86 protein-coding genes and 3 pseudogenes (2 of these 89 cut by a window edge) are annotated in these 115,343 nt (G+C 67.9%); 45 read left to right on the top strand and 44 right to left on the bottom strand.

The genetic code is table 11. The features are described from left to right. A protein-coding gene (locus ACWCPQ_RS02585; protein ID WP_449893870.1) for an ATP-binding protein crosses the window boundary here: on the top strand, positions 1 to 600 show its final stretch. 4,869 nt of this gene lie to the left of the window's left edge; the window shows 600 of its 5,469 coding nt (coding positions 4,870–5,469); its start codon lies off the left edge, out of view; it ends in the stop codon at positions 598 to 600. A 114-nt stretch (positions 601 to 714) separates the two neighbouring features. On the opposite strand, the gene ACWCPQ_RS02590 is transcribed toward ACWCPQ_RS02585, so the two are convergent. Then, a complete protein-coding gene (locus ACWCPQ_RS02590; protein ID WP_449893872.1) occupies positions 715 to 3,042 on the bottom strand; it encodes an FdhF/YdeP family oxidoreductase in 2,328 nt (775 codons plus the stop codon). A 242-nt stretch (positions 3,043 to 3,284) separates the two neighbouring features. Here ACWCPQ_RS02590 and ACWCPQ_RS02595 point away from each other — a divergent pair, with 242 nt between their 5' ends. From ACWCPQ_RS02595 to ACWCPQ_RS02605, 3 genes are all read left to right on the top strand, one after another. Further along, on the top strand, positions 3,285 to 3,746 hold the full coding sequence (locus ACWCPQ_RS02595; protein WP_449893874.1) for a hypothetical protein: 462 nt from the start codon (positions 3,285 to 3,287) through the stop codon (positions 3,744 to 3,746). 82 nt (positions 3,747 to 3,828) lie between these two features. Further along, positions 3,829 to 4,341, top strand: coding sequence for an OsmC family protein (locus ACWCPQ_RS02600; protein WP_449893877.1), 513 nt, complete (start codon positions 3,829 to 3,831; stop codon positions 4,339 to 4,341). 159 nt (positions 4,342 to 4,500) lie between these two features. Next, positions 4,501 to 5,133 carry a glyoxalase gene (locus ACWCPQ_RS02605; protein ID WP_449893880.1) on the top strand — a complete coding sequence of 211 codons (633 nt, stop codon included), beginning with the start codon at positions 4,501 to 4,503 and terminating at the stop codon, positions 5,131 to 5,133. Positions 5,134 to 5,274: 141 nt separating this feature from the next. Here the strand turns inward: ACWCPQ_RS02605 and ACWCPQ_RS02610 are convergent, their stop codons facing one another. The 4 genes from ACWCPQ_RS02610 to ACWCPQ_RS02625 form a co-directional block, all read right to left on the bottom strand. Next, complete coding sequence (locus ACWCPQ_RS02610; protein ID WP_449893881.1) at positions 5,275 to 5,820, bottom strand: type VII secretion system-associated protein; 546 nt, start codon at positions 5,818 to 5,820, stop codon at positions 5,275 to 5,277. A 55-nt stretch (positions 5,821 to 5,875) separates the two neighbouring features. Further along, the gene (locus ACWCPQ_RS02615; protein WP_449893883.1) at positions 5,876 to 6,826 is read right to left on the bottom strand and encodes a hypothetical protein; all 951 of its coding nucleotides are present in this window, start codon (positions 6,824 to 6,826) and stop codon (positions 5,876 to 5,878) included. A gap of 231 nt (positions 6,827 to 7,057) precedes the next feature. Beyond that, entirely contained in the window at positions 7,058 to 8,638 is a 1,581-nt protein-coding gene (locus tag ACWCPQ_RS02620) for an MFS transporter (RefSeq protein ID WP_449893884.1), read from the bottom strand. 520 nt (positions 8,639 to 9,158) lie between these two features. Continuing rightward, positions 9,159 to 9,899 (bottom strand): SCO6745 family protein, encoded by a 741-nt coding sequence (locus tag ACWCPQ_RS02625; protein WP_449894399.1) that lies wholly within the window; start codon positions 9,897 to 9,899, stop codon positions 9,159 to 9,161. Positions 9,900 to 10,153: 254 nt separating this feature from the next. Here ACWCPQ_RS02625 and ACWCPQ_RS02630 point away from each other — a divergent pair. After that, positions 10,154 to 10,417 (top strand): annotated as a pseudogene (locus ACWCPQ_RS02630) (DUF302 domain-containing protein); the annotation flags it as partial. Between the two features lie 207 nt (positions 10,418 to 10,624). Here ACWCPQ_RS02630 and ACWCPQ_RS02635 read toward each other — a convergent pair. Together ACWCPQ_RS02635 and ACWCPQ_RS02640 are read right to left on the bottom strand one after the other, a co-directional pair. Then, positions 10,625 to 11,269, bottom strand: a complete 645-nt coding sequence (locus ACWCPQ_RS02635; protein ID WP_449893886.1) for an endonuclease — start codon at positions 11,267 to 11,269, stop codon at positions 10,625 to 10,627. Positions 11,270 to 11,363: 94 nt separating this feature from the next. Continuing rightward, the gene (locus ACWCPQ_RS02640) at positions 11,364 to 12,554 is read right to left on the bottom strand and encodes an L-talarate/galactarate dehydratase (protein ID WP_449893888.1); all 1,191 of its coding nucleotides are present in this window, start codon (positions 12,552 to 12,554) and stop codon (positions 11,364 to 11,366) included. A 340-nt stretch (positions 12,555 to 12,894) separates the two neighbouring features. Between ACWCPQ_RS02640 and ACWCPQ_RS02645 the strand changes: the two genes are divergently transcribed. Then, a complete protein-coding gene (locus ACWCPQ_RS02645; protein WP_449893890.1) occupies positions 12,895 to 14,295 on the top strand; it encodes an MFS transporter in 1,401 nt (466 codons plus the stop codon). Between the two features lie 119 nt (positions 14,296 to 14,414). On the opposite strand, the gene ACWCPQ_RS02650 is transcribed toward ACWCPQ_RS02645, so the two are convergent. Then, entirely contained in the window at positions 14,415 to 14,579 is a 165-nt protein-coding gene (locus ACWCPQ_RS02650) for a hypothetical protein (RefSeq protein WP_449893892.1), read from the bottom strand. Between the two features lie 26 nt (positions 14,580 to 14,605). Here ACWCPQ_RS02650 and ACWCPQ_RS02655 point away from each other — a divergent pair, with 26 nt between their 5' ends. Next, positions 14,606 to 15,115 carry a CGNR zinc finger domain-containing protein gene (locus tag ACWCPQ_RS02655; protein WP_449893893.1) on the top strand — a complete coding sequence of 170 codons (510 nt, stop codon included), beginning with the start codon at positions 14,606 to 14,608 and terminating at the stop codon, positions 15,113 to 15,115. Between the two features lie 25 nt (positions 15,116 to 15,140). Here ACWCPQ_RS02655 and ACWCPQ_RS02660 read toward each other — a convergent pair whose 3' ends face one another. The 6 genes from ACWCPQ_RS02660 to ACWCPQ_RS02685 all read right to left on the bottom strand — a co-directional run bounded on the left by ACWCPQ_RS02660 (position 15,141) and on the right by ACWCPQ_RS02685 (position 21,195). Beyond that, positions 15,141 to 16,229, bottom strand: a complete 1,089-nt coding sequence (locus ACWCPQ_RS02660; RefSeq protein WP_449893896.1) for a methyltransferase — start codon at positions 16,227 to 16,229, stop codon at positions 15,141 to 15,143. 99 nt (positions 16,230 to 16,328) lie between these two features. Then, complete coding sequence (locus ACWCPQ_RS02665; RefSeq protein ID WP_449893898.1) at positions 16,329 to 16,904, bottom strand: DUF2165 domain-containing protein; 576 nt, start codon at positions 16,902 to 16,904, stop codon at positions 16,329 to 16,331. A 96-nt stretch (positions 16,905 to 17,000) separates the two neighbouring features. After that, positions 17,001 to 18,332 (bottom strand): MFS transporter, encoded by a 1,332-nt coding sequence (locus tag ACWCPQ_RS02670; protein ID WP_449894401.1) that lies wholly within the window; start codon positions 18,330 to 18,332, stop codon positions 17,001 to 17,003. Positions 18,333 to 18,343: 11 nt separating this feature from the next. Further along, positions 18,344 to 19,492, bottom strand: coding sequence for a galactonate dehydratase (dgoD, locus tag ACWCPQ_RS02675; protein WP_449893901.1), 1,149 nt, complete (start codon positions 19,490 to 19,492; stop codon positions 18,344 to 18,346). A gap of 48 nt (positions 19,493 to 19,540) precedes the next feature. Beyond that, a complete protein-coding gene (locus tag ACWCPQ_RS02680) occupies positions 19,541 to 20,200 on the bottom strand; it encodes a 2-dehydro-3-deoxy-6-phosphogalactonate aldolase (RefSeq protein WP_449893903.1) in 660 nt (219 codons plus the stop codon). Beyond that, a complete protein-coding gene (locus tag ACWCPQ_RS02685; RefSeq protein ID WP_449893905.1) occupies positions 20,200 to 21,195 on the bottom strand; it encodes a 2-dehydro-3-deoxygalactonokinase in 996 nt (331 codons plus the stop codon). The genes ACWCPQ_RS02680 and ACWCPQ_RS02685 overlap by 1 nt, the downstream gene beginning before the upstream one ends. Positions 21,196 to 21,205: 10 nt before the next feature. On the opposite strand from ACWCPQ_RS02685, the gene ACWCPQ_RS02690 reads away from it, so the two are divergent. Next, positions 21,206 to 22,033 (top strand): IclR family transcriptional regulator, encoded by an 828-nt coding sequence (locus tag ACWCPQ_RS02690; protein WP_449893907.1) that lies wholly within the window; start codon positions 21,206 to 21,208, stop codon positions 22,031 to 22,033. A 27-nt stretch (positions 22,034 to 22,060) separates the two neighbouring features. On the opposite strand, the gene ACWCPQ_RS02695 is transcribed toward ACWCPQ_RS02690, so the two are convergent. Then, on the bottom strand, positions 22,061 to 22,633 hold the full coding sequence (locus ACWCPQ_RS02695) for a hypothetical protein (RefSeq protein ID WP_449893909.1): 573 nt from the start codon (positions 22,631 to 22,633) through the stop codon (positions 22,061 to 22,063). 1,442 nt (positions 22,634 to 24,075) lie between these two features. Here ACWCPQ_RS02695 and ACWCPQ_RS02700 point away from each other — a divergent pair. Together ACWCPQ_RS02700 and ACWCPQ_RS02705 are read left to right on the top strand one after the other, a co-directional pair. Next, positions 24,076 to 24,285, top strand: coding sequence for a hypothetical protein (locus ACWCPQ_RS02700; RefSeq protein WP_449893912.1), 210 nt, complete (start codon positions 24,076 to 24,078; stop codon positions 24,283 to 24,285). Positions 24,286 to 24,423: 138 nt separating this feature from the next. Then, positions 24,424 to 27,693, top strand: a complete 3,270-nt coding sequence (locus tag ACWCPQ_RS02705; RefSeq protein ID WP_449893914.1) for a protein kinase domain-containing protein — start codon at positions 24,424 to 24,426, stop codon at positions 27,691 to 27,693. Between the two features lie 370 nt (positions 27,694 to 28,063). Here the strand turns inward: ACWCPQ_RS02705 and ACWCPQ_RS02710 are convergent, their stop codons facing one another. From ACWCPQ_RS02710 to ACWCPQ_RS02755, 10 genes and pseudogenes are all read right to left on the bottom strand, one after another. Further along, complete coding sequence (locus ACWCPQ_RS02710; protein WP_449893915.1) at positions 28,064 to 28,939, bottom strand: SMP-30/gluconolactonase/LRE family protein; 876 nt, start codon at positions 28,937 to 28,939, stop codon at positions 28,064 to 28,066. A gap of 158 nt (positions 28,940 to 29,097) precedes the next feature. Continuing rightward, positions 29,098 to 31,338, bottom strand: a complete 2,241-nt coding sequence (katG, locus tag ACWCPQ_RS02715) for a catalase/peroxidase HPI (RefSeq protein WP_449893917.1) — start codon at positions 31,336 to 31,338, stop codon at positions 29,098 to 29,100. A 34-nt stretch (positions 31,339 to 31,372) separates the two neighbouring features. Continuing rightward, positions 31,373 to 31,777 carry a Fur family transcriptional regulator gene (locus ACWCPQ_RS02720; RefSeq protein ID WP_449894403.1) on the bottom strand — a complete coding sequence of 135 codons (405 nt, stop codon included), beginning with the start codon at positions 31,775 to 31,777 and terminating at the stop codon, positions 31,373 to 31,375. A gap of 96 nt (positions 31,778 to 31,873) precedes the next feature. Further along, positions 31,874 to 32,164, bottom strand: coding sequence for a cold shock domain-containing protein (locus ACWCPQ_RS02725; RefSeq protein WP_449893919.1), 291 nt, complete (start codon positions 32,162 to 32,164; stop codon positions 31,874 to 31,876). Positions 32,165 to 32,606: 442 nt separating this feature from the next. Continuing rightward, positions 32,607 to 34,058, bottom strand: coding sequence for an MFS transporter (locus ACWCPQ_RS02730; RefSeq protein WP_449893922.1), 1,452 nt, complete (start codon positions 34,056 to 34,058; stop codon positions 32,607 to 32,609). Between the two features lie 141 nt (positions 34,059 to 34,199). Next, positions 34,200 to 35,015, bottom strand: a complete 816-nt coding sequence (locus ACWCPQ_RS02735; RefSeq protein ID WP_449893925.1) for a DUF1206 domain-containing protein — start codon at positions 35,013 to 35,015, stop codon at positions 34,200 to 34,202. 138 nt (positions 35,016 to 35,153) lie between these two features. Then, positions 35,154 to 35,318 (bottom strand): hypothetical protein, encoded by a 165-nt coding sequence (locus ACWCPQ_RS02740; RefSeq protein ID WP_449894429.1) that lies wholly within the window; start codon positions 35,316 to 35,318, stop codon positions 35,154 to 35,156. Continuing rightward, positions 35,309 to 35,774, bottom strand: a pseudogene (locus ACWCPQ_RS02745) (thiolase family protein); the annotation flags it as partial. The gene ACWCPQ_RS02740 and the pseudogene ACWCPQ_RS02745, both read right to left, overlap by 10 nt. A 21-nt stretch (positions 35,775 to 35,795) precedes the next feature. Beyond that, a complete protein-coding gene (locus tag ACWCPQ_RS02750) occupies positions 35,796 to 36,614 on the bottom strand; it encodes an acyl-CoA dehydrogenase family protein (protein WP_449894405.1) in 819 nt (272 codons plus the stop codon). Between the two features lie 45 nt (positions 36,615 to 36,659). After that, positions 36,660 to 36,964, bottom strand: a pseudogene (locus ACWCPQ_RS02755) (acyl-CoA dehydrogenase family protein); the annotation flags it as partial. 186 nt (positions 36,965 to 37,150) lie between these two features. On the opposite strand from ACWCPQ_RS02755, the gene ACWCPQ_RS02760 reads away from it, so the two are divergent. Then, positions 37,151 to 38,359: a CoA transferase gene (locus ACWCPQ_RS02760; protein ID WP_449893927.1), complete on the top strand. Its 1,209-nt coding sequence runs from the start codon at positions 37,151 to 37,153 to the stop codon at positions 38,357 to 38,359. Then, positions 38,356 to 39,747, top strand: a complete 1,392-nt coding sequence (locus tag ACWCPQ_RS02765; protein ID WP_449893929.1) for an amidohydrolase family protein — start codon at positions 38,356 to 38,358, stop codon at positions 39,745 to 39,747. Before ACWCPQ_RS02760 ends, ACWCPQ_RS02765 begins: the two co-directional genes overlap by 4 nt. Before the next feature lie 157 nt (positions 39,748 to 39,904). On the opposite strand, the gene ACWCPQ_RS02770 is transcribed toward ACWCPQ_RS02765, so the two are convergent. The 3 genes from ACWCPQ_RS02770 to ACWCPQ_RS02780 all read right to left on the bottom strand — a co-directional run bounded on the left by ACWCPQ_RS02770 (position 39,905) and on the right by ACWCPQ_RS02780 (position 42,409). Next, a complete protein-coding gene (locus tag ACWCPQ_RS02770; RefSeq protein WP_449894407.1) occupies positions 39,905 to 40,096 on the bottom strand; it encodes a hypothetical protein in 192 nt (63 codons plus the stop codon). A gap of 178 nt (positions 40,097 to 40,274) precedes the next feature. Further along, positions 40,275 to 41,015 carry a FadR/GntR family transcriptional regulator gene (locus tag ACWCPQ_RS02775; RefSeq protein ID WP_449893931.1) on the bottom strand — a complete coding sequence of 247 codons (741 nt, stop codon included), beginning with the start codon at positions 41,013 to 41,015 and terminating at the stop codon, positions 40,275 to 40,277. 332 nt (positions 41,016 to 41,347) lie between these two features. Next, a complete protein-coding gene (locus ACWCPQ_RS02780) occupies positions 41,348 to 42,409 on the bottom strand; it encodes an enoyl-CoA hydratase/isomerase family protein (RefSeq protein ID WP_449893932.1) in 1,062 nt (353 codons plus the stop codon). A gap of 223 nt (positions 42,410 to 42,632) precedes the next feature. Between ACWCPQ_RS02780 and ACWCPQ_RS02785 the strand changes: the two genes are divergently transcribed. From ACWCPQ_RS02785 to ACWCPQ_RS02815, 7 genes are all read left to right on the top strand, one after another. Further along, entirely contained in the window at positions 42,633 to 44,348 is a 1,716-nt protein-coding gene (locus tag ACWCPQ_RS02785) for a hypothetical protein (protein ID WP_449893934.1), read from the top strand. An 18-nt stretch (positions 44,349 to 44,366) separates the two neighbouring features. Then, the gene (locus ACWCPQ_RS02790; protein WP_449893935.1) at positions 44,367 to 44,798 is read left to right on the top strand and encodes a YbaB/EbfC family nucleoid-associated protein; all 432 of its coding nucleotides are present in this window, start codon (positions 44,367 to 44,369) and stop codon (positions 44,796 to 44,798) included. Positions 44,799 to 44,907: 109 nt separating this feature from the next. Continuing rightward, entirely contained in the window at positions 44,908 to 69,252 is a 24,345-nt protein-coding gene (locus ACWCPQ_RS02795; protein WP_449893937.1) for a LuxR C-terminal-related transcriptional regulator, read from the top strand. A 155-nt stretch (positions 69,253 to 69,407) separates the two neighbouring features. Further along, positions 69,408 to 70,229, top strand: coding sequence for a DUF1684 domain-containing protein (locus ACWCPQ_RS02800; RefSeq protein WP_449893938.1), 822 nt, complete (start codon positions 69,408 to 69,410; stop codon positions 70,227 to 70,229). 4 nt (positions 70,230 to 70,233) lie between these two features. Then, a complete protein-coding gene (locus ACWCPQ_RS02805) occupies positions 70,234 to 71,301 on the top strand; it encodes an LLM class flavin-dependent oxidoreductase (protein WP_449893939.1) in 1,068 nt (355 codons plus the stop codon). A 156-nt stretch (positions 71,302 to 71,457) separates the two neighbouring features. Continuing rightward, complete coding sequence (locus ACWCPQ_RS02810) at positions 71,458 to 72,183, top strand: FadR/GntR family transcriptional regulator (protein WP_449893941.1); 726 nt, start codon at positions 71,458 to 71,460, stop codon at positions 72,181 to 72,183. After that, complete coding sequence (locus ACWCPQ_RS02815) at positions 72,180 to 72,926, top strand: sterol desaturase family protein (RefSeq protein WP_449893943.1); 747 nt, start codon at positions 72,180 to 72,182, stop codon at positions 72,924 to 72,926. Before ACWCPQ_RS02810 ends, ACWCPQ_RS02815 begins: the two co-directional genes overlap by 4 nt. Before the next feature lie 74 nt (positions 72,927 to 73,000). Here ACWCPQ_RS02815 and ACWCPQ_RS02820 read toward each other — a convergent pair whose 3' ends face one another. After that, positions 73,001 to 73,351 (bottom strand): hypothetical protein, encoded by a 351-nt coding sequence (locus ACWCPQ_RS02820; RefSeq protein WP_449893945.1) that lies wholly within the window; start codon positions 73,349 to 73,351, stop codon positions 73,001 to 73,003. Positions 73,352 to 74,271: 920 nt separating this feature from the next. Between ACWCPQ_RS02820 and ACWCPQ_RS02825 the strand changes: the two genes are divergently transcribed. Beyond that, on the top strand, positions 74,272 to 74,601 hold the full coding sequence (locus ACWCPQ_RS02825; protein ID WP_449893947.1) for a hypothetical protein: 330 nt from the start codon (positions 74,272 to 74,274) through the stop codon (positions 74,599 to 74,601). Between the two features lie 332 nt (positions 74,602 to 74,933). Continuing rightward, positions 74,934 to 75,821 (top strand): MerR family transcriptional regulator, encoded by an 888-nt coding sequence (locus ACWCPQ_RS02830; RefSeq protein ID WP_449893949.1) that lies wholly within the window; start codon positions 74,934 to 74,936, stop codon positions 75,819 to 75,821. Between the two features lie 188 nt (positions 75,822 to 76,009). Here the strand turns inward: ACWCPQ_RS02830 and ACWCPQ_RS02835 are convergent, their stop codons facing one another. Then, a complete protein-coding gene (locus ACWCPQ_RS02835) occupies positions 76,010 to 76,837 on the bottom strand; it encodes a LysR family transcriptional regulator (RefSeq protein WP_449893950.1) in 828 nt (275 codons plus the stop codon). A gap of 69 nt (positions 76,838 to 76,906) precedes the next feature. Between ACWCPQ_RS02835 and ACWCPQ_RS02840 the strand changes: the two genes are divergently transcribed. Continuing rightward, complete coding sequence (locus ACWCPQ_RS02840; RefSeq protein WP_449893952.1) at positions 76,907 to 77,800, top strand: NAD(P)H-binding protein; 894 nt, start codon at positions 76,907 to 76,909, stop codon at positions 77,798 to 77,800. A gap of 94 nt (positions 77,801 to 77,894) precedes the next feature. Here the strand turns inward: ACWCPQ_RS02840 and ACWCPQ_RS02845 are convergent, their stop codons facing one another. Continuing rightward, positions 77,895 to 78,545 (bottom strand): TetR/AcrR family transcriptional regulator, encoded by a 651-nt coding sequence (locus ACWCPQ_RS02845; RefSeq protein ID WP_449893954.1) that lies wholly within the window; start codon positions 78,543 to 78,545, stop codon positions 77,895 to 77,897. 176 nt (positions 78,546 to 78,721) lie between these two features. Here ACWCPQ_RS02845 and ACWCPQ_RS02850 point away from each other — a divergent pair, with 176 nt between their 5' ends. Both ACWCPQ_RS02850 and ACWCPQ_RS02855 read left to right on the top strand, forming a co-directional pair. Next, a complete protein-coding gene (locus ACWCPQ_RS02850) occupies positions 78,722 to 79,753 on the top strand; it encodes a Rieske 2Fe-2S domain-containing protein (RefSeq protein ID WP_449893956.1) in 1,032 nt (343 codons plus the stop codon). A 54-nt stretch (positions 79,754 to 79,807) separates the two neighbouring features. Beyond that, entirely contained in the window at positions 79,808 to 80,893 is a 1,086-nt protein-coding gene (locus ACWCPQ_RS02855) for an NAD(P)H-dependent amine dehydrogenase family protein (RefSeq protein ID WP_449893958.1), read from the top strand. 21 nt (positions 80,894 to 80,914) lie between these two features. Here ACWCPQ_RS02855 and ACWCPQ_RS02860 read toward each other — a convergent pair whose 3' ends face one another. Beyond that, complete coding sequence (locus ACWCPQ_RS02860) at positions 80,915 to 81,895, bottom strand: alpha/beta hydrolase family protein (RefSeq protein ID WP_449893960.1); 981 nt, start codon at positions 81,893 to 81,895, stop codon at positions 80,915 to 80,917. 59 nt (positions 81,896 to 81,954) lie between these two features. On the opposite strand from ACWCPQ_RS02860, the gene ACWCPQ_RS02865 reads away from it, so the two are divergent. Next, positions 81,955 to 82,500, top strand: a complete 546-nt coding sequence (locus tag ACWCPQ_RS02865; RefSeq protein WP_449893962.1) for a helix-turn-helix domain-containing protein — start codon at positions 81,955 to 81,957, stop codon at positions 82,498 to 82,500. 96 nt (positions 82,501 to 82,596) lie between these two features. Here ACWCPQ_RS02865 and crcB read toward each other — a convergent pair whose 3' ends face one another. The 3 genes from crcB to ACWCPQ_RS02880 form a co-directional block, all read right to left on the bottom strand. Beyond that, complete coding sequence (crcB, locus tag ACWCPQ_RS02870) at positions 82,597 to 82,959, bottom strand: fluoride efflux transporter CrcB (RefSeq protein ID WP_449893964.1); 363 nt, start codon at positions 82,957 to 82,959, stop codon at positions 82,597 to 82,599. Further along, positions 82,956 to 83,447 carry a fluoride efflux transporter FluC gene (locus ACWCPQ_RS02875; RefSeq protein ID WP_449893966.1) on the bottom strand — a complete coding sequence of 164 codons (492 nt, stop codon included), beginning with the start codon at positions 83,445 to 83,447 and terminating at the stop codon, positions 82,956 to 82,958. The genes crcB and ACWCPQ_RS02875 overlap by 4 nt, the downstream gene beginning before the upstream one ends. 206 nt (positions 83,448 to 83,653) lie before the next feature. Continuing rightward, positions 83,654 to 84,160, bottom strand: a complete 507-nt coding sequence (locus ACWCPQ_RS02880; RefSeq protein WP_449893968.1) for a nuclear transport factor 2 family protein — start codon at positions 84,158 to 84,160, stop codon at positions 83,654 to 83,656. 488 nt (positions 84,161 to 84,648) lie between these two features. Here ACWCPQ_RS02880 and ACWCPQ_RS02885 point away from each other — a divergent pair, with 488 nt between their 5' ends. Continuing rightward, complete coding sequence (locus tag ACWCPQ_RS02885; protein WP_449893970.1) at positions 84,649 to 85,398, top strand: class I SAM-dependent methyltransferase; 750 nt, start codon at positions 84,649 to 84,651, stop codon at positions 85,396 to 85,398. 33 nt (positions 85,399 to 85,431) lie between these two features. Here the strand turns inward: ACWCPQ_RS02885 and ACWCPQ_RS02890 are convergent, their stop codons facing one another. Then, positions 85,432 to 86,505 carry a nitrilase-related carbon-nitrogen hydrolase gene (locus ACWCPQ_RS02890; protein ID WP_449893972.1) on the bottom strand — a complete coding sequence of 358 codons (1,074 nt, stop codon included), beginning with the start codon at positions 86,503 to 86,505 and terminating at the stop codon, positions 85,432 to 85,434. A gap of 235 nt (positions 86,506 to 86,740) precedes the next feature. Here ACWCPQ_RS02890 and ACWCPQ_RS02895 point away from each other — a divergent pair, with 235 nt between their 5' ends. Beyond that, positions 86,741 to 87,187, top strand: a complete 447-nt coding sequence (locus ACWCPQ_RS02895; protein WP_449893974.1) for a MarR family winged helix-turn-helix transcriptional regulator — start codon at positions 86,741 to 86,743, stop codon at positions 87,185 to 87,187. 119 nt (positions 87,188 to 87,306) lie between these two features. Then, a complete protein-coding gene (locus ACWCPQ_RS02900) occupies positions 87,307 to 88,302 on the top strand; it encodes an NAD(P)H-dependent flavin oxidoreductase (RefSeq protein WP_449893976.1) in 996 nt (331 codons plus the stop codon). On the opposite strand, the gene ACWCPQ_RS02905 is transcribed toward ACWCPQ_RS02900, so the two are convergent. From ACWCPQ_RS02905 to ACWCPQ_RS02920, 4 genes are read right to left on the bottom strand one after another with little or no spacing between them, the layout of a single operon-like run. Beyond that, positions 88,274 to 88,894, bottom strand: a complete 621-nt coding sequence (locus tag ACWCPQ_RS02905) for a response regulator transcription factor (protein WP_449893978.1) — start codon at positions 88,892 to 88,894, stop codon at positions 88,274 to 88,276. The genes ACWCPQ_RS02900 and ACWCPQ_RS02905 overlap by 29 nt on opposite strands. Then, positions 88,891 to 90,033: a sensor histidine kinase gene (locus tag ACWCPQ_RS02910; protein WP_449893980.1), complete on the bottom strand. Its 1,143-nt coding sequence runs from the start codon at positions 90,031 to 90,033 to the stop codon at positions 88,891 to 88,893. The genes ACWCPQ_RS02905 and ACWCPQ_RS02910 overlap by 4 nt, the downstream gene beginning before the upstream one ends. Continuing rightward, a complete protein-coding gene (locus tag ACWCPQ_RS02915; protein ID WP_449893982.1) occupies positions 90,030 to 90,845 on the bottom strand; it encodes an ABC transporter permease in 816 nt (271 codons plus the stop codon). The genes ACWCPQ_RS02910 and ACWCPQ_RS02915 overlap by 4 nt, the downstream gene beginning before the upstream one ends. Continuing rightward, the gene (locus tag ACWCPQ_RS02920) at positions 90,842 to 91,813 is read right to left on the bottom strand and encodes an ABC transporter ATP-binding protein (RefSeq protein ID WP_449893983.1); all 972 of its coding nucleotides are present in this window, start codon (positions 91,811 to 91,813) and stop codon (positions 90,842 to 90,844) included. The genes ACWCPQ_RS02915 and ACWCPQ_RS02920 overlap by 4 nt, the downstream gene beginning before the upstream one ends. A gap of 578 nt (positions 91,814 to 92,391) precedes the next feature. Here ACWCPQ_RS02920 and ACWCPQ_RS02925 point away from each other — a divergent pair. Next, positions 92,392 to 93,282, top strand: a complete 891-nt coding sequence (locus tag ACWCPQ_RS02925) for a class I SAM-dependent methyltransferase (protein WP_449893985.1) — start codon at positions 92,392 to 92,394, stop codon at positions 93,280 to 93,282. A gap of 5 nt (positions 93,283 to 93,287) precedes the next feature. Here the strand turns inward: ACWCPQ_RS02925 and ACWCPQ_RS02930 are convergent, their stop codons facing one another. Further along, positions 93,288 to 94,199, bottom strand: a complete 912-nt coding sequence (locus ACWCPQ_RS02930; RefSeq protein ID WP_449893986.1) for a phytanoyl-CoA dioxygenase family protein — start codon at positions 94,197 to 94,199, stop codon at positions 93,288 to 93,290. A gap of 170 nt (positions 94,200 to 94,369) precedes the next feature. Between ACWCPQ_RS02930 and ACWCPQ_RS02935 the strand changes: the two genes are divergently transcribed. Continuing rightward, entirely contained in the window at positions 94,370 to 94,771 is a 402-nt protein-coding gene (locus ACWCPQ_RS02935; RefSeq protein WP_449893988.1) for a nitroreductase family deazaflavin-dependent oxidoreductase, read from the top strand. Between the two features lie 60 nt (positions 94,772 to 94,831). Here the strand turns inward: ACWCPQ_RS02935 and ACWCPQ_RS02940 are convergent, their stop codons facing one another. Both ACWCPQ_RS02940 and ACWCPQ_RS02945 read right to left on the bottom strand, forming a co-directional pair. Beyond that, on the bottom strand, positions 94,832 to 95,614 hold the full coding sequence (locus ACWCPQ_RS02940; protein ID WP_449894409.1) for an SAM-dependent methyltransferase: 783 nt from the start codon (positions 95,612 to 95,614) through the stop codon (positions 94,832 to 94,834). Between the two features lie 58 nt (positions 95,615 to 95,672). Next, positions 95,673 to 96,725 carry a hypothetical protein gene (locus ACWCPQ_RS02945; RefSeq protein ID WP_449893990.1) on the bottom strand — a complete coding sequence of 351 codons (1,053 nt, stop codon included), beginning with the start codon at positions 96,723 to 96,725 and terminating at the stop codon, positions 95,673 to 95,675. Between the two features lie 128 nt (positions 96,726 to 96,853). Between ACWCPQ_RS02945 and ACWCPQ_RS02950 the strand changes: the two genes are divergently transcribed. The 11 genes from ACWCPQ_RS02950 (at position 96,854) to ACWCPQ_RS03000 (ending at position 110,860) form a co-directional block, all read left to right on the top strand. Further along, complete coding sequence (locus ACWCPQ_RS02950) at positions 96,854 to 97,918, top strand: alpha/beta hydrolase (protein WP_449893992.1); 1,065 nt, start codon at positions 96,854 to 96,856, stop codon at positions 97,916 to 97,918. A 143-nt stretch (positions 97,919 to 98,061) separates the two neighbouring features. Further along, on the top strand, positions 98,062 to 99,375 hold the full coding sequence (locus tag ACWCPQ_RS02955) for a VWA domain-containing protein (protein WP_449893994.1): 1,314 nt from the start codon (positions 98,062 to 98,064) through the stop codon (positions 99,373 to 99,375). A gap of 851 nt (positions 99,376 to 100,226) precedes the next feature. Then, positions 100,227 to 101,756, top strand: coding sequence for a PucR family transcriptional regulator (locus tag ACWCPQ_RS02960; RefSeq protein WP_449893996.1), 1,530 nt, complete (start codon positions 100,227 to 100,229; stop codon positions 101,754 to 101,756). Between the two features lie 338 nt (positions 101,757 to 102,094). Continuing rightward, positions 102,095 to 102,571, top strand: a complete 477-nt coding sequence (locus tag ACWCPQ_RS02965) for a GreA/GreB family elongation factor (RefSeq protein ID WP_449893997.1) — start codon at positions 102,095 to 102,097, stop codon at positions 102,569 to 102,571. Positions 102,572 to 102,609: 38 nt separating this feature from the next. Continuing rightward, complete coding sequence (locus ACWCPQ_RS02970) at positions 102,610 to 103,077, top strand: hypothetical protein (RefSeq protein ID WP_449893998.1); 468 nt, start codon at positions 102,610 to 102,612, stop codon at positions 103,075 to 103,077. Between the two features lie 263 nt (positions 103,078 to 103,340). After that, positions 103,341 to 104,588 carry an MFS transporter gene (locus ACWCPQ_RS02975; RefSeq protein ID WP_449894410.1) on the top strand — a complete coding sequence of 416 codons (1,248 nt, stop codon included), beginning with the start codon at positions 103,341 to 103,343 and terminating at the stop codon, positions 104,586 to 104,588. After that, complete coding sequence (locus tag ACWCPQ_RS02980; protein ID WP_449894000.1) at positions 104,585 to 105,940, top strand: LLM class flavin-dependent oxidoreductase; 1,356 nt, start codon at positions 104,585 to 104,587, stop codon at positions 105,938 to 105,940. The genes ACWCPQ_RS02975 and ACWCPQ_RS02980 overlap by 4 nt, the downstream gene beginning before the upstream one ends. Before the next feature lie 62 nt (positions 105,941 to 106,002). Next, a complete protein-coding gene (locus ACWCPQ_RS02985) occupies positions 106,003 to 106,833 on the top strand; it encodes a Mut7-C RNAse domain-containing protein (protein WP_449894002.1) in 831 nt (276 codons plus the stop codon). A 151-nt stretch (positions 106,834 to 106,984) separates the two neighbouring features. Continuing rightward, positions 106,985 to 107,902 (top strand): alpha/beta hydrolase, encoded by a 918-nt coding sequence (locus ACWCPQ_RS02990; RefSeq protein ID WP_449894004.1) that lies wholly within the window; start codon positions 106,985 to 106,987, stop codon positions 107,900 to 107,902. Positions 107,903 to 108,020: 118 nt separating this feature from the next. Further along, complete coding sequence (locus ACWCPQ_RS02995) at positions 108,021 to 109,424, top strand: alpha/beta hydrolase-fold protein (RefSeq protein WP_449894006.1); 1,404 nt, start codon at positions 108,021 to 108,023, stop codon at positions 109,422 to 109,424. Between the two features lie 89 nt (positions 109,425 to 109,513). Continuing rightward, a complete protein-coding gene (locus ACWCPQ_RS03000; RefSeq protein ID WP_449894007.1) occupies positions 109,514 to 110,860 on the top strand; it encodes a DUF2252 domain-containing protein in 1,347 nt (448 codons plus the stop codon). Positions 110,861 to 110,978: 118 nt separating this feature from the next. Here the strand turns inward: ACWCPQ_RS03000 and ACWCPQ_RS03005 are convergent, their stop codons facing one another. Next, complete coding sequence (locus tag ACWCPQ_RS03005) at positions 110,979 to 111,752, bottom strand: IclR family transcriptional regulator (RefSeq protein WP_449894009.1); 774 nt, start codon at positions 111,750 to 111,752, stop codon at positions 110,979 to 110,981. Positions 111,753 to 111,815: 63 nt separating this feature from the next. Between ACWCPQ_RS03005 and ACWCPQ_RS03010 the strand changes: the two genes are divergently transcribed. The 4 genes in view from ACWCPQ_RS03010 to ACWCPQ_RS03025 are tightly spaced (at most 12 nt apart) and all read left to right on the top strand, a layout consistent with a single transcriptional unit that may run on beyond the window. Continuing rightward, entirely contained in the window at positions 111,816 to 112,973 is a 1,158-nt protein-coding gene (locus ACWCPQ_RS03010; RefSeq protein ID WP_449894011.1) for a cupin domain-containing protein, read from the top strand. Continuing rightward, the gene (locus ACWCPQ_RS03015; protein ID WP_449894013.1) at positions 112,970 to 113,800 is read left to right on the top strand and encodes a fumarylacetoacetate hydrolase family protein; all 831 of its coding nucleotides are present in this window, start codon (positions 112,970 to 112,972) and stop codon (positions 113,798 to 113,800) included. Before ACWCPQ_RS03010 ends, ACWCPQ_RS03015 begins: the two co-directional genes overlap by 4 nt. Next, positions 113,797 to 114,423 carry a maleylpyruvate isomerase family mycothiol-dependent enzyme gene (locus ACWCPQ_RS03020; RefSeq protein ID WP_449894015.1) on the top strand — a complete coding sequence of 209 codons (627 nt, stop codon included), beginning with the start codon at positions 113,797 to 113,799 and terminating at the stop codon, positions 114,421 to 114,423. The genes ACWCPQ_RS03015 and ACWCPQ_RS03020 overlap by 4 nt, the downstream gene beginning before the upstream one ends. 12 nt (positions 114,424 to 114,435) lie before the next feature. Continuing rightward, positions 114,436 to 115,343, top strand: partial view of an FAD-dependent oxidoreductase gene (locus ACWCPQ_RS03025; protein ID WP_449894017.1) — the 5' portion only. Its footprint extends 352 nt past the window's final position; 908 of the gene's 1,260 nt are visible here — the first part of the coding sequence; the start codon lies at positions 114,436 to 114,438; the stop codon falls past the right edge of the window.

The following is a 115,343-nucleotide window of genomic DNA, read 5'->3' on the forward strand; positions in this document are numbered from 1 at the left end:
TTCCCGCGGTCGTCGAAGAAGACCGCGCGGGCGATCAACGCGGCCAGCGGCAACCGGCCGCTGGTGGTACTGGCGAACCTGTCGGGCTTCGACGGCTCCCCGGAGTCGATGCGCAAACTGCAGCTGGAGTACGGCGCCGAGATCGGCCGCGCGATCGTCAACTTCCAGGGTCCGATCGTGTTCACGGTGATCTCCCGGTACCACGGTGGCGCGTTCGTGGTGTTCTCCAAGACGCTGAACCCGAATATGACCGTGCTCGCGCTCGAGGGCTCGTTCGCCTCGGTGCTCGGCGGCGCTCCCGCTGCCGCGGTGGTCTTCGCCGGTGAGGTCGACAAACGCACCGCGACCGATCCGCGGGTCCGGGATCTGGAGGCCCGCGCCGCGAACGCCTCCGGTACCGATCGCGCGACCCTCACCGCGGAGCTCGACGAGCTCCGGTCCTCGGTCCGCACCGAGAAACTGGGCGAGGTCGCCGCAGAGTTCGACCGCGTGCACGATATCCACCGGGCGGTCGAGGTCGGTTCGGTCGACGCGGTCATCCGCGCCGCTGAACTGCGGCCGCGCATCATCGAGGCCATCGAGGCACGACTGTCGGTCTGATCGCCGTCACCGACGGCATCGCAACGAGCACCGGGTGCCCCGCCTTCGCGCGGGGCACCCGGTGCTCTGTCGCGAGACGACCCGCGGCCGTCGCTTTTCCGGACGCGACCGTGGTCACGCGTCCGATCGGGTCGAACGCTCGACCGTGACGGATACGTTCTTCATGATCGGCTGATCGCTCTGCGTGCTGTGATCACCGATCGCGCACAACACATTCAGCTCCGGCATGTATCCGGCCGCGCAACCGCGCGGGATATCGTACGGAACGACCTGATAGTTCCGTACCGTCCGGGTACTGCCGTCGCGGGCGGTGCTGATGATATCGACCCGGTCGAACTGCCGGAGCCCACGCGCGCCCATGTCTTCGGTGTTCATGAAGATCAGGGTGCGCAGGTTCGATATCCCCCGATAGCGATCGTCGTCGGAATAGATCGTGGTGTTCCACTGATCGTGCGAACGTATCGTGGCCAGCGTCAATGTTCCCTCGGCCCGGGCGAGGTCGGGTAGCGGAGCCGCGGAGAACTCCGCGCGGCCCGACGGGGTCCGGAACACGAGTTCACGCGCGGGCTGGCGGATCCGGAACCCGAGCGGCAGCCGGACGCGCCGGTTGAAATCCTCGAAACCGTCCAGGACCTCGGCCATGGTGTCGCGGATGCGGTCGTAGTCCTCGATATAGGACTCCCACGGTGTCGCGCTACCGGGCAGGGCGGCCCGCGCCATCCCGGCGATGATCGCCGGTTCGGACAACAGATGGGGTGAAGCGGGTCGCTTCATCCCCACCGACAGGTGCACCATGCTCATGGAATCCTCCACCGAGGTCGCCTGTAGGCCACCGCGCTGCTGATCCTTTTCCGTACGCCCGAGACAGGGCAGGATCAGCGCTCGCGTTCCGTGCACGAGATGACTCCGGTTGAGCTTCGTACTGACCTGCACGGTGAGTTCGCAGGCACGCAGCGCGTCGAAGGTATAGGCGGTATCGGGCGCGGCCAGCGCGAAATTACCACCCATCCCGACAAAGACACGTACTTCTCCCGCGTGCATGGCCTCGATCGTGCCCACGGTGTCCAGGCCGTGTTCGCGCGGCGGATCGATTCCGCACACCGCGCCCAGCCGGTCCAGGAAGGCCGGGGCCGGACGATGATCGATACCGCAGGTCCGGTTGCCCTGTACATTGCTGTGACCGCGCACCGGCGACGGGCCCGCGCCTTCGCGACCGATATTCCCGCGCAACAGCAGCAGATCGATGATCTCGCGGACCGTGTCCACGCCGTGCTCGTGCTGGGTGATACCGAGACACCAGCTGAAGATGCTGCGGTCGGACTCGCTGTAGATTCGCGCGGCCTCGCGGATATCCGAGGCGGCGACACCCGATTGCTGTTCGATCTCGCTCCACGGGGTCGCTTCGCAGACTGCCCGATAGTTCTCGAAACCGTCGGTGTAGCGCTCGATGAATTCGTTGTCGAGGGCTTTCGGGTTCGAACGGGCCTCTTCCAGGACAGCCTTCGCCATACCGCGCAGCAGGGCCATATCGCCGCCGATGCGGGGTTGCAGGTTCAACGTGCTGGTCGGCGTGGCGCGAAAGGTCGCCATATGCAGAAAATCGTGCGGGATTATCGCCCGGCGGGCGCCGGCCTCGACGAGAGGATTGACATGCACGATCCGCGTGCCGCGCTGATAGGCCTCCACCAGCGCGGTGAGCATTCGCGGCGCGTTGGAGGCCGCGTTGACGCCGAGGATGAACAGGGCTTCGGTGGTCTCCCAGTCCGCGAGATCCGCCGTCCCCTTCCCGGTGCCCAGCGCCGCTTGCAACGCCCGCCCACTCGCCTCGTGACACATATTGGAGCAGTCCGGCAGATTGTTGGTCCCGAGTTCGCGAGCCAGCAGTTGGTAGAGGAAGGTCGCTTCGTTCCCGAGGCGCCCCGAGGTGTAGAAGGCGGCCCGGTTCGGGTCGTCGAGTTCCCGCAGCGCCCGGCCGACCAATTCGAACGCATCCGCCCAGCTGATGGGGACATAACGGTCGGTGGCGGGATCGTAGGTCATCGGTTCGGTGAGCCGGCCCTGATCCTCCAGCCGGTTCTCGGTCCACTCCGAGAGTTCGCTCACCGTATGCGCGGCGAAGAACTCCCGGCCCACCCGTTTATGGGTCATCTCCCAGGTGACGTGTTTGATTCCGTTCTCGCAGATGTCCAGATGCAGGCCCTTCATATCGTCGGGCCACGCGCAACCGGGACAATCGAACCCGCCGTCCTCATGGTTCATCTTCCGGATCGCACGCGGACCCGCGATACCCTCCTTCTCCCGGGCCAGGACGCCGGCCACGCTCTTCGCGGCACCCCAGCCGGCGGCCGGGTGATCGTAGGGGCGGAATTCGGGCTCCCGCACCTCGTCTCCGGGGCGACTGCCCCGGTCACGGTGGCGATCTGCACCTGCGCCGTCGGTCATGACAGATCCTCTCGGTGGTTCCGAAGTCCGGTCGTCACGCGTCGGGGGAACGTGGCCCGTGGGGTCGCCGATCCCGACGCCATTGTCGTCCGACGATCCCCGGAGTACAACGACGACGCCTGCCGGACCCCGGACCCCGGGCTCCCGGCCACCGCCCGACCGGTGCGCAAGGTAGTGAAACCCGCCGGTCAGGGCTCGCTCGAAGCGCTCACCGAGAGCCGGGGTTGTGGCAGAGTTCGACTATGAGACACCGGGGAGAGCCGGAACGGACCGAGCCTCGGCAGCTCACGCCCATCGGCCCGGTCGCCGGCGCGTTCGGCTACTGCGCGGCGGCCGGGATGATCCTGATGGGGCCTGCCTTCGCGCTGTGGGGCAAGTCCTGGTGGGACGGTCTCTGCCCCGGCCTCGTCACGCTGCCGTTGGGTGTGGCGCTCGCCTTCGCCGTCGCGGAGTGGCGGCGGTCGGCGAGGCGGTTCGCGGCGGCCGGGCTGCCCGCGACGGCCGAGATCATCGCTGTCGAGGGGATACGCGGCGGTGGCGAGGACACCGAGGTCGCCGAGCTCAGGATCCGGATCAGCGGTACCGGTTTCGAGACCTTCGACGCCGCCTGCGAACTCACGGCCGGGCGGCCACCCTGGGCGGTCGGCGATAGGCTCGATATCGTCGTCGACCCGGCCGACAACTCCTTCGTCGTCATGTGGTGACATCCCGCCCCACCACCCCGGTTGTCCTCAGCGCGAGCACAATTCTGGTCGGATACCACACCGCGGATCTAGCGTCGCGGCTATGACGACCGGGACCACAGCGCTCAACGACATCACCGACGCCACCGCCCAGGCGGTCCGGCAGAACCCCGCGAACGCCGCCGCGGTGTTCCGTGCCTCCGGTGCCCCGCAAGGCGCCGTCGGCAGCACGATCACCGCAAGAGCACACAATTTCCGGGTGGACGAGCCACCGGCCCTCGGCGGCGAGGATACCGCCGCCAACCCGGTGGAGATCTATCTGGGCGCATTGATCTCCTGCCAGATCGTCACCTATCGGTTCTGGGCGCAGCGGCTGGGCATAGTGGTCGACGAACTGTCCGTCGAAGCCGAAGGCGATCTGGACGTCCGCGGTTTCTTCGGCCTCGACGACGGTGTCCGTGCCGGTTTCCAGGCGGTACGGGTACGGGTGCGGATCTCCGGGCCGGAGACCGGCGACCGCTACGCCGAACTACAGGCCGCCGTCGACGCGCACTGCCCCGTCCTCGATCTGACGACCGGGGCGACACCGGTGCACACCACCCTGGAAACTGCCTGATCACAACGGGCCCGATGCGATCGGTGCGCCCTGCACCGCGTTTTCCGGGCGCGCCGGTCACATCCCGGCCGACCACAACCGACCGCCGAGAGACGATCCCCCGAGACCGATCAGGAATCGAGAAGCACCCGGCCCGGGGCGAGAATTAACGTTATCGGCATGACGACCACGACATCCACCACCACCACCCTGAACATCCACCTCGGAGTGGACGATCCCGACACCACCCGGGCGACCTATGCCGCTGCTTTCGGCCTGGGCGCGGAATTGGATTTCCGCGCGACCCAGGAACCCACGAGCGGCTTCCGCGGCTTCATCATCTCCCTCGTGGTATCCCAGCCGAGCACCGTCGACAGCCTCGTCGGCACCGCGCTCGCCGCCGGTTTCACCACGCTGAAACCGGCCACCAAGAGCTTCTGGGGATACGGCGGCGTCGTTACGGCACCGGACGGGGCGATCTGGAAGATCACCACCTCCAACAAGAAGGACACCGGTCCGGCCACTCGGGAAATCGACCAGGTCGTGCTGCTGCTCGGCGTGGACAACGTCAAGGCGACCAAACAGTTCTATGTCGACCGCGGTTTGACCGTGGCGAAGAGTTTCGGCAGTAAGTACGTCGAATTCGCGACCCCGGACTCACCGGTGGGCCTCGCGCTCTACGGCCGCCGCGCCGCCGCCAAGGATGCCGGCATCGCGGCGGAAGGCAGCGGTTCACACCGTCTTGTCATCGGCGGCAGCGCGGGCACGTTCGTCGATCCGGACGGGTTCCTCTGGGAATCCACAGCAGCCTGACAAGCACCGACGCACCGCGACCAGAGCGGGCCACGCGCCTGACGGTTTCTTTTCCGCTCCGGCGAGCGGGCCACCTCCCACGAATGCACGGTGGCCGAGGCCACACCTGACAGCGGTATGCTATCGGCTTCGGGCGACACGTTATTCAGTTCGTTCCCGATCGTGTGTCTCGGCCGAACGAAGTCTGTCGCTCCGGAGCCGGAACGGAGTCGCGCTGGTGGGATTGATGAGAATATCGGCGCCATCCGGGATGACATCGATGAGCTTGCTGCCGTGCACCGGAATCCACCGATCGACGTCGACATGCGCCTTCTGTGATTCCGCCGTGGTCACGACCGCGCAGGGCGTGTTGTCGGGTGCAACACCCAGCAGTGGTCGATTGCGTGTATCGCAGCCGATTTCCACAATCGAGTCACGGAGAGTGGCGACCAGTTCGGCGCCGAGCGACTGTCCTGTGACGATCAGTCGTAGTACAGCGTCGATCGGGTCGGTCGGCACGTTCAAGGCACTGGGACGGTAACGAGGATTCGGCCGAAACGGTCCGGTCGTACCGTCGGCGTGCAATTCCCATCCACCCACGATCGCGTCCGCGGGCGGCGAGGCAACCGAACTCGTTCGGTCCCAGCCGGGATCGACCAGCACGAACCAGTTGTCGCGCCGGATCGCTTCCGGTGGAGGATCTCCCACAACGCCTCACCTTGCCTCGGTTCCGTATCCCGCACCGTCCGATAACATATCCTCGTTACCGGACGGGTGGGCCATTCGGGGCTCGAATGATCGTGAAAGCATCGGATATCGGCGCGTTTTCCGGCACTTCCACGGCCAGTTCGGCCGTTCCACGAACGGGGTTGTATGTTATGCCGTTGAGCCCGACCGTGGAATACACATCGTGATTCATACCCGCGTGGTGAACAGCCGAGGCAGCCCGCTCAGCGTGTGGATACGCGGGGTCGCCGGCTCTGCATGCCAGCATCAACAGCGGCTTGTGCGGACCCGCTCGCGAAGCGATCCGGAAATAGTCGTTCGTCGCGAGCACATCTCCGAAGAATCCTCCGGGGAGGGATAGGACTCTCCAGTCGGGATCGCCGTCGATGCTCACATCCGCCTCGATTCGATACCCATTCGGGCCCGCGTGCGAGAACACGACGATCGTCCCGTCCTCGGCGTCATCAGCCCACGGAGCACGCTGAGGAGGCCCGGCATCGAAGGTCGTTTCCTCCGCGTCGCCGGTCGAGACGACGCGGGTCTCCGGAATGAACTCGGTGTCACTCAACCGGTTCGGCATCCTTGCCCAAGCCGAAAATAGTTCCTCGTCTCCCATATCGATTTCGGTGCTCTTCTTCGTCGGGAATACAACACCGACTATTTCCCCTTCGTGATCCACCAGCGGAACGCTGCGCACTCGATCGAGCCTGAAATGGCGAATCACGCCGTCGCGGTCGTGTCCAAATACGTGAGTCAATCCGTGACGGGTTTTCTTTACGACATCCGCACCGGTTTCATCGACTTTCTCTGCATTCCCTGCGGAATCGCGAATATCACCCGCGAACCTGTCGAACCGATTGCGGATGTCACGCGTTCCGTCATCAGCCAATCGCACGATCGTCTCGGTGGCATCTCGTACCAGCGAAGCCGGACCTCTGCCGGGAATGAGCTCGCTGTCCACGCTGTCCACGCTGTCCACGCTGTCCACGATATCCAGTATCGAAGACCGGCTGGGCATTTCGAGCACCCAACAGCTGGAACAGCAGCCGGAGTGGACGCGGGGAGCCGATTCGGGACGTCGGTCGCGGACAGTGTCCGCGGGAGCTGAGAAACGTCACGCTGCGCGGGATGGAGTCGAGCCACCGGGCCCGCCCGGTCGCCCCCGGTGTCCGGAGGGGGGAACCGTGGTACCGGGCGGCCGGGAACGTCGGCGCTGGTGTCAGTCGGCCGGCGCGGTGTGCGCCGGACGTTGCCGGACGAAGAACACGACCGGAATCGCGGTGATCAGCAGGACCGCACCGGCGACAGTGAGCGCGAGATGATCGGCCGAGGTGAACGCCTCGTGCACCGCGTGCACGACGCGGTCGGCGAGCGCGGGCGGGAGCGAGGAGGCCGAGATATTGCCCTCGCCGGTGGCGGCGACGATCTTGCCCACGGTTTCGTCGGGAAGCTGCTGCGCATGCAGATCATCGGTGAGATCGGCGGCGAACCGGGTGGTCAGAATAGTGCCGAGAATACTGGCACCCAGGACATTACCGACCTGACGGAACATATTGACCGCAGCGCTGGCCATACCAGCCTGGTGCAACGGGACACTGATGACGGCCGCTGCGGTGGACGGCGCGACGAGCATCCCGCTGCCGATGCCGACCAGCAGCAGTCCCGGCCAGACGCGTGCGAATCCGGGTTCGGGCGGTGCGGCCAGCAATGCGAAGACACCGGCCGCCATGACGACCAGCCCCAGGGTGAGCATGGTTTTGAAGCCGGTGCGGTGCACGAGCCGACCGGCGAGGGCGCTGACGAGGATGAAGGGCACGAACATCACCAGCAGGCGCAGTCCGGCACCGAACGGCGAGGTTTCCTGGACGTGCTGCAGGTAGAGCACGGTGACCAGCGCGGTCCCGGTGAAGCCGAACAGCGTGATCGCGGCGACCGCCATGACCGCGCTGAAGGAGGGCGAGCGGAACAGCGCCACATCCAGCATCGGGTCGGGGTGGCGGATCTCGTGCAGGACGAAAGCGATGAGAGCGATCACGAGCACGGCGTAGGCGACGAGGATATGTCCGGCGGTGTATCCGGATGCGCCGCCTTCGATCACCGCGTAGGTCAGGGCAGCCACCGTGAGGGTGCCCAGCACGATACCGATCGGGTCGAGTTTGCGTCCGGGCTGTTTGCTCTCCCGCACGAAAGCGACGGCACCGATCAGCGCGAGGGCACCGAGTACGACATTGATCATGTAGATCGAATGCCAGGAGAACGCGTTGAGCAGCGCGCCCGCGACCAGCGGGCCGACCGCCAGACCGAGACCCGAACTCCCGGCCCAGACACTGATCGCCTCGGTGCGTTCGCGTGCGTCGGCGAAGGTGTGACTGACAATCGCCAGACCCGCGGGCAGCACCATGGCTCCGCCCACTCCCATGACTACCTGGGCGGCGATCAGCGCCGGGGTGCTGTGCGATGCGAAGGCCGCGGCGCTTCCCAGACCGAAAAGGGTGGCACCCGCGGCGAAGACGAGCCGGCGGCCGACGAGATCGGCGAGGGTGCCGGCACCGAGTACGAGACTCGCCACCACGAGGCTGTAGGCGCTGCTGATCCAGACCGCCGCGGCGGAGCCGGAATGGAGATCGGATTGGATCATCGCCAGGCCACCGATCGTCGACGACACGTTGACGAAGGTCATCATGGTGCCGATGCAGACCACGGCCAGTACGAGCCAGCGGCCTGGCGGGGTGGCCTCGGCACCGGTCGCATCGGGGGTGGTAGCGGAATGTTCGCGGGTAGCCGATTCGGGCTGACTCATATCGTGCCGTGTCTTTCTCCGAGGTGACGCATCGGTCCGGTCGGCTCGCGTTCACGGGCCACCGGACTCGGCGGCGCCGGGGTGCAGCGCGCTGCACCCCGGCGTCGTCGTCACATGGTTTCCGTGCTGTTCAGAACCGGCCCGGAGCCATGCGCAGGGACAAAGTACCCCGTCGCGGCGAACGGTGCTGTCAACGGCGGGAAGCGATCCGCGGCGGCAGCGGCGCGCTCCACTGGCCGGGCATCCGAGTTCGCGACCGGATATCCGGCGGCCCCGCGGCCGAGTTGCCGAGGATGTGAAATTCCGGTGTCCGTAGACAGCTTGGGCGCCTTCGCCTTTCGCGGCCCGGCAGAATCAGCTGCGGGTGCGTCCGGCCGGTCGGGCTGCTTCCATCCAGGCCCGCAGGACCGGGGACGGGGCTCTGGAACGCCGCCGGGATCTCGTACGATGAACGCCTTCTCCGGATCCACCGGATGTCCGGTGACCGGGACCGCTCGATCATCGATCGGCCGAGGCGATCTCAGCGGGCGAAGGTCGCAGCATGCGCGGCGGCGACGAGCCGGACGAGGTCGGTGCCCTCCTCTTCCCCGAGGACGGCGAAGGCGGGCGCGATGAGGTCGTCGGTGATCGCTTCCGCACGCTGCCAGGCCCCGCGGATCTCGTCGGTGATCTGCTCGAACGGTTCGGGCCAGCCGTACCAGCGCGCCTGGCCGGGGCCGTCGTTGAGCGGGGAGCCGGAGATCAGAACCGCCTGCAGCGGGGTGATTCCCACCGCGCGCACCGCGATGAGATGCAGTCCGCCGCGGAGTTCGCGCAGCACATGGGCGAGCTGCATGACGCGGGCCGGCGCGTCGCCGGGCAGTGGAACGGCTCGCCAGCCCGCGAACAGTGGGAGCCCGGCGGGATCCGCCGCGGCTACCACGGCCTCCAGCAGTTCGGCGAGACGCGCGGCCGCCTCGAAGGTTCCCAGTTTCCGCCGACCGAAATCCTGACAGGCGCGTGCGTACCGGTGCGCTGCCTTCCCGGCGGGCATCGACACGGATTCCCACGCTGCGCGGATCGACTGGTGCGGGAAGAAACCGAACGCCGCGGTGACGACCTCGGCGTCCACATCGCCCAGTACGCCGCCGCGGCCGCGGGTGTACGGGCCGAAGAACTCGTCCACGCCCGTTTCGGCCGCGTATTCCCGCGCCTCCCGGGAGAACATGAACCCGCCACCGAGTTGCTGGATATGCGCGTTCACCGTGCCACCCACCGACATCTTCGTTCCTTTCGCCATCCTGAACTCCGACCCACACTAGCGAGTTCTTACGCCGTACGGGAACGATCGGCGAGACGTGCCGAACCTGGCCGGATCCGGACTCGCACCGGGTCGGGCCATTTCCGGTCGGCCGGAACGACGCACGCGTGTGCACAGCGCGGGCGGGGTACCCGAGCGGCGGCAGCTCACCGATCCGCCTTCCGGAAACCCATCCCGACGGCCACCCAGGGAGATACGGAAGAAGACGATCGATCTTGGACTCGGCACTGTCGGCCACCCTGCACACCGGCTTCGACGACGCCGTCGAACGCACCCGCACCACCCTCGCGGAACAGGGGTTCGGCATTCTCACCGAGATCGATATGCGTGCGACCCTGCACGCGAAGCTCGGCGCCGAGAGGGAGGACCACCTCATTCTCGGCGCGTGCAATCCGCCGCTCGCCCAGCGAGCCGAGACAGTGGATCGGCATATCGGGTTTCTGCTGCCGCGCAATGTGATCGTCCGCTCGATTCCCGCTCCGGCCCCGGCACATCGGTCGCGAGCGCACCGACCGCGCGCTGCGGAAGTGCTCCGCCCATGATCGCGACGACGGCGATACCGGGACCTATCCGCCGGTCGGCGTCCTCGAACTCGAGAAAACCGGGGTCCAGGGGCTGTAGCTCGGTCATCGCGACATTTCCTTCCGTGGAGCGGTGGCGCCGGGGGTGCGCGGCCCGCCCCGGGGTCAGCCGGCCGCGGAACGTACGGCGGCGGCCGCGTCATCGTCGAGGCCGATCCGGACCAGCGCGGCGGCGAGCTCGGCGGCGCGATCCGGGGGCGCCAGTCGGGCAAGTTCCCGGCGCTCCGTGGGCAGACCGAGTTCGGCCGCCCCGCGCAACGCGCGTTCGTCGAAATAGGGACGCACCCAGGTCCACACGTCCTGCACTTCGCGCAGGAAGATATCGCCGCCGGTGGGACCGATACCCTTGAACTGCTGGATCAGGCCGGCCGCCCGTCCGGTGTCGCGACCGGCTTCTTCGGCAAGTTTTCGCAGGTCACCGTTATATTTTTCGATCGCGGCGGTGGCGGCCTCACTCAGCTGCGAGGCAGCGCTCTCGTCGTAGCGACGGTAGTGCCCGCGGCCGAGCGCGTCGACCAGGTCCTGCCGGTCGGCGTCGGCGACCTTCCGCGCGGTGCGGTAGCCGCTGTCCACCAGTTCGGTTGTCGCGGCGATCGCGATATCGGCGGAGATCCGGGCGCTCAGCAGATCGGTGAGCATCAGCAACTGGAACAGCGGGGCCGGTTTGTCATCGAGGGCGATTCCGGCTTCGGCGGCGTAGGTGGTACCCGCCCGGTCGAGCAGTGCGTGCACAACGTCTCGGTTGCTCATCGGTCCTCCTCTCGTGCTCGCGCTACCCTGCGCCGCCCGATTCACACCTCCGGCCCGGCGGGTCTCGGCACGCCCCACTCATCGGACAGCTCGGTCAGCGACCGAACTCCGCGGTCGCCACGGTCCAGGCGCGGGCCTGGTCACTGAGTGTGAAGCCGAGCCCCGGGCGTTCGGAGAGATGCATCCGGCCGTCGCCGATCCGGAGGTGCTGGTCGAACAGTGGATCGAGCCAGTCGAAATGCTCCACCCACGCTTCCAGGGGATACGCGGCGGAGAGGTGGAGATGGATCTCCATCGCGAAATGCGGCGCGAGCTGCAGATGATTGTGCTCGGCGAGGGCCGCGAGCTTCATGAACTGGGTGAAACCGCCGATGCGCGGTGCGTCGGGCTGGATGATATCCACCGCGCCCGCTTCGATGAGCCGCACATGCTCACCGACACTGGCCAGCATCTCTCCGGTAGCGATGGAAGTGTCGAGGCTCCGGGCCAGCATCGCGTGCCCCTCCGCGTCGTAGGCGTCGAGCGGTTCCTCGATCCAGACCAGATCGAACTGCTCGAAGATCCGGCCCATCCGCTGCGCGGTCGGGCGGTCCCACTGCTGGTTGGCGTCCACCATCAACGGCACGTCGTCGCCCAGATGTTCCCGGACCGCGGTGACGCGGGCGATATCCAGTTTCCAGTCGGGCTGGCCGACCTTGAGTTTGATACCGCCGATACCGAGTTCCAGTGATCGGGTGGCGTTGTCGATGACCTCCTCGATGGGTGTGTGCAGGAAGCCACCGGAGGTGTTGTAGGTGCGGACCGAATCCCGGTGCGCGCCGAAGAGTTTGGCCATCGGAAGACCGGCACGTTTGGCCTTGAGATCCCACAGCGCGATATCGACGGCGGCGATGGCCTGGGTGGCGACACCGCTGCGGCCGACGGAGGCACCGGCCCACACCAGCTCGGTCCAGAGCTTCCCGATATCGCTGGGGTCCTTGCCGATGAGTACGGGCACGATCTCACGGGCGTGCGCGAACTGGGCCGGGCCGCCGGCCCGCTTGGAGTAACTGAAGCCGATGCCCTCGTGACCGCCCTCGGTGCGGATCTCGGCGAACAGGAAAACGACTTCGGTCATGGGCCGCTGCCGGCCGGTCAGCACTTTGGCGTCGCTGATCGGATTCCGCAACGGGAGCACGATCGAGGACAGTTTCACCGATTCGATCGGATCGCCTCCGCCGGCGACGGACGAGTTCGATGCGGATGCCGCCCGGTAGGGATCGGAAGTGGGGGTTGTGATGCTCATACTGCCTCCTTGCGGATGGGCGGCCTCGCCCGGCCGTGCGTTGTGGCACACGCTAACGACCACGAGCGATTCAAGTCCAACACCTGTTCTGGATCATCCGATACCGATCGGGAATCGAGTGACCCGGGCCGGCAGCGTCGGCCACCGACCGATCGGACCCGACCGAAGGACCGGGAACCCGACCGGCGAAGAGAGGCAGAAGAATACCGAGAAGGTATTGATCCATCCGAAAATGGGCTTGGACTTGAATGCATTGCACTGCGTACCGTCACCTGAACCAGCAAGTGTGACGCGGGACACCCGGCTTCCGGTGCCGCGCGAGTCCCCGAGGAGTTCTCCGTTGACCACCAGCCCCACGGTCGCGAAACCGGCCATCACCCCGAGCACGAAAACGGGTGCGGTACGGTTCACCGTACTCGCGATGATCTTCGCGGTCACCGTCATCAACTACGCCGATCGCGCCACCGTATCCATCGCCGGCGACGCGATCCAGAACGAATTCGGCATCTCCTCGATCACGCTCGGCTATATCTTCTCGGCCTTCGGCTGGTCGTATCTCATCGGCCAGATTCCGGGAGGCTGGCTGCTCGACCGGTTCGGCTCCAAGAGGGTCTACGGCTGCGCGGTACTCACCTGGTCGCTGTTCACCATGTTCCAGGGTTTCATCGGCAACTTCAGCATGGGCACCGCGGTGGGGCTGTTGTTCATGCTCCGGTTCCTGGTCGGCCTGGCCGAAGCGCCGGCCTTCCCCGGAAACGCCCGTGTCGTGGCGGCTTGGTTCCCCACCTCCGAGCGCGGTACGGCGTCCGCGGTCTTCAACTCGGCCCAGTACTTCTCCACCATTGTCTTCGCACCGCTGATGGGATGGCTGGTGACCGCGCTGGGGTGGGAGCACGTATTCACCGTCATCGGCGGAATCGGCGTTCTGTTCGCCCTGCTCTGGACCAAGGTGATCTACAGCCCACGACGCCACCCCCGGTTGTCCGCCGGTGAGCTCTCCTTCATCGAGGCCGGTGGCGCACAGGTGGACATGGATCAACCGAATACCGACCCCCGGACATCGGGCCGGGTCCAACTGCACTACATCGCGATGCTGCTGCGCAATCGGATGACCTTCGGAGTGTTCCTCGGACAGTTCGCCATCACCACCATCACCTGGTTCTTCCTCACCTGGTTCCCGGTGTATCTGGTCCAGGATCGCGGGATGTCGATCCTGGAAGCCGGCTTCATCGCGGTCCTGCCCGCCCTCTGCGCGTTCGTCGGCGGTATCGCGGGCGGCCTGTTCTCCGATCTGCTCATCCGCAACGGCTGGTCGCTCACCGCCGCCCGCAAAACGCCGATCGTGGCCGGACTGCTGCTGGCCGGCGCCATCGTGATCTGCAACTACGTGGAATCGTCCTGGCTGATCGTGGCATTGATGTCACTGGCGTTCTTCGGCAAGGGTTTCGGCGCGCTGGGCTGGGCCGTCATGTCGGATATGTCGCCGAAGGAGATCTCCGGACTCGGCGGCGGGGTCTTCAACACCTTCGGTGCGATCGCCGCGATCACCACGCCCATCGTCATCGGCTATCTGGTCGGCGACAGCGGGTCCTTCGACTGGGCCCTGATCTTCGTCGGCGCCTGCGCGTTGCTCGCGGTGGTCTCGTATGTGTTCATCGTCGGGCCCATCTCGCGCCTGAGCCTGGCGGAGATGGAGGCCGCCGACCGGGCCCGGAAGGGTCGTCGCGTCGCCCGGAGCTGACCGCGGAGCAGGTGCCCCGGTTTCCGTCCACGACGTCGAGGCGGCACCGGGGCTCTGCTGTTTCCACCCTTGCCGCCGATCGCCCCTCCCCCGGACCGACGGACCCGACGGCGGGGAGATCAGCCACGAGCCTCCGCGAGATCGCTGCCGCCCGGGGACGCGGTGACCGTATCGGCCTCGCTCACCAGCCACTGCCCACAGACACAGCGCCAGTAGCGGACCGCGCCGTGCTCGGAGATCAAACCGGGGTCGGGCCAAGAACATGCGGAACAGGTGACGGTCATGCCCTGAAGTCTGCTGTAATGGTTCTGTGCATTTCAACCCTTACGGCGGTCTGGCGGCCGAACTCGCGGCACGGCTGGTCAACGCGCCGCCGGACCAGGATCTGACCGCACTGCTGGAGGCCGCCGGGTACAAACCGATCGGCCCGATGAGCTCCCGCCAGGCGGCCGAGCTGCGCCACTGGACCGGCCGCCTGGATGCCGTGTTCCGCGCGCCCGGCGTCGAAGCGATCAACGCGCTCCTGGCCGAGACCACGAGCCGCCCCTATATCTCGACCCACGACGGTCGCGCACCACACCTGCACTACGCCGAGGAGAGCGCAGCGATCGACGAACGAGTCAAGGCCTATACGGCCGCCGGGCTCGCCGAACTCTACTGTGCGGCGCCCGGCCGGATCGGCCGGTGCGGGCGGGCGGACTGCCCGCGCGTATTCATCGACATCTCCCGTAACGGCCGCCGTCGCTTCTGCTCCGAACGGTGCGCCAACCGGGTCAATGTGGCCAGGCACCGAGCCCGCGCGGCCCGCGGCACCGGGTGATCACGGCACCGCGGGCAGACCGCGGTCACGGGGCGGGCATCGCCTCGAGTACGTTCTCCGGTGACATGGTCGGCGTACAGGAGAGCAGGGTGAATCCCGAATCGGCGAGCAGGGCCCGGTATTCGGATTCGGTACGTTCCCGGCCGCCGGTGTTCACCAGCATCTCGAGATCGATGAAATTGCCCGGATGTGGGCGATCCCGTTCGGGCAGCACGAGTTCGATCACCAGCAGCCGGGCCGTCGGCGGCATCGCCGCGCGGATCGCACGAAGGATCTGCCCCGCCTGTTCGGCGGACCAATCGTGCAGGATGTGTTTGAGCAGGTAGGCGTCCGCACCGGCGGGGACAGCCTCGAAGAACGATCCCCCGATCGCGGTGCACCGGCCGGTCACGCCTGCCTCCGATTGCCATGCCGGGGCATCGGCCACGACCTCGGGTAGATCGAACAGGATCCCGGTACAGTCCGGTACCCGGCGCAGTATCTCCGACAGCAGCGCGCCCCGGCCGCCGCCGATATCGACGATCGACCGGTAGCGGCCGAAATCGTGCGCCGCGAGCACCGCGTTCTGCCCGAGCCCGTCGATATCGGCCATGGCACGGTCGAACAACTCACCGAGTTCGCGGTCGGTGCGGATCAGTTCGAAGAACATCTGGGCGGGCACAGCCGGTGCACCGGTACGGACCGCGTCCACCAGATGGGTCCAATGGTCACGATGGATCGGGCAGCCGTAGAAAAGCACCGCGTCCCGCAGCGGGACAGGTGCGTCCCGCCGCAGTGCCCGGGCCGTCGGCGTCAGCGTATAACGACCGTCACGGCGGCGGGCGAAGATACCGTGCGCGATCAGCAGCCGCAGCAGCCGGTGCAGCGCGTCGGGATCCGCCCCGACCGCCCGGGCGAGGTCGGTGCCGTCCCGCGGCCCGTCGGCGAGGGCGCCCGCGATATCCAGGGCGGCGGCCGCGTGGATCGCCTGGGACAGCCAGCCCGCGGCAACCATCTCGAGCAGCGCGAAATGACCGGGTATCAACCGCCGATGTACCCCGGCCAGCCCGTCTCGGACCCGCTCCACCGCGCGAACAACGGCCCGCGGCGGTGTCTTCCTTCGATCGGAGAGCATCGCGACTCCTGTGGTGGACCGGTTATCCGCCTGAGACTACGACCTCACGCGGACTGGTCCGGGCAACGGCGGCGCCGTGTCGGCCCCGGGCCGGGCAGGCTAGGAGATATCGCCGTGCTCTCCGGACCGCGGCAGATGAACGAGTATCAACCCCACCGCGGCGATCAGGAAATTCTGAAGCGCGGCCGACGATGCGTTCACCTCGTCGTTGGCCCACATCCGGAACCATTCGCCGCCGACGGTGAGAAAACCGCCGGCGAACAGCAGGACCGCCATCGTCCAGCCCAGGCTCGACAATTTCGCGGCGGTACCCGCCACGGCCGCCCGGCCGAACAGGGCACGCGCCCAGACGATCGCCGCCGCGAGCAGGACGAAGGCGATCAGGAATTCCCAGCCGACGATGCAGATATAGGCGACGAGCGCCACGGTCCCGTTGCCGATCGCCCGCCAATCGGTACCCGAGTTGTGGATGGTCTGTTCCATCGACAACACTGCGGCGACACCCCGGCGATTGGTCTCGGTATCGGTGCAGTTGGTTATCGCGACGAGCAGATAGTAGAAGCCGGTGATGGCGGCGAGCACGGCGACCGCCGACTCCCGGCCACCCAGCAGATCGAGAAAACCGTTGCGAGGCCGGGCCTTCGGGTTCGGCGCCGGATCCGATGTGGTCGACATCCGGGGATCATGTCCTATCCCCCGATCCCCCACAACGGGACCTGTTCCCCGGGCCGGGGGCTGCGCCTCCCTCATCGAGGCGCAGCCCGGTAGCCGCTACCGCACCTCCGGGGCCGGCCGGGATTCCCGGACCCGTTCGACGCGTCCGACCAGCAGGACGTAGGAGGCGATTCCCAGCACCGTCACGACGGTCATATAGACGAAGGCGGGAGCGAAACTCGCATCGGTGACCAGGAACCCGATCACGATCGGGGTGGCGATACCGGAGAGGTTGCCGATGAAGTTGAACATTCCGCCGGTCATTCCGATGAGCCGCTCCGGGGCCAGCGCCGAGACGAGTGACCAGGTGATGGAGGCCAACCCGTTGCCGAAGAACGCCACGGAGAGGAACACGATCACCAGCGCGGTCGAATCGGTGAAGTTCGCGCCGATCAGGGTGGTACTCAGCAGCAGGCCCGCGACGATCGGACCTTTCCGGGCGATACCGAGCGAAACACCACGCCGCAGCAGGAAATCGGAGAAGACACCGGAGAAGAGCACACCGATCACCGCGGCGATGAACGGCAACGAGGCGAGGAACCCGGACTTGATGTAGTCCATACCGCGATACTTCACCAGATAGGTCGGAAACCAGGTGAGAAAGAACCACAGTGTGGAGGTGAGGCAGAACTGCCCGAGGTACACGCCCCACAGTTTCCGGCGCCCGAGCACCGTGGCGATATCGCTCTTGGTCACCCGGGTACGTTCGGGCCGCGAATCGGTCAGGTCGACCAGACCGCCACCTTCACGGATATGCGCGATCTCCGCCTCGTTGGCCCGCGATTCGCGCGGTTCGCGGTAGACGAGATACCAGACGAGCGCCCACAGCACACCGATACCACCGGTGAAGATGAACACCCAGTGCCAGCTCAGTACCGATTGCAGCCAGGACAGCACCGGAGTGAGCAGGGCGAGGCCGATGAACTGACCCGAGGTGTAGAACCCGATGACCGAGGCACGTTCGCGTTCGGGGAACCAGGCCGTTGCCACCCGGTTGTTGATCGGGTAGGCCGGGGCCTCGAAGACGCCGACCAGCAGCCGGAGTGCGATGAGCGCGACGAAACCGCCGATGATGCCCATGAATACGGTCGCCAGCGACCACAGCAGCAGGCAGGCGGGATACAGGACCCGGGGCGGCACGCGGTCGACGAACCAGCCGCCCGGAATCTGTAGTGCCGCATAGGTCCAGCCGAACGCGGACAGCAGCAGACCCTGCTGCGCCGAGGACAGATCCATCTCGTCGGCGATGGCGGGCACCGCGATGGAGAGGTTCGCGCGGTCCATGTAGTTGATGACCACGGTCAGGAACAGCATGACCGCGATGAGAATGCGGGCCTTACTCGCTTTGGCGGCCAATGCGCCGGATACGGCTGGGCGTTTGTCGAGCATTGTTTTCATGGTCACCACTCCGCGAAAGAACCGTCACTGTGACGCCATATCGGATTGCGCCATCGATGTCCGACAGCGGCCCGCTCCGCCACGTATTCCTCGTTGATCTCGATCCCGAGACCGGGCCCCGCCGGAATCCGCACCTGCCCCTCGGCGTAGGTGAACACCGCCGGATCCACCAGATAGTCGAGCAACTCGTTCGTGGTGTTGTAGTGGATACCGAGGCTCTGCTCCTGGATCGTCGCGTTGTAGCAACCCGCGTCGATCTGCAGGCAGGACGCCAGCGCGATCGGCCCCAGCGGACAGTGCAGCGCGAGGGCCACATCGTAGGCCTCGGCCATATGCGCGATCTTGCGCGCTTCGGTGATGCCACCGCAGTGCGACGGGTCGGGCTGGATGATATCGACAGCGCCCGAGGCGATAACCGATTTGAAATCCCAGCGGGAGAACAACCGCTCCCCCAGCGCGATCGGAATCGGCGACTGCCGCAGCACATCCACCACACTGTCCACATGTTCGGACAGCACCGGCTCCTCGACGAACATCAACCGGTACGGTTCCAATTCGCGCAGCAGCACTTTCATCATCGGTTTGTGTACCCGGCCGTGGAAGTCGACCCCGATTCCGATGTTCGGCCCGACCGCGTCCCGTACCGCGGCGATATTCGCCACGCAGCGGTCGATCTTGTCCCAGGTGTCGAGATACTGCAGTTCCTCGGTCCCGTTCATCTTCACCGCGGTGAAACCGCGGCCGACCGCGTCCCGGGCGGCCTTCGCCGTCTCGTCGGGCCGGTCACCGCCGATCCAGGAGTAGACCTTGATCCGATCCCGCACCCGGCCGCCGAGTAGTTCGTGCACCGGGACACCGAGCGACTTGCCCTTGATATCCCACAACGCCTGATCGATACCCGCCAGGGCACTCATATGGATACCGCCGCCGCGATAGAAACCGCCCCGGTAGAGCACCGTCCACAGATCCTCGATCCGGCCCGGGTCCTGCCCGATCAGATGATCCGAGAGTTCCTCGACTGTCGCGGCGACCGATGCGGCCCGCCCCTCCAGTACGGGTTCGCCCCAGCCGACGACACCGTCATCGGTTTCGATACGCACGAACAGCCAGCGCGGTGGCAACGTGAACGTCTCGATCGACGCGATCTTCATGAATTTCCTCCTGTGCAGCGGACATCGTCGTCCGGTGACGAGCGGGTTCTACGGGGTGGTCGACCAGACGGCGGACAGCCGGCGGCCCGCGGCCCGCACCTGGGCGGCGGTATCGCCCGGCCGATACACGCTGGTGCCGATACCGGCTCCACCGGCGCCGGCCGCCTGCCAATCCGCCAGATTGGATCCGTCCACACCACCGACCGGGATCAATTCCACATCGTCGGGCAGGACGGCACTCAATGCCCGCATACCGGAGATACCGAGAATGCCGGACGGGAAGAGTTTGAGGCTGCGAGCCCCGGCCCGGACGGCGCCGAACGCCTCGGTCGGAGTCGCGATGCCCGGGTACGAGCGCATACCGAGCGCCAGGGTCGCGGTGATGACGTCGACGTCGGTATTCGGCGAAACGATGATCTCGGCGCCCACCGACCGGGCCCGCTCGACTTCGGCCGGAGACAGGACGGTACCGGCGCCGACCGGACAGAGCGTGCCGAAGTTCGCGGCCAGCAGTTCGATGGACCGATAGGGATCCGGCGAGTTCAACGGCACTTCGATGGCATGGAAGCCTTCCTCGATCAGTACCGAACCCACAGCGACGACTTCGTCGGGGGTGATACCGCGCAGAATGGCGATCAGCCCGGACCGGGGCGCCTCCGCTACGCCGACCATGAATTTCTCCTCGTTCGTTTCCTGCTGTTCGGCCATCAGCCGGGCCCGTCCGCGACCAGTCCGGTCGCGACCGCGATCGACCACAACCCCGCCGCGGCCGCGTCCTCGTCGACGACCCGCGAATCCACCCCACATATCCGCAGCGCCGCGGCGTATCGACGGCACAGATCGCCGTTACCGCACAGAATGATCCGCTGCGCACCGTGCTGCGGAAGCAGATGACGCACCTCGTCGGCGATCACCACACCGGACAGATAGTCGGCCAGCGCGGCAGGTTCGAGCAGGCCGTCGAGAACCAGCGCCCGGGCACCGAACAGGGTGACCGCCAGACCGCGTTCCCGCGCCGAGAATCCCGCCGACAGACCGCGGGCGAACGCCGAGTCGTCGCGGCGCGGGGTGGCACCGGTATGACTCAGCAGACCGTGCTGGGTGACCAGTGCGTACAGCTCACCGGTCATGGCCGTGGTGAAGGACAGTACCTTGCGATCGGTGATCCGGATCCACTTGGTGTGGGTGCCCGGCAGTACCAGGACGTGTTCCCCGTCGGGCCGGTCCATGGATCTCAGCGCACCGATGACCTGAGTTTCCTCTCCGCGCAGCACGTCTCCGGCCAGACCGTTGCGCGGATCGGAGGGCACTCGCAGGCCCGGAACGAGGTGCATCGAACCGGTGCCGAGCGCGACCCTGGTCAGCGCGGGCCCGGTGATGTCCAGGCGGACCGGAACGTCGAGGTAACCGGCTTCGTACCAGCCCTGCGCGCTCCCCACCATGCCGCAGGCCAGCGCCGGGAGACCGGGGTGGGCACGCAGCCAAGCACCGCAGACGTCCAGGAAAGTCGCTTCGTAGGCGCGTGCCCGTGCCGCGGGATCGGCGGCGTCGATACCGGTGGCCATATCGAGCAACCCACCGGCGAGCCGCCGAGTGTCCAGGATCCGGCCGTCGTCACCGAGCAGCCAGCAGCGCATGGACGTCGTACCCCAGTCGAGTCCGATGAGGCGCGGCGTCGAGAGCCCTGGTCGGTCCGGTGTCATGACGGTCACTATGAACAGCGGGTCCCATTATTTCCAACATGGTCCCTATTTGTGGGACTCTGAACCGGTGACCGCTCCTCCCGACACCATCCCGCCCGGTACTCAGACGCTCGCCCGCGGTCTCGCGGTCATCCATGCGGTCGGCGACGGCGCGCACGGGTTGCGCGAGATCGTCGAGTACACCGGCCTGGGCCGCAGCAGCACCCATCGTCTCGCGCAACTGCTGGTGGCCCAGGGGTTCCTCCGCCACGACAACCGGGGCTACACGCTGGGGCCGGCGCTGATCGAACTCGGCTTCAAGGCGTTGCACGGCAATCCGTTGCCGCTGGTCGCACGCCCCGTGCTCGAAGAACTGTCGGCCACCGTGCTCGATACGATCCATTTGGCCGTGGAAGACGGCGGTTCGGTCCTCTACCTGGACAAACTCCCCGGCTCCCGGGGCGCGGAGATGCGCTCGCGAATCGGATACCGGATGCCGCTGACCCGCGCCGGCGTCGGCAAGGCGCTCTTGCTCGACGCCGCCGATCGATGGGCCGAGCAGTACGCCACCGACGAGGCCCGGGTCCAGGCCGGGGCGCGCGCCGGTGATCTGGAGGATTTCCTCACCCGCATGCGGTCCTACGCTCGGGCCGGGGCGGCGATGGACCTCGAGGACAACGAGCCCGGTATCCGCTGCGTCGCGGCGCCGATCCGCGATGCCTCCCGGTCCATCGTGGGCGCGGTCAGTGTTTCGGCGACCACCCCGTACATGCCGCACGAGCGAATGCGCGGCCTCGTCCCGGTGGTGCGCCGGGCCGCGGGGCGGATCTCGGCGTCGCTCGGCTACCAGGCGGTGTGACGCCTCGATATCCGAGTACGCAACTGGTCAGGACTGCGGCTTCGCCCGGCCGAGCGCAGCCGCCTCCTCCCAGAGCGGTCCGAAGACCAGCCACAGCCCGGTGATCGTCCAGGCCCGGCCCATCCACCAGTACAACCCGGACGCCTGCGCACTGTCGGCGAGGGTGAGCACGACGAGACCGAGCGCGGCCGAGGCGATCGATGCGGCGAGTACCACCCGGCCCCACTCCCGCCAAGCCGCCGCGATCCGCTCCCGGCTACCCCGCGCCGGTCGAACCGGCGCGGGACCGCCCGCGAAGCGATGGGCGAACCGGAGATCGGCCCAGCGCACCATCGCGGGACCGAAGGCGACGCTGACCCCGAGGTAGATCGCGGCCAGACCGTGGACGACTCCCGGCTCGGCACCCCGCCGCAGGTCGAGTGCGGCGGCGACGATCAGCGCCACATCCAGCAGCGGTATCCCCCACAGCAGTGCCGCCCCGACCGTCGGAGCCCGGAAGAGATAGCGGGCGCCGAGTCCCGCGCCGAGGAGTACCCAGAGGCCGATCTCGGAGGCCACGATCATCGATGCGACCGGGTTGTCCCGGATGATGGCGAACATTGCGCGTCCTCTGCTGGTCTCGGGAGCTTCCTGCCGCAAAGCTACGGTCGCGCGGCCCGCGATCGCGTCGTCCGATGGAACGACCGCGGACCCCACCGACGGAGGACGCCAACGGGGCCGCCGCCGGGTCCCGGAAAGAAAAGCGCCCCAGCAAAAGTCCGGAAAATCCGTGCGGAATGCACTTTTCACAACACGTCTGCGATGTACGAATAATTCGGACAATCCTCCGTAGACAATGATCTAGAAACCGAGCAGGACGACAAGAGTGTAATTCGAGACGTGCATTCCTGAATTATGTCGGATAGGTCACAGTTCAATTCAAATTCACCTGGGATACCGATAACGTTCGAATAACACCACTACCAAGGTGTGCGGCGGAGCGAACCGCATCGTCGAAGCAACGGATACGACAGGAGCATTACCATGGGTTCAGTGGACTTCAGCGCGCTCGGCGATTTCTTCGGCGCCTTCAGCGACATCTTCGGCGGCATCGGCACCCTGTCGAGCTTCTCCGCCGAATAACATGCGCATTGCATGATCAGGGGAAACCCGCGACCACAGCCCTCCGGACTGCGCCCGGTGGGCTGTCGGCGTTCTTACCGGGAATTCGTTTACCAACGGATTCGCACACCCCGCGGAAAGCAAGATCAGAAATCGGCACCGGCGCGAAGGGATCGAATCACACCGGCAACGAAACCGTGTCGAACTCGATCGGCGATCGTCGATATATTTTAGCTCCCGATATTGCCGGAAACGATCACCGAATTCGATCATGGACGAGCCGGCGTATCAGCGGTCCCCAACGATGGAACACCGGCGAGTAGCGTACTGGCCGACGGGAAATCCACCCGTTCGGCACCGAGTTCGGAGCCGATACCGAGCATCGGCTCCGAGCTCCTGATGGATGGCTTCAGGGGCGCGGCACCCCGGCTCGCAACATTCGGGCACAGGACAGGTCGGGGTTTCGGTGACCACGCATCCGGCAATCGGCCCGGCGTGATGATCCGGGCCGCTCGAACCATCGGATCTGCGCGCCGAAAACCGGCCGTCCGCGCATGCACCCCCGCACGGGTCGGTCATGGCCTCGGTCACTCCCACGGACCGGTCCGGGCACGCATCCACACCGCCCCTACCAGGCATTATTCGAAAACAGGTATACCCCGGGCCGTTCGACCGGGGCGCCCCGGCGCCCGGTACCCGACCCTGGAATCGAACCAGTCGTCACCAGCACATCGAGGGCAGTAATGCACGAGTGGAATCCCGAAGACATCCAGAACTGCGGCGATATGAATGCGGAATGCACTGAGGCAGCGCTGATGATCCGCCGGTGTGGGAGCTGTAGCACGCTCTTCGCGCCGCCGGTCACCCGATGCTCGGCGTGCCGGTGCGACGATTACGAGCATGTCCCCGCGACCGGCAGCGGGTCCATCGTGTGCTGGCGGATGGTGACCTGCGCACCGGACGCCGAACCGGCGCAATCGATGATCGCGATCGTGGAACTCGACGAAGGTCCGTGGGTGTACACGACCATCGACGGGGAACCGCCGCGGGCCGGGCGCCGGCCGGTGCGAGTGCGATTCCAGGCTCCACCGCGTGGCGACCGCTTCCCGGTTTTCGCGATCAATGCCCCACAGGCCGTCCCCGCGGAGTGAGCCACCTGGCGGGCGATCTTCCCGCTACCGATCACCGGTGTCGCCGCCGAGTTATCCCGGCGATACAGTTGAGGTGGCGAGAGGGACGCGTATGCCAGCCGGTTCCCACAATCGTATTCGACAGGTCGCATTCGCCCGATGAGCGGCGACGACCCGGTACGCACCCGACGCGAGTCGAGCATGACCGTCGCGACGGAGCTCGATGCCGTCGGTTTCGAGGAGGCGGCCGAGGTCGGCCGGGGCGGTTTCGGAGTCGTCTACCGCTGTGTCCAGGAACCCCTCGATCGCACGGTCGCGGTGAAGCTGCTGACCGCGGAGTCCGACGAGGACAACAGGGCCCGGTTCGCGCGGGAACAACGCGCCATGGGCCGATTGACCGGGCATCCGAATATCGTCACCGTCCTGGAGGAGGGCGTCACCGCCCGGGGCCGACCGTATCTGGTGACTCCGTTCTATCCGCTCGGTTCGCTCGACGCCTGGATCCGGGACCACGGCCCGCTCACCGCCGAGAACGTTCTGCAGATCGGTGTGAAGATCGCGGGAGCCCTGGAGAGCGCACACCGGCTCGGAGTCGTGCACCGTGATGTGAAACCGGGCAATATCCTGCTCACCGACTACGGCGAACCCGCACTGACCGATTTCGGGATCGCGCATATCGCGGGCGGCTTCCGGACCGCGGCGGGCACCGTGACCGGGTCGCCGGCGTTCACCGCGCCCGAGGTGCTCGAGGGAGAACCGCCCACACCCAGCGCCGATGTCTACGGTCTGGGGGCCACCATGTTCTGCGCGCTCACCGGCCACGCGGCCTTCGAACGTCGCAGCGGCGAGAAGATGGTGACCCAGTTCCTGCGGATCACCACTGCGCCCCTGCCGGACCTGCGCGACAGCGGGGTGGCCGCCGATATCAGCGATCTGGTGGAATCGGCGATGAACCGTGACAGCCGGGCGCGGCCGTCCGCGGCTGCGCTGGGGGAAGCCATCCGGGAGCTGCAGCTGCGGCATGGATACCCGATGGACGATATGGCGCTACAGGACCCGCCCGCCCGCGAGCAGCAGCCGGACCGGCCGGAGATACCGGCACAGCGCAAACCGATCGGACCGGGCCGGACCGGGAACCTCCCGCTCGAACTGACGAGTATGGTGAACCGCCGCACCGAGGTCGCCGAGGTGAAGAACCTGCTGGCGACCGCCCGGATGGTCACCCTTACCGGAACCGGAGGCGTCGGTAAGACGCGCTTGGCGCTGCGGGTCGCGTCGCAGATCAGCCGGGATTTCGCCGACGGGGTGTGGCTGGTCGATCTCACCGACGTTTCCGACCCCGCGATCCTGGTCGATGTGGTGGCCGCCGCGGTCGGGGTGCGCGACGAGGCGGGACGGCCGCTGCTCGATGTACTGGTGGAGCAGTTGTGCCCGCGTGAGACGTTGCTGGTGCTGGACAACTGCGAACAACTGGTCGATGCCGTCGCGGAGCTGGACGAGGTCCTGCTGCAGGGCTGCGCGGGCCTGCGCATCCTGGCCACCAGCCGCGAACCGCTGAATATCGCCGGCGAGGCGGTACTCCGGGTGGCACCGCTGACGGTTCCCGATCCGGGCCGGGAACCCACGCTGCTCGGCCTGCCCCGGTTCGACGCGGTGACCCTGTTCGGCGAACGCGCGGCCGCGGCCGTACCGGGATTCGAGATCGACGAGGACAACAAGAGCGCGGTGGCGCGGATCTGCGCCCGGCTCGACGGCCTGCCCTTGGCCATCGAACTGGCCGCCGCCCGGCTACGGACCATGACACCGCAGCAGATCCTGGAGCGCATCGATATCCACAACCCGGTGCTGACCAGGTCCAGCCGCACTTCCCCACCACGCCAGCAGACACTGCGCCTGTGCATGGACTGGAGTTACGACCTCTGCAGTCCGTCCGAGCAACAGCTGTGGACTCAGCTCTCGGTATTCGCCGGAACCTGCGAGCTCGACGCGGTCGAGGACATCTGCGATATCGATCCCGGGCCGCACAGTGTGCTCGATGTGTTGTCCTCGCTGGTGGACAAGTCCATCCTGATCCGCGAGGAATCCGGAACCGCGGTGCGTTTCCGGATGCTGGAGACATTACGCGATTACGGGCGGCAGAAGTTGCAGGAGTCCGGCCGCGACCGGGAGCTGAGCCGGCGGCATTACGAGTGGTATGAACGGCTTTGCACGAACGCGGCGGCCGGCTGGATCAGCGCGGAACAACCGAACTGGATCGGCCGGCTGACCCGCGAACAACCCAATCTGCGCGAGGCGCTCGAATACTCCCTGGCCGACGATGCCGAAGGCGCGGCCGATTCCGGATTGCGTACCGCGGCCGCGCTCTACGAATTCTGGAACTTCCGCGGCCTCTACAACGAGGGTCGATCGTGGCTGCGGCAGGTACTGGCCCGGTCCGGCTGGAATTCGGTACCCGGCCGGATCGATGCGCTCTGCGCCGCGGGTGGCCTGGCCGCGCAGCACGGCGAATTCGGCACGGCGGCCGATGATCTGGCGGCGGCACACAACCTCGCCGGACCGACGGCGGCGCCGATGACCCGGGCGCGGATCGCGTTCGCCGACGGCCTCTTCGCCCTGTCGCGCGGCGCCGCCACCGCCGGCCCGGAACACTTCGAGCGCGCGGTGGCGCTCACCGATTCGGATCCGGCCAGCAGATTGCGCATGAGCGCCCTCACCCTGCTCGGGTGGGCACACGAACTGAGCGGGGATACCGACCGGGCACGTGACTACTACCGTCAGGTCCTCGCGGTCACCGAACCGTGTCACGAGGTTCTGCATCGCGCGGCGGCCCTGCGGGGTGTGGGGGTCGCGGTCTGGCGCGACGGCGACCGGGTCCGGGCCCGGCAACTGCTGGAAGAGGCGTTACGGGTCAACAGTGGACTGAACAGCAGCGTGATCAACACGTTCTGCCTGGAAGGGCTGGCGTGGATCGTCGATATGCGGGCGGAGGCCGAACGCGCCGCGATTCTCATGGGCGCCGCGCAAGGAATGTGGCCGGCGGGTGCGCGGGTGACGACCGTCTTCCACAATATGGCGGGATTCCACGGAGAGTGTGAACGTGACGCCCGCGCGGCCCTGGGTGACCGCCGATACGACGCGGCCCACCAGCGGGGGCGGACCATGACCATGGATGCCGCCGTCGCCTACGCGCTCGGCGAGTCGGTCGGTGCGGCGAGCGGCGCGGCCACCGACCGGGCACCGAAGCTCACCAGGCGGGAGCGTCAGGTCGCCGACCTGGTCGCCCGGGGGCTCAGCAACAAGCAGATCGCGACCAAACTGGTGATCTCGCAGCGCACTGCCCAGGGCCATGTGGAGAACATCCTCACCAAGCTCGGGTTCACCTCACGCGCCCAGATCGCGGCCTGGGTCGTGGAGAACGCGCAGCGCTGACAGCGCGCATGCCCCGGTGGCTCCGGCTTCGTGCCCGATCACCCGATCCGGCCGCCTACCGGCCGGCCGAGCCCAGAGCCTGCGCGACGACGCCGAGGAAATCGGTGACCGCGATATATGCCACCGCAAGTGCGACCAGGATGAATTCCATACCGAGAAGATCGCGGGCCAGGGCACCGCGTTACGGGTCGGGCGGCCGCACCCTGCATCCGTCCGATCGACTGCCGTGCTGTCCCTGCCCGCTGCGGCGGCGATATCGGTGGCCGGACGATAAGAAAGCCACCGGCACGGGCCGCACGCCGCCGACTCCGGTCCGCGTCACCGGTTCCGTCGAGTGGACACGGGGACCCGCGCGAACAGTGGCGTCCGGTTACCGCCGGTCCGATCCGGCTCCCCGGACCGGTGCTTCCGTCACATAGATCGTCGCCGACCGGCGCGCCTGCACCGCCGCCATCCGGTCCACCCCCTCGAACTCGTTGCAGAGCAGGAAAAGGTGCCGACCGCCGGGACCGCCCAGCGCGCAGGCGAAGCACGCGAGTTCGGTCTCGACGCGGTGGGTGATCTCGCCTCCCTCCAGCACGCGGACACACGCACCGGCGGGAGCCCGCGGATCATCCGTATACGCGGCGGTGTCGGCGGTCTGTGCCCAGATACCCGACCCCGAATCGATACAGATACCGTCCGGCCCCAGGCCGTCGGCCCACAACCGGCGCCCGGTGAGCGATCCGTCGTCGCCGATATCGAACGCAGTGAGCCGTCCGGCGAAGGATTCGGCCACGACCAACGTGGCCCCATCCGGCGTCACCACCATTCCGTTGGGGAATTCGAGTTCACCGGCGACCCGGCGCGAGGATCCGTCGGGCGCGACCAGATCGATCCAACCCGGCTCCGGAGTGCCACCACCGAGGAAATCGAAATCGAACCCGTCGACGTACATGTGCCCGTGCGGATCGATCACGATCTCGTTACCACCCCGCGCGCGGTGGACAACCGACTGACCGTGGGATTCGTGCCTGGTGACCGCGGGACCGGTGGTGATCAGACGACCGTCGGGCAACCAGTCGACAGCCCAGCCCATCGTGCGCGGCCCGTCCGCCATCTTCTCGACCCGGCCCTCCAGGTCGACGGCGAGTACCTCCCCCGCGCCCCAGTGGGCGAACCACAACCGGCCGTCGTGCCACCTGGCCGACTCGACCATGGTCAGGCCGGTCAGCAATATCTGTGGCGGGGGCAGATACTCGACCACGGGATCAGATCCTACTGATCCGGCGGGCACTCCGGTGTGACCTCGGCGCGGAAAGGCGTCGACCCACCTTCCCCGCACGGCGCGGTCGACCCACGTTTCCGCCTAGGACAGCCCGCCGCCCGATACTCCGGGCCGCCCGAGACGGCCCGGAGTATCGGCTATGCCGGCCGGGGCAGGTCGTACCGATCGTTTTCGGCGACCTTGACCCAGGCGGCGACGAAATCGTCGACGAACTTGGCGCCGGCATCGCGCTGTGCGTAGACCTCGGCCACGGCCCGCAACACCGAATGCGAACCGAATATCAGGTCGTTCGCGGTGGCCGTCCACTCGAGCGCACCGGTGCGCCGGTCACTGCCCTCGTACACGTTCTCCGCCGACTCCGCGGCCTTCCACTCGGTGTTCTGGTCGAGCAGGTTGACGAAGAAGTCGGTCGTCAGAACTCCCGGGCGGTCGGTGAAGACGCCGTGCCCGGTGCCGCCGTGGTTCGCACCGAGGACCCGCAGGCCGCCGACCAGCACGGTCAGTTCCGGAGCCGTCAGGTCGAGCAGATAGGCCCTCTCCAGCAGCAACCGTTCCAGTGGAGCCTTCTCGCCGGGTCGCACATAGTTGCGGAATCCGTCGGCCCGCGGTTCGAGCACCGCGAACGATTCCACATCGGTGTTCTCCTGGGTCGCGTCGGTACGGCCGGGCCGGAACGGCACGGTGACATCGTGGCCCGCGTCGCCGGCGGCCTTCTCGACGGCCGCCGAACCGGCGAGGACGATCAGATCGGCCAGCGAAACTTTCTTACCGCCGGAAGCCGAATCGTTGAACTCCCGCTGGATCTGTTCGAGGACGGGCAGCACCGTCGCCAGCTCGGACGGTTCGTTGACCTCCCAGCGCTTTTGGGGTTCGAGCCGGATCCGGGCGCCGTTGGCACCGCCGCGCTTGTCCGTGCTCCGGAAACTCGCCGCCGCCGCCCACGCGGTCTTGACCAGCTGCGGGACCGACAGACCCGAATCGAGAACCGTACGCTTGAGATCCGCGATGTCCTCGGCGTCGATCAGTTCGTGATCGACCGGCGGAACGGGGTCCTGCCACAGCTGGGGTTCGGGCACCCAGGGGCCGAGGTAACGGCTGATCGGGCCCATATCGCGGTGCAGCAGTTTGTACCACGCCTTGGCGAAGGCCTCGGCGAGCTCTTCGGGATGTTCCAACCAGCGGCTGGTGATCTCCCGATAGATCGGGTCTTCCCGCAGCGACAGATCCGTGGTCAGCATGGTGGGCGTACGCGCGGGCCCGTCGAACGGGTCCGGGATGGTGCCCGCGCCCGCTCCGTCCTTCGGCTTCCACTGGTAGGCGCCGGCGGGGCTCTTGGTGAGTTCCCATTCGTAGCCGTACAGATTCTGCAGGAAACCGTTGCTCCACCGGGTCGGCGTGGCGGTCCAGACGACCTCCAGCCCGCTGGTGATCGCATCCTTTCCTTTGCCGGTGCCGTAGCTGCTCTTCCAGCCCAGCCCCTGCTGTTCGATCGGGGCGGCTTCGGGTTCGGCGCCCACCAGGTCCGCATCCCCGGCGCCGTGTGTTTTGCCGAAGCTGTGCCCGCCCACGATCAGCGCGGCGGTCTCCTCGTCGTTCATGGCCATCCGGGCGAACGTTTCCCGGATATCGCGGGCGGCGGCCGCCGGGTCGGGCCGGCCGTTGGGCCCTTCGGGGTTCACGTAGATCAGGCCCATCTGGACATTGGCCAGCGGATTCGCCAGATCCCGTTCACCGCTGTAGCGCTCGTCGCCGAGCCAGGTGTCCTCCGGACCCCAGTAGACCTCTTCCGGCTCCCAGATATCGGGCCGGCCGAATCCGAACCCGAAGGTCTGGAACCCCATCGAGTCCAGCGCGACGTTACCGGCGAAAACCAGCAGGTCGGCCCAGGAGATACTGTTGCCGTACTTCTGTTTGACCGGCCAGAGCAGCCGGCGCGCCTTGTCGAGGCTGGCATTGTCGGGCCAGCTGTTGAGCGGTGCGAAACGCTGCGCGCCCTGACCGCCGCCGCCGCGGCCGTCGGCGATACGGTAGGTGCCCGCAGCGTGCCAGCTCATCCGGATGAACAGGCCGCCGTAGTTTCCGTAATCGGCGGGCCACCAGTCCTGTGAATCGGTCAGCACCGCCGCGACATCGGCCTTCAGCGCTTCGACGTCGAGTTTTGCGAACTCCGCGGCGTAGTCGAAATCCTCCCCCAGCGGATTGGCTTTCGACGAATGGGCGTGCAATACCGATACATCGATCTGTTCGGGCCACCAATCGGCATTGGTGCGTGGACGATGCTCGGTTTGTGGAGTGGGCGACGGGATCGCCGGGTTCTCGCTCTCGCTGGCGCTGCGAGTTCCGGTATCAGGAGCGGGTGGACGACTATCGGAGGTCACGACTTTCCTTCCTGAGTAAAGGTCGGAGCTGCGATCAGGTGTGCTGGGCTGCCGCGCACTCGGGGCACAGGCCCCAGTAGATGACCTCGGCTTCGTCGATCGAATAGCCGTGGTCGGCGGCGGCGGTCAGACACGGAGCCTCGCCGACGGTGCAGTCGACGTCGGCGATGGAAGCACAGTTCCGGCAGACGACGTGGTGGTGATTGTCACCGACGCGGGACTCGTAACGGGCGACCAGGCCGGAGGGCTGGATACAACGGAGCAGTCCGGCCGCGGTGAGCGTGTGCAACGAGTCGTACACCGCCTGGTGCGAGACGGCCGACAGGCGCGATCGCACGGCGCGGATGATCGAATCGGTATCGGCATGCGGGTGGTCGTATACCGCGCTCAGCACCGCCACGCGCGGTGCTGTCACGCGTAGCGAAACTCCCCGCAGCATCTGCTGGAAATCCACGGCCGCATGCACAGGCGAAAGTCTCGTCTCTTTTCTGGAATGAGTCAAGCATTCACCGGGTCCGCGGTCGAGCGTCGCCGATCACACTCGTCGAGAGCAAGGTCGCACTGCGACGGCCTCCGTACCGCCCGCGCGCCGCACCGTCGCGAACTCGACACTCTGGTCGGCGAAGAGCACCCGATAACCGTCGGCGTCGATGCTGCGATATTCCACGAAGATCGGCGCGATATCGTCCTCGGGTTCGATATAACCGAAACCCTTCTGGGCGTCGTACCAGATCACCCGGCCGCGCCGCCGCGACGGTACGACGGTGGCAATCGACCGGTCCGTACCGGGCCCGCCGTCGAGTGGCGGGGATACCGGCGCACTCACCGGGCACCGGCGTGGTGAGCACGGCGTGCCACGTGCCGCCCCGAGCCGGGACGCGGGCCCGCGGCCGGCGGTATCACGCGGGCGACGGATCCGGCCCGCCGCGATACCGCTGGTCCTGCTACTACCGGTACTTCGAAAATGCCCATGAGCGGCTACTTCTCCAAACTGTCGGACAGACGGACTGTGAATTCACGAGATGATCGGATACCCGGCGGCGAGTCCCGCGCCGCGGTCCGGCCGATGATCGGGGCGTACCTGTCACTGCCCCACGTACGATCGCCGCACGCCGCCACACCATCGCACGATCACCATGTGGCGCCGGACATCCGGGTCCAGCGGGAACGGTACGAGAGGGCGGAACGAAATCATAACGGCCGTCTACCCGGGATCGCCCGGGTCAATCCTCCATCGACCTGAATTCTCGATGGATATCGGACGACCGTCATCGCGGTACCCGCGCAGGAGCGACCGCGGGTCCACCGACCCCGCACTGCGGCAGGCAGTCCACCCGGTCCGGTTCGGGCGCCTGCCGCCGCGGTCGCAACAGCACCGCCGCCAGAAACGCGCCGGTCAACAGCAGGCCCGCGCAGATCCGCATGGCGACGGTGAAACCGGAGTCGAACACCGCCGGGTCGTCGAGGGCACCGGAGATTCCGGCGAGCCCGGGCAGGGCCGCCACCGCGAGTAGTTGCGCCGTCCGGGCGACCGCGTTGTTGACCCCGGAGGCGATACCCGCCTCACTCGTCGACACCGCGCCGAGCACCGCCCCGGTGAGCGGCGCGACCAGGACCGACAGACCGAGACCGAAGACCACCACTGCGGGCAGTACATCGACCGGATAGGACGCACCGGGCCCGATTCGCGGTAGCAGCATCAGGCCCGCTGCGGCGAGTACCGGCCCGAAGATCATGGGCAGCCGGGGCCCGTGCCGCTGTGCCCACCGGCCGGACGGGGCCGAAAGTGCCAGCATCAGCAGCGTGACGGGAAGGGTGGCCAGTCCGGCCGACAACGGCGAATACCCGGCGACCAGTTGCAGTTCCAGGACCAGCAGGAAGAACACCCCGCCGAGCGCCGCGTACACGGCGAGAGTGACCAGGTTGGCGACAGTGAACACCCGGGAGGCGAACAGCGACGGCGGGACCAGCGGATGATCGCTGCGCACCTCGATCGAGACGAACAGGGCCAGGAGCAGCACGCCCGCACCTGTCAGCAGCGGCATCGCGTCGATCAGACCGAGCGTCAGCGCGCCGAGCGCGGCCGCGATCACCAGCGCACCCGGCAGATCGATCCGGTCGGCGGCGTCGGGATCCCGGCTCTCCGGCACATGCCGCAGCGAAACCGCCACCACCACGATCACCAGCGGCACATTGATGAAGAAGATGGACCGCCAGCCCGCGACCTCGATCAACCAGCCGCCGAGGAACGGTCCGAGCGCCCCGGCCACCCCGCCGAAGCCCGACCAGAGCCCGATCGCCGCGCCCTGATCGCGGTGGTCGATGGACGCGGAGATCAGCGCGAGACTGCCGGGAGTCAGCATGGCACCCGCCACACCCTGGAGCACCCGCGCGGCCACCAGCATCTCGATGTTCACCGCCGCACCGCACAGCAGCGACGCGACGGCGAACCCCACCGCACCGGCGACGAACACCTTGCGTCTGCCGAACCGGTCTCCGAAGGACCCGCCGAGCAGGATGAACGAGGCGAGCGTCAGCGTGTAACCGTTGAGCGTCCACTGCAATCCGGCGACATCGGTGTCCATCGCAGTGCCGATGCGGGGTAGCGCGATATTGACGACGGTGGCGTCCAGGGACGCCACCGAGGAGCCGAGCACGGTGGCCAGGACGATCCAGCGACCGGTGGCCGATCCGAGGCGGGGCAGCTCGGTGGGATTCACCTCACCGAAGATACGGATCCGGACGGATCGGAACTCCGCGACACACGTGTGGTGGTCAGCACCGGATCCCACCCGTCGCGCCCGCCCGAGAGGCGGGTGCGCGACAGGTGGGAGCGACGCGGCCGGCCGGGCGCCGCCGGCTCACATCTTCGCGTAGCGTGCGCAGGCCAGATCGTAGAGCCCGTAGGCGGCTATCCCGAGCCCGGCCGCCACCAGCAGCACAGGTCCGAACGGCTGGCCACCCAAGGTTTTCAGCGCGGCGTCGAGGCCGCTGGCCTTACCCGGGTCGGATTGGTTCACCGCCACGATCACGAGTACACCGACACCTGCGATGGCCGAGCCCTTGCTGAGGTATCCGACCGTTCCCAGCTTGCGTACGAGGCCGGTGTGGGTGTGCAGTTTCTCGAGGAACTTCCGGGTCGCGCCCTTGTAGATGTGGTATCCGCCGACGGCGATGATCACCAGGCCCGCGACGACGAGAACGACCTTGCCCCCGGTGCTCTCCATCAGCCGCGCCGACAGTCCGGCGTTCTGGCCACCGCTGGATTTACCGTTGCCACGGACGAAACTGAACGCGGTGAGGGCGTATCCGAAGTAGACCAGGGCTACGGCGAGGGCCTTGCCGCGATGGAACAGATCCGATGACCGGTCCTCGGCGTCGCTGTCCCGCGATCCCAGCGCCGCCTCGGTGAGCCGCCACAACGCCATGAAGACGAAAGCCGCGATACCGAAGACAAGGGCGGGAACACCGCCGGGTTTGGCGGCCAGCTCGGCCATGGCGCCGGACTGGTCGGTGCTGCCGCCACCACCGAAAGCGATCCGCACCGCGAGATAGCCGATCAGCAGGTGCACAACCCCCGCCATCACGAAACCGGCCCGGGCGAAGCGCTCGAAAACACGGCTGCGGGTAACTCGGTTCACCGCGGATTTCGGTCCGGATGTAGAAACCTCGATCATCTGGCCTCTCTTCGTACCGGAGGCGCGCGACGGGGCAGCACGGAACCGCGCGATAAACTCCTCCGGTTCAACGACGAACCGAAACCAGTTCTCGCGCTACCGTATTCGCTACCGCGCCTCCTCGAGTGAACGTAACGTTCAGCAGATACCCGGGGACAGGGCGGCGAAACGGTTACGGCGCTCGCGATCGGTGGCGCAACAGCGCCACCGCTCCGGCGGCCCTGTGGCGGAGCTCACCGCGGCCGCCATCCCCTGACTGCCGATGCACATCGTCAGCAGCGCCCGCCCCGACATCTCGACCATTCCGCTGATCGGACACCGAACCGCCGGTCCGGCTGCGAACGCTCCCGGCCCGGTCGAGCCGGTCGAACAGCGGCAAACCGCCGGCGCGCGCCCCATCGGGCGCCGGTCGTGTGGTGCTCGACGGTGCTCATCGACTCCACCCCCATCCACCACGACCTCGGCGGCTCCGCACTGCACCATCGTCACCGCGGTGACCAGCGCCTGCGGCCCGAACCCGCAACGCCGGTCGGTCTGCACACCGACAACGGCAGTCCCGCGTCCAGAGCCGCCCAGCGGCCGATGCACGGCGCCTCCGAGCCGGCGTAGGACTGCACACGACGACCCGGTCGATCCGCTCGGGCTCGATTCCGGAGCGTGCCACCGTCTCCTTCAGAACCGCGGTCGCGAGGGTCGCCGCGTGGACCTCCCGCAGCGCACCGCCGAGCAGCCGACCGCAGTCTGGAACACCCGCACGATCCGCTGCTCCCGCCCGGCCGCTCACAGCCCACCCCGCGCGACCAGTTGCGCGGCGATCACATTGCGCTGGATCTCGTTGGTTCCCTCGCCGACGATCATCAGCGGGGCGTCCCGGAAGTAGCGCTCCACATCGTATTCGGTGGAATAGCCGTAGCCGCCGTGGATGCGGACCGCGTTCAGGGCGACCTCCATGGCCACCTCCGAGGCGTACAGTTCGGCCATCCCGGCCTCCATATCGCATCGTTGGCCGCGGTCGTACATCTCGGCCGCGTGCCGGGTGAGCTGACGGGCCGCGGTCAGTTTCGTGGCCATATCCGCCAGATAGTTACCGACCGACTGGTGCTGCCAGATCGGCCGGCCGAAGCTTTCCCGCTGCTGTGCGTAGGCGAGCGAATCCTCGAGCGCGGCCGCGGCGACGCCGAGTACCCGGGCGGCCGCCTGGATCCGGCCGGTCTCCAGGCCTTTCATCATCTGCCCGAAGCCCTTTCCGGGTGTGCCGCCGAGGACCGCGTCCGCCGGGATCCGGTAATTGTCGAAGGACGGTTCGCAGCTCTCGACACCCTGGTAGCCGAGTTCGGGGAGTTCACGCGAGACGGTGAGGCCGGGACCGTGTTCGACCAGGACGATCGATATTCCCCGGTGACGCGGGGTCGCGCCGGGGTCGGTTTTGCACAGCAGCGCGATGACGCCCGCGCGCCGCGCGTTGGTGATCCAGGTCTCGGCGCCGTTGATCACGAGATCGTCGCCTTCGCGTTCGGCGGCGGTGGTCATGGCCTGCAGATCCGAGCCACCCCCTGGTTCGGTGAGTGCCATGGCGGCGCGGATCTCCCCGGTCGCCATCGGCGGCAGATAACGCTGCTTCTGTTCGGCGGTACCGAACAGACCGATCAGTTTCGCGACGACGGTATGACCACCCATGGCCCCGGACAGCGACATCCAGCCACGGGCGAGTTCCTCGGTGACCTGGACACAGCAGGGCATCGAGACGGGGGTGCCCCCGTATTCCTCCGGAACGGCCAGACCGTAAAGCCGATCCGCTTCATCTGTTCGATCCAGTTCTCGGGGTAGGTGTCGGCGTGCTCGACCTCCCGCACCGACGGTTTCACCTCCCGATCGATGAACTCACGCACCGTCCGCACCAGGAGCGCTTCCTCGTCGTTCAGGTAATAGCTCACGCGCGATGTCCTCACCGTGTCGCGGGCCCGGCCGAGCCCGTGGATCGGAAGCCGCCGCTCCGGAAACGCACCGGCAGATCCGAGCCGGAACCGTTGCGAGAAAAATGAGACGGCTCACTCGATGATGCCGATCATGCGTCCGGATTACGACCTCGGCGAGATCTATGCGCATGATTATTAGTGGGAGGTAACATCAGCGCCGTGTCCGACACCGCCGGAGCGCGCACCCCGAGTGCGACCGCACACCGGGTGCTCGACTGGGCCGAGAGCGGGATACCCGCGCTCACCGGCTTTCCCGACGGCCCGGCCCTGATACCGCCCGGCGCGGCGGCCACCGTCGCCCGCCGGCACACCGACCGGATCACGGCGATCACCGGCGGCCGGGTCCACCTCGACGGCGCCCGCCTCCTCTCCGAACGCGCGGCTTTCACCGGCCTGCGCCGCGGCGGCACCCGCTCGGCCGGACGCCACTGTCGACTGCTGCCCACTGCCGACGGCTGGGCCGCGGTCAGCTGTGCCCGCCCCGATGATCCGGTACTGCTCGCCGCGCTCATCTCCCGCGACGCCACCGACGACCCCTGGCCCGGCGTCACGGACTGGCTACGCACCCATACCGGTGCCGAGCTCACCGAACGCGCGGATCTCCTGGGTCTGGCGGCGGGCCCGCTCGCGCCCGTCTCGGCGGAACCCCCGCAACCGCTGCGACCACGGCCGGTGCACGGATTGCGCGTCGTGGATTTCAGCGCATTGTGGGCGGGCCCGCTCTGCGCGCACTTGCTCGGCCTGGCGGGAGCGCGCGTGATCAAAGTGGAGACACCCACCCGGCCCGACGGCGCCCGCCGGGGCGAAGCCGATTTCTACGAACTACTCCACGGTGGCCACCAATCCGTGGTCCTCGACCCGGAAGCACCCCGCCAGCGCCGCGCCCTGAGCGAACTGGTCGCATCCGCCGATATCGTGATCGAGGCGTCGCGACCACGCGCCCTGGCCGGATTCGGTCTGGACGCCGCGGCATTCGCCGCCGCCGGTGGTACCTGGATTTCGATCACCGCCCATGGGCGATCCTCGAACCGGATCGGCTTCGGGGACGATATCGCGGCGACCGCCGGCCTGGTCGCCCGATCCCGTGGCGTCCCGGTATTCGTCGGAGACGCGATCGCCGATCCGCTGACCGGCCTGACCGCGGCGGTCCTGGCGATGTCGGCGCCCGCCGACGGCTCCGGCCGGTTATGGGATATCGCCATGTCGTCGGTCGTGGCGGCGACGCTCGATCCCGGATCGGCGGTCACCGCCCCGATCGACGAATCACGAGTGAGCGCACCGAGCCGCCGGGCCGCCGGCGGCGTGGCACCCGGCAGTGGCCGGGACACCGGTGCGGTACTCGCCGAACTCGGTGTGCGCCTCCGATGACGAGCCTGCTGATCCGCGACGCCGAGGTATCCGGCAGTCCGGGTACCGATGTCCTGATCCGCGCGGGCCGGATCGCGGCGGTCGGGACCGATCTGCCCGCGAGCGGGCTCCCGGTCCGCGACGCCGAGGGCGGAGCCCTGCTGCCCGGCCTGCACGATCATCATCTGCACTTGCACGCGTCGGCCGCCGACGCGGCCTCGGTGCGCTGCGGTCCGCCCCGGGTGCGCACCGCCGCCGATCTCGCGCATGCGCTGGCCACCGCACCGGGTGAGGACTGGATCCGCGGAGTCGGCTATGTCGAGACCGTGGCCGGACTCCTCGATTCCGCCGCGCTCGATTCGTTGCACGCGCGGCGTCCGGTACGCGTCCAGCACCGCAGTGGTGCCCTGTGGATACTCAATTCGGCGGCAGCCCGCCGGGTCGGCCTCGATACCGCGGCGGACCCGGGTATCGAACGCGATACCGCGGGCCGTGCCACGGGGCGACTCTGGCGCGCGGACTCCTGGCTCAGATCCCGGCTGCCCGACACCGGTCCGCCCGATCTCACCGATATCGCGGCCCGACTGGCCCGCTACGGAATCACCGGCATCACCGATGCCACACCGGATCTCGCCGATTCCTCGCGCACCGCCCTGATCGCTGCCGCGGAGTCCGGCACCGTGCCCCAGCGGCTGAACCTGCTGGGTGTTCCGCTCGGGGCGCAGTGCGGCGCGGGCGTCACCGCCGGGGCGTACAAGATCGTCCTGGCCGATTCCGGATTTCCCGAGATCGACACACTCGTGTCCACCATCCGCGCCGCGCACGAACTCGGCCGCCCGGTAGCGGTGCACTGTGTCAGCCGGGAGGCCCTGCTCATCCTGCTGGCCGCCTTCGACGAGGCGGGCAGTGTTCCCGGTGACCGGATCGAACACGGTGCGATCGTCCCGGGCGAATCGGTCGCGGTACTACGGCGCCTCGGGATCACCGTGGTGACCCAGCCCGGGTTCATCGGCGCACGCGGTGACGACTATCTCGACCGTGTCGACCCGGCGGACCTGCCCGATCTCTACCGTTGCCGCAGCCTGATCGAAGCCGGGGTGGGCTCGGCGCTGTCCAGCGACGCTCCGTACGGTCCACTCGACCCCTGGCGGATCATCGCCGACGCGGTAACCCGGCGCGCACCCGGCGGCCGCATCATCGGCCCGGAGGAAACTCTCCGGGCACCGGACGCACTCGGGCGCTTTCTCGCGCCACTGCACGATCCGGGCGGCCGAGCCCGCGTGGTCACGCCGGGCACGGCCGCCGATCTCGTGCTGCTGGACCGTCCGATCGACCGGATGCTCGAGCACCCGGCAGCCGAGGCAGTGTGTACGACCGTCATCGGCGGCCGCGTGGTGTTCGACCGTTAGGTGGTGGGCGGCCCGCGACCGCTCGGGTCACCTACCGGTCAGATCCCGACGAGTTCGGCCGGCAGCTCCGCATGGGTGCGCGTGATCGCCGAAAAGCGGTTCGACCGCCTTCGCTCGCCGGAAGTACAGGTGCGGGTCCGCCGCCCAGGTGAACCCGCTACCGCCGTGGATCCGGATGTTCAGCACCGCACCCAGACTCGGGCATTCGGCCGCCTACGCCTTCGCCGTCACCGCGAGCCGGGAGAACTCCTCGCCGTCCTCGGCCGCGCAGAGCGACGGCGACCTGGGCGGCGCCGACGGCGACAGCCATATCCGCGTATTTGTGCTCGACGGCCTGGAACGATCCGATGGGACGGTTGAACTGGACGCGTTGTCCGGCACAGGCGAGGGCCGACTACAGCGCGGCCTCGGCGGCGCCGGTGGTGGTGGTGGTGGTGGTGATCATCGGTAACGACGGGAGCGCACGGCCCGGTTCCTGTACGACGCCCCCGCCGCTCGCCGGATCGGGACACCGGTGATCGCGCCGATCAGCCGCGGGTGCCCCAGGCGATCGGCGCATCCAGCACCTCGGGAAAGTGCTTCTCCCCGTAACGCCGGATCGCGTCGATATGCTCTTCCATCGCCGTCAGCGCCGCGGCGGCATCACCGGCGGCGACCGCACGATAGATTTTGTCGTGGATATCGCAGGTGGCGGCGCGATGACGTTGCGGGTACTCCATTCCCACCGCCGAACCGTCGAGCATGTCCAGTAGCGCGTGGATGAGACAGCCGAACAGCGCATTGCCCGAACCCTGGGCGATGGTGTCGTGGAAGACACGGCTCATCTCGACGAAAACCTCTTCGTCGTCGAGATTTTCGCGCATGGTGTCGACCGAGTACTGCAGCCGGGCGAGCTGTTCCTCACTGATCCGGTCGGCAGCGAGTTCGGCCATCATCGGTTCGAGGGCGGTGCGGGCTTCGACGATCGTCCGGAAAGGTGCGTTTTCGAACTGCAACAGCAGGGTGATGGCCGTCGCCAACCCCACACCGTCGGGCTGCTGCACGATCGGACCACCACCCGGCCCGGGTTTGAGCGCGATGACACCCTGCAACTCCAGGAAGCGCAGCGACTCGCGCAGTGTTCCGCGGCCGATACCGTAATCCTCGAGCATCACCCGCTCGGGCGGCAACTTGTCGCCGACCTTGTTGCCCCGTTTGTTGATGCCCTCGACGATCCGCTGCGCGACCAGCATCGCTGTCTTCTGCGGACGAAGCCCTGGCTGTCCCACTACACGTACCTCCATACGGTAAGGCCGCCGCTCCCCCGCACCCACTGGAGTTCGAGTCCCGACAATCTATGATTATGTTTACCTCGTTCGAGGGGTGAATACCATTTCGAACGAACCCGGGTCCGGACACGGACTGCGCGAGCGCTTCCGGAGCGGACCCCGCTCCGGAATGCCCGGGCTCGATGCGCGAATCACGCGCAGTTCCACCGAAGCGGTGAACAGCCGACGGTCCGCGAACGGTCTCGGCCACGGCGGCACAGGAGCCGGACGGTGCCCCGAATCCGCCGCAGGGGCCGGCTGCCGCATCGTGGGCCGGTGGCTCCGCCACCCGCTCAGCCGCGCGGATCGGCGATCTCGTCCACCAATCCCCATTCCAGCGCCCGGTCCGCGGACAGTGCCGCACCGGTCACGAACAGGTGCAGGGCCCGCCAGCGACCGATACGCCGCGGCACACTCACCGTCCCGCCGGCACCGGGGATCAACCCCATCGCCACCTCGGGTAACCGGATCACCGTATCCGGCGCGGCCACGACCCGGCCGGCGAAAGCGGAGATCTCGATCCCTGCTCCTACACAGTGTCCGTGCAACCGGACCTCGACGCGGTCCGCGAGCCGGGCCATCAACCGTGCCGCTCCCCCACGGGTGCGGATCAGGTGGGCGGTCGCGGTGTCCGGAGTGTGCCCGAACTCGTCCAGGTCGCCCCCGGCGCAGAACGACGGACCGGTGCCGTCGAGGACGATCCGGGTGAAGGAATCGGCGAGCAGCGCCATGCGCAGCGCTTCGACCAGAGCGTCGCGCAGTGCTGTGCCGTAGGCGTTACGGCGCTCCGGGCGATCGAGAGTGATTCGCAGGGTATCCCCCTCGGCCGACAACACGACAGGTGCCGTCGCCGGCGAAGGTGGTAGCGGCCGGCCCAGTCGCCGCCGTCCGGCGAGCCAGCCGCCGAACTCGGCACCCCCCTGCAAGGTGGAATACGCCAGCGATTCCACATCGATCGCGGCGGACACCGCCAAGGGCTCCGCTGTGCGCAGGACCTGCCCGGCGATGGACGAAGCCTGCGGGTTACGACGCACGCCGGCAAGGAATTCGTCCACCGCGCGACCGGCGTCCTCGACCGCCACGACACAGCGGTCCGCCGGGCCGCTCGCCGTGGCGTACGTCAGGTCCAGCGCGGCGCACAGGGGTGCGAGATCGGGAGCAACCGGACCGGAGCAGATACCCACCGCGAGCCCGCCGTAGGCCGCCGGCAGTGCGGCGGCCGCCCGCGCGGTCGCCGCGTCGGCACCGTCCAGGTCGACGATCAGTACGGGTTCCAGCAGCGAGCCCGGGTCCAGGGCCGATTCGACGAAAACGCCGTCGGCCACCTCTGCCGCGGTGTGGGTTCGCACGTCCATTTCCACCGTCCTGCCTTCCTGTCTCGGAAGGTAGCAGGGCATGACAGTCGCCGAACCGGTCACCCGGCGCACAGCGCCGCGTTCCCAGGTCCTGGAACAACGCGGCGGCGGGGCCGGTCTCGATCGTGCACACTGAGGGGAGGAGCGCCGTACGAGAAGAGGGGTCGATGCCGGACCACCCAGTCGTCCCGATGCGGCTCGGACTCGACCACGGGGGCACCGAGTGAGCGAGCCACTGTGGCTCGACCCGGCGGAGATGCGCGCCTCCGCAGCGCAACTGGATGCTGTCGCCACCGAGCTCACGGAAATCCTGGCCGAGCTCATCGCGATCCGTATCCGCGAGGGCGACAGCTGGGGTGGCGACAAACCCGGTGAGACCTTCGCCTCGACCTACGTTCCGGCAGCGAAGCAGAGCCTCGAAGGGTTCGAGAACCTGGTGGCCGGCCTCCGCACCATGGGTTCCGGGATCCGCGACACCGCCGACCTGTTCGAACAGCAGGACAATCAGGGGGGTGTGCAGATCCGCGCCGCGAACCCGGCCCAGCCGAACACCACGGCCGACGGTTCGGCCGGCCCGGTCGACTCGGTATCAGCACCGGCAACGAACCACCCGACCGATCCGGCCGGATCCGCTGGGCAACCGTGGTCGAGCTCGGCAGCAGGTGGTGGGTCCGATGCTCCGACAGCGGGTGCGGCGGTCCGGTCGCCGGCCGGGGAGGCCACGACCTCGGCAGTGAGCGATCACGTGCCGGACACCACATCGCAACCGGAACAACAGCAGCCGGGATCGGGTGACAACGCCGCCCCGGACTCCGGACCTGGTGCGGACACCAATGGAGAACCACCACCCTCCGCTGTCCCCCCATCTGTCCCCACATCGACTGTCCCCCCGTCCGGTACGCCTGTTCCGACCGCGGCCGGACCCGGCGCTCCGGCCGCACCGACGCGCGCGGGAGCGGCGCCGTCGCAGCCCTCGGCGAACTCGACTCCGGCCGTCCCCGTTCGAGCCGTTCAAGGAAACGGAGCAGCAGCAGCCCCGGCCCGCACCGATTCGGGCCCACCGCGATCCGGCGCCGCGACGACCCCCGCTCCTGCGGAGAACCCGGTACCGCCGCGGGTTTCCCCACCGCGCACCCACGCCCGCCCACCCGGCCGGCCCGGGCAGGGTGACGAGGAGAAGAACCGCACCCCGGCCGCCCGCGGGAAACAGGTTTCCCCGCCCGCGGGACCACAGCCCGATGCCGAGGCCATGCGCATCCTGCGCGAGATGGCGGCAGCACACGGCCTCGTCGTCGCTGGATTCGAAACCACCGGAATCGCCGAACAGACGGCCCAGGAGATCGCCGATGCCGTCGATACCGTCCTGCCCGAGTACTCGATCCCGCTGCACGGCATAGAGATCAGTGACGACGGCCCGCCTTCGCACGTCGAGAACCGCGGTGTCACACCGGCCGCGCATTCGGGGCATGCGCCGGAGCTCTGGATTCTGTTGTCCCGGGACTCGGTTGCCGATCCGGGCGGTTTCGCCGGACGCGCCGGGATAACGACCGAGCCCGCGGACACCGCTCCCGAGCAGCGACCGATGTACACGACGATGCTGCTGGAACTGGGCCGGGTACTGGACCTCGCCGGCAACCTGCGCGCCCGCGCGGAAGCGCAACGCGCGCTCATCACCGAATACCTGCGCATCACCGGCGCGCAGGGCGACAATCTGGGCCGGATCGTCGGTGGATACAGACGATGGCGCGCCCAGCTGGGCGACCAGTGCTTCGACCAGCAGATCTTCTCGCCCGGCCGGGCGCTGGCGGTCGCCTTCGCCACTGTCGAACTACACGGTGACAGTGCGAGCGCACCGGCGAAAGTTCTGCACCGCCTACTGGTCGCGCTGGCGCAGACGGCATCGCCCGACTCCACCCCACCGGCTTCTCATCATCGCTGATCGGGGGAGGATCGAATCATGGATCGGGGCAACCGAGAGACGCTGCTGTCCGCCGACAACGGCTTGCGCGGTCAGGTCGAGCGACTGCTCGATACCTACGAGCGGGAGCACGACCGGATGGCCGAGACCTACCGGCAGGTGGAAGCGCTACGAATGCAGGCCTGCTCGCCGGACCGAGCGGTGGAGGTGACAGTCGACTCCGGCGGTGTCCTCACGGAACTGAAGCTGACCGCCGCCGCACTCCGCAGATCACCCGAGGCGCTCGCCCGATCCATCGTCGACACGGTACAGGCCGCGGTTCGGGACCTCCGTGAAGAACATCGATCGCTGATCGAGGCCGCGACGGCCGAATCCCCGGATTTGGCCGATCAACCGGACATCATGCCCGGGACCCCCGGCCTGGACGGTATCCGCGCCTATCTGCGCGGCGACCAGAGCCGGGCAGACTGACCCGGCCGACCGAGGGCCGACATCGTTCCCATTGGTGGAAAATCTTTCCGGTCGAGCAAGAATGACCCTTCCGAGTGGTTTCCGAAGGAGCCTCGGGATCCTGTAGGCCGTGGTTGATGGGTTGGGTGTGTCTCTGCGACTTCCTCCATGGCTTCCGGTCGTCGTCATCGAAATCGTGGCCGGCCACTTTCCCGAGGCCATGGAAGATTCGATGCGGGACGAGGCCGATTCGTTGTCGGCAGCGGCCGAACGATGCCGCGAGCGCGCGTTGTATCTCGACCACAAGGCCGACAATCTGAGTTCGGCCATCCGGGGCGCGGGCGGAAACGATATCGAGAAGCAATACCGTGCTTTCGCGGAGAGATTACGCGCGAAGGCCGACGAACTCGACGGTCAGGCCGTGCAGATGTACGAAGGAGCCAATGCCTTCGAACTTCAGAAGTGGACTGTTATCGCGTTCGCGGTAATCCTGCTGTGGGCATTGGTCCAGGCTGCCATCGCATACGCGGCCGGTGGTCAGATACAGGCCTACCTCGCCGAGATGCGCACTCGCACAGCGCTGGAGCTCGCGGAGCGGCGGCTGCTGGAACACCTGATCGGTCTCGGCGCCAGGCGGGTGGCCGACCGTGGCACCGGAGCACTGGTCGGCAACGCGGTGAAGATCGGCATCATCCAGGGTGGCGGTGTCAACTACGCCGTGCAACAGAAGCAGGTGGACGCGGGCGACCGCGCTGCCGTCGACAAGAAGGCCGTCTTCATCGCGGCGGCCGCGGGCGGGGCGGGCGGGGCGGGCGGCGCGGCCGCCGCCAAGACAGCCGGCGACCGCTGGATCATTCCCGCCACCATGGCCCGCGCCGCACGCGCGACGAGCACAACGGGCCAGGTGGCCGAACAGTTCGCCGGCACCGTGCTGACCGGCATACTCGGCGGACTGGTGGGTGGGCTCTTCGGCGCTGGTGTGGCGATCGGACTGTCCGGCGAGAAACTGACGGTTGCGGGCTTCACCGAAGGACTCGTACCGGCCGCGGCCGGCGGGTTCCTCGGCGCCGCGGGCCACGGAGTCGCGAGCCTACGTCCCCCTCGCCCGCCGGGAGCCGGGGTATCCGGCGGCCCGGCGGATACCTCGGCGCCCGGCAGCGTCTCACTCGTCGATGCGCTCCGGGCATACCAGCGCAAGGCCACCGGAGCACCGCCGGAGATGCCGAAAACGAGCCGGCAGCGCATGAACGACATCCTGTCGCGGGCGCTCCGGGAACCGACCACGCCATCCGTTCAGGAACCGACCGCGCCCCAGGTCAACTCCACCGACTGGGTACCGAAGAACCCGGGCGTGCCACTACCGGACAATGTCAGCCATCCGAAGACCGTGGCTTTCGCGCCGAAAAGTGATTCCGCACCGCCGGTTCCGGTCGGGCTCGTCGCCGGTGCCGCGAGCGAGCCCGCCGGTCCTCGACCACACGGTCCGATCGCCGAGTCCGCGAGCGGGCCCGGTTCCCCGTCCGCCGGCGCCCCGCGGCAGCCGGCCGGGGAACTGCACGCCCGGCTGCTGCAGCGGATCGCGGCGGACGAGAACGCGCAGCCGGGCGGCCCACCCGGCCCACCGGTGAACCGCGCAGCGGCACTGCACAGCCTCGGCCGTGACGAGGACACCGCGGCGCATCCGGCGGCGAAACCCGACAAGCCCGCCGGACCGGCCACCGGCGGAGTGAACCGGCTACCCGCCGAAGAATTCAACGCCGCCCGGCTCGGACGGGGACAGGAAAAGGGCTACGACGCGCCGGCACATCCGGTCGCCGAAAAAGCCGAGACACCGAAAGGCGCGCTCACGGCGGAAGCCGAAGGTACTGCGGCACGGTCCACGGACGCGGCGGCCGGATCGAAACCATCGCCGGAAGCACCGGGCGCGGCCAGGGCAGCGGCGCAAGCCCCTCGTGTCACGGCCGCCGAGGACGCCGGACCACCGGTGCAGCCCGAACAGAACGGCACACCGGCCGGATCGCCGGAACAGCGCGTCCCCGGCGACGAACGCGCGGCGCCGGAAGCTGCGGGAGCGAAGTCGGGAGGATGGAAAAGCGAAACCGAAGCCCCGGACACAGCTGCGAAGCCCACCACGGACCCCGCGCGGACCGTCGACGAAGCCGACGTGCCCGCCGACGACGGTGGCGAGGCGTCGGCGCAGGGCCGGACCGAGGCCGGATCGCCGGACGAGCCGCCGGCGGACGCGACCGCCGGACCCGCACCGGACCCCGACTCGATCGATATCGAGGCTCGATACCTGGCCGAGACCGACGATGTGATCAACGGTCACGCGGCAACGGATTGGAGCCTCGTATCGCCGGAGGGCATGGAGTGGATGGTCCGGCACGGCAGCGACCGGGAAGCGGCGATGTCGATCATCGAGATGATCCGGCGCGGCGATCCCGACGGGAAGGTGCTGCGGTGGACCCAGGTCATGGCGATGCTGGTCGCCCGGGACAGTGGTGTGGGCAATATGCATACGGGCGAGGGCAAAACTCTCGTGTTCATGGCGGCGGGCGCCCTGATATCCGCGCGCGGCGGCCCGGTGAAGATCATCACCACCCGGGATTACCTGGCCAGTGAGGCCTTCGGCCAATACCGGACGGTTCTGGGCTCCTTCGGATTCGATATCGTGCGCATGAACCCGGACACACCGTACGCGACGCCTACCGAGGGTCGGCCCACTATTTTCGTCGGCACGATGGACGACATCGGATTCGGTGAGCTACGTGGCAATATCGTTCCCGCGCGTCGCAACGGGGTCGACGAGATCGACGAGGCCCTGGTCTTCGGCGACACCACGTTCATCCTGTCGGAGGGATCGGGGAACCCGGCGGGAAGCGAGGTCGCCACACAGGTCACCGACGCCCACGCGTTCCTCACCGATGCCCGGAAGGTGGGACTGCTCAACGAATTCGATTTCGGCCGTGAACCCGACCGGACCGGCGGCGGAACCGCACTCACCGAAGCCGGCCGCCACAAGGTAGAGGATATCCTCGGGCGGCCGCTCACCGATGCCGAGACCCATCGGCTGACCATGGCGGCCACGGCGGAGTGGGAGTACATCGAGAACGACAACTACGTGGTGTGGCATCATCCCGAACTCGGCCTCGAACACCTCACCACCCCCACCGGCGAGCGGATTCCCAACCCGGATTCGCACAAGATCTACATTATCGATCCGACAACACACAAAGTGATGTTCGATGCCGAGACCTCCACCGAAAGTCGCTGGAACGGTGGGCTGGCCCAGGCCGTGGAAGCCAAGCACGGCATCCGGATCCGGGACGATCCGGCCAGTTCCGCCTCGGTCACCGCCCGTGAGCTCCTGTCACCGGAGAAGAGCGATCAGCTCTTCGGCTACTCCGGTACTGCCAGCAATGTCGCCGAGGAGCTGAAGAGCAATCACGGCGTCAGACATGTGGTCGAGATCCCGCGCGCCGCACCGTCGAAGCTGACGATCCTCGACGATCACCTCGCGGTCGGGGAGCCCGGGAAGATCAGCCACCAGGACGCCAAGATGCTGGCCATGGCGCACAGCATCGCCGGACGTCGACCCGATGGCAATCCGCTACTGGCGATCTGCAACCGCAACAGCGAGGTGGGCAGGCTCTCCAGCAGACTCGACGACCTCGGTATCGAGCACATCGCGGTGGACGCGGAGTTCTTCCTCCGCCACGGCGCCGACGCCGACGCCGAACTACAGAAGATCTTCCACGAGGCCGGGCAGCGCGGAAAAGTGCTGGTCATCAACCGGCAGGGCGGGCGCGGTGTCGATATCCCCGTCGGCGCGGATATCGACGCGATCGGCGGCCTGCATGTACTGATCTCCGGCCATTCGGCGGAATCGCGCGCTATCGATATCCAGGCCGAGAACCGCACCGCCCGCAGTGGCCGAAGCGGTAGCGTCCAGTACTTCACCGCCCCCGACGACGCCCTCTACGCGTCCGCCCCCGAAGCCCAGATCTCCATCATCCGCTACACCCAGCACCAGGAAGCCCTCGCCGAACACCATGCCGCATTGGCCGAACACGCCGCGGCTCCCACCGAGGCGACCCGGGCACGACTTCACGAGAAGACCAACAACCTCGCGGTCGCGCAGCGCAATCTCGCCGAAGCCCAAGCCGATTTCCGCGATCTGACCGCGAAACTGCAACCATTCGGTCTCCGCAGGACCGAAACCTACGATCTCGCCGCCGCCCACGACTCCCGTGCACCGCCCACAGCAGAGGGCGTCGCCGATACCGGGGCCCCGCAACCGGCCCGGCATCCACCGCCGGAACACGCCGGGGCGAAAGGTTCCGCGGCAGCGACGATTTCGGCGACCGGTGAGCCGCAACAGCAGGCGCCGGTGGGAGAACCGGTCCGGGCGCCCGCGATCGCACCCGCTGTCCCGAGCGCCGCGGTATCCACGGGAGCCGCACCCGGTGTCACAGCCGAAGTGCCCACCACCGAACCGGTGCCGGCCGGGCCGGCTCCGGCCCGCGCCGGAGACCAGGCCGCGCAACCGGCCACCACGCACCCGGCCACCCGGGCCGTGGTCCAGGCGCACTGGCCCGGCACGCTGCAGCAGGTGACCACCATGCTGGGCTGGGATCCGGCCGCCGGCACACCCGCCGCGCCGGTTCAGCAGCTGGCGCACGCGATCGCGTTCGCCGGGTTCCGCGCCGGGGAACTGGACGGCCCGCAGGCGACGGCAGAACTGGGCGAGCGGCTACGCGCACACACCGAGGACGTACTGCTGGACACCCTGAACCAGCTCGGCCCGGCCGAACGCGGACATGTCACCGAAGCGCTGCGCACACTGCCGCGCGGCGAGCGGCTCACCCCGGAACAGATAGACGCGCTGGAACAGCTCACCCAGGCCGTCCACGCCCAGCATCGTGCCGCGATCCCGGCCGCCCCGACACCGGCCCCCGAGCAGGCGATCGCCGATACCCCGGCGGAAGCCGCCGCCCCGGCTGTGCCCGCCGTACCGGTCGATTCGCAGAATTCCGCCGAGCCCGGTCCGCCGAACGCGCTCACCGGGGGTTCGGCCGCGATCGATCCGCAGTCGGCCGCGGGGCCCCCGCTCGTATCCCGGACAGCCGCTGATCATCCGGCGACCGCACCGAAACTCGAGCCCGGAGCCGAATGGGATCTGCGAGCGCTTCAGCGCAGTGTGGCAGCCGCGTACGCGGCGCTCGCGGGCGTCACCGACGCCGACCCGGTGCTGGCAGCGCTCGCCACGGCGCCGATTGCCCTTTTCGGCCGGGCCGTGGACACCCTTCCGCCGAGTCAGCGAACTGCCCTGCAGCTCCGGTTCCAGCGGGGACTCACGGCGGAGCAGGTCGCGTATGTGCACAATGCGCGCACCGCCGACGCCGCACACTGGCACGCCACCACAGTGCGGGCCATCACCGCGGGCGGGCTGCGCCGTCTCGCCCGGTCCATAGCCGCGGAGTACGGGATCCCGGGCGCGCCCGCCGAACTCACCGCCGCGGAGCTCGCTGTCGTCGAGGCGACGGCACAGGGACTGACGCGGGCGGCAGTCGCCCAGCGGTTGGGCCTGCCAGGGCGGGCAGTGGCGGCGATCACCCGGCAGGCCGTGGAAAAACTGAATGCCCGGAACCGGGCCGCGGCCGTCGTCGCGGCGACGCGCCGCGGCGATCTGGACATCACCACGGTTCCGGCGACACGAGCGCACGCGGCAGCACCTGCGTCGGACGAGCAGATCAGCGTGCTGACCCTCACCGCACAGGGTCTGGATCCGCAGGCTGTCGCGGTGATCATGTCCATGCGGCCCGCGCAGGTCCAGGCGCACCTCGACGCGCTCGGTGTCCGGTTCGGCTGCCGTACCCCCGCCGGAACGGTGGCGGCCGCGATCTGCGTGGGGCTTCTCGATATCGAGGGGCCGGAATGGGTACCGGCCGACGGGGTGCGCAACCGCCCCGACCGGGCCGAAGGCGAGTCGCGTTCGCGGCCGGCGGTCACCGCCGCCGATCCCGGCGGGGCACGGGCGCCCTTCGTCGCGACAGACGAGGCGCCGGTCGACGAGTCGGCGCTCTCCCGGGCCCGGCAAGGCGACAGGGCGGCCGGACAGGCGCTGGCCCGCCGCTACGGGCGCGGCAATATCCAGCGTGTACTCGCCCTGCTGGGCTGGGACGCGGCCCGCGGGACCCCGCATACCCAACTTTCGCGCCTGGCCCACGCCGTCCAGCTCGGTGTGATCGCGTTCGCCGAACGCAACCACTGGCCGGTGCCAGACGGTGCCGAGGTGCCCGACTGGATGTTCGAGGTCGCCCAGGGCATCCTGCTCGACGATCTCGACCTGATCGGTGTCGCCGATCGCCGGCTCGTCGGAGCCGCGATCACCGCCTTGCACCACGGCGACGACCTGGCAGCGGCGCAGATCTCCGCACTGGAGCGGCTCGCCACCGCCGCCCACGAGCGGACCCGCAACCCCGCCGGTACCGCGCAGCAGCAACCGATCGCACCCGTGGGCCGGCCGGGGCTGGACGAAGCCCTCCAGGAGCCCGGCGTCGCGATACCGGTCGGCGCCATGGCGCCCGGGACGGTCACCGCGATCGATCCGGCAAACCCTATCGGCTCCCACACCGTGATCGGGCGGGGCAGCGGGACACCGCGCAAGCTCACCGGGCGCGAGATCGAGGTGTTGACACTGGTCGCGGTCGGCCGGACGGACGATCAGATAGCGACCGAGCTCGGTATCTCACCGGGAACCGTCCGGAAGCACCTCGACAATGTGCGCCGCAAGTACGGCAACGCGCCGCGCGAGGAACTACCCGCACTCGCGACCCGGGCGGCGGGGCTCACCGCGAACAATCCGGTTTCCGGTGCCGGATCCCTGACGGCTGCGGGTACCACGCGGCAGCCCGGCAGGACCGTTACCGCAGTCACGGATTCCGCAACGGACCAGCAGTACCGGCTCGATGAACAGACCTTCGCCCTCGCGCTCTCCGCTGTCGAACAACGGTGCGGCGAACTCGACCTCGACCCAGCACACCAGCGGCAACTCGCCCGCACGATCACTACCGAGGCGCTGCGCCGGATGGCGCAGCGGCAACCCGCCGGATCGGCGAATCCCGGGCAGATCCCGGCCTCGGCCCTCCTACGGGCGGTCCATGAGCACATCGAGTCGGCGCTGTTCCGGCACCGGCTGTGGCTGGCCCTGCCCCGCGGCGTGCGCACCGGACCCTACGGCCGGAACCTCGCCGCCACCACCACCTCCGAGTTCCGACAGCGCCTCGACGACCTGCGCGCGACGAACCCCACGCAGTACCGCTGTCTGGTGCTGCTGCACCGGCAGAGACTCTCGCCCGACCAGGCCGCGGCAACCCTGCGGGACAGTGTCCGCACCATACGAGCGATGGAATACTATGCCACGCACCGGGTGGCGGGCGTTCCCGCGGCGGAGATCAGCGAATTCGCGGACGACGAGAATCCGCCGATCGCCACGAAGCGCTCCGGTGCCCGGCCGACCCCGGACCCCGACGCACTCCCGAAGGTCGAATCCGCGTTCCGCCAGGCACTCCACGCACTCGCCCGCGGCGACGCCGCTCCACTCGACGTACTGCTGAGCGCGGTCGCCCGGCTCGAGCCCGAACATCGGCAAATTCTCGAACTCCGATACCTGAAGGGCCTGACCATGGCACAGGTATCCGCGGCCGCGCGCCCGAACCGCACCGACAACGCCGTCAAGCAAGCCCATCGGCGAGCCGCCCGTTCTCTCGCCGGGATGATCGACGCCGATCCGCGACTGGCCGCGGCCGTGCGGATGCCGCCCGCCGGAGCGGACGCCGCGGAATCCGGCCGGGAAGGCGACCGCGGGCAACGCGACGAACACAGAGCCGGTGCCGACCGGAGCGCGACGACGCTGACCACGGAAATTCGTGCGGTGCTCGGTCCGCTCGGCGAACACTTCCGATTCGACGACAACGGTGATCTCGAATTCGTCGCCGACGCAACCGGACTGCCGGAATTCGACACGGTACGTGAACTGTTCACCGCTCTACGACCACAATTCGAGGACATCCGCGCCACCCGGTGGTACGTCCGCACCCTCGATCAGATCCGCCGCCGGGCGGCGGACGCACCGCATGCGGCGCCGGCCGGCGCCGTGAAAAACAAGCTCGCCGGGAAAACCGAGCCCGGTCCGGTACCCACGACGGTCGCAGAATCCGCCGGTTCCCCCGAGCTGGTGCAGATCATCACAGCGCGGCAATCGTTACAGCAGCTCACAACCGCCGCCGCGGAATCCGGTTGGCAAACTGTCGTATCGAGTTCGATCCGTGATGCCATCCATTCGGGAGCTCTACCGCCGGGCACCCTGTTGCCGTCGGCGGCTCGACTCGCGGGGCAGCTCGGATCACTGTCCAGGGCCACTGTCGAACGCGTCTACCGTGGATTGGCCGACGAGGGGCTCGTCCTGACTCGGCGCGGTATCGGGACCACTGTCACTGTTCCCGATACCGGACGACGCCGCCGGCCCGGGGCCGCCCGGGAAGTGCTGAATTGCATCAATCAGACCGCCGAGGCGATCTGGGCTCTCGGGCTCGGGACGAGAACGCAGCTCGGGGTCGGCGAGAACCATTGGTGGGATCTCCGGAAGGCCATCGCCACACAGCTCGTCCCGACCCATTTCGACAATGCCGACGAGGACCCGCTGGGCCATATCGTCGAGGAGATCCGACGCTTCGGGAGGAAGGCCGATACCGCTGTCGTGCTCGTCGACGACGGCAAGAAGATGCACTCCTACACCATTGTCAATGTCGACGGCCGGTCCGGCGGTCGTATCGTCGTCTTCGACACCAATATCGGCCGCTCGGGCAGCTCGGTCGATATTCCCCGCGTGCGCACGCACGAGAACTGGACCCAGTCCTACACCCGCGACATCGAAGCGGCATTCGTCGCGTACCTCACTCCGGGTGAAAACGGCGAGCTCACCAACCGCTATCCCGAAGTACCCGGTCTGCCGACCCCGCGCGACGACGGCGAAATCCAAGGATTGCCCGATAACGGGCCGACCCCGGCCGGCCGGTGGTCCGGGGTACGGCCGACCGCCCACCCGACACCGACCGTCGAACTCACTCCCGACGAGCTCGAAGTACTCCAGCTCGCCGCCCAGGACAAGACGCTCGACTCGATCGCCGGCACCATGCGAATCGGCCGCAACATCGTCCGCCGGCACCTGGCCCGCGCCGGCGAGAAGCTCGGCACCCAGGGACTTCTCGCGACGGTATCGGCCGCCCTCGAACAGGGCTTGCTCGCGGTCGGCGCGCCGGATCTGAATCGTCCGCTGTCACACTCCGCGCGCCACGGCACGCTGTCTCCCCGCGAATACGACGTACTCGTGCTCACGGCGAAGGGCTTGCCGAAGACGGAGATCGGGCGTCGACTCGGCATATCCGAGCGCAGCGTCACCGACAGGTTGGACGCGGCAGGCCGCAAGCTCGGTGCGCGCCGCCGTATTCCGATGGTGATCGAGGCGACCCGCCAGCGGGTGATAGGCCCGGTAGGCCATGTCGAACTGTCCGAAGAGGAGGCTTGCGTGGTCGGTCTGGTGGCCGACGGCCGATCGGCGGCGTTCCTGGCCTCGGTCCTGCAGATGTCCCCGTACCAGGTGAACCGGATACTCGCCCGGCTGAACTCCACGCTCGCCGCCGCGAGCGGGGTGCACATCGACTCCGCGCTCCCGGTGACGGGCCGAACCGGATTCACCACCGCACAGTCCCGAATCCTGCGGCTACTGGTGGAAGCTCTTCCCGGCACCGAAGACAGCCCGGAGTTTCTTCCGGAAACTCTGCAGCAGTTCCGCACCAGGATCGCAGAACGATCACCGACGCCCCTCGGCGACCGGGAACGCCGGGTGCTCGATCGGATCGCCCAGGGTCGTACTCCCGAGGAAACAGCTCGGGAACTGGGGCTTTCGCTCGAATCGGTTCGTGCCGATATCGCCGCCGCGGAGATCGGATTCGGCACCAGCGGACTGATTCCCACCGTGCTGGCGGCCGTACGCACGGGTGCGGTCACCGGCTCCGTGTCGGCGGCACCGGTTCGCCTGTCGCCCACCGAACTGCGTGTCGTCCGAATGGTGGCACACGATCTGTCCGATGCGGCCGTGGGTGCCGTGATCGGGCCGAAATGGGTGGCACCACTTCTTCGGGGTCTCTTCGAGAAGTTCGGCGTCGGCAATCGGATGGAGTTGGCGGTCGCGGCACAGAGCAGCGGTGCACTCGACGGCCTCGAGTACGAACCGCCGGTCGATGAGCCGCCGCACGAATCCGAAGAGGCCGACGCGTCGGCAGCGGAGCTGCTGCTCGCTCCGCTGAGCAGCCGTGAGCGCTCGGCACTCACCCTGCTCGCCCGCGGTGTGTCCGCGACGGAAGCTTCCGGGGAATTGGAGATTTCGCCCGCCACGGTCCACCGCTACGTCGAACGCGCGGGTAAGAAGCTCGGGACCAGCAGAGTGATACCCACCGTTCTGGCGGCGGTTCGCGTCGGCGAGATCGAAGACGCCCGTACTGCGGAGAGCGACGACCGGATCGAACTGTCGCCGGTCGAAACCCGCGTCGTCACCATGATCGCGGATGGGCTCACCAACAGCGATATCGCCGCCGTGGTGGGCCGGGATCGCGTGCAATCACTGCTCACCACCCTCCACCGCAAGTTCGGGGTCCGCTCGGCCGGAACCGAGAGCAGAGTCCTGCTGGCGCTGGCAGCGCAGCGTCACGGGCTACTCGAACTGCCGCCCGGAACGACAGCACCGGCGCCGGACGCACTGCGCCGACTTCGGTCCGGTTTGCGGATCGCCCGGATCCGAGCCGAATTGGCCGCTATGTTCGCGGTGGATCCGACCTCGGTGACACCGGGAGCAGTGGTACAGGCGCTGTCGCTCGTCCAGCAGTACATACGCGACACGACGGCGACTCCCGCGACAGTGGCCGCGGTGTCCGAGCCATTGGCGCGGTGGATCGGCGCCCGGCTCGAGCTGGAACAGGCCATCGCCGAGATCCCCGCCGCCGCCCCGCGGACAAGGTCGGGTTCGGCGCGCCGGGAACACCTCAGAGTCCAGATGACGGCCCAGAGCGAGGAACTGGTCGATCAGCTGATCCAGCTACTCGGACCACCACGTTCGGCCGGAGTCACGCACCGGCCCGAAGGCAGACCGCTCGCCTTCCTGGGCTCGGTGGCCGAGGAGACCGGTTCGGAACAACTCGGCCACCTCGTCGACTCCGTCGCGGAATATCTCGAGCTCGCACGCGCCGCGGCACCGATAGCACCGGTCGACGCGGTCGGGGCGCATGCGCTCCGGTGTCAGTTGGCCGCCGCGCTGGGTGTCCCGGTGCACGAGTTGGGGCGACGGACGGCACTTCTGCTCGGGTTCCCGGCTACCGAGTGGGGTCGGCGCCCCTCTCATGCCGATATCGCCGCACTCGCCGGGGTGAGCCGGACGCTGGTCCGGGAAGTCCTCACCGGAGACCGGCCGAGCTACACCGAGCCGGCACAGCGCGTACTGGTCGCCGCGCAGTGGCTGGGATGCCTCGACAGGTTCGACGATATCGTCGATCCAGCCTTCGCCGAGCACCGGTTCGTACCGCCACGGTTCGTCCAAGGTCGTTTAATACCGGGCCGATTCACGAAGCAACCCCAGAAGGCCTGGGTCACCGGCAGAGTCGGTGTCACCTGGCGAACAGCCGAGACAGCGCTGCGCGGTTCCGGCGATCCCGATCTCGTTCGCAGGGTTCACGAGGCCGCCGACGCGGTCGGTTACTGGTACCACCCCGCCGAGGCTCGGCCGTTGCCGCCGACCGCCTCGGAAAAGACCGAACAGGCCCCGGCAGTGCCGGAAACGCAGCCGGTCCGAAACCCCGGATCGGGAGCCCCCCGAAACGCTGCGCGTTCCACACCCGAGAGTACGGTCGGCCGGCCCGCTGCCCGGACATCGCCGTGGCGCACCCCGGCGGCCGGCGAAAAACCCACGCAGACCATGGCTGCGGGCTCACGTTCTTCCCCCTGGAAGCCACGGACACCGGCCCCGGCCGACGGGCCGGTAGCGGAGGACCCGGACGCCGGGCGACGCGCCATCGACCAACCGGCCGGGGATGCCGAGGACCCGCGGCCGCTGGAACGCACCGTGTTCGATGCGGTCCACGCCGTTGTCCACGACGCCGAGGCCGCCGCCGCGATCACCGCGGAGGTCATCGCGCAAGTGGGCGAAGATACGGTCACAGCTCTCGCGGTCGCCACCGATCTCGCTGTGGCGCATCTCGAGTTCGCCCATTTCCGGCAGTCGCTGCTCACCTGCCTGATCGTGGACGCACGCATGGCACCGATCGACAGCCGCGTCGAGGCGTTGCACAGAGCCACCTCGTCCGAGCTGCAGCACTGCCTCGACGAGCTCGCCGATGCGGATCGCGAGCTGCTGACGGCTCGATTCCGGGAGGGTCTGCAGCGCGCCGAAGTGGCCGCCCGGCACCCGAATGCGACGAAGCCGAGCCGTGCGGCGGAATCCGGGGCGGTCCGGGATCTGGTGAACAGACTGGTGAGAATCGTGGAGCCGGAGTATGTGGTCATCCGCGGCATGCGGCCGGTGGTCTCCGGTCTGCTACCGCGGCAACAGTACCGGCCCCTGGGCGGGCAGTCGGGCCGGGAAATGCCGGACGAGATCGCCCGCGGACTTGTCGAGCAGGCGCTGCGCGGAGATTCGAGCACGCTGAGCGGAAAGAACAACACCAACATCGTGGTGGGCAACGGCGAGTTCATGGTGCGTTTCCCCAAGCCCGGCGGCACGGATACCAAGATCCTCGACGAAGCGCGTCTGCTCACCTGGTATGCGCGCAAGGCCGCGAACGTGCCACCGGTCTACGCGGTGGTCGACGGTGTCACCATGCCCGACGGCAGCGTTGTCGACGGGGTCCAGATACACGGATTCGTCCAAGGGGCGGCACCGCTCGCCGAACGTCGGGTGATTCGCGTGGACAAGGTCGTCGCGGCACTCACCTCACTGCACGATATTTCACCCAAGGTGCCGGCGGACCGCGCCGAATTCCTGGGCCGCATGATCCAAGAAGAAACGACCCTGTATCTGGCAGCGCTGCCCGAACTCGGTGAGCTCTTCCGCGAACTCGGTATTCCGACCGACCCGTTCGCGGCCGTCGCGCGACGGGCCCACACGCTCGGCTACACATTGTTGACACTGATCCACGGCGATGCGCATCTGCGGAATCTCGTCGAGCAGATCGAGCAACCCGGCGGGCCCGTCATACCGGTCGATCACGAGATGACCAGGCCCGGTGATCCACTCTACGACTGGGTCCGGCTGTACCACCTCACACCGAACTGGCCCTTCCGGAAGGCGCTGCTCGAGCAGGTCGAAATCGATCCCGAAATATTCCGGACCTACAAGCTGTTCATGGATATCCAGCGCGTGATCCACGACACCATCGATCTCGCTCGTGCCGCGCGCTTCGGTCTGCTCACTCCCGCACAGATCTCCTTCGCCCGCGAAGAACTGATACTCGCGTTCGGCGGTACGAGTGTCGAATGGGGTAATCGGGATCAGGTGACACTCGGCGATTTCTTCGCCGCGGTAGGCGTGCAGGGCGCGGTACCGAAGCGGACGGCCGAGCCGGAGGTGCCGGTGACCTCGTACGAAGCGGAAGCCGCCACAGCCGCTCGGCGCGCCGAATCCTGGTCCGCCGGCACCGTCACACCCGAGTACGGCGCGGCGGCGCCGGACCCGGAGGCGGCCACAACTGCGGAGCTGACCGACTGGGCCGAAGGCTTGACCACTGGGCAAGCGCGGCAGGTCATGGTGGACCTGCGGGAGCAGGTAAGCGACCGGCTGGCCGCGGTCCGCCGTGGAGAAACGCCGCCCGCAGTGGAACTGACCGGCCCGGCATTGCTGCTCAACGCGGTGATCGCCGCACTGTGTCAGCGATTCGCCGAGCCGTTCGCCTACCTCAGCGGCCCAGAGTTCGTGGAATTGCTCAATGCGCGAACGCTGGCCGAAGTAGCGGACCAGCTCGCAGCCTGGGCGCCCGTCACCCGCGAGATGTACGCCGGGGGCCGGGCCGTACTCGACAGTGTGGCAGCCGTCCCCGTCCGCGGCTCCGCGGCCCATCCCCTCCATCCGATGCTCGAGCTGCTCGGGCGGATCAACTACCGAATGGAGCAACTCGCCCGATCGCGCAACGGTCCGGCCGAAGCCGCCGCGCCCACGCCCGTATCCTCGATCGACACCATGCCGGAACGACTGGCCGCAGCTGTCCCCTGGGCCAGGTCGGATGCCGAACGTGAAGAAGCCAGGTATTGGACCGAAGTCGCCGACACCTTCTTGCGCGGGCGCGCAGAGTACCGTGTCGACCCCGAGCTGGCAGACGCCTACCGCCGTCTGCCGGCCCGCGGCGAGGCATTCGCCCAGGCCCGTGCAGCAGCGGGTCCGGAGTTCGCCGCAGCGACTGCGGATTACATCGCCGACCTGCTGACGACGGCAAACCATGAGCTCGTCGACACCAGTGACGATACCGCGGGACTCGACCATCTTCGTCTGGCTGCCGAGGCGCTGGCCGAAGCGGCCGCCCACCCGGGCGCGGGCCGATCGATCGGCGAAGCCGCTACCGAGCTCGCGCGAATACACGACAGGCTGACCGCGGCCCGCGACCGGGCCGCCGACGGTATGGCTGTGACACGCCTGCACCTGGTTGCGGTGGCAGAAATCGTGGACAACGACCGGATGCGTGAACTCACCGCGGAAGCGCTGGATCTTCTTCGTGACGCCGGCAACTGGGCCCGGCCCGCGCCACAGGAGACCACACCGCCGACCGCGGAAACACCGTGGACCAACGGCCGGGCGCGGCTCATCGACGAGTGCGTCGCGGGCAGCGCGCAATTCCTCTGGGCGCTCGGCGCGGACGGCGCCGCCGCACCTGCTGCCGGCGAGAAGAAATGGCGCGACCTCCAGCGGGCGATCAACGCGACACTGCTGCCCGCGCCGCTGGCCGGCAGTGGTTCCGGGCCCGACCGGCTCCAGCACATCGTCGACACGGTGACGAATCCGGAGAACGCGGTGGACTCCGCCGTGGTCCTCGTCGACGACGGCACGACAATGCACACCTACGTTGTCACCGACGTCGCCGGAGTCGCCGTCATCTACGACATCAATATCGATCACACCGGCGCCGACCCCGGCCTGACCGTGGCGGAGGCGCGCACCATCCCCCGGGTGCAGACCGCGGACAAATGGGTGCAGCAATTCACCGATATCCAGAGGGCCCACGTCGCCTATCTCACCGTCAACGACCTCGATCAGCTCGAAGACGTACACAAAGGCACCGGCGCGGACACCGAATGGGCCCCGCCACGCGACGGAGAGATCACCGGTCCGCCTACCGATCCAGACGATACGACCGGCGATACCGGACCGGCCGGAACGGGAAACCCGGACACCGCCGCGCGGCTCACCCGTGCAGATGCCGACGCTCTGCTGCGGGACACCCACAGCCGACCACCCGATCAGCAGGACGGCCCGGACGACCTGTGGCTGCGCCCGGATCCACGGCCGGGACGCACCGGGGCACAGGTTCTCGTCCGCTACCTCCGTGACACCGTGAGCCCGGGAGTGCCCGCTCTGGTCGGCTCCGCGCTCCGGGACATGACGCGCGCGCTGGGCAAGATCGGTGCCGATACCGGCGCGTCGGAATCCTCCGGTGCCCGCACTCCCCGGGTCCTCTACGCAGACGACGATCTCGTGATTTCCGAATTCGTTCCGGGAGAGACGGTTACGGTCACCGAATTCGTGAACCCGGACATGTCGTTGCGTGTCGAGAAGTTGCAGGCGCTGTTCGACCAGCTCACCCGCGACGAGGCGCCGCCGCCCGTCGGGTCCCCTACCCGGGCCGAGTGGGAGAAAGGCGTGCTCCGCGCCCTGCGCATCGCGGAAGCACGGATCGACGGGTTCGGCGAGGGACTCCGATGCCTGGAATTGCCGGCAACGTACCAGACCTTGCGGCCGTATGCCCTCGGCCCCGAGACCGATGATCCGGTGCGCATGCACCCAGGGGTGATTCTCGGCAACCTGACGCGGGCACCGGACAGCGGCCTCACGGCGCAGGAATGGCAACTGACCGGGGCCGGGCCGCTGGAGTGGGTGTATGCGGCGTTCATAGTCCGCAACCCGTGGCCGCCCCCGGTGCGACCGCAAGTGGTGCAGTGGTGCAACCAGCGCATCACGCGACTACGCGGCGCCGCGGGAACCGCGGCTTTTCACCGATATCTCGCGGTGGAGGCCCACATCGCAACGATCGACCAGGCTTTCCGGTTGGCCGAAACCGCGGCGGGCAGCACGGCCGGTTTCACCCAGCTGACGTCGGAGCTGGAGGCGAATCTCGGTATCGCCCGACATCCGATGACACATGATCCGATCGCTGGTGTGCCGCTCGCCCCGCGGGTGCTCGCGGACCTTGCCGAACTGGCCGGTCGGGGTTGGCAAGCCGCGGACAGCCGGGTGGTGATCACGCCCCGTTCGGATGAACCCCTGGCGAAGGCGATCTCACCGACCGCGCGGCAACTGCTCGAGGATCGGGAACGCTACGAATGGGTCCGGGCCTCGGTCAGCAAGGAAACGGGTCCCGACCCCGACCGTCCGCACCGGCTGGTGGTGACAGAACCCACCGAATACGAATCCGTCGACCCCGCGAGTGGCGTGGTGCAACGCCTGAGAATGCACTGCGTCGTGATGATCGGCCAGATGGAGTTCGGCGATGTGGACGTCCGGTTCGACCTCCGAACCGACGGCACTGTCGTCGCCTGTGTGGACCCCGGCGCACCCGCCGATTTCGTACCCGCGTATCTGCTGTTGCGTGAGGGTCCCGGCCGTGGCGGGTTCCTGGACATGATCCGCCACTTCGTGCGCGGGGCCGACGCGGACGAACTCCGGATCAGGATCGGCGACCACACCGAAAATCATTCGCTGAACGACCCGGTACACCTGTTGCGGGCGGGGTTCGTGCCGCTGGTGGACTCGTCCCGATGGCTGAGCGAGTCCTGCCGCACTGCGGTCCCTGCGGTGGAGACGGAGCCGGGGGTCCTGGGACGGCAATTCAGCCGGGATCAGGCACTCCGGGTGATGGACCGAGTCCGGCTGAGCCCGCCGGACGAGTACGAGAACCAATGCGGCGTATGGCACCTCCCACTCGAGCCCGGTCCGGGCCGGGCCACCGGCCCGATGCTGACCGTGCGGGTATATCTCCCCGAGGCCGAACAGCTCAACTTCGATCTCGACGAGCTCGCCCTGGAGGCGTCGGTGACCTCGGAGCGATTCCACCGGGCACGGGTGAAGGGGCCTCGGCTGCTCTTCGACTCCGGCCGGTCGGGATCGATCGAAGGTATCGCGACGCGTGTCACGATCCACGAGTACGTACCGGGCAGCCTGATCCGTCCCGAAGAAGGATGGGAACGCACCACACTCGATGTATTCCCGGAGATGTTCCGGCTGCATACCACCCCGGTCTACACGAACACTACGTTTCGGCCACAGCACGGTTGGGACCACAGACAACAGAGCCGGCTGCGTGCACTGGAGCACGAAGACGTCGAACACCGGCTGGACATCCTGACCGGCGGGGCGCCACTTTTCACCACGTGGCGACCGCTCACCGACGACGAGCACGGAAGCTCGATGGGCTTCACCCACGGGAATCCCATCCGGCGCAAGATGCGCCGCGGCACGGACGGCCGCATCGGATTCACCGATACCAAATCCGCCCAGTACGCCCCGGTCGCCTGGGACTGGGCCCGTTACTATCTCGGCAACGACTGGCTCGACGATGCCGAGCGGACGTCGGTGGAGCAGTGGATCAAACATATGCTGGCCGAGCACTACGGCCCGCGCGCAGTCACCGATTTCGACCGGTACGTATTGTTGGAGGCACGTAAATCGCTCACCGGCGACGCCTATCGCCTTCCCCGGAAAATCGCCGCCAAACTCGTATCGGTCGACGAGGTCGTCGGCGCCTTCCACCGCAATATCGTCCATGTATGGCGGGCCTCGGGTTCGGACCGGCAGCGAATGCTGTCCGAGGACGACGCCCGGCGACTGCTGATCGAATGGTCACAGCGCGAGCTGGACGCGTACACACCCGGCGTCCCCGTCCCCGCACCCACCGGCCCGGTGCATACCGTGCGGGCCGAGCCGGCGACACAGACGCAGTGGGCGCGGCGATTGTTCACCGTCTTCCGCAACTCCGGAAGTCATGTGACATATGCCGAAACACAACAACCACTGGCACTGGCCCAATCCTGGGACGGCCCGCAGCGACTCGAACCGTCGGCCGCGCGGATCGAGTACCCGAGCCCACCGGATGGCGGGGTCGTCGCCGTGATGACCGTCGAAGCGACCGTCATGGAGGGCGTCCGAACATTCGACGATGTCGAGATCACTCTCGAGTTGAATGAATCGGGCCTGCTCACCGCGGTCTGCTACGTTTCCGATGCCTATACGCCCTACGATCACCTGATCCTCGACTTCGCCCGCCGTGCCGGTGCCGACCGGGTGCGGTTACAGGTCATCGACGGACCGGGTGCGGCGCGGGCGGGATTCGGCTGGGACCCCGAGCACCTCGATACGATCGAGTCGGTCCTGACGAGGCTGCTCGACCGGCTCGCCGACGGCGACTCGCCGCAACCCGGTATCCGTGAGCTGCGCAGCCGATTGCGCGACGGCGAGATCCCCACACCCTTGGAGTTGCTCGACGCCGGATTCGATTTCGACGAACTCACCGCGCAGCTTCCTACCTTTCCGCGTTCGTGGTGGGGTGCGATCGATGTGGCGGACGCCAACGACGCGGGAGGCTCCGTCTGGACCAGCCGCGAAATCTCCCGGAATCGTCGTTTCACTGCCCCACCGCCCGCCCGGGCGGCCCTGCCGGCCGATATCGGGGACCAGGGCAGCGGGGCTCTCGACCCGAAAGCCGTCGCCCGGCTCGCGCTGCGTGCCGCGCTGCGATCCCCGGACCGGCAGGGAAACAACAAGCTCGCCTGGTTCGACCGGGACGACGAGGGCAACGCGGTCGTGGTGACCAGGGACCTCCCGACAACGACCCCGGCGAAGGACCTTACCCGCAATCCCCGGCCGGAGGACGGGGTCGGGCGCTGGTTCCGGCCGCTGCCGTTCGATGCGACCGACGCACAGCGTCTGGCGGCGACCGCGGTCGGTGTCGCGACGGATCTCTATGTCTGGGGCCCGTACCAGGTGAGGAGATTCATCGATGGGCGCACTCCGGATGCGGCCGATCCGGATCTGGGGACGGTGATGGAAACGCTCGAGGCTCTACTCGCGGCGAAACGGAAACTGCTCGACCTGCCACTGCCCGAAGAATGGAAGCGGCGGTCGGTGACCGAGCATTTGCACCTCTTTCTCGACTTCAGCCGGCGGAATCATTCCCGACGAGCGCCGTGGCTGGACCAGCTCTTCCAGCTCGCACCCCATCAGGCCTGGTCGCCCGATACCGACGACGATCTGTGGCGGCCCGGTCTGAACCACAACGATATGACGTTCGACAATGTCAGGCTCGCCGAAGACGGCACGCTCACCCTCTTGGACTGGGATAATGCGACGGTCAGCCACCCGTTGTGGGACTACGTCACCATGCTCTGGACGAACTGGTCGCCGGATCGTGCCGAGATGGCCGAGGCCAGGATACGAAGCGAGGTTCGCGCGCTTTTCGGTGACCGGGGTGAACAGGAGCTGGACCGACTGCTGACGATGGCGTGCCTCGATTCGCTCTACGCCGACTCGATCAGCTACCCGGTGAAAATCGCCCAAGACCCCGACCGCGCCGACAAGTTGGTAGGGCGTTTCTACTCCGACTATCAGCGCCTGTGCCGCCTGCGCGGCTGGGAACCCCACCCCGTCGCGGCGGTCCACACTCTGATGTGGAAAGCGGCGGACAGACTCCGCGCCAGTTGGCGGGCCGAACCGCTACCGGTGAAAACGATCGCGCCGCTCGGCCCCGCGCATTCGGCCACCACACGGCCGGACTCGGCGCTGCCGGTGGCCACTGCGGCCGGTGACGCCGAATTGCTCGCGGCCGTCACCGACCTGTGCGGCGCGCAGTACGGCCGGCCACCCTGCGCCCTGCACGCGACTGCCGCGAAATTCACCGGACAGGGGGGTGATCGATATCTGACGGTGACGGCAACGCTGGTCGAGAAAACCACCCGGTACTCGTTCGAACAGGGCGATCTGCGGTTCCATGTCCGCAGGGACGACGCCGGTCTGATCACGGTGACGTTCGACCATATCTTCGCACGCGGAAAGACCCTGGAAGATTTCATGGCCGACTTCGTGCCCCGGCTACGCCGGGCGATCGGCGCGGGCGGCCGGATCGTACTGCCGATCCACGGCCCCGACGCTTTCCGGATCGCCGCGAAGCACGGTTTCCGGCTGGACGCCGACTCCACCCACCTCGCCGAATCGCGGGCGAGCACCGTGCATTTGCTCCGCGCGAACGGTCTGGACACCGTCGCCGACCCGGTCCTCGACCGGTTCGACCGCCCGGCTTCGACGCGACCCGCTTTCGCCGAACTGGCCGCTTATCTCGGCCGGGCGACGAAGAATTGGCCGCACGACGGCCGATGGTGGGGTGTGCTGCACGGTCTGCCCGCTGATGCCGAAGAGAGCACGGCCACCACGGGAGCCGGATCGAATGCAGCCGGGGATGCCCGTCACGGACCCCGGCCGGTGCGACCGGAGACCGGCACCGACGATCCGGGACTGACCGAACCACAGATCGAGTTGTTCGCGACGATGGTCCGTAACCGGGCGTGGTTCGTCGGGAACCATCACGGTGTATGGGTCATCGAGATGCCCAACGGCCACAAGGTCGTGGTCCGGGTCGCCACCGATACCCCCAATCCAAACTTCGATCCGCGTAAAGGCCTCGTCTTCGGTGAGCCGCTGGCGGTGGAGCTGGCCGGCAAGGCCGGAGTCCGGGTACCCGAGCTGCACCATATCGGCGAACGGGCGGCCTACCCGGAGAGCTTCCTGATCCACGAACACCTGGACGGCCGTCACCCCGGCCCGGGCGAACCGTGGCAGTCTGTCGCGGAAGCACTGTTCGTGGAGCTCGATCGGATGCATGCGCTGCACCCGGACGACTGGAACGATTCCGCGCACGGACGCACCCTCCCCACCACCCGTGTCGAATGGGAGCGGCGTCTGGCGCTCGAGGTGTCCCGGATCCGGCTCGAATACGATACGCAGGAACCGACGACCCGGCTCCACGGCGACCTGGGTATGCCCGGATTGCACGAGGTCTTCGAGGTACGGCCCGCGTCCGGCGAGGATATCCGGCTCGGCGCCGTCCACGGCGATCCGACGTTCGGCAATGTCCTGCGACAGGGCCGAAACGGGGAACAGATCGCGCTGCTCGATCTGGAGCTCACGCAGCCGGGCCCACCGGTGTGGGATTATGTCGCCTTCGCCAGCCGGAACCCGTGGCCCACCGACGCTGTACGCGCGGAGGTCGAGGGCTGGTGCCGGCTGCGGCTGCGGCGGTACTACGGCGAACAGGCGGTCTCGGATTTCGACCGGTACCTGGTGCTGGAGGCATGGAAATCCGCGGCGGGCGACAGTTTCCGGCTACCGTTGCGAGTAGCTGCCGATCCCGCTTTCCTCGACGGCGAGTCCGAGGTCCTCGAGGACGCGGCCCGGGCATTGCATCGAAATCTCACTCGCGTATTCGATGCCGCTGGAAAACCGGAACCGACGCTCGCGGAGGTGCGCGCCCATATCGCACGGTGGGCGCTATTGCTCGTACAGCAGCGGGAGCAGCAACGACCGGGCCACCGGGCCACCGGCGGATCGGCGACCGATGCGACGACCGATGACAGCACTTCCCGGCTGCCGCAGATGTCGATCCGCAGCCTGCTCGCCTTCGGCAGCGGTGAACTGCAGGCTGCGGTGGCCGTGATGAAGAGCGGTGACGGTCCGGCACGACTGGAGCCGGTCGCGGCACGATTCGATCCCCTCGGCCCGACCGAAACCGACATCGTGAGCCGGATCACGATGCGCACCGTCCTGATGGCCGGATCGTACGAATACGGCCATGTTTCCGTCGCTTTCGAGCTCGACCGTTCGGGCCGCGTCACCGCCCGGCCGGATTCCACCGCCGATCTCGCGCTGCTCGCCGAGGAATACGGCGGCCCCTACGTGCTCGGAGCCGCCGAAGAGCTCGCTCGACGGCTGGGCGCCGACACTCTCTCGCTCGAGGTGACCGGCAAAGAGGGAGTGCAGGCCGCGCAGAACGAATTCGGCTGGGACCTCGACCCCGCGAAATGGGCCGCCACCGCCGCCTCCCTGACCGCGACGATCCGGTCCCAGGCACCCGACGGCGCGTCCGCCGATCCCGCGGATTCGCTCCCGGCGCAGCCGCAGGAGGTGAACCGGCGCTTCGGCCCGGGCGTACTGCGCGCCACCCGATGGTGGGCGAGCAAGAATCTCACCGACGCCACCGTCGCGGTGACTCCGATCGAATTCCACACGCCCACCGGCCGGCCACGCAAAGTGAACTTCCTGCCCACCGCGAACGAGACCGTCGCGGACGCCGAGCTGACGCCGGAAAAGGTCGTACAACTCGCGGTGACCACAGCCATGGAACCCGCCCACGCGCGCGGGCACTACACGCACGTCTGGTGTGTCAGCGATCGTGACGGAAAGGTATGGAAAGTGCGACTCGTCGCGGCCGAACCGGGAGACAAGGACCTCGCCGCCAACCCCACTCATCCCAAACTGCTCGGCGGCGACCGGGCCTTCCAATGGATCGACCTGACCGAGAGCCGGGCCGAGGACCTGGCCCGCGGCGGCGGCGTGAACGTTCCGGAAACGGTAGCGGCGTGGGGGTCGGGCCCGGCGAGCCGGGGCGCCAGCTCCATCCGCCGCATGGGAGCGGGCAAGATCCCCACTACCGCCGAGGAGGATCGCTGGGAGACCCTGAAAGGCCTGCTGCGGCAGCTGCGAAAACTGCAGAAGGTCGAACTCCCGGACGACCTGGCGGCGCGTACGGTCGCCGAACAGGAGCAGCTGTACCGGAGTATGCAGCGGATCAAGTACGAGCAGCGGCACAGCTTCCTCGACGCACTGGGCATCCCGATGCCGCACGAGATCTCGGTACCCGGCGACACCACCTGGGATGCGGCCCTGAGCCACGGCAACGCCACCTTCCGCAATCTGTGGGTGCGCACGGACGGCGAAGTGGCGCTGGACAACTGGAACCTCACCGGGATCCGCCACCAGCTCTGGGACTACGTGACGATCTTCTGGAGTCCGTGGGCGGCCAGGGATCTGGACCGGGTGAGGACTATGGTCGAGAACGAGATCGTCGAGCGATTCGGCGAGCCCGGTCGCAACGAATTCCGCAGGTTGCGTGCGATAGCCTGCCTGGACTCGCTCTACAGCGATTCGAACAATTTCGTCCAGAAGATCCGTGTCGACCCGCGCCAGGCCGCGACACTCACCCGCCGCTTCTATTCCGACTATCTCGCCCTCTGGACCTACGCCGACGCGGTCGGCTCGTGGCCCACACGCGGCGCACGGCCGCTGAGTTTCGGAACAGTCCGTGACCTCCTGCTCCATGCCGCGAATCCGGGGCACCCCCGGCCCACGGCACTCGGCGCCGATGCCGATATCGATAGCACCGCGGCCACGGCGCCCCGAAGCCCGCGCGGGACCGATGCGAACCCGGATCCGGGTCTGACCGCCGTTCCGGTGATATCGGATCTGCTGGCCGAACACCTCGCGGAGAGCGAACTCCTGCCGAGATTGTCCGGGTTGGCGCAACAGTTCGGGCCCGACGTCGAACTCGTGCTCGACCGCGTCGACTATCTGCGTCAGGGTCCGGCGGGATTCGTATCCGGTGTCCGGATCCGAGGGACGTTCGTCGGCCGCGGCGGAAAAGCCGCCGAAATCGGTGATCTCGACCTGAGCATCGAATGGGACGACAGCGGCCGGCTCGCTGCTCGTTTCGACAAGCTGTGGATCGAACCGTGGCACGAACGCACCGGTGTCAGCCGCACTGTCGTTCCGGCGCTGCGCGATTACCTCCGCCGATGCGGGGTGGAGAAACTCGGCGTCACCGTCCACGGCCGCCGAGGGGCAGCCGCCGCGATCTCCCACGGAATCGACTGGGACTACGAAGCCGATCCCGCCCGCCTGGCCGAATGCATGCGGGCCCTGGGCCTGCGTATCCGTGCCCACCTCGCCATCACCCCGAACCCCGGAGTCACCGCCGGGCTCCGCCAGCTGCTCGGTGAACTCGAATACCCTCCGAACGACCGCTATCCGACGCCCGCCGAAATCGCCCACCATCTGCCGCCGGGATTGAACGCGGCCGATTTCTTCGAGGGGTTCCACTGGCAGGGCGTCGCCGTGCCCTGACCGTGCCGCCCCGGTTCCGGAACGAGCCGGCCGCTCCGGCGCATTGTGTTCCGGCTGATCGCAATGCTGTCCGGTGCCCGATCTGCGCGATTGGATCGATACTGCCGGCCAGGGGTGACGGCAGGGGCCGGCCGGGTATCGGAAGAGGAGCCTCCATGACAACACGGGCAGCCGCGGCGACCGAGCACGACGCCTTCATCGCCGACTGGCACGACTGGCACCAGCGGCAGGAAGCGCGCCTGGCCGAGCCGCACGGATTCCTTGCGATCACCGGCCTGCACTGGCTCACCGGGGAACCGCGGCGGTTCCCGGACGCACCGGGTACCTGGTCCACCGGCGCCGACGGTGTCGAGGTGGTTCTCGACGACGGTGCGGAACTGCTGATCGACGGCAGCGCAGTGCGTGGGTCGCATCGGTTCGGGATCATCGCGGAACGTGGCGGGGTCGTGGCCGCGTGGCGGGATGCCATGATCGAGGTCGCCCGGCGCGGCGGTCACGATATCGTCCGGCCCCGGCACCCGGACAACCCGTTGCGGGTCGCCTTTCGCGGTACGCCCGCCTACCCACCGGACCCGAAGTGGGTCACCGTGGGACGGTATACCGCTTTCGCGGAGCCACGACCGACCACCGTGGGGGCGGCGGTGGAAGGCCTGGAACACGTCTACGAGGCACCCGGCCGGATCGAATTCGAGCTGGACGGAAAGAAGCTGGGACTCACCGCTTTTCCCGGGAAAGCGCCCGGCTCGCTATCGGTTCTGTTCACCGACGCCACTTCCGGGATCACCACCTACGCCGCCAACCGGGCGTTGCAGGTGCCGCCACCGGCCGCCGACGGGACCGTGTCGCTGGATTTCAACCGGTCCGCGAACCTCCCGTGCGCCTATACCGATCTGGCGACCTGTCCCCTGCCGCCGGTCGAGAACCGGCTGCCGGTCGCGATCGAAGCGGGCGAGAAGATCCCGTTCGAGCGCCGGTGATCCGATGAGCACCGACGCGCCCGTGATCGAGAAACTGTCCTTCCTGACCCCGGGCAACTATCCCGACAGCGATCCCGCGGCCGGGCTGGAGGACACCCTCCGCCTGTTCGAGTTCGGTGAAAACCTGGGTTTCGACGGCGCCTGGATCCGCCAGCGGCATCTCGAACACGGTGTCGGTTCGGCGGCAGTGTTCCTGGCCGCCGCGGGTCAGCGCACCCGCCGCATCGAGCTGGGCACCGCGGTGATCCCGATCGGCTACGAGAGCCCGTTCCGGCTGGCCGAGGATCTGTCGATGGCCGACGTGCTGTCCGGTGGACGGCTGCAACCCGGCTTCAGCGCGGGTGTTCCGCCGCACGCGGAGTTGATCGGCGACCTCGTCTTCGACGGCGACTGGCGCACCTACGATCTCTCCTACGGCCGGATCGAGCGGTTGATCGACAACCTTCGCGGCGAATACCTGGGTGATCCGGAGACGGTCATCCATTCGCCGGGCACTGTCCAGCGGCCCCGGCTGCAACCGCACAGTCCGGGTCTGGCCGATCGGATCTGGTACGGCGGCGGGAGTCTCCGTTCGGTGCGCTGGGCGGGTGAGACCGGGTTGAACCTACTGACCGGCAATATCGTCTTCGGCGAGCGGAGCGACGATTTCGGTACCGCCCAGGGTGGGTTGATCGACGAGTACCGGCACCGCCTCGGCCCGGCCCGGCCGGCCAGACTCGCGGTGGGCCGGGTGATCGTCCCGTTCGACAGTGCCGACCGGCGCACACGGGAGCGCTACCGGCGATACGCGTCCGGACGCCACGAGAGAACCCTCGCTCCGCAGGGCGATCGGCGGGTGCTTTTCGCACCGGATCTGGTCGGCACCGCCGACGAGATCCTCGATCGGCTACGCGCCGATCCCGTACTCGGCCGCACTACCGAGCTGCGCCTGGAACTGCCCTATGAATTCCATCGCGGCGACTACGAGCAGATCCTGTACGACACGGTCACATCGATCGCCCCCGCGCTGGGCCGGCGGCGCGTCGCCGACAAAGCGGCAACCCCCCGGCCGGGATCGGCCGCACCGGCCTGATCCGGGGGGCCGGTCCGGAACGCTGCGGACGGCACCCCACCGGCCCCGCCCGGGTCTTTCGAAAGGGCCGAAGGCATCGCACCGAGCTCGGGGTCGGCTCGACAAACTGGTCTGACCACTTGACCTCTTACCAATTATCGGACTACCGTCCAGACCATGGCACTGAAACGGATCGCCCGGCGGTCGGTCCCCGACGAGATCTACGACCAGTTGGTCGACGACGTCCTCACCGGTGAACTGGCACCCGGCTCGGCTCTGCCGGCGGAACGTCAGCTGGCCGAGGCGCTCGGTGTATCCCGGCCGACCGTCCGCGAGGCGGTACAGCGGCTCGCGCGCGCCGGGCTGGTGGAAATACGCCAGGGCGGCAGCACCACGGTCCGCGACCCACGCCGGTCCGGTGGGCTGGAGTTGCTCCCGCGGCTGATCCTGCGGGGCGGTCGCCTGGATCATTCGGTCGTGCGAAGCATCCTGGAAACCCGGGCATCGCTGGGGCGTGAGGTGGCCGGCCTCGCTGCCCGGCGTGACGGCGCCGAGGCCGGACCAGCTCTCGTCGCGGCAGTCGGCGCCCTCGCCACCGAACAGGATCCGCTGGCCCGTCAGCGAATCGCGCTCACCTTCTGGGATCACCTCGTCGACGCCGCCGACTCGATCGTCTACCGCCTGCTGTTCAACCAGCTGCGCACCGTCTACGAACCGGCCATGGCGGCCCTCACCGAGGTGATGGATACCGAGGTGGGGCAGCCCGATTGCTACCGCGCACTCGCCGACGCGGTCATCGCCGGCGACACCGATTCGGCCCGAATCCGCGCGGCGGCACTGCTCGGCCTGGCCACCGCCGAATTCGACAACCTCCTGCACCGATTGGAACAGCCCTCGTCATGAACCTCGCACACACGCTACGCATTCGGCACACCCGAACCTCGACGATCGACCGTGCGGCACACCGCCGGCCGGCCGCCGACGAGGCGAACACCGCACGCCGCACCCAGGAATCGCTGACGGACGTGTTCCGATCGTTCCGGCACGCCCCCTCGGCCCGGGTGATCGCCACCTTACTGATCACCGCGGCCGCCGCCCGGATCCTGGTGGGCGACTGGCAGCTCACCGACGCGCTCGTGCCGGTCGCGCTGGTGGCCGCGTTCCCCTTCGTCGAATGGGTCATCCACGTCTGCATCCTGCACTGGCGGCCCCGCACGATCGGCCGCTGGCGGATCGACTCCCTGCTGGCTCGTAAACACCGCGAACACCACGCCGATCCGCGGGTCCGGGAGCTGGTGTTCATTCCGTGGCAGACCTTCCTGTGGCTACTGCCCGCCCTGGTCGCCGTCGCCCTGCTGGCCTTCGGCCGCACCGCCCTGGGACTGACCTTCCTGACCAGCGTCGCCGCACTCGGGCTGGTGTACGAATGGACCCATCTACTCGTCCACACCGACTATCAGCCGCACGGCGCGATCCTGCGAGCCGTGCGCCGCAACCACCGGCTGCACCATTTCAAGAACGAGCACTACTGGTTCGCCGTGACCACCGCCGGAACCGCGGACCGCGTCCTCGGGACCTACCCGGACCCCGCGACCGTCCCCAACTCCCCTACCGCGAAGGCCCTCCACAAACCGCAGGCTGCCTGATATCCGCCGGACCGGCACGTCGGCAGACCCGGTACCGAACAGGTCCCCGGGCCCCGCCCACCGCAGGCGGAACCCTAGTCGGGCGTCATGCCGAAAGCTCCGTACTTGTTCATGAAGACGCCCACGAAATGCGCCCGCCAGGCATCGCCGTACGAGTTGTTCTTCCAAGCGCCCTGCTCACCCCGGTCGACGATGGTACTGCCGGGCATGGAACTGTCGTGCATCCTGCCGATCAACGTTGCGGCTTCGGCTCTGCTCATCTCACCGCTGACCATCTGCTCGTAAATCGACTCGTACTGACTGTATTCGGCTCCGCCGACCTTGATATAGGGGCCGCCGTTGCGTTCGATCTCCCACAGGACCTCGACACCGAACAGCTTCGCCTCGCCCTCGTCGTTCAGCCGTTCGGTCACATTCGCGTTCACCCAGTCGTTCCCTGACTGACCGTGATACGGCAGTTCCGGGGCGGTTCCGGATTCGTCGCGTGGCCGATTTCCTCGGCGAGGATGGAGACCTTCTTCTTGGTGTCCCTTTTCGCGACGAGTCCACGACGATCTGCTTCGTCTCGCGCACCGCGTAGCTACCTTCTCCGGCGGGGCCGTAAGCGATCTTCCAGCCGGCGGCGCGGGCTTCGGTCAATCGAGCGGTGAGCGTAGGCGACAGCTTGACCAGTTCGCTGACTTCTTCCCCGAGTTCGGGAACCACCCGGCCGCGGCCCAGAAATGCATCCGGATCGGTATTGCGACCGTCCGATCCGGGGCGGCGTTCCTTCCACGGCGATTCGGTGCGATCCTTCACCACGACTGCCTCCGCCACTCGTCCGAGGCCGCCGGAATCGCCGGCGGCGGTGGAGTCGATCGAGGTGTGCAGGCGTCGGGCAGTCGGACGATAGTGGTAGTGCGCGATACCGCTGGTGGTCACGTAGAGCGAATGTTCGGCCCTCCTGAGCACCATCGAGAAGGCGCGGGTCACCGCATCGTTGATCATGTCTTTCCGGCCCGCCGCTGTCATCCGTCCAACCGGCGCGGGTTCCTCGGCGCCGTAGTGAAACAGTAGCCGACCGCTGCGAGAAGCCTTCTCGAATCGGGGAGTTCGAGTCGGTACGGCGACCACCGCCGGATCGCGATGACCCGCACGGCCGGCCGGATAGATCGGACCGGGACACGACATCGGCGATCACCTCCCCCGGACGTCCACTGTGGGGACCGGGTGTGGCGGATCCGGGAGGCACAGGGTAGTAGTGATGCCACGAGCTTCACGGCGTTCGAGCGGTGCGTAGTTCGATGTGCACCGCAGAGCGGCCGCCCCTTCCACAGGTTCCACCGAACAGTTCCGAGGATGGCGTATGCACAGATTTTCCGATCCGGACACCGACGCGGCACCGCAGCACATCGCGTGCCGCGTGGAGAGCCTGCTCGATGAGCAGGCCCGTGTGGTCGACGAGCTGATATCGGCCGAGACGGCCTATATCGAAGCCGTGGCGGCGGCCCGCCGAGCGGGCCTGCTGCATCCGGACGATCTGACCGAGGCATACACCCGGCTGGACAGCTGGGGTATCTCGAACTTCTCGAATCGGTGGCGCAGACTCGTCGGAGTCCGTCCCGAAGAACTCAGGAAGGCGCCCGCAGCCTCGGCGCGACACCCCGACCGCACACCCACGACCGGCTGGCTGTGATTGTCCAGGGAGGTTGGTCGGTCGGGTGACCGGTGACCGACCACCGGTTCCCGATTGCGTGCCCGGCCGCCGCAGTGCGGCCGGGCACGCGACATCCGCTCGTCCCCGAAGCTGTCGGTCGAATTCGGCCGACGCGTCGATTTTGCATCGTTCAGCGCGTAGGGTGAAGACCTGTCGACAGACAGTTCAGCTCGGCCGATCGCCCGAAACGGCCGCGGTCGGCCACGGGATCGGAAACGAAGGAGACCCTCGTGTGCCGTTTCACATCTGAGCGTTCACCGGGACCGCTCGCCGGGCCGGCGGAGCCCGCGTAGTCGCCGGCGGCTCGGATCATGGCCGAGACCGGCACAGGGACCGAATTGACGGTCGGCACGGTAGCCAGGGTGCTGGACATCCCGGTTGCGACGCTGCGCAGCTGGAATCAGCGTTACGGCCTGGGCCCGGCGCCGCGGCGGGCCGGTGAGCGCCGCCATTACACCCACGGCGACGTCGCCGTGCTGCGGCGAATGGTCGACCTGGTCCGCGCAGGGGTCAGCCCGTGCCGGGCAGCCGAAGCAGTGCGCGGCGCAGCCACCGTCCGGTCCGCTCCCGGGAGCGTCGCCTACGTGCTGGCCGCCGCCGAACGGCTCGATACCGGCGCACTGCTGGACACCGTCAGCGCCCATATCGCCCATTTCGGCGTGGTGCCGACCTGGAACCGCCTGTGCCGCCCCGCTTTCGACCGGCTGGTCGCGCGGCAACTCCGCGGCCACGGCCTGATCGACGTGGAGCACGCACTGTCCTGGTCGGTCACCGCGGCCCTGCATCGGACGGTGCCACCCGTCCGCAATACCGAAGCGGTCGTTCCGGTACTGCTCGCCTGCGCGGCCGGAGAAGGGCACGTACTACCACTGGAGGTGCTGCGGGCCGCACTCGCGGAGACCGGTATTCCGGCAGTACTCCTCGGCGCCTCGGTACCGTGCGGCGCCCTGGCCGACGCGGTGCGCAGACAGTCCCGTGCGCCGGTGGTGGTGCTGTGGTCGCAGACGCGGAGAACCGCGCCGCCCGATCCCGCGCTTACCGCCACCGGGGCACCCGCCCTGCTACTGCCGGCCGGTCCCGGTTGGGCGGCGCGGGCCGGAACACTCCGGGTCGGATCCCTCGACGATGCCCTGCACCTGATCGGATCCGTGGCGCGGCCGACGCGAGAACGAGCCCGCATGGATGCTCCGCCGAAGTGACCTGCCCACCGCCCGCGATCGCCGGATCATCAGGTACAGCCGGTCGATCAGATCGGCCGGCGTGCGCGCCGGCGATATCCACCGGCTCCGGCAGGCGCCGGGTGATCGCCTCCAGCGGCGCCGTCTCGATCGGGTACACGACGCGGGCCGAGCGGGAACCACACCGGCCTCGGTGAGGGTGCTTCGAGTCAAGGAATATCTCCCCCGAGTACCGCCGCGGCGACGTCGGCGAATTCGCGTACGCGGCGCTCGCGGCGATTCTCGGCCACCGCGATGCACGTCTCCACCGGATCGAGGTCCATCACCCGCCGATAGACGAGGTCGGGCCGGGAATACGCTTCCGCCACACCCCGCGGCACCACGGCGATCCCGTGCCCCGAAGCGATGAGCTCGAACTTCTCCTCGATCGACGCTGCGCGGCGCTCCTGGGCACCGATCGTCGGTTCCCCCGCGAGATCCGCCGCGAGCAGCGGCCGGTCGGCCGCCACCGGCCCGGCCAGCCGATGACCCACCGGAAGGCAGGCGACCTCCGGTTCGATCCCCACGGTGACCGCGCGCAATCCCGAATCGTCGAAAGGGCGCCGCAGATACCCGACATCGACCCGGCCGTCGCGCAGCGGGACCTCCCGCTCCCACCACGTCAACCCGAACAGTTCGATCTCGACTCCGGGTCGAATATCGGCGAAGGCACGTAAGGCCGCGGATATGTGTAGCCCGGACGCGAATCCGATGACCAAACGCTCGACGCCGCGGCCGACCTCCCGCACCCGCCGTACCGCGGAATCGACGCTGGTGAACAGTCCACGCGTCTCCTCGTACAACTGAGCACCGGCGGGAGTCAACTGCACGCTGCGGGTCGTCCGCACAAGCAGATCGCAACCGAGCTCCCGTTCGAGCGCCCGGATCTGCCGGCTGAGTACCGGCTGGGCGATGAAGAGGGACTCGGCGGCCCGGCCGAAGTGCAGATTCTCGGCGAGCGCGGCGAAGTAGCGGAGCTTACGCAGATCGAGATCCATACCCTGAAGATATCAATCCACGCGAGGAGGTATTGGACGTCGACCGCCCACCCCCCGCAGGCTGAGTGCATGATCGTGATCACGACGCCCACGGGCAATATCGGCCGCCGCCTCCTCGAGGTCCTCGTCGACGGCGCCCCCGCCCACCACGAACGACTCCGCGTCATCGTGCGCGACCCCGCCAAGTTGCCCGAATCCATCCGCGAGCAGGTGGAGGTCGTATCCGGCTCACACGGTGACACCGCGACCGTGACGAGGGCTTTCGACGGCGCCGACGCGGTGTTCTGGCTCGTCCCACCGGATCCGGCAACGCCGAGCCTGCAACAGGCCTATTCCGGATTCACCCGGGCCGCGGCCCGGGCTCTCGTCGAGCACGGCGTAGGACACGTCGTCGGGGTATCGGCTCTCGGCCGGGGAACACCGGTCGCCGATCGCGCGGGCCTGGTCACCGCATCGCTGGAAATGGACGACCTCATCGCCGGCACCGGCGTGCACTATCGGGCGCTGGCGAATCCGTCGTTCATGGACAACACCCTGCGCCAAGTGGATTCGATCCGGGCCGCAGGGGTCTTCACCGGCACCGTTGCCGCCGATCTCCGAGCCCCACAGGTCTGCACCGGCGATATCGCCGCGGTCGCCGCCGCTGCACTCCTCGACAGGTCGTGGACCGGAAGCGGTGAACTCCCGGTGCTCGGCCCGGAGGACCTCACTCCGAACGAGATGGCGCACATCATGTCCGAGGTGCTCGACAGACCGGTCCGCTACCACCGCGAATCCTTGGACGAATTGGCCACTGCGACTGCCCGCTACGCCGGCGACGCGTTCGTCCGCGGCATGGTCGATATGGCGCGGGCCAAGGACGAGGGCCTGGACAACGGAACGCCCCGAACGCCGGACACCACGACTCCCACCACCTTCCGGCAGTGGTGCGCAACGGTTCTCGCACCCGCGATCGCGGCCTGAACCTCAGGGCCACGACCTCGGCACGGCCGGACCGGTTCGGATTCCGTTCGCCGGTGCCCACCGGAGATCCGCCGAACCCCGCGCGCGGCCGGTGTCAGCGAATCGGTGACACCGGCCCGGTGGTGCCCGGCCCCGTCAGGTAAGCGACGATTCCGCCGATCAACGCTTCGAGTGCGTCGTCCAGGTCGCCATAGGTGCCCAGCGTGCGCTCGGAGGTGATACCGCGCATCGCCGCCGGAATGAGGGCGGCGACCTGGCGTACTTTGACCGGGTCCAGGTCCAGATCGGCGAATGCGCGTTGACACGCCTTGTCCCAGTTCGGTTTCCACGATGCCAGTTCCGCGGCGGTGAGCGGGTAGTCGCGTTCGAGTCCGGCGTGCTCGCGGGGCAGTGCGGCGCGCAGGGTTTCGATGGCCAGCGATTCCGGTCGGCGCAGCCCACCGGCCATGGCGCCGATCATGGCAGATACCCGCTCGTGCAGTGTGCCGTCGGGATTGATTCCGGCGGGCAGGTCACCGCGCTTGTCGGCGGTATATCGCAGGACCGCCGCCCACAGGCCGTCGATATCGCCGAACTGATACTTGATCACTCCCCAGGTCGCGCCGATATCGCGGGCGATCCGGTTACCGGATACCGCCGCGGGATCACCGGTGGCCAGCGAGGCGATGGCCGCCTCGAGCATGCTCTCCCGGGATTGGATCCCGCGCCGGTTCGCGCGTCGCCCGCCCACTGCCGCATCAGTCACAAGATCCGACTTTACCTGCCCTGAACAGGGCAATCCAGTTTCACATAACCCTCTTGTATTCTTTCAAAGAGGCTTCTATGCTCGGAACGTCGGGTGACCGACGTCATATCCCGAGACGCTTTCGGGCGCCGCCGTCGCCACACCGCAACAAGCCCCTCGAAGCCTGGAGGATCGCGATGGCAAGACCACCACTGCCGATGGAACCGACAGGCTGGTTCCAGGTGGCCTGGTGCGGCGAGATCACCGTCGGCACGGTGCACCGGATGAAGTACTTCGGCCGCGAGATGGTGGCCTGGCGATCGACGTCCGGCCGGATCGCCGTATTCGACGCCTACTGTGAACATCTCGGCGCCCACCTCGGCTTCGGCGGCCACGTCGAGGGCGAGAACCTCGTCTGCCCGTTCCACGGCTGGGAATGGAACCAGGAGGGCCGCAATGTCTGCATCCCGTACGAGACCCATCCGAACAAGGGCCGCCGCATCCGCAGCTACCCGGTGGTCGAACGCAACGAAGGCGTGTGGATCTGGTACGACATCGAGGGCCGCCCGCCATATTTCGAGGTTCCGGATATCTTCGAGGCGTTCGGCGACAGCAGCAGCGCCGCAGATTACTATCCGCCGCTCCCCGCCGCCACGCTGTACCGGCCGGGCCTGGAACTGCATCCGCAGTATGTGATGGAGAACGGTGTCGACTTCGCGCATTTCAAATACGTGCACAAGACCCCGTTCGTCCCGGAGTTCACCCGCCACGACTTCTCCGGCCCCGTCTCCTACGTCGACTTCACCATTGCCTTCGACGAAGGTGCGGTCGAAGACCAGGTGAACAGCGGAGTCGAATCGATCAATGCCGGTCTCGGCTGCTCGATCACCAAGAGCTGGGGGATGATCGACAACCGCACCATGCCCGCGGTGACACCGGTCGACGAGCACACCTCCGATGTCCGCTTCACCGTATGGATCGGCCGGAAGCCCGGCGACGAGAGCCCGGAGATCGGCTCGTACGGCAAGGCCATGGCCGGTTTCGTGATCGAACAGTTCGAGGCCGATATCCACATCTGGTCCCATCAGCGCTATTCGGACCCACCGGCGCTGTCGCGCAAGGAGTTCGAGGGATTCCGGGCGCTACGCGGATGGGCACAGCAGTTCTATCCCGGCGACGCGGCGCCCACCCGCGCACCGGATACGAACGCGTCCGTGACCGGTCGATGACCACCGGACCCGCCCCCGATCCACCGGCTCCACGAAGACAGAGAGGCCCATACCATGAGCACTTCCGGCAAGATCCGGGTATTCCAGGTCGCCACCGGCAATCTCGGCACCGAGATGATCGGGCGGATCCGGGACCATCCGGATCTCGAACTGGTCGGGCTGCACTGTTACACGCCGGACAAGATCGGCCGGGACGCCGGTGAGATCGTCGGGGTCGACCCGATCGGCGTCACGGCCACCGGGACGGTCGACGAGATCATCGACGCCCGGCCGGACGTCCTCACTTTCCACGGCGTCTTCCCCGACGAGGACCTCTACGAAAAGGTACTCGAGGCCGGGATCGACGTGGTGACCACGGCCGACTGGATCACCGGGTTCCATCGCGACACCAACCATCCGCACCCGTCCGGCCGCAAGGTCAGCGAGGTCCTCCAGGCCGCCTGCGAACGCGGCAATTCGACCTTCTACGGCACCGGAATGAATCCGGGGTTGGCGCAGATCCTGGGCATCGTGCACTCCGCCGATGTGGCGCGGATCGAGAACATCACCGTCACCGAATCTGTCGACGTGTCCTGTCACCACTCCGTGGACACCTGGAAAGCCGTGGGCTACGGCCGTCCGATCGACGACCCGACGATCCCCGATTCGCTTCACAGATACACCGCGGTCTTCGCCGATTCGGTGTATCTGATGGCCGATGCCTTCGACCTCGAACTCGACGAGGTCACCTTCCACTACGAACTCGGCGCCTGCACCAAGGATGTCGACCTCGGCTGGTATTTCCTGCCCAAGGGCTCCCTCGGGGCCAACTACATCAAATACCAGGGCATGGTCGACGGCGTCCCGCGGATCGAATCCCACCTCGAATGGCAGATGACCCCGCATACCGACCCCGCCTGGAACATCAAGGGCTGCTATATCACCCAGATCACCGGTGATCCCAGCATCTACAGCAAGCATATGATTTTCCCGCGTAAGGGTTTCGACCTGTCGAATCCCGAGAACTTCGCCTCCATCGGAATGACCGTCACCGGCCTGCCCGCGCTCAATTCGATCGGATCCGTCGTCGCGGCCCGGCCCGGCATCATCACCAGCGCGGATCTTCCGCTGCGGGCATTCGCCGGGCGGTTCGACATCTGAGGGCGGGGCACCTCGGCCGGATCACGATTCGGTCGTCCGCACGGTGAGCCATTCGGCGATATCGGCCACGACCTCGGGGTCGACATGCTGCGGATGTGCGTAGTCCGCCGGTAGCGAGAGACCGGCGCCGGCGAAGAACATATGGTCGTCGGCCGGGTAGGTACGAAAGGTCACCCCGGGCCGGTCGGCGAGCGCGGCACGCCAGCCCGCCAGATCGGCGTCCACCGTCACCTGATAGTCGCGCTCGCCCTGCAGGAACAGCATCGGCAGATCCAGCTCCGCGGCCACTGCCGCCGGATCGTAGGCGCGCAGGTCCAGCCAGTACGCCCCGGACATTCCGAAGGGGAGCCGGTCGGCGGGGGTGGCGCGGGAGAAGTTGCCGCTGTCCACCAGCTCCGCCTGCGCGGTGACGGCCTCGACCGTGGGCAGCGCCGCCGCTGCCGACGGATCGACCCGGGCCAGGTACTCGACGACCCGCACCAACGACCACTGCAGCGGCACGGTATCCCCGGCCAGCACGATCAGCCCGGCCACCGCGGGTTCGGCGGCCGCCACCCGGGGCGCGAACCTGCCGCCCATACTGTGGCCGAGCACATAGACGCGATCGGTATCGATTTCGGCGAGCCCGCGCAGATACGCGACCGCGGCCACGGCGTGCGGCACATACTCGTCGGTGGGGGTGAAACCTTTTGCCGCGGCTACCTGCACGGCGTGGGCGTGGGTGACCTTGTCGAAGCGCAGTACCGCTACGCCACGAGAGGCCAATCCCCAGGCGATATCCTTCAGGTTCTTGTTCGGACCGGCGGTTCCGTCCCGGTCGAAGGGGCCACCGCCGGCGAGCAGCACCACCGCCGGAAACGGACCGCCGCCACGCGGAGTCGTGACAGTACCCGGTACGGTGAGCGCCCCGGATCCCACGGCCACCTCGCGCTCGGTGAACGCCGCTGTGACCACATATTCCGGTGCCTGCCACACCGCGACGCCGTCCATGATGCCCGCCATTTGACACCCTCCATCATTCTCGAATTTGAGAAAGGTAGCACAGATGAGAAACTCCGGTGGTGAACTCCCTCGAGCTGCTCGCCCACCCGGTCCGGCTGCGGATCGTGCACGCCATGTCCGCAGGTGACAGCCACACCACCTCACAGTTGTGCGCACGGCTGCCCGATGTCTCGAAGGCGACCGTGTACCGGCACGTCGACATACTGGCCTCCGCCGGCGTTCTCGAGGTTGCCGCCGAGCAGCGAGTACGCGGCGCGGTCGAGCGGAGTTACCGATTGCGCCGCGAGGCCGCGGTCATCGATCCCGAAGCAGTGGCCGCGGCGACACCGGCGGATCATCGCGCGATCTTCGCGGCCGCCATGACCACCCTGCTGGCCGAGTTCGACACCTACCTCGACGGCTCGCACGCGGATCCCGTCGCTGATCTGGTGGGCTACCGGCAGCATACGATCTGGCTGGACCCGGCGGAGGCCGCCGGACTCGTCGAAGATCTCCGCGCGGCGATCCTGCCGCGGCTGCGGAACACGCCCGGCCCCGGCCGTACCCGGTATTTGCTGAGCCCTGTCCTCTTCCCGACCGGCGGCCCCACCGCCACCGACCGCTGACACCGGTCGAAACACAGCCGACTGCGGAATCCGAACCGGTCCCGGACACGGTTGCCGGACAACGATGCTGCCGGAATCCTGCGGCCGGATGCGGGATCAGCCGGAGAGCGCGTGGGCGGCAGCGTAGCCGGCCGTCGCCGCGACCAGCCCCAGGGCGATACTGGCGGCGGCGTAACCGATGGCGTACCGGAAAGCCCGCTGTTCGGTCAGGCGCACGGTTTCGTAGGAGAACGTGCTGTAGGTGGTGAAGGCACCGCAGAACCCGGTGCCCGCGAGAAGCGTCCACGCGGCCGACAGTCCCGCACCGGTGACCACTCCGAGAACGAGGCAACCGGATACGTTGACCACGAGAGTGCCCCAGGGAAACCGGCCGGTGTGGCGCGCTTGTACGGCTCGATCCAGTAGATAGCGCAGTGGCGCGCCGACCGCCGCGCCGGCGATTACCAGCAGGATGTTCATCGCGCTACTCCCCCGCCGGCGCGCCGGGCCAGGCCGATACCGAGCGCACCCGCCGCCACGGCCGCGAACAGGGTGGATGCCAGGTAGACAGCGCCGAGGAGAGCCGTATCGGTGTCGATCAGAGCGCGGATACCCTCGGCATAGGTGGAGAACGTGGTGAACCCGCCCAGCACTCCGACACCGAGGAACGGGCGCACGAGCGGATGGGCCGGTCGCTGCTCGGTGATCACCACCATCAGCGCACCGAGCAGGAAACTACCGCTGACATTGATGAGGAAAACCACCCACGGAAAGGTATCGGGGGAGGTCGGCAGACTTTCGATCAACCCGTATCGGGCCAGCGCGCCCAGCGCACCCCCGGCGGCGATCACAGCCAGGGCCGCACCGTGCGAGGCACCCAATTCGGCACGCTGGGCCGGATACCCCAGATCGATATCGGGGTCCATGGGCAGCGGCGGTCCATGGATCGCTCGCGGGTCTTCGGGCACAGCGGTCTCCTACTCCACGGCCGCCCGGAAGCGGGGTGATGGGGTAGGGACTGTCGGCGGACGGGTGCGTCCGCGGTTGTTCCGGATCCGAGGCCGGAGCGGCGAGCCCCACCGCCGCGAGGAGCAGTCTAACGACTCGGCCGCCGCTCCCGGAAACCGGTCCGCCGGGTCACCGGCAACCGCCGGTCGCGGCGGTACCGGCGGCGTCACTGGCCGTACTGACCGATTCGGCAGGTCTCGTCGACGGGGCGGGTGATGGACCAGATCCGCCGGAACCGGGAGACCGCGATCTTCCACCGGCCGTCCTCGAGGACGTAACTGTCGTCGTATTCGCCGGTGGACAGCGAATCGGTGTGATCCAGCAGATTCACCTGACGGAACTGCAGCGTCCACTGCCCGGATGCGGTGCCGTCGGCATGCACGGTGATATCGGGATGCAGCCCGTGGTGCATATCGAGAACCACATGTCTGCCGTCCACCTGCCGCAGCGCGATCTTCTCGAATACCGACGCCATCCCGTCCGCATCGGAAACACCGAGCTCACCGTAGTCGAGGACGGAACCCTGCGAGACGAAGCATTCCCGGAATCGCGCGGGATCCTTGGCGTCACAGGCCCGGAAGTACCGGTGCTTGAGCGCTTTGATCGCCTCGATCGTCTCCAGCAGGGTGATGCGCCGGCCCGGATCGGAATCGGGCGAGAGTGATCCGGGCATTCGGCCTCCTGGTTCGGTGGCCGGTATCCGATCGGCGGCCGGCCCGGCCGAACCGGCTCGTATCGCATCACATCACATCGCGGACCGGCGACCGGCGACCGGCCACCCGAACCCGCAACAGCCGGCGGACCGTTGCCGAGCCGACGAACCCGGATACAGCCGGGACCTCCGCAGGTGGACCGTTGCCGGAGCTGCCGCGATCTGCTCGACATCCGTTCCGACAGGGGCAACAAGTCCGTCGCATTGGCATATGAGCGAGCCGCCCGGCACACCGCCGTCTATTTCCCGGACCACCAGCACCTGCGGCCGTGGCCGGTACTCGCCGCATGGTCGGCGGTCGCCGTCGGGGTATTTCTCTGCAACGACGAACGGCGAACCGCGCCGCGACCGGCGCCGGAGCAGGCGCAGCGATGGCACCACCGGGTTCCGGCGCGAGCTCGGGCGCAAAGCCCTTTGCCCAGGTCCGGCCGGTCTGCAACTATCGCCGGGTGCGATCCTTCGACGAACTCGTGGCCGAGGCCGAAGCCGCCGATATCAGCGGCTGGGACTTCGGCCGGCTCGACGGCCGGGCGACCGAGGAGCGCCCGCCCTGGGGCTATGCCCGGCAGCTCGCACAACGGCTGGCGGTGGCGCGCTCGGCCCTCGATATCGATACCGGCGGCGGCGAAGTCCTGGCCGAGGCGCCCGTCCTGCCACCGGTGCTGTACGCGACCGAATCCTGGCCGCCGAACGCCGAACTGGCCCGGCACCGGCTGAGCGGCCGCGGCGCCGAGATCGTGCAGACCGGACCCGGCGATCCGCTCCCCTTCCCGGAGCGCAGCTTCGACCTCGTCACCGCCCGGCATCCGGTGCGGCCCGACTGGCCGGAGATACGGCGGGTCCTCGCCGACGGCGGACACTACTTCGCCCAGCACGTCGGCCCGGGCTCGGCATTCGAGCTCATCGAACACTTCCTCGGCCCACTACCCGAGCAGCGGACGCAGCGCGACCCGGCCCGGGAAGCAGCCGCGGCCGAAGCCGCCGGCCTCACGGTGATCGACCTGCGCACCGCGCGCTGCCGGATGGAATTCTTCGATATCGGCGCGGTCGTGTGGATCCTGCGCAAATGTGTCTGGTGGGTGCCGGATTTCTCCGTCGACCGCTACCGGGACGACCTCGTCGACCTGGACCGCCGGATACGCGCCGGCCGCCCCTTCGTCGCGTACTCCACCCGCCATCTCATCGACGCGGTCCGCTGACATCACCCGAAATCGGTTGCCGGGGTGACTCGTTCACCGGCGATCGGCCGGGCGGCGCCAGATACCGCTCTCCTGCAACTTGCGGACCTGCCGGTCGATGATCCGCTTCTGATACCACTCGTGATCACCCGGTTTCTCGTCCAGGTACAGATTCTTCGGGTAGATCGGATTCTCGTAGATCAATTGCGCGGCCTCGGTGCGGATATCCTTGACCCAGTTCGTGACCTTCGCCGACGCCCGGTGGTAACGCAGCGCTTCGATATCTATCGTTGCGCCGATGTAGGTCGAACCGTTGCTGTCCCGCTGCCGGCCGATAACCCGGCCCATATAGTCGACGAACAACGAATTTCCGCCCCCGGCGTCGATCGGCGTGGTCGAATCCGGGCCCATGTAGATCGGCCCGATATTCGGGCTGAGGACGAAGAAATTGTTCTCCAATGCCCGTGCGCGGCTGGAGATCTCCAGAACATCGCGCTGGACGAAAGGATTGGGCAGCGAAGCCCGGTATACGACCTCCGCCCCGTTGAGGGCGAGCCCGCGACCGTTCTCCGGGAAGTTGCCCTCCATGGCCATCATCACACCGAGACAACCTATTTCGGTATCGACCGTCGGCCAGAAGGCCTGGAGCGTGCGGCCGTATTTCTCGATCCACCAGTCGAACAGGTCGTGGGGCGAGGTCGATCGCTCACAGGCGGCCAGCGCGGCCATCTTGTAATGCTTCAGGATGATCTCGCCGGCCGGATCGATCACGAATCCGACGTTGAAGAACAAGTCGTCCCAGTCTTCGTGCCGCGCCTTGGCCTGCGCCATGATGTAGACGTTCATCGACCGGGCCAGTGCGGCGAGCCGGTCCGTCTCCGGACCGGGGATCTCGATCGCGTGCTCGTGCGCGAAATCGGCCGGGTCCATATCGAGCGCTTCGTCGGTGAATCCCTGTAATGCGCCTTCCGGAACAACGAGGAGACGTACCGGAATATCCAGTGCCGACAACCACAGAGCGCCGTGGGCGAGTTCCTCGAGGTGGTCGAGATTCCGACCGATATCCGCCCGGCAATGTGCTCCGTGAATCGTGGGCACCAAACCCACCGCACCATAGGGCTTCGTCATCGTTCATCTCCTCGAACTCATTAGCGCGGCTAACTTAACACGGTCGCGGCGGGTCGGGAGCAATTCACACCGGGCCCGGTTCGCCACTCGTGGCCGATAACCGAGCGCTTCGGACGGAAATCCGCGACGAACGTGTCGGCAACGAACGTGTCGGCAACGACCGACGGGCGAGGCGGCGCGCGCCGGGACCCGCCTGCCCGCCGGTGCACCGCGGCCGGTGCGCGACACTGGATCGGTGAGTACCGACAACGGCCGGACACCACCGGCGACCAGCGCCTCGATCATCGTGCTGACGCTGGCGCGCCGGGTGGAGTCCGAACTCAACGCGGCCCTGGCCGCCGTGGATCTGACCGTCGGGCGCTTGGGCCTGCTCGGCCATATCTCCGGCGTGCCCGGAGCGTCGTTCTCCGATCTGGCCCGGATGTCGGGGATCAGCGTCCAGAGCGTGCACACCGCGGTGAAGGCACTGGTCGGCGCCGGGCTGGTCCACGACCGCACCGCCCGGGCCGGCACGGCGTCGGCGATCGAACTCACCCCGGACGGGGTCGAACTGCTCCGGGCCGCGCAAGAGGTGGTGGCCGAAGTCGACGAGCGCCTGTTCGGTGCCGAGGCCGATCCCATCCAGCGCCGGCTCGGCGCGGCCGTAGTGGACGCGTTCACCGGCGGGACCACCGCCACCTGATCCGGCCTGCGACAACAGCCACGGTGCCCCGCCACGGGGCCGATCACCGGACATCGATCCCGTAACGTCGCCAGTCGGCGGGGTGCGGGTCGCGCCCCGGACAGCGAAGGAGGCCCCGAATGCCGGGAACGGCCTGGTCGCAACGGATGGGGCTGTCGGTACCGATCGTGAACGCGCCGATGGGCGGTGTGGCCGGCGGGCGCCTCGCGGCCGCCGTATCGGCGGCCGGTGGATTGGGAATGATCGGGATGGGCAGTTCGGGATCGGTCGCGGCCCTGGAACGCGAACTCGGGCTACTGGATCCGCGGCCCACGGCATTCGGGATCGGCATGGTGGCCTGGGTCGTCGAGCGCGAACCCGCGTTACTGGAAACCGCCCTGGCCGCGCGGCCCGCGCTCGTCTCGGTCGGATTCACCGAGGACTGGTCGTGGGTCGAACGGGTACACACCGCGGGCACGGCGGCGGCCACCCAGGTCTACGACGCGGACCATGCGCGGCGGGCCGCTGCCGCGGGAGTGGACGTCCTGGTGGCCCGGGGCAGCGAGGGCGGCGGACACGGCGACCCCAGGCTGAGCACCCGGGCGGTACTGGACGCGGTTCTCGCGGCGGTGACAGTCCCCGTGCTCGCCGCGGGCGGAATCGCCACCCCGCGCGGGCTGGCCGCCGTGCTGGCGGCGGGAGCTTCCGGTGCCTGGCTGGGCACCTGTCTGTCGGTCTGCCCGGAGGCACTCACTCCGGAACCGGCACGCGCGGCACTGTTACGGGCCCGGGCCACCGATACCGTCGTCACCCGCGTTTTCGATCTGGGACAGCGGTTGCCCTGGCCGCACCGCTATCCCGCCAGGGTGCTGAGCAACGGGACCACCCGGCGCTGGACCGGCCGAGAGGACGAACTGGCCCGCGACGACACTGCCCGGGACGAGGTGGCCGCGGCGGCCGCTACCACCGATCCCCGGCTGGCCCCGGTCGACGCGGGCACAGGTGTCGGGGCCGTCATCCGGGCGCGTCCGGTGGCCGAGGTCGTCGCCGAGTTGTGGCCCGACGGCGAGTCCCTCGGCAGCGGTCACCCACCGGGCGCGAATCGAACTAGATCCAGCCCTTCTCCCGGGCTTTGAGGGCCGCCTCGTACCGGTTGGAAACACCGAGTTTCGCCATCGCCGAAGACAGATAGTTGCGGGTGGTGCCCGGTGACAGATGCGCACGCCGGGCGATGTCCTCGACCGACGAGCCGTCGACCGCGTATTCCAGGACGTCGGCCTCACGGGCGGTGAGTATCGTGTCACCGGCGCTGATGGCTTCCGCGGCCAGTTCCGGGTCGACGTACCGGCCGCCGCGGTGCACAGTACGGATCACCTCGGCCAGTGTCGCGGCCGACGCGGTCTTGGGCAGGAAGCCGCGGATACCCGAGGCGAGCGCTCGTTTCAGATAGCCGGGCCGGCCGTGACTGGTGACGATGAGGGTGCCCGCGCCCGGGGTGAGCCGAAGCAATCGCGCGGCCGCCTCGATGCCGTCGATCCCGGGCAACTGCAGGTCGATGACGGCCACCGCGGCCGGGTCGCCGGTGGCCTCCCGCTGCTGCCAGGCGGCGACGAGTTCTTCCCCGGAGCCGACATGGCCGACGACCTCGATATCGTCCTCGAGATCGAGCATCGTCGCCAGCGCCACCCGGATGAGCGTCTCGTCGTCGGCGAGTAGAACCGGTATCAACTCTTCTCCCAGCGGATTTCGAGCCCGAATCGGTCGGGCGAGGACAGGACGTCGAGACTCGCGCCGACCGCAGCCAGCCGCTCGGCGAGGCCGCGCAGACCCGATCGCCGCCCCGGCGTCCCCCGGGGGCGGTCGTTGTGCAGCGACATACCCGCGGCGCCGAGCGCGAGAGTCGCCGCGGCCGCCGCGGAATGTTCGACGATATTCGTCGTCCCCTCGCGCACGACCCAGGCGGCGACTTCGTGGAACCGTGCGGGGACCGCGGTGGGATCGCCTTCCACCGTCAGCCGGCAGTCGACCGCCGCCAGCAGCGAACGCGCCCCGGCCACCTCACCGGTCAGATCGATCCCGCGATAGCCGCGGACCAGTTCGCGCATCTGCCCCATGGATTCGACGGCCAACGACCGGACCTCGTCCATTTCCGTAGCGGCGCGGCCGGAATCACCCCCACGTGACAGTGCTACCGCGAGTTCGCTTTTCACCGCGATCGCCGAGAAACCACGACCCACCACATCGTGCAGGTCCCGGGCGAAGCGCAGCCGCTCCTCGGCCACCTGCAGTTCGGCTTCGACCACCTTCGCATGCTCCAGTTCGTCGACCACCCGTAGACCCCAGACGGTGAGCAGCGTCGTCGCGATGACCAGGGCGCCGGCGGCAAAGGTCAGCACGGCACCGCCCAGCACCGCCGCGGCCGACGTCCCGAAGGCCAGTCCGGTCGCGACGCTGATCGCGAGCATGATCCGCCATTTGCGCTCGATCAGCGAGACGACCGAGAACACGATCAGCATCACCACATAGATGCCGGTCAGCCTGGCCGGAGTATCGAGTGTCGCCGCCCCGGACAGCCGGGCGGCCACGGCGCACGCGATCCACACTCCGGCGAGCGTGGCAACAGCCCCGGCCTGCACCCGGCGCCGCGCGGCCAGTCGTGACGTCACCGCGAATTCGGCCCGGGACTCCACCGCCAGCACCGCCGCGATCCCGGCGACCACCACCCCGGCTGCGGCCCATGGCGACCGCACGGTGATCGCCATGACGACGATCACCGCGACCAGTGCGGACTGGAAGGTGAGCCCGGTGTACATCCGGAACTTGGCGGACGCGGACAGCTCGTGCCACCAGCCGGTCCAGCGGTTCACCCGCGGTCGTCCCAGCGGAAACTCCGGCGGGTCAGCGCGAACGCCAGGACGGTCCATATCGCCAGTGTCGCAAACGGACGCCCTAGTTCGGCGAAGGTGCCCGGGAAATCGAGGGCCACCGCGTCGGGACCCGCGGTGGCCGTCTTCCCGGCCACCCCGAGCGATACGAGATCGGACACCGCGGCGAACGGGGTCCAGTCGGCCAGTTCGGCGAGCCGGTCCGGCAGGAAGGTGCGGATCGACGCCAGGCCGAGCATCGCGATCGTCATCACCGGTAGCGACGTGATCTGCGCGGCCTCGGCGTTCTTGGTCACCGCGCTGGTCGCGAGCGCCAGTACCGAGAACAGGACTATTCCACCCACCAGTGCCAGTAGCAGCGCCACGGGATCGACCGGGGCGGGTGCGCCCAGACCGTAGACGATCGCGGCGACGACGGCCGTGCAGACCAGCGTCACGAGTGCTCCGGGAACGGCAGGTGCGGTCTGGATCTGCCAATCGGCGGCCTCGCCGGTCCGCAGGCGTTTCAGCACGCCTTCGGCGCGGCGCGTGGTCACCATCGACAGCACCGAGTAGTACTGCACGAACAGCAGGGTGACCAGGGCGAGCATTTCGAAGGTCAGCACCGCGATATCCGCGGCCGGGGCATCACCTCGGCGCGCGATGAAGAGCATGGCCACCGGAATGCCGATCGGGAACACCGTGGCCAAGTACACCAGCGTCTTGTTCCGGCGGAATTGCAGGTATTCGGCCTTGGTCAGCGCGGCGAGCGGGCGGCGGCGGAAACCCGCGGCGGGTTGCGCGGTCGTGGTCATCGACTGGCTCCCATCAGTTCGGTGTCGGCGGTGGGGTCGTTCGCGATATCGAGGAAAACCGTCTCCAGCGAGGCGGCGCGGGCCTCCAGCCCGCCCAGCCGCACCCCGCGCTCGGCCGCCCACCCGAGCAGTACCGACAGATCGCCCTGCAGGTCGTGCGTGGTGACCGTGACGCGGTCCCGGGCCTCGATCGACGCGGCGGGGAATTCCGGCAGCGGTAGACCCGGATGGTCGAAGACGATGCGTGCCGGATGCCCGTCGACGATCTCGCGCAGCGTCCCGGACCGCGCGACCTCGCCCCGGTGCATGATCGCGATCCGGTCGGCCAGTGCTTCGGCTTCGTCGAGGTAATGGGTGGTGAGCACCATGGTCACCCCGGCATCCTTCAGTCCCGAGAGCAGACGCCACGTTCCGCGCCGGCTCTCCGGGTCGAGTCCGGTCGTCGGCTCGTCGAGGAACAGCAGCCGGGGCTGCCCCAGCAGCGCACAGGCCAGATCGACGCGGCGCTGCTCACCCCCGGACAGGGAGCCGACCCGGACATCCACCCGGTGCCCCAGATCCACTTGCGCCAGCACGGTCGCGGTGGTGGTCGGGTTACTGCAGGTGCCCCGCCACATGTCGAGTGTTTCACCGACGGTCAGTTCGGCGGGCAGTCCGCCGGACTGCAGCATGATGCCGACCTGGGCGCGGACCTGGGCCCGGTGCCGGTGCGGGTCGAGGCCGAAGATCTCCACCGAACCCGACGACGGTTCGGCGAGGCCCTCCAACATGTCCAGGGTCGAGGTCTTACCGGCGCCGTTGGTGCCCAGCAGTGCGAAGACCTCGCCCTCGGCTACTTCGATATCGACACCTTTCACGGCCTCGAACGTGTTCTTGCCCTGCCCGTAGGTCCGGCGCAGGCCGCGACCGGCGACGATATCGTGCGGTCGGCCACGTGTGTGCTGTCGATCGATCCCGGTGCTGCTCATACCTCTACGGTCGCGGCTCGCCCGGCTGCCGGGTAGTACGCACAGTCACCGGTTCCCGGTGGATCGCTCATGGGTCGGTGATGACATTTGTCAGCTCCGATCCCGCAACAGTCGCCCGAGCGGGCGGGCGAGAGGGGTCTCGACGCGTACGGCGACCGAGCCGGCGGTCCGCCCGGTCAGACCGATATGGCTCTCCCACAAGGCAATTCGTACACACTGCGACTGGACTACTCGAACTCGCCGGTCGTACAATGATCACGGCGCCGAGCCGGTCCTCCCGTTCCCCTCCACCCCGTACGGAGCGGCGAGCAGTCCGGTACCGAGATCTATTGCCACGGAAGGTATATCCAGCACAGCTACCGGAGATCCGGCAGCCCCCTCTGCTCGGAACGATTCCGAGCAGAGCGTCGAAGACCCCTTCGCGATTCCCTGCACGGGACCGGCTGGAATGCCGTCCCACCCGGCTCCCCACCGGCCGGGCCGAAGCGGGAGGTCCGCCCACACAATTCGGGCCCACCACCCCCGCCTTTCCCCTCGATCCCGAGCACGGCACCGGAACGAGAGACTGGAGATCTGTGATGACATCGGACATCGGTGAACACCGCGGCGCGTCGACGGAGGCGGTCGAACACCACTACGATATCGGCACCGAGTTCTACCGGCTGTGGCTGGATTCCGACCTGACCTACTCGTGCGCGCTGTGGGCCGAGGGTGACGATCTCGAACGCGCGCAACGACGAAAACTCGACTACCTCATCGAACGCGCCGGGATAACCGGCGCCGAACGGATACTCGATGTCGGGTGCGGCTGGGGAAGTCTGATCCGCACGATCGCGGATCGATACCCGCGCACCCGGAGCACCGGCCTCACCCTCAGCCGCGACCAGTACCGCCACCTGCTGGTGGATACTCCGGAGCGGGCGGATATCCGCCTGCAACACTGGAACGATCATCGGCCGGAGACCCCGTACGACGTCATCTTCTGTATCGGCGCGCTCGAGCATTTCGTGCGGTTCGGGCTGTCCCGCCGGGAACGGACCGCCACCTACCGTAGTTTCTTCGCCTACTGCCACAGCCTGCTGCGGCCGGGAGGGCGGCTCGTGGTCCAGACGATCGGCAAGGGCAACCGCCCACTCGATCAGGACTCCATCACCGACGTGCGGTTCCTCGCGAACGAGATCTTCCCCGAATCCGATCCGCCACGGCTCGCGGAACTGGCCCACGCCTCGGAGAAGCTGTTCGAGATCCGCTCGGTGATCAACGACCGTCACGACTACTCGACCACCTGCGCGCAATGGTTGCGCAGACTGCGGAACCGCCGGTCGGAGGCGGAGCGGCTGGCCGGGGCCGGCGTCACCGAGGCCTACGAACGCTATCTCGAGGCATCGGTCCGGCAGTTCGACGAACAACATCTGGTGCTGTACCGGATAGCGCTGCGGAAAGTGGACGGCCCGGCGATTCCCGGGTAGCCGAATCAGCCTCGACGGTCGGCCGGGCCCGGTTCCGGCCCGGCCGGATCGGTCCGGTCGAGCAGCCGTTTGGGATGCATACCGTCGACTGCCCCCATGAACGGCGGGTGGATGCTGTAGCCCAGCATCCGGCGAATGTTCTCCGACACCGTCCGCGCGGTCTCGCGGCTGGTGGCCAGGGTGTAGGCCTCCTGCGGGCGGAGCCAGGGTTCGCAGTACTGGACGGTCACGCCCAGTCGCGATCCGGCGGACCGATTCGCGCCACCGCCGTGCCACAGGGTGCCCAGATAGAAGGCGCACGATCCCGGCGGCATCGCCAGCGCGACCCGGTTATCGGAGTCGGCGGGGGCCCTGCCCGAATCCCAGCGGTGACTGCCGGGCAGTACGACGGTGCCGCCGTTGGTATCGGTGAACGGATCGATCGCCCACATCGTCGCGGCGCTCAGCGGCGGGCGCGGTCGTGGCAGCGGATAGAACCCGTCGTCGTGGTGCAGCATCTGGGCCTGCTCGCCGGGGTGGATCTCGATCGCCTGCAACTGGGACAGGAGGTAATTCGGCAGGAACAATCGGTCCAGCAGGGCCAGCACCCGGGGGTGTTCGACCGGCCCGTCGCACGCGCGGGTCTTCTCGAGCAGGTTGTAGGCGCGCCGGGTCCGCGCCCCTTCGAATGTGTTCCGTCCGGTGCGGGCGAGCAGTGGGGCGAGCGCGGCCCGCAGACGCGCGCACTCGTCGGCGGTGAGCAGATTCTCCCAGACGACATAGCCGTCGCGATCCAGTGCGGCCAGATCGGCCTCCACTACGGCCGGATCTGTTTCCGCCGCGGCGGCGGTGGCCCGATGACGGCGGGCCATATCGACTCGCAGATCGTCCAGAGTACGTATGACATCCACCGACTGTGGCGACGGCGCAGCGTCCATGAATGCTCCTCGAGCGCATCGGCCCCCGGCGGACCGCATTCAATTGTGTTCGTGCTCAGCGCTTTACACAAGATACCGGGTCCGCGCCGTCACGCGGGCCCGATATCGCGCCCGCTGCAGGGCCGGGGCGATAGCCTGATCACCGGACAGTCGACCGACGAGGAGTTCGCATGCCCGCGCCACGATGGGTCGCCCGCGCCAACCGCAGCGGGCTCAACAAGATCACCGGGCTCATCGCCCCGTGGGCGCCGGGATGGGCGGTGATCGTGCATCGTGGCCGGAAGTCGGGCCGGGTCTTCCGGACCCCGGTGTGGGCCTTCCGCCACGACGGCGGCTACGTGATCGCGCTGACCTACGGCGCCGAATCGGACTGGGTACGCAATGTCCTCGCCGCCGACGGCTGCGAACTGGAAACCCGCCGGCGGCGCTACCGGGCCGGATCTCCCCACGTCTACCGCGACGAGTCCGGCGGCGCGCTGCCACCGATCATCCGATTCCTCGTGCGCAGGGTGATCAAGGCGCCGGACTTCCTGCGGGTCACCGTCGTGCGGGAACCGGGCGCCGGGAGCTAGAACTGCGGTCCGCACCCCGGAGAACCGGCTCGGCCGGATCCCGGTGGACCCCCGCCCCGGTCACTGCTTCCGTCCGACGGCGCCGAAGAGCACCAGCCGAGTCTCCGGGAGATCGTCGTCGAGCCACTGTTGCAGCGGAACCACTCCGGGCCCGGTGTTCTCGAACCCGTCGAGGAACGAGGCCACCTCCTCGCGTGACCGGTACCGGACCTGCGCGGAACTGTTCCGCGCGTCCGCGGAAGTCCGATCGATGATCTCCGGATGGCTGATATCGGCGCCGTGACTGATGGCCAGATAGCTCCCCGGGGCCATCGCGTCGCGATAAGCGGCGACGAGTTCGGCCGGGCGCTCGTCGTCCATCACATAGTGCAGGACGCCGACGAGGGTGATCGCCACCGGTTCGGTGAAGTCGATTCCCGATTCGGATTCGAGCCGCTGGAGCAGTGCGTCCGGATGCCGCACATCGGCGTGTAGCGCGGTCACTCCGGGATGGCCGCCCATCAGCGCATTGCAGTGCACGAACACCACGGGGTCGTTGTCGACGTAGACCACCCGGGCGGCGGGGTGTGTCTCGTGTGCCACCTCGTGCACATTCGGCGAGGTCGGGATGCCCGAGCCCAGGTCGATGAACTGGCGGACTCCCGATGCGGCCGCGGTCCGGACCGCATGCAACAGGAATTTGCGGCTGAACCACGCCAACGACCGGGTTTCGGGGGCCACCGCGAGAATACGATGGGCCAGCGCCCGGTCGACCGGGTAGTTGTCCTTCCCGCCCAGCAGATAGTCGAACACCCGGGCCGAACGAGGCTCGTGTGGATCGACGCCCTGCGGAATACGTTTCATCTCGGACACCGACCCTCCGATTCTCCGCCACCGAGGGTGGCGACACCCCTGTCCGAGATCATGGCCCCGGCTCTTCCCCGGCCGCGATACGGTCCGCGCGGGCCATCATCGCCTCGGCCACCGAGCGCGGGCGACGCCCCAGCCCGCAGGCACTGGCGACACCGTCGACCGGTCGGCCGAGCGCCGCCTCCACAAGCGACAACACCTGCAGTTGCTCCTGTTCGGTGGGTACGTCGTGCACCAATCCCGCGTAGAACGCCGTGTGCTCACCCAGATCCAGATCGCCCAGCGGCGAATAGAATTCCGGACGCTGCGGTGGTGGAACGTCGCCGGCGGCGAGCGGCGCGTGGACGAACTCCAGCGGTCGCCCCGCCGGCCAGTGCCGGGCCACCGAGTTGGCCAGATCCACCAGTGGCCGGGTGTCGCGCAGCGTGGTCCGAGCCTTGTTGCGCAGACTGCCCAGGCACAGGTGGACCCCGAAGCGGGTGCCCGCCGGTGCGGCGGCCGCCAGCTCCGCCATGCCACGGGCCAGACCCAGTGCCCGGTCGAGCGCGGTGTGCAACGGTTGCGCCGTCGCCGCCAGCACCAGCTCGGCGGTCGCCTCGAGCTGGATGACCATCTCGGTTCCGGCCAGCTCCCGGACGGCGGCGATCTCCCGGACCGTGGCCTCGGCGAAGGCCCGGCGATACCGCAGCACACCGGTCGCGCCCAATGCCACGAAGGCGAGCGTGAAATCGGTGGGCATTCCGATCTGCAATGCCGTTCCGGCGAGACCGCGGGTTCGATGCAGGCCGGTGAAAACCGGTAGTGCCTCCTCGGTTTCCCGCCGATAGCCGAGATCCATGGAATCGGCGGTCAGCACGCCACCGTTCGCCACGCGATGGCGGGTACGGTCCCGGCTGCTCTGCCACTCCCGGGAGTGCTTCACCTCCAGGACACCCTGTGTCACCAGCTCTTCGATGATCGGGCGGATGTAGAACTCGTAACGATTCGTCTCCCCGGTCGGCAGCGTGCGCAGCCGCGGACCCGCGGCATCGAGCATCGCCCGCATCGCGGTCTCGGTATCGACGGCCGGAAAACTTCCGACGAAATGGACGGCCCGCCTGGTCACTCCGGCATCCTAGCCCGCCGCACAGCACCCGGCAGTGCGACAAACTCCACTGTCCCGCATCGCTTTCCAGCCCACTCGACACCACATCCGTTGCGCGCCCGCACCACCCCCGTTAGGGTCCCGAGCACATGACTGCACGGAGGTTTCCGCTCGCCCGCCCGCAGCGAACGCGGCGGGCGCATCGTTCGACGATCGCGACGAGGCTGGCCGCCGCCGCGGTGACCGCGCTCGCGATGGTCGCGCCCACCGCGGCACAGGCCGACGAGCCGGACCCCGGGAACTGTGCGGCTGTGCCGTTTCCGTCGAGCGGCGGCGGTACCGTCGCGACAACGCTGTGCACACCGGCCGGTGGCGATACCGGCACGGTCATGGTGCTGATGCCGGGATCCAACTACAACTCCACCTATTGGGATTTCCCGCATGCCCCACAGACGTACAATTTCCGCCGCGCGATGAACGCGGCCGGTTACGCGACCCTGGTGATCGATCGGCTCGGCACCGGCGCGAGCACCCGTCCGGCGAGTACCGGCGTGACAGCGACCGGGGACGCGCAGACGCTGCACGAGATCGTCGGTGCCCTGCGCGCCGGATCGGTCGGCGCACAGCCGTTCGACACGATCGTCACCGGCGGGCATTCGCTCAGTTCCGGCGTGGCCGTCCTGGAGGCGACCACCCACCACGACGTCGACGGCGTACTGCTCACCGGTTATTCACACGGGCTGAACATTGCGGGCGCGCTCGGCATCGTCGGTACCTATCGACCGGCCGAGCAGGATGCCGCGTTCACCGGGCGCGGTTACGACACCGGATATCTCACCACCCGGCCCGGCACCCGCGCCCAGTCGTTCCACTCACCCGCCACCGCCGACCCCGAGGTCGTCGCGGTGGACGAAGCCACCAAGGACGTTTTCGCCGCGACCGAGTACCCGGACGGACTGACCTCCACCCTGCCGCCCATGTCCACCGAGATCACCGCCCCCGTACTCGTGGTCAACGGCAGCGACGATGTGCTGTGCGCCCGGATCTGCGCCGATACCGCGACCCTTCAGGCAGCCGAGGCACCGCATTTCTCCCCGGCCGCGCGACTGCGTACCTTCGTACTGCCCGGCAGCGGGCATTCGGTGAATCTCGCGCGCAATACCGGCGACTACCGGGCCGCCGTCCTGGACTGGATGGCATCGGTCGCCGGCTGACCGTCCGCCGCGCGGCGCGCCGGTCGTACAGGGCAGCATCCCGGGCCATCCCCTCGACCACGGGCGTCCCGGCCGACAACAGATCACGCGAATGCGACGATCGACACTCGGGTGGAACAACTCTGCGGGCGAAGGGACAGCCGGTGACAACGCAGCTCGACAAGGGCCGGAACGGCCATCTCACCGCCACCGAGTTGTCGATCTCGGTGGCGGTCGCCGCGACGGCGGATCTCGTCGCCTTCGCGGTGACCGATGAGGGCACCGTGCGCTCGGACGCCGATTTCGTATGCTCCGGCCGACCGTCCGGCCCCGGGATCCGGCTCCGGCCGGGGACGGCAGGCTCGGCCGGTGTGCTGGAGATCCGCCTCGGCGAGGTCTCCCAGCAGATCGCGCAGATCCGCGTGGTGGTGGCCCTCGACGCACCGGGCACCGTGTTCGGCCGGCTGCCCGCACCCGTCGCGACGGTGACCGACGGGTCCGGTAACAGAATCTACGAATACCGGATGGAAAACCTCGGCCGCGAGAACGCCGTCGTCGCCGTCGAGGTCTACCGCCGAGCGGGCAGCTGGAAGATCCGAGCTGTCGGCCAGGGGTATGCGAACGGTCTGGCGGGTTCGGCGGCCGATCACGGAGTTGTCGCGCACGAGGAACCCACGACGGTATCGCGGCCCAGCGGTCCCGCGGACGCGTCACCATCGACCGCAGTGCGGACCGTCCGCGGCGAGGAGAAACTGTCACTGGACAAACGCGCGAAACTCGATCTCCGCAAACATGAGATCGCGAAAGTACTGCTCGGCAAGGGCGCGCGCGACGTGCGGGCCCGGGTAGTCCTGGTCATCGACAAAACCGGCAGTATGCGACGCCTCTACACCGGCGGAACCGTGCAACGCGTCGTCGAACGCGTGGTCCCGGTCGCGATCCAGCTCGACGACGACGGCCGCCTCGAGCCCTACCTCTACGCCGCCGATTACGTCCGGCTGCCAGAAATCACTGTGGACCGAGTCGACGAATGGTCCGCCGAATACTTGCATCTGCGCGGCCGCCACGGCGGCATCGACTACGCCGAGATCGGCGGTTCCAACAACGAAGTTCCCGTGATGCGCGAAATCATCGCCTCGGTGAACCGCCACAGCGAATCGACCCTGGTCCTGTTCTTCACCGACGGCGGTTTCCGGGAGAAGGCGAAGATCACCGCCCTTCTGCGGGAAGCCTCCGTGCTGCCCGCGTTCTGGCAGTTCATCGGCCTCGGCCACGCCGACTACGGACTCCTGCACGATCTGGACACCATGACCGGTCGTCGCGTCGACAATGCCGGTTTCTTCTCCGTCGACGATATCGACACGCTGACCGACGCCGACCTCTACCACCGGCTGCTCCAGGAGTTCCCGGACTGGCTGCGCGCGGCGCGCTCCGCCGGAATACTTCGCCCGCGCGCTACGACCGCGGAGCTCCGGTGAGCAGCGCGGCATGCCGAACCGACAACCACCCGCACGCACCCCGCTTCGAACGTATGGTTACGGCGTGCGTGCGGTACGAGCGACCCAGTCCGCATTGTGTCCGATCGCGTAGGGCCGCACCGATGCCGGATCCACCCAACTCGGTTCCAGGAAGACCTCGCTGTCCCAGCACGAAAGACGGTAGAACAGCAGTGATCCGCGCCGGTCTGCACATCGGATTTCCGGACGATCACCCAGCCGCTCCCGTCGGGTCGCAGGCATTCGCCGCGGCCGTCTTCGCGGCATTCACCGGAGGTGAAGCCGGCCGCCTTGTGTGACCACCGGAGCGACTGCGGCGGGATCACGGGTGCCGGGAGCGGACCGGCACGCCCGTGATCATCCACCCACCGTTCTTGTTCGTTCCGCGCCGGACCTCCCCCGGGGACCCGGGAACCGTTCGGCCCACCGATCGGAGCTGGTGAGATCGGGCCACCAGGGATTTCACCGACCCGCACCATATGTTCGGATCCGCCGCCGCATCGACCGAAAACCGTTGTCCAGCATCTGAGCAACCGGAACTGTCGAATCCGCCCCGCAATCGTGACCTGGCCGCGGCGCTCCGCCGACCGGGCAGCACCACCGCGGCATGTCGTGATCCTCGTGATCGAGGATATGTCAGGGCGGACAAAGATCGGCCGGATCGGCGGGAAAGGTGTCCGAGGCCGGTGGAACCGTGCCGGGGCGCTATGGATCGGATCGCGGAACATTGCACGCCCCGATCCCCGGCGCACGCCGGTGGCGCGCCCGGCGGAGTCCGAGCGACTGCGGGTCGGCGACTACGGTGGTTGGACCAGGGTGAACAGGAGTCGTTCATGGTGCGGTTGGACCATCTTGTCAACGTGCTGGGCGGGTACGGCGTGCGGTTGCGCCACTGCCCGGTACCGCGGGCGACCATGATCGGCAGTGTCGCGATATTCGACGCCACCGGGTCGGAGGAAACGACCGGCGATATCTTCCTCGCCGTCGGCGCCGGTTCCGTTCGCGATGCGGTGGCCGGGGCGCGGGCGGCGAAAGCGGTCGCCGTATTGGTGCGCGGCGACGCCGACTCCGAACAGGGGGAGGCCGGAGCGGACGACGGAGTCGCTGTGCTGGTGGTCGATCCCGCCGTGTCCTGGAGCCAGCTCGCCGGAGTCGTCTACGGGTTGGTCCTGGAGGGGCGCGAAACCGCGTCGGGGCGCGGCCCCACGGACCTTTTCGCGGTGGCGGACAGTTTGGCGGTCGCGGTCGACGGGGCGGTGACCATAGAAGATACGTTGTCGCGCGTGCTGGCCCATTCCACGCTCCGGCGAGAAGCCGATCGGGCCTTCGCCGAAACGGTGCTCCAGCGGCAACAGCCCGATTCCCTCAAGGCGTTGTTCGAATCCCGGGGTATTGCCGCGCATCTGACGAGCTCCGACGAACCCGTGTTCGTGGAACCGGACTCCGGGCACGGGTTCGACGGGCGGATGGTGGTCGCGGTGCGGGTGGGCCGGGAGCTGCTCGGTTCGGTATGGGTCGCCTGCGCGACGCCGTTGCCGGCCGCGCGGCGGACGGCACTGGCCGACGGCGCCCGGACGGTGGCCCTGCATCTGCTGCGGTCGCGGGCGAGCGCGGACCTGGAGCGTCAGGTGGAATCGGATCTGGTGATCCGGCTGCTGGAGGGCAGCCCGGATGCCGCGACGGTGGTCGGACGGCTCGGATTGGCGCCGGCGCCGTTACGGGTCGTCGCGGTCCGAGCCCAGGTGGAGGCGGAACGGCCCGCCGGACTGCTGCTCGCCTTCGAACAGGCCACCTTCGGCTTCGGCTGGTCGCGACCGGGCCGCAGCACCCTCTCGGGCAACACCGTGTACACCATCCTGCCCGGCGAGTGGGTCCGGGTGGCCCGCGACTGGGTCGCGGCGCTGCGGGCCGCGCTGCCGGCCAGAGTGACTGTATCGGCCGGTATCGGCGGACCCGCCACACCGACCGACCTGCCCGCCTCCCGCCAGGAAGCGGACGAATGCCTGGCCCTGCACGAACAAGGGACCACCGATATCCCCGTCCCGGCCTACGACGAATCCTGGGGCGAGATCCTGCTGCAACGGTTGCGAACGGCTGCCCGGGCCGGGCGGATTCCGGCGCGCGGTCCGATCGCGGAACTGCGCCGATACGACCGCGGGCATGCCACGGACCATGTCGCGACGCTGCGGGCATGGCTCGACGCCCAAGGCGATCCGGTCGCTGCCGCCACCCGGCTCGGTGTCCATCCGAACACCGTTCGCAACAGGTTGCGCAAGATGCGTGAGGTCACCGTCCTCGACCTCGAGGACGCCCGCACCCGGCTGGCCATGATCATCGATCTCGCCGCGTTCGAGGATGAATAACCCGGCCCCTGTGCCGACCGCACAACCAGTAGGACCGAAACTGTTCTGTTCGGACATGCGCCGGCGGCGCCGCCCGGGTCATGATGGCTGGGACAGCGCATCGTTCGACGTCGGAGGTGAGCATGGCGCGCGTACCGGGTCGGCTCGACCGCGAACGAGCAGCACGGGATCGGGTGGGGAGTCCGGCACCCGGCTGACCCCTCGGCCATTTCCCCATCCGTGGAGCCGGTGTTCGTAGGGACCCGGCTCCACGGAGTTTCCGCCGTCGGGGCGGCCCTCCTCTCCTCCGCCGCCCCGACGGCCGAAATCACCTCTCCGATCGAACCCGTAGGACGGATATGACCACCGGCTCACCCATCTGGCTGACCACACAAGCCCGCGATCGTCTCCGGGCGGAGCTGGACGGACTGCTCGCCGCCGACGACTCGGCGGGAGCCGAGATCGCCGACCCCGGTGATCGGCTCACCGCCCGGCACCAGCGACTGGCCCGTATCGCGCATATCCGGGACCTGTTGAGCAACGCCGTATTCGGGCAGGACCCTCCGGACGACGGTATCGCCGAGCCCGGCATGGTGCTCACCGTCCGCTACGACGGCACCGACGACACCGAAACGTTTCTTCTCGGCAGCCGTGACGCCGGATACGGCCGGCTCGAGGTGTACTCCCCGGATTCGCCGCTGGGCGCCGCACTGACCGGGGCGCACCGTGGCGAACAGCGCTCGTACCGGATACCCGACGGCACCGAGATCCGGGTCACGCTGCTCGAGGCCCTCCCCTACGGCACCGTCGCCGACCTTCCCACCGACGCCCGATGACCACCGGCGAGCGGACGAGTCCCGGAACGTGCACCACCATGAGTGAGATCACCCTACTTCAGATCGATTCGCCGGCGGTCGTCCGGAACGACGGGACGATCGCCCTGCCCATCAACTCGTGGCTGTCCGCCGGGTTCTGGGATCTGTTCGGTCTCCCCCGTACCGACCGGGTACTGGCCGCTCTCACGTTCGGGACCGAGAGCGCACCGCGGACCTATTTGGCCGGGGACCGCGCCGATACGACCACCTGGCAGGAAGCCCCGCTGAGCGTGGGCGTCCCCCGGGGGTTGGGTCCGGGGCCCGGGCTACTGGAGATCTCCGGTCCGATGCGCCGGCGACAACGCCGGCTGATCGGACGCACCATGCTGGTGATCACTATTGCCGCACCCGTCGAATACGGGTCTTTCCCCGAACACATGTGGGAGGAAGACCGATGGCACACCACTGTTCTGATACCCGGAACGCGGCCCGCCCCGCACTCACCGATCATGCGCAGATTCCGGTAGCGGGCTCCCGCCCCCCGCGCATCGACGCCCCGGGAACCCCGCCCTGCTCACTCCGGTCCCGAACGGAACCGGTACCTGGCTGTGGCGTGCCGGCGGTGTGAGGTCCGGACGCCCACCGGTCCGCCGAATTGTGATCACTACGAGAAGAAGTATCTGCCCCGCCGCCTCCGACGGTTATGTTCGCGCCGGTGAGTATCGCGATCGACAATCCCGAGACCCCGCCCGACGCCGGACCGTCCCCGCGAACCGTGGCGTTCGGGAGCATGATCGGCACCACCATCGAGTGGTACGACTTCTACCTCTACGCGACTGCCGCAGCGCTGGTGTTCAAACCGCTCTTCTTCCCGAATGTCTCCTCCACCGCGGGCACCCTGGCCACGTTCGCCACCTACGCGGCCGGTTTCGGCGCCCGCCCGGTGGGCGCGATCATCTCCGGACATCTCGGTGACCGGATCGGCCGGAAAACTGTGCTGGTGGGCGCCCTGCTGCTGATGGGCGCCGCGACCACCGCGATCGGCCTGCTGCCCACCTACGCACAGGTCGGACTGCTGGCCCCCGTCCTGCTGGCGGCACTGCGGGTGTTGCAGGGGTTGGCGGTCGGCGCGGAATGGGGCGGTGCCGCTCTGCTGTCGGTCGAACACGCACCCCACGGCAAACGCGGATGGTACGGCAGCTTCACTCAACTCGGATCGCCTGCCGGAATGCTGGTGGCGACCGGAACCTTCTATGCCGTGCGCGCCGCATCCGGTGAACAGGCTTTCCTGAACTGGGCGTGGCGGATCCCGTTCCTGCTGAGTGTGGTGCTGGTGGTCATCGGATTGCTGATCCGGCTGCGGCTCACCGATGCGCGGATCTTCGACCGGCTGCGGGAACAGAACGAGGTGGCGCGGCTCCCCGTCGTCGAGGTCTTGCGCACCCAACCACGAAATGTACTGCTGACCACAGGGTTACGCCTCTCGCAAATCGGACTCTTCGTACTGCTCACCACTTATTCCCTGACCTACCTCCAGGACGAATTCGGCAAGAACAGCCAGGTGGGACTGGTGAGCGTGCTGATCGCCTCGGCACTCGGTCTCGTCAGTACCCCGCTGTGGTCGTGGCTCTCGGACCGGGTCGGGCGCCGGCCGCTGTATCTGTTCGGTGCCGTGGGTGGGCCGTTCGCCCTCACCTTGTTCTTCCTGGCGGTGGACAGCGGGTCGGAGATCGCCATAGTCCTGGCGATCGTATTCGGGGTCAATGTCTTGCACGACGCGATGTACGGGCCGCAGGCGGCCTGGTTCGCGGAGTTGTTCGATACCCGGGTCCGTTACAGCGGCACCTCGCTCGGCTATCACATCGGGGCGGTGCTCTCCGGGGGATTCGCCCCGCTCATCGCGGCCGCGCTGCTGGTCGCCGGGGGCGGTCGGCCCTGGCTCATAGTCGGCTACTTCGTCGTCCTGTCCGCCCTCACGGCGCTGGCGGCCGTGGCGGCCCGGGAAACCTACAGCGACGAACTAGGTGAGGTCCGATGAAACGTATCTACCTCAACGCCTTCGACATGGCCTGCGTCGGCCACCAATCACCAGGACTGTGGAAACATCCCGCCGACCAGGGGCACCGCTACAACGACCTCCGCTACTGGACCGATCTGGCCCGCCTGCTCGAGGACGGCGGCTTCGACGCACTGTTCCTGGCCGATGTGCTCGGCGCCTACGACGTCTACGGCGGGTCCCGCGACGCGGCGGTCACCGACGCGGCGCAGTTCCCGGTGAACGATCCGACCCTGGCGGTCTCGGCGATGGCCGCAGCCACCGAACGACTGGGTTTCGGGGTCACTGTCTCCCTGACCTACGAGCAGCCGTACGCACTTGCTCGGAGACTGACCACGCTCGACCATCTCACCGGCGGCCGGATCGCATGGAATATCGTCACGTCGTATCTGGCCAGTGCGGCACGGAACCTGGGCCTGGACAACCAGATTCCGCACGACGAACGCTACGAGATCGCCGAAGAATACCTAGAGGTCTGCTACAAGCTGTGGGAAGCGTCATGGGAACACGACGCGGTGCAACGCGACCCGCACCGCGGCGTGTTCACCGATCCGGCGAAGGTCCACGATATCGAGCACAAGGGCCGTTACTTCACGGTGCCGGGACCATTCCTGTGCGAACCGTCGCCACAGCGCACCCCGACGCTTTTCCAGGCCGGCGCCTCGCCACGCGGCGTCCGGTTCGCCGCCGCGCACGCGGAGGCGGTCTTCGTCTCCGGCCCCAACCCCGAAGTCGTGCGGCGCCCGGTGCGGGCACTCCGCGAAGCAGCGGCCGAACTCGGCCGCGATCCCCGCTCGATCAAGGTGTTCACCATGCTGACCCCCGTCGTGGCCGAAACCCGGGAGCAGGCGCTGGCCGATCTGCGGTCCTACGAACAGTTCGTGAGCGTGGAGGGAGCACTCGCCCTGTTCGGGGGATGGACCGGCGTGGATCTGGCCCGGGCCGACCCGGACGAACCGTTATCTCACGTGGAGACCGACGCCAACCGGTCGGCCCTCACCTCCTTCACGTCGGATCCCACCCGCACCTGGACACCACGTGAACTCGCCACATCACTCGGAATCGGCGGCCGCGGGCCGGTTGTCGCGGGATCACCCACCGAAGTCGCCGACGAGTTGGAACGCTGGGTCGACGAGGCCGATATCGACGGATTCAACATCGCCTACGTGACCACACCGGGGACCTTCGCCGATTTCTCCCGTCTCGTGGTACCGGAGCTGCGGCGGCGGGGAAGAGTTCCGGAACAGACCGAGCACACCACCTTGCGCGAAAAGCTGGGCGGCCGCGGCCCCCTGTTGTCTGCCGATCATCCTGGCGCCGCGTACCGGCGGTGACACCGCGAGTAGACTCCGGTTTCACCCAGGGGTGGGGACAGCCGACAGCCCGGGATTCGACCATGAACACTCGCGCCGACGTCTCAACCGGGGAGCACGCCGGTCTCGAACTGCGCGTTTACGCCGAGTTGAACGACTTCCTACCCCCGCGGTCCCGGTTCGCCGCGCTGCGACGGCCCGTGCGGCCGCATCAGACTGTGAAGGATATCGTCGAGGCGGCCGGTATCCCCCACACCGAGATCGACCTCCTGCTGGTCGACGGCAAGTCCGTCGGTTTCGGGTATCGCCCGCGCGCAGGTGACCGGCTCGCTGTGTACCCCATGTTCGAAAGCCTCGATATCGCGGGTCTGAGCCGGGTGCGGCCGTATCCGCTCCGTGAACCGCGTCTACTCGTCGACGTCAACCTCGGTGGCGCCGCCCGGTTGCTGCGACTGATGGGCCTCGACGTCCGCTGCGAATTCGACGCCGACGATGCCCGACTCGCCGAAATCTCCGAGGACGACCACCGCATCCTGCTCACCCGTGACCGCGGCCTGCTCACTCGCCGGATCGTCACCCACGGACTGTTCGTGCGCGCCGACCTCCCGATCGATCAGGTCGTGGAGGTGATCGACCGGCTCGACCTGTCCAGCGTCTCGGCGCCGTTCACCCGCTGCCTCCGCTGCGGCTCGCCGCTCGCGGACGCGGCCGCGTCGGAGGTCGCCGACCGGATCCCGCCCCTGACCCGTCGCCACTACGACATATTCCGCCGATGCACCGGATGCGACCGGGTGTACTGGGCGGGTGCCCACCGGGACCGCCTCGAGGCGCTTGTCGCACGGATCACCGCCATGGTCCGGACGACATCGCCGCCGGGTGGCGAAACTTGCGGAAATGCAGAAAAACCCAGCTGAGACAGGTGCGGCATCCGGGTGAAACCCGGTTCGAATCGGTAGCCTGCACAGACGGCCACGATACGAACCGAAAAGGGAGCACCGAGTGCGCGCAGTAGGTCGGTGGGTTGTGCGGCGACGCATGCGGCGAGTCGCCGCGATCGTCGCGTCCATGATATTGACGACTCTGCTGGGCGGGGCGGTGAGCGGCGCGGCACCGGTCAGCGCGCCGCTACTGCGGGCCCCGGCCGGCGGGTACGAAGAGCTGATGGTGCCCTCCCGAATGGGTCCGGTGAAAGTCCAGGTCCAATGGGCAGCGCGCGGCGGCGACGCAGCGCTCTATGTGCTCGACGGTCTGCGCGCCCCGCGCGACCACAGCCAATGGGTCAGCGATACCGATGTCCTGCAACGATTCGCCGGCGACAATGTGACCCTGGTGTTCCCGGTCGGCGGAAACGCGAGTTTCTACACCGACTGGTACCGGCCCAGCAGCACCAACGGGCAAGCCACCGCGTACAAATGGGAAACCTTTCTCACCGAGGAACTTCCACGTTTCCTGGAGGGGTACGGGGTCTCCAGGATCAACAAGGCCATCGTGGGTGCCTCCATGGGCGGCGGGGCAGCCCTGACACTGGCCGCCCATCATCGCGACCAGTTCCGATTCGCCGGATCGTTCTCCGGATTCCTGAACCCGACCTTCCCGCTGTGGAACGAGGCGATACGCGCGGCGATGTGGGACGAGGGCCGGTTCAACGTGGACGATATGTGGGGCCCGATCGGCGATCCCGCGTGGAGCCGCAACGATCCCACCGTGCAGGCCGAACTCCTGCGTGGACTGCCGATGTACATCTCGTCCGGCAACGGCACGCCCGGCGCGCCCGACCTGCTGAACGGAGTCGGAAACACGGTGAACGGTATGGGTCTGGAGGCGACGGCCGCCATCGGCGCCCAACTCTTCCGCGACCGGGTCGCGGCCCTGGGGATCCCGGCCCGCGTCGATATCGTCGACGGCACCCACACGTGGGCGTACTGGGCGCGGGCGCTGGCCACCGCCCGCCCGATGATCCTCGATGCGCTCGGCGCCCACTGAGCGCGGCGGACCGTTCCGCCACAACGATTTCCACTCAGGACCGAATGCGTCAGAAGACTGGACAGACCATTCCCATCGATGGAAACTAGAGCGATCTGCTATCGATGGGGTGAGTCGAATGGTCAGGACACATACCGTTGTCGCCGGGGAAACATTGCCGGCCTTGGCCTTGCGCTTCTACGGTGACGCGGAACTATCCAGTTTGCTGTGCGCCGCCGGCGGAATCACCGGCCCGGACCTCGATGACCCCGGCGGGATCGCCGACCCCGCCGTCGAGGTCGGCCAACGGCTGATCGTCCCCGATTACACGAGATACACCGTCCGCGCCGGAGACACCCTGCCGGAGCTGTCCTTACGCTTCCACGGCGACCGGACTCCCGCCGCACTGATCGCCACGGCCAGCAGGATCACCGATCCCGACACTCTGGAGGCCGGGCAACAGGTAATCGTTCCCGACCTCACGAAATACACGGTCCGCGCGGGAGATACGCTGCCGGAGCTGGCGCTGCGCTTCTACGGTGACGCCTCGTTCGCCCCGCTGATCGCCACCGTATCCGGAATCGCCGATCCCGAAACCGTCGCCGCCGGCCAGACGCTGATCGTATTCAACGGGCGCAGCGACGGTTTCGGGCTCACGATCGTGGACCGCAACGAGGACGACCCGCGCATGTGGTACTACCGGTTCCAGACCAGCGCGATCGGCTGGAACCCCGGCGTCAACGTCCTACTCCCCGACGACTACCTCACCAGCGGACGCACCTATCCCGTCCTCTACCTCCTCCACGGCGGCGACGAGGACTTCCGCCGATTCGACTTTCTGGGCATCCGTGAGCTGACCGCCGGAAAACCCATCATCGTCGTAATGCCCGACGGCGGCCGCGCCGGCTGGTACTCCAACCCGGTCAGCTCCTTCGTGGGCCCGCGCAACTGGGAGACATTCCACATCGCCCAGTTGCTCCCCTGGATCGAGGCGAATTTCCGGACGTTCGCCGAATACGACGGCCGTGCGGTGTGCGGGTTCTCGATGGGCGGTTTCGGAGCGCTCAAGTACACAGCCAAGTACTACGGCCATTTCGCCTCGGTCAGCAGCCATTCCGGCCCGGCGAGTCTGCGCCGCGATTTCGGTCTGGTCGTCCATTGGGCGAACGTGTCGTCGGCGGCCGTGGAGTTGGGCGGCGGGACGATCTACGGCGCGCCGTTCTGGAACCAGGCCAGGGTCAGCGCGGACAACCCGGTGGAGCGGATCAGCAGTTACCGGAACAAACGAATCTTCCTGCTCGCCGGCACCAGTCCCGATCCGATCGACTGGTTCGACAGCGTGAACGAGAACCAGGTGCTCGCCGGCCAGCGGGAGTTCCGCGCACGGCTGCGCGACGACGGTATCCCGCACGAATGGCACGAGGTCTCGGGTGGTCATGTCTTCCGGCCCGAATGGTTCACCCAGGACCTCGACGGCATCATCGCCCGGCTCCGGCCCGCGGCCGTCGTACCTTCCTCGAGTGCAGTGCCGGGGGCGGCCTGAACTTTCTGGCACGATCGAATCGACAGCCGCGTTGCCCGGCACCGCCGGGCAACGACGTCAGGACGAGAGGATCGGCCCGGATCGTGGTTATGGACAGCGTGATCAGCCAGGACGGTACGCGCGAACGGAAGGCCGAGATAGTCGAGGTCTTCACCGAAGCATTCGGCGAGATGATCGCCGCCGACCCGGACGCGTTCCGCAAGAAGTTCCGCAAGATGGCCGATAATCCGTTCGCCTTCTATCGCGGATCCGCGTGCCTCTTCTACCACGATATGGCCGCCACCGAGGATCGGTGGGCGGACGCGCACACCGGCAGAATATGGATCCAGGGTGATCTGCATGCGGAGAACTTCGGCACCTACATGGACTCCGCCGGTCAATTCGTCTTCGATGTCAACGATTTCGACGAAGCCTATCTCGGCGCCTTCACCTGGGATATCAAACGATTCTGCGCCAGCGTGGCGCTGCTGGCCCGCCGCAAAGCCGTCTCCGATGCCGATATCGAAGCATTGACAGCGACCTTCGTGCGTTCCTACCTGCGCTTGGTTCGTGCGTTCCACGACGGCACCCAGGACGAGCAGGACTTCAAACTGCACCTGCGGAACACCGAGGGCCCGGTGCACGATGTGCTGCTGGACGCCCGGATGAACACTCGCACCGCACTGCTGGCGAACACCACCGTGGTCGAGAACTACGAACGTCGATTCCGGCCGGGCAAAGGTGTCCGCCCGCTGGGCGAGGAAGAGCATGCCCGGGTGCTGGCGGCGTTCACCCGGTATCTCGACACGATCCCGGCGCACAAGCGGTTCCGGAGCATCACCTACCAGGTGAAAGATATCGTCGGCCGCAAGGGTTTCGGTATCGGTTCAGCGGGCCTGCCCGCCTACAACATCCTGGTCGAGGGACAGACCGAAGCGCTGGAGAACGATGTGATCCTGTCCATGAAACAGGGCAACGTCGCCGCGCCGAGCCGCATCGTTCAGGACGAGCGGATCCGTACCTACTTCCGACACCACGGGCATCGCACCGCGGTATCGCAGCGTGCACTCCAAGCGCATGCCGACCCCTGGCTCGGCTACACCGAGATCGACGGCGCCGGCTTCATCGTCTCCGAACTCTCCCCCTATGTGAACGATCTCGACTGGTCCGATCTCACCGAGCCGGCGGAGATGCGGCCGGTGATCGATTACCTCGGGCAGGCCACCGCGGGTATGCATTGTGTCTCCGACGCCGATTCCGAACAAACTCTGGTCGATTTCCAGAGCGAGGAAGCGATCATCGCTGCCGTCGGCTCCGCGGAGGACGAATTCGTCAGCGATATGGTGGATTTCGGCCGGTCCTACGCTCATCGCACCCGCATCGACCACGAACTCTTCGTCGACGCGTTCCGCAACGGCGCAATCCCGGGCCTCGAACGATCGACACCGATCTCCTGACCACGCGTGCCGAGACAACGCGCAGTGGCCGGTGGGTCCTGCAGCGTCCTCGCCGGCGAGGTCTTCGGTGGTACTCCACTCCGACCGTAACGGTCACCCGAGTGCGAGATCCCGGAGCTCACCCACTGCGGCCGGCTTCGATCGCGCCCGCGCAACGATGGAGGGTGGCGACCAGTGCCGGCAATTGATTGCGGTCGTAGCGTACCGACGGCAGGGAGACCGACAGACCCGCCACAGCGGTGCCGTCGGCATCTCGCACCGCGACGCCGACCGCGACCACCCCGCGCTCGGACAATCCGTTGTTGAGGGCGAACCCCGATCGGCGGACCCGACCGAGCCGGCCGCGCAGGCTCGACAGGTCCGGTCGTTCGCCGGGGCGTTCCGCGTATCGTGCCTCGTCGTAGAGCTCGTCCAATTCGGCGGGGCCGAGCTCGGCGAGCAGCACCAGCCCGGCGGTCGTGCGATGGGCCGGGAAGACCATCCCTTCCCGCGACCCCACCCGTAGAGCCTGCCGGCATTCCACACTGGCGATGAACCGGGCGGTGTCCCCGGTACGGATCGTCAGGTTCGCCGACTCCCCCACCAGATCGACGAGCCGTTCCAGATGCGGCAGCGCAATGGCCCGTAACCGGGAGGTTCCCGATTGCGAGTGGGTGGCCAATTGGAGCACCGGGCCCGGGTGATACACCCGCTGCTCGTCCTGCATCGCGAAGTCGCGGTACACCAGCGTCTGCAGCAACCGGTGGGCTGTCGACCGGGCCACCCCGAGCCGTTCGGCGATCTCACTCACTGTCAGCCCGCCCTCCAGCTGCAACATGACAGCAGCCCGGAGCGCGTGATCCGCGCTGGTCACGATGTAGGCGGGCGGTTTCTTCTGATCGGCTACGGCCATGAGAGTGTTCCGCTCTCCAGAATCTTGTGTTCTGCTGGGTTGACGAGGGTCACTGTAGACCACATGACCACGAGTGACACCCCTGTCCGCTTGCGGGCAGTCGCCGCGCCGAACCAGCCGGACGTGACGCCCGCCCTCGAGGAGCTGTATCGCGGCTTCGAGCAGGAGCTGCTCGTTCCGCTGTGGACCGAGATCGGCGACCTCATGCCGGCGCATCCGCGTTCGCGGGCGGTACCGCACGTGTGGCGGTGGGAGAATCTGCTGCGGCTGGCGGCGACGGCGGGCGATCTCGTGCCGGTCGGTCGCGGCGGGGAGCGGCGGGCGATCGCGCTGGCCAATCCGTCGCTGGGTGGACGACCGTTCGCCACCCCGACCTTGTGGGCGGCGATCCAATACCTGATGCCCGGTGAGGACGCACCGGAACATCGGCACACCCAGCACGCCTTCCGGTTCGTGGTCGAGGGCTCGGGTGTGTGGACGGTTGTCGGCGGCACCGGCCGGGCGGCCGACGGAGATGCCGTCCCCATGCGGCGCGGTGACTTCCTGCCGCAGGCAGGCTGGAACTGGCACGCGCACCACAATGCGACTGCGGAGCCGATGGCCTGGATCGACGGGCTGGACATTCCGTTCCAGTACGTCACCGAATCGCAGTTCTTCGAGTTCGGACGCGCCGAGATCAGTACGGCCGAGCGGATCACACCGGACCGGTCACGATCCGAGCGACTGTGGAGTCATCCGGGGCTGCGGCCGCTGTCGGTGGGCGAGGTCGCGCCGGGGTCGCCGCTGCTGGCCTACAAATGGGAACACACCGATGCCGCCCTGAACGATCAGCTGCTGCTGGAGAAGGAGGGCTACGGCGGCACGGTCGAACCCGGGCATGCGGCGGTGCGGTTCTCGAACCCGCACAACGGCAGCGATGTACTGCCGACCATCCGCGCGGAGTTCCACCGGATCGCCCGAGGGACGGAAACAGCACCGGTCCGCGAGACCGGGTCGTCGGTGTACCAGGTGTTCGACGGTTCCGGCACGGTGACCGTCGGTGACAAGTCCTGGTCGGTGACGCGCGGTGATCTGTTCGTGGTCCCGTCGTGGGAGGGGTTCTCCGCCAGGTCCGAGGCCGGTTCCTCCGATTCCGATTCCGGCGCGCTCGACCTCTTCCGTTTCTCGGACGCCCCCGTGTTCGAGGCCTTGCAGCTCAACCGTCAGGAGACCATCCGATGAAACTCGCCACCCTGCGCGTCGACGGCGGCACCCGCGCGGTCCGCCTCGACGGAGACACCCTGGTCGATCTCGGCTACGACGACCTCGGCGCGCTCTTCGCCCAGGACGACTGGGCCACCGTCGCCGCGCACGCCGCCGGTGTCACCTGGCCGGCCGCCGGAGCCGACTTCGCGGCCGTCGTCCCGAACCCGTCGAAGGTGATCTGCGTCGGTCACAACTACACAAACCACATCAAGGAGATGGGGCGCGAACTCCCCAGCTATCCGACGCTCTTCCCGAAGTTCGCGGACAGTCTCCTCGGCGCGAACGATCCGATCGTGAAACCCGCCGAGACCGACGCGCTGGACTGGGAAGTCGAGCTGGTGGTCGTGATCGGGAAACCGGTCCGCCGGGCCACCGAGGCGGAAGCCGAAGAGGCCATCGCCGGGTTCACGGTGATGAACGATGTGTCCATGCGGGACTGGCAGTTCCGCACCATCGAATGGACGCAGGGCAAGATCTGGGACTCCTCCACCCCGGTCGGCCCCTACGTCGTGACACCCGACGAAGTCGGCGGCGTGCGGCCGGCGCTCGAGGTGGAGACACTCGTCGACGGCGCCGTCGTGCAGCACGACGATACCGGCACATTGCTGTTCGACCCGGTGCGGCTGGTGCAATACGTATCCACCGTGATCAGGCTGAACCCGGGCGATCTGATCGCCACCGGCACCCCGGCCGGGGTCGGCCACGCGCGCGACCCGAAGGTCTATCTGGTCGGCGGCGAAACCGTCGTCACCCGGATCGCCGGGCTGGGGGCTTGCACCAACAGGGTCGTGAAAGCATCGTGACCGTTCGAACGCACGCCGATTCCCTGACATGGGTCGAGCACGGCACCGGATTGTTCGTCACCCAGGTCGCGCTGCTCGACGAGCAGACGATGTCGGCGCCCAGCTCGCTCCCCGGCTGGACGCGTAAACATCTGGTGGCGCATGTCGCCGCGAACGCGGACGCGCTCGGCAATCTGGTGCACTGGGCCCGGACGGGTGAACGTACGCCGATGTATTCCTCGGCGGACCGGCGCACCGCCGATATCGACGCCGGCGCACTGCTGCCCGCCCCCGACCTGGTGGCGTGGCTGAACGCGTCGGTGCACAAGCTGGGCGTCGCCATGGACGCCCTGACCGGCGAGCAGTGGCGCACCGAGGTCGTCACCGCGCAGGGCCGGGCCGTCCCGGCCACGGAGATCCCGTGGCTGCGGGCACGCGAGGTGTGTGTCCATACGATCGATCTCGGCACGGGCACCACTTTCGCGGATCTCCCCCACGGTTTCCTGACCGCGCTCGCAGCCGATATCCGCAGCAAGCGCGCGCTCGATATCGTGCCCGACGGCCCGCTACCCGAGGTGACCGCCTATCTCGCCGGTCGTCCCCATTCTCTCGCCGGTGTCCCCGACCTCGGCGCCTGGCTGTAGAGGAGCTGCCACGTGAGCACCCCTGACGTCGTCATTGTCGGCGGCGGAATCGGCGGGCTGAGTACCGCCTTCGCACTCTCACGGATCGGCCTGCAGGTGCGGGTCCTCGAGCAGGCGAAGGAATTCGGCGAGGTGGGCGCGGGAATCCAGCTCGCCCCGAACTGCACCCGCATCCTCGACGACTACGGGCTGCTGGACGAAGTGAAAGCCCGTGGGGTCGTACCCGACCGGATGGTGATGCGGGACGCGGTCGACGGGAGCGAGCTCACCGCGCTCGATCTGCGGGATCTCGAACGCGAATACGGCTTCCCCTACCTGGTCATTCATCGCAGCGACCTGCACTCGCTGTTCTTGGGGGCATGCCGGGAAGCCGGGGTCGAGCTGCTCACCGAACAGCGTGTGGTGTCGTATACGCAAGACAGCGGGCGGGCCGGTGCGACAACGCAGTCCGGCACGGTACACGCGGCGAATATCGTGATCGCGGCGGACGGACTGCATTCCGTCGCCCGCAAACTCTTCGTCGACGACCAGCCGGTTTCCTCAGCGTATGTCGCATACCGCGGCACCGTGCCGATCGCGGAAGTAGACCGTCCGGTGGACCTGTCCGAAGTGGTCGTCTACGTGGGGCCGCGATGCCATTTCGTGCACTACGGGCTGCGCGGCGGGGACCTGCTCAATCAGGTCGCGGTATTCGAATCCCCCAAGGCGCGTGCGGGTCTCGACGACTGGGGCACACCGGACGAACTCGATACCGCCTTCGCCGCGACCTGCGATTTCGTCCAGCAGCGGCTACCGCATATGTGGCGGGACAAATGGTGGCGCATGTACGACCGCGACCCCATCGGCACCTGGGTCGACGGCCGGATCGCCCTGCTCGGCGACGCGGCCCATCCACCGCTGCAATACATGGCACAGGGCGC

The sequence above is a fragment of the Nocardia sp. NPDC001965 genome, assembly GCF_053594175.1.

Excerpts from the sequence above, each read along its gene's own strand:
- ACWCPQ_RS02595 (WP_449893874.1), top strand. The coding sequence starts at position 3,285 with ATGAGACACCGGGGAGAGCCGGAACGGACCGAGCCTCGGCAGCTCACG.
- ACWCPQ_RS02720 (WP_449894403.1), bottom strand. The coding sequence starts at position 31,777 with ATGCTGCGGGGAGTTTCGCTACGCGTGACAGCACCGCGCGTGGCGGTG.
- ACWCPQ_RS02970 (WP_449893998.1), top strand. The coding sequence starts at position 102,610 with ATGAGTGAGATCACCCTACTTCAGATCGATTCGCCGGCGGTCGTCCGG.
- ACWCPQ_RS02635 (WP_449893886.1), bottom strand. The coding sequence starts at position 11,269 with ATGAGCAACCGAGACGTTGTGCACGCACTGCTCGACCGGGCGGGTACC.
- ACWCPQ_RS03015 (WP_449894013.1), top strand. The coding sequence starts at position 112,970 with ATGAAACTCGCCACCCTGCGCGTCGACGGCGGCACCCGCGCGGTCCGC.
- ACWCPQ_RS02835 (WP_449893950.1), bottom strand. The coding sequence starts at position 76,837 with ATGGATCTCGATCTGCGTAAGCTCCGCTACTTCGCCGCGCTCGCCGAG.
- crcB (WP_449893964.1), bottom strand. The coding sequence starts at position 82,959 with ATGAACATCCTGCTGGTAATCGCCGGCGCGGCGGTCGGCGCGCCACTG.
- ACWCPQ_RS02860 (WP_449893960.1), bottom strand. The coding sequence starts at position 81,895 with ATGGCGGGCATCATGGACGGCGTCGCGGTGTGGCAGGCACCGGAATAT.
- ACWCPQ_RS02740 (WP_449894429.1), bottom strand. The coding sequence starts at position 35,318 with ATGGTCGAGATGTCGGGGCGGGCGCTGCTGACGATGTGCATCGGCAGT.
- ACWCPQ_RS02660 (WP_449893896.1), bottom strand. The coding sequence starts at position 16,229 with ATGCTCTCCGATCGAAGGAAGACACCGCCGCGGGCCGTTGTTCGCGCG.
- ACWCPQ_RS02815 (WP_449893943.1), top strand. The coding sequence starts at position 72,180 with ATGAACCTCGCACACACGCTACGCATTCGGCACACCCGAACCTCGACG.
- ACWCPQ_RS02805 (WP_449893939.1), top strand. The coding sequence starts at position 70,234 with ATGAGCACCGACGCGCCCGTGATCGAGAAACTGTCCTTCCTGACCCCG.
- ACWCPQ_RS02825 (WP_449893947.1), top strand. The coding sequence starts at position 74,272 with ATGCACAGATTTTCCGATCCGGACACCGACGCGGCACCGCAGCACATC.
- ACWCPQ_RS02950 (WP_449893992.1), top strand. The coding sequence starts at position 96,854 with ATGACTGCACGGAGGTTTCCGCTCGCCCGCCCGCAGCGAACGCGGCGG.
- ACWCPQ_RS02920 (WP_449893983.1), bottom strand. The coding sequence starts at position 91,813 with ATGAGCAGCACCGGGATCGATCGACAGCACACACGTGGCCGACCGCAC.
- ACWCPQ_RS02690 (WP_449893907.1), top strand. The coding sequence starts at position 21,206 with ATGAACAGCGGGTCCCATTATTTCCAACATGGTCCCTATTTGTGGGAC.
- ACWCPQ_RS02695 (WP_449893909.1), bottom strand. The coding sequence starts at position 22,633 with ATGTTCGCCATCATCCGGGACAACCCGGTCGCATCGATGATCGTGGCC.
- ACWCPQ_RS02985 (WP_449894002.1), top strand. The coding sequence starts at position 106,003 with ATGAACACTCGCGCCGACGTCTCAACCGGGGAGCACGCCGGTCTCGAA.
- ACWCPQ_RS02975 (WP_449894410.1), top strand. The coding sequence starts at position 103,341 with ATGATCGGCACCACCATCGAGTGGTACGACTTCTACCTCTACGCGACT.
- ACWCPQ_RS02880 (WP_449893968.1), bottom strand. The coding sequence starts at position 84,160 with ATGCCCGGATCACTCTCGCCCGATTCCGATCCGGGCCGGCGCATCACC.
- ACWCPQ_RS02650 (WP_449893892.1), bottom strand. The coding sequence starts at position 14,579 with ATGACCGTCACCTGTTCCGCATGTTCTTGGCCCGACCCCGGTTTGATC.
- ACWCPQ_RS02925 (WP_449893985.1), top strand. The coding sequence starts at position 92,392 with ATGACATCGGACATCGGTGAACACCGCGGCGCGTCGACGGAGGCGGTC.
- ACWCPQ_RS02640 (WP_449893888.1), bottom strand. The coding sequence starts at position 12,554 with ATGAGCATCACAACCCCCACTTCCGATCCCTACCGGGCGGCATCCGCA.
- ACWCPQ_RS02810 (WP_449893941.1), top strand. The coding sequence starts at position 71,458 with ATGGCACTGAAACGGATCGCCCGGCGGTCGGTCCCCGACGAGATCTAC.
- ACWCPQ_RS02790 (WP_449893935.1), top strand. The coding sequence starts at position 44,367 with ATGGATCGGGGCAACCGAGAGACGCTGCTGTCCGCCGACAACGGCTTG.
- ACWCPQ_RS02890 (WP_449893972.1), bottom strand. The coding sequence starts at position 86,505 with ATGACGAAGCCCTATGGTGCGGTGGGTTTGGTGCCCACGATTCACGGA.
- ACWCPQ_RS02830 (WP_449893949.1), top strand. The coding sequence starts at position 74,934 with ATGGCCGAGACCGGCACAGGGACCGAATTGACGGTCGGCACGGTAGCC.
- ACWCPQ_RS02915 (WP_449893982.1), bottom strand. The coding sequence starts at position 90,845 with ATGACCACGACCGCGCAACCCGCCGCGGGTTTCCGCCGCCGCCCGCTC.
- ACWCPQ_RS02765 (WP_449893929.1), top strand. The coding sequence starts at position 38,356 with ATGACGAGCCTGCTGATCCGCGACGCCGAGGTATCCGGCAGTCCGGGT.
- ACWCPQ_RS03005 (WP_449894009.1), bottom strand. The coding sequence starts at position 111,752 with ATGGCCGTAGCCGATCAGAAGAAACCGCCCGCCTACATCGTGACCAGC.
- ACWCPQ_RS02590 (WP_449893872.1), bottom strand. The coding sequence starts at position 3,042 with ATGACCGACGGCGCAGGTGCAGATCGCCACCGTGACCGGGGCAGTCGC.
- ACWCPQ_RS02750 (WP_449894405.1), bottom strand. The coding sequence starts at position 36,614 with ATGGCGACCGGGGAGATCCGCGCCGCCATGGCACTCACCGAACCAGGG.
- ACWCPQ_RS02965 (WP_449893997.1), top strand. The coding sequence starts at position 102,095 with ATGACCACCGGCTCACCCATCTGGCTGACCACACAAGCCCGCGATCGT.
- dgoD (WP_449893901.1), bottom strand. The coding sequence starts at position 19,492 with ATGAAGATCGCGTCGATCGAGACGTTCACGTTGCCACCGCGCTGGCTG.
- ACWCPQ_RS02980 (WP_449894000.1), top strand. The coding sequence starts at position 104,585 with ATGAAACGTATCTACCTCAACGCCTTCGACATGGCCTGCGTCGGCCAC.
- ACWCPQ_RS02995 (WP_449894006.1), top strand. The coding sequence starts at position 108,021 with ATGGTCAGGACACATACCGTTGTCGCCGGGGAAACATTGCCGGCCTTG.
- ACWCPQ_RS02800 (WP_449893938.1), top strand. The coding sequence starts at position 69,408 with ATGACAACACGGGCAGCCGCGGCGACCGAGCACGACGCCTTCATCGCC.
- ACWCPQ_RS02850 (WP_449893956.1), top strand. The coding sequence starts at position 78,722 with ATGGCAAGACCACCACTGCCGATGGAACCGACAGGCTGGTTCCAGGTG.
- ACWCPQ_RS02625 (WP_449894399.1), bottom strand. The coding sequence starts at position 9,899 with ATGTCGGTGGGTGGCACGGTGAACGCGCATATCCAGCAACTCGGTGGC.
- ACWCPQ_RS02900 (WP_449893976.1), top strand. The coding sequence starts at position 87,307 with ATGCCGGGAACGGCCTGGTCGCAACGGATGGGGCTGTCGGTACCGATC.
- ACWCPQ_RS02940 (WP_449894409.1), bottom strand. The coding sequence starts at position 95,614 with ATGAAACGTATTCCGCAGGGCGTCGATCCACACGAGCCTCGTTCGGCC.
- ACWCPQ_RS02600 (WP_449893877.1), top strand. The coding sequence starts at position 3,829 with ATGACGACCGGGACCACAGCGCTCAACGACATCACCGACGCCACCGCC.
- ACWCPQ_RS02620 (WP_449893884.1), bottom strand. The coding sequence starts at position 8,638 with ATGAGTCAGCCCGAATCGGCTACCCGCGAACATTCCGCTACCACCCCC.
- ACWCPQ_RS02840 (WP_449893952.1), top strand. The coding sequence starts at position 76,907 with ATGATCGTGATCACGACGCCCACGGGCAATATCGGCCGCCGCCTCCTC.
- ACWCPQ_RS02935 (WP_449893988.1), top strand. The coding sequence starts at position 94,370 with ATGCCCGCGCCACGATGGGTCGCCCGCGCCAACCGCAGCGGGCTCAAC.
- ACWCPQ_RS03000 (WP_449894007.1), top strand. The coding sequence starts at position 109,514 with ATGGACAGCGTGATCAGCCAGGACGGTACGCGCGAACGGAAGGCCGAG.
- ACWCPQ_RS02605 (WP_449893880.1), top strand. The coding sequence starts at position 4,501 with ATGACGACCACGACATCCACCACCACCACCCTGAACATCCACCTCGGA.
- ACWCPQ_RS02700 (WP_449893912.1), top strand. The coding sequence starts at position 24,076 with ATGGTGACCTGCGCACCGGACGCCGAACCGGCGCAATCGATGATCGCG.
- ACWCPQ_RS03010 (WP_449894011.1), top strand. The coding sequence starts at position 111,816 with ATGACCACGAGTGACACCCCTGTCCGCTTGCGGGCAGTCGCCGCGCCG.
- ACWCPQ_RS02680 (WP_449893903.1), bottom strand. The coding sequence starts at position 20,200 with ATGGCCGAACAGCAGGAAACGAACGAGGAGAAATTCATGGTCGGCGTA.
- ACWCPQ_RS02855 (WP_449893958.1), top strand. The coding sequence starts at position 79,808 with ATGAGCACTTCCGGCAAGATCCGGGTATTCCAGGTCGCCACCGGCAAT.
- ACWCPQ_RS02990 (WP_449894004.1), top strand. The coding sequence starts at position 106,985 with ATGATATTGACGACTCTGCTGGGCGGGGCGGTGAGCGGCGCGGCACCG.
- ACWCPQ_RS02665 (WP_449893898.1), bottom strand. The coding sequence starts at position 16,904 with ATGTCGACCACATCGGATCCGGCGCCGAACCCGAAGGCCCGGCCTCGC.
- ACWCPQ_RS02685 (WP_449893905.1), bottom strand. The coding sequence starts at position 21,195 with ATGACACCGGACCGACCAGGGCTCTCGACGCCGCGCCTCATCGGACTC.
- ACWCPQ_RS02705 (WP_449893914.1), top strand. The coding sequence starts at position 24,424 with ATGAGCGGCGACGACCCGGTACGCACCCGACGCGAGTCGAGCATGACC.
- ACWCPQ_RS02735 (WP_449893925.1), bottom strand. The coding sequence starts at position 35,015 with ATGATCGAGGTTTCTACATCCGGACCGAAATCCGCGGTGAACCGAGTT.
- ACWCPQ_RS02960 (WP_449893996.1), top strand. The coding sequence starts at position 100,227 with ATGGTGCGGTTGGACCATCTTGTCAACGTGCTGGGCGGGTACGGCGTG.
- ACWCPQ_RS02780 (WP_449893932.1), bottom strand. The coding sequence starts at position 42,409 with ATGGACGTGCGAACCCACACCGCGGCAGAGGTGGCCGACGGCGTTTTC.
- ACWCPQ_RS02670 (WP_449894401.1), bottom strand. The coding sequence starts at position 18,332 with ATGCTCGACAAACGCCCAGCCGTATCCGGCGCATTGGCCGCCAAAGCG.
- ACWCPQ_RS02930 (WP_449893986.1), bottom strand. The coding sequence starts at position 94,199 with ATGGACGCTGCGCCGTCGCCACAGTCGGTGGATGTCATACGTACTCTG.